The sequence below is a fragment of the Lentzea atacamensis genome, assembly GCF_003269295.1.
In the GTDB taxonomy this organism is placed as follows: domain Bacteria; phylum Actinomycetota; class Actinomycetes; order Mycobacteriales; family Pseudonocardiaceae; genus Lentzea; species Lentzea atacamensis.
In genome coordinates this window covers 511,383-626,725 of record NZ_QLTT01000004.1, presented here as the reverse complement: position 1 = coordinate 626,725, position 115,343 = coordinate 511,383, and the positions used below count along the sequence as shown (strand labels likewise).

The 115,343-nt window shown below is 70.0% G+C and carries 108 protein-coding genes (2 of these 108 cut by a window edge); 48 read left to right on the top strand and 60 right to left on the bottom strand.

Annotated elements, in window-relative coordinates:
* The 3 genes in view from C8D87_RS21840 to C8D87_RS21830 are tightly spaced (at most 53 nt apart) and all read right to left on the bottom strand, a layout consistent with a single transcriptional unit that may run on beyond the window.
* Positions 1–139, bottom strand: partial view of a DUF4419 domain-containing protein gene (locus tag C8D87_RS21840; protein ID WP_112228131.1) — the 5' end (the start) only. 1,244 nt of this gene lie to the left of the window's left edge; the window shows 139 of its 1,383 coding nt (coding positions 1–139); its start codon is at positions 137–139; its stop codon lies off the left edge, out of view.
* Positions 117–1,013 (bottom strand): NAD-dependent protein deacetylase, encoded by an 897-nt coding sequence (locus C8D87_RS21835; protein ID WP_112228277.1) that lies wholly within the window; start codon positions 1,011–1,013, stop codon positions 117–119. Before C8D87_RS21835 ends, C8D87_RS21840 begins: the two co-directional genes overlap by 23 nt.
* 53 nt (positions 1,014–1,066) lie before the next feature.
* On the bottom strand, positions 1,067–2,764 hold the full coding sequence (locus C8D87_RS21830; protein WP_112228130.1) for a cellulase family glycosylhydrolase: 1,698 nt from the start codon (positions 2,762–2,764) through the stop codon (positions 1,067–1,069).
* Between the two features lie 304 nt (positions 2,765–3,068).
* On the opposite strand from C8D87_RS21830, the gene C8D87_RS46060 reads away from it, so the two are divergent.
* Complete coding sequence (locus tag C8D87_RS46060) at positions 3,069–3,218, top strand: hypothetical protein (RefSeq protein WP_170166530.1); 150 nt, start codon at positions 3,069–3,071, stop codon at positions 3,216–3,218.
* Here the strand turns inward: C8D87_RS46060 and C8D87_RS21825 are convergent.
* From C8D87_RS21825 to C8D87_RS21810, 4 genes are all read right to left on the bottom strand, one after another.
* Positions 3,211–5,280: a fimbrial biogenesis chaperone gene (locus C8D87_RS21825; protein WP_146771822.1), complete on the bottom strand. Its 2,070-nt coding sequence runs from the start codon at positions 5,278–5,280 to the stop codon at positions 3,211–3,213. The genes C8D87_RS46060 and C8D87_RS21825 overlap by 8 nt on opposite strands.
* A gap of 104 nt (positions 5,281–5,384) precedes the next feature.
* On the bottom strand, positions 5,385–6,263 hold the full coding sequence (bla, locus tag C8D87_RS21820; RefSeq protein WP_112228128.1) for a class A beta-lactamase: 879 nt from the start codon (positions 6,261–6,263) through the stop codon (positions 5,385–5,387).
* Between the two features lie 63 nt (positions 6,264–6,326).
* Entirely contained in the window at positions 6,327–7,157 is an 831-nt protein-coding gene (locus C8D87_RS21815) for a phosphatase PAP2 family protein (protein WP_112228127.1), read from the bottom strand.
* Between the two features lie 25 nt (positions 7,158–7,182).
* Entirely contained in the window at positions 7,183–7,518 is a 336-nt protein-coding gene (locus C8D87_RS21810; protein WP_233442227.1) for a hypothetical protein, read from the bottom strand.
* An 18-nt stretch (positions 7,519–7,536) separates the two neighbouring features.
* Here C8D87_RS21810 and C8D87_RS21805 point away from each other — a divergent pair, with 18 nt between their 5' ends.
* A complete protein-coding gene (locus C8D87_RS21805) occupies positions 7,537–7,767 on the top strand; it encodes a heme-binding protein (RefSeq protein ID WP_233442226.1) in 231 nt (76 codons plus the stop codon).
* Positions 7,768–7,774: 7 nt separating this feature from the next.
* Here C8D87_RS21805 and C8D87_RS21800 read toward each other — a convergent pair whose 3' ends face one another.
* Positions 7,775–8,095: a hypothetical protein gene (locus tag C8D87_RS21800; protein ID WP_146771821.1), complete on the bottom strand. Its 321-nt coding sequence runs from the start codon at positions 8,093–8,095 to the stop codon at positions 7,775–7,777.
* Positions 8,096–8,224: 129 nt separating this feature from the next.
* On the opposite strand from C8D87_RS21800, the gene C8D87_RS21795 reads away from it, so the two are divergent.
* Positions 8,225–9,016, top strand: a complete 792-nt coding sequence (locus tag C8D87_RS21795) for a class II glutamine amidotransferase (RefSeq protein WP_215732417.1) — start codon at positions 8,225–8,227, stop codon at positions 9,014–9,016.
* A 77-nt stretch (positions 9,017–9,093) separates the two neighbouring features.
* Positions 9,094–9,681, top strand: coding sequence for a DUF4360 domain-containing protein (locus tag C8D87_RS21790; RefSeq protein WP_112228123.1), 588 nt, complete (start codon positions 9,094–9,096; stop codon positions 9,679–9,681).
* Here the strand turns inward: C8D87_RS21790 and C8D87_RS21785 are convergent.
* Positions 9,668–10,912 carry a glycosyltransferase 87 family protein gene (locus tag C8D87_RS21785; protein WP_146771820.1) on the bottom strand — a complete coding sequence of 415 codons (1,245 nt, stop codon included), beginning with the start codon at positions 10,910–10,912 and terminating at the stop codon, positions 9,668–9,670. The two genes, C8D87_RS21790 and C8D87_RS21785, sit on opposite strands and share 14 nt — an antisense overlap.
* Positions 10,913–11,008: 96 nt before the next feature.
* Here C8D87_RS21785 and C8D87_RS21780 point away from each other — a divergent pair, with 96 nt between their 5' ends.
* Positions 11,009–12,049, top strand: a complete 1,041-nt coding sequence (locus tag C8D87_RS21780) for an acyltransferase family protein (RefSeq protein ID WP_112228121.1) — start codon at positions 11,009–11,011, stop codon at positions 12,047–12,049.
* A gap of 261 nt (positions 12,050–12,310) precedes the next feature.
* Here C8D87_RS21780 and C8D87_RS21775 read toward each other — a convergent pair whose 3' ends face one another.
* Positions 12,311–14,041 carry an L-aspartate oxidase gene (locus C8D87_RS21775; RefSeq protein WP_112228120.1) on the bottom strand — a complete coding sequence of 577 codons (1,731 nt, stop codon included), beginning with the start codon at positions 14,039–14,041 and terminating at the stop codon, positions 12,311–12,313.
* A gap of 129 nt (positions 14,042–14,170) precedes the next feature.
* Between C8D87_RS21775 and C8D87_RS21770 the strand changes: the two genes are divergently transcribed.
* Positions 14,171–14,767, top strand: coding sequence for a phosphoribosylanthranilate isomerase (locus tag C8D87_RS21770; protein WP_109638524.1), 597 nt, complete (start codon positions 14,171–14,173; stop codon positions 14,765–14,767).
* Between the two features lie 159 nt (positions 14,768–14,926).
* Here the strand turns inward: C8D87_RS21770 and C8D87_RS21765 are convergent, their stop codons facing one another.
* A complete protein-coding gene (locus C8D87_RS21765; RefSeq protein WP_233442225.1) occupies positions 14,927–15,289 on the bottom strand; it encodes a DUF4406 domain-containing protein in 363 nt (120 codons plus the stop codon).
* A 49-nt stretch (positions 15,290–15,338) separates the two neighbouring features.
* Here C8D87_RS21765 and C8D87_RS21760 point away from each other — a divergent pair, with 49 nt between their 5' ends.
* On the top strand, positions 15,339–16,079 hold the full coding sequence (locus C8D87_RS21760; RefSeq protein ID WP_112228119.1) for a DeoR/GlpR family DNA-binding transcription regulator: 741 nt from the start codon (positions 15,339–15,341) through the stop codon (positions 16,077–16,079).
* Here the strand turns inward: C8D87_RS21760 and C8D87_RS21755 are convergent.
* Entirely contained in the window at positions 16,066–17,211 is a 1,146-nt protein-coding gene (locus C8D87_RS21755) for a HEAT repeat domain-containing protein (protein ID WP_112228118.1), read from the bottom strand. The two genes, C8D87_RS21760 and C8D87_RS21755, sit on opposite strands and share 14 nt — an antisense overlap.
* A 98-nt stretch (positions 17,212–17,309) precedes the next feature.
* On the opposite strand from C8D87_RS21755, the gene C8D87_RS21750 reads away from it, so the two are divergent.
* Complete coding sequence (locus C8D87_RS21750; RefSeq protein WP_112228117.1) at positions 17,310–18,617, top strand: cytochrome P450; 1,308 nt, start codon at positions 17,310–17,312, stop codon at positions 18,615–18,617.
* Here C8D87_RS21750 and C8D87_RS21745 read toward each other — a convergent pair.
* The 5 genes from C8D87_RS21745 to C8D87_RS21725 all read right to left on the bottom strand — a co-directional run bounded on the left by C8D87_RS21745 (position 18,614) and on the right by C8D87_RS21725 (position 22,451).
* Entirely contained in the window at positions 18,614–19,144 is a 531-nt protein-coding gene (locus C8D87_RS21745; RefSeq protein ID WP_146771819.1) for a MauE/DoxX family redox-associated membrane protein, read from the bottom strand. The two genes, C8D87_RS21750 and C8D87_RS21745, sit on opposite strands and share 4 nt — an antisense overlap.
* Positions 19,145–19,331: 187 nt before the next feature.
* Positions 19,332–19,751, bottom strand: coding sequence for a S26 family signal peptidase (locus C8D87_RS21740; RefSeq protein ID WP_109638519.1), 420 nt, complete (start codon positions 19,749–19,751; stop codon positions 19,332–19,334).
* Between the two features lie 85 nt (positions 19,752–19,836).
* The gene (locus C8D87_RS21735) at positions 19,837–21,669 is read right to left on the bottom strand and encodes an ABC transporter ATP-binding protein (RefSeq protein WP_112228115.1); all 1,833 of its coding nucleotides are present in this window, start codon (positions 21,667–21,669) and stop codon (positions 19,837–19,839) included.
* The gene (locus C8D87_RS21730; RefSeq protein WP_112228114.1) at positions 21,666–22,172 is read right to left on the bottom strand and encodes a thioredoxin domain-containing protein; all 507 of its coding nucleotides are present in this window, start codon (positions 22,170–22,172) and stop codon (positions 21,666–21,668) included. The genes C8D87_RS21735 and C8D87_RS21730 overlap by 4 nt, the downstream gene beginning before the upstream one ends.
* A gap of 72 nt (positions 22,173–22,244) precedes the next feature.
* On the bottom strand, positions 22,245–22,451 hold the full coding sequence (locus tag C8D87_RS21725) for a hypothetical protein (protein ID WP_109638516.1): 207 nt from the start codon (positions 22,449–22,451) through the stop codon (positions 22,245–22,247).
* Positions 22,452–22,600: 149 nt separating this feature from the next.
* On the opposite strand from C8D87_RS21725, the gene C8D87_RS21720 reads away from it, so the two are divergent.
* A complete protein-coding gene (locus C8D87_RS21720; protein WP_170166529.1) occupies positions 22,601–24,355 on the top strand; it encodes an AfsR/SARP family transcriptional regulator in 1,755 nt (584 codons plus the stop codon).
* On the opposite strand, the gene C8D87_RS21715 is transcribed toward C8D87_RS21720, so the two are convergent.
* Positions 24,324–25,523 carry an amidohydrolase family protein gene (locus C8D87_RS21715; protein WP_112228112.1) on the bottom strand — a complete coding sequence of 400 codons (1,200 nt, stop codon included), beginning with the start codon at positions 25,521–25,523 and terminating at the stop codon, positions 24,324–24,326. The genes C8D87_RS21720 and C8D87_RS21715 overlap by 32 nt on opposite strands.
* A 62-nt stretch (positions 25,524–25,585) precedes the next feature.
* On the opposite strand from C8D87_RS21715, the gene C8D87_RS21710 reads away from it, so the two are divergent.
* The 7 genes from C8D87_RS21710 to C8D87_RS21685 all read left to right on the top strand — a co-directional run bounded on the left by C8D87_RS21710 (position 25,586) and on the right by C8D87_RS21685 (position 31,461).
* Positions 25,586–26,074: a MarR family winged helix-turn-helix transcriptional regulator gene (locus C8D87_RS21710; protein WP_215732416.1), complete on the top strand. Its 489-nt coding sequence runs from the start codon at positions 25,586–25,588 to the stop codon at positions 26,072–26,074.
* A 22-nt stretch (positions 26,075–26,096) separates the two neighbouring features.
* Entirely contained in the window at positions 26,097–26,234 is a 138-nt protein-coding gene (locus C8D87_RS46055; RefSeq protein WP_170166528.1) for a hypothetical protein, read from the top strand.
* Positions 26,235–26,390: 156 nt separating this feature from the next.
* Positions 26,391–28,106 carry a S8 family peptidase gene (locus C8D87_RS21705; RefSeq protein ID WP_112228110.1) on the top strand — a complete coding sequence of 572 codons (1,716 nt, stop codon included), beginning with the start codon at positions 26,391–26,393 and terminating at the stop codon, positions 28,104–28,106.
* A 114-nt stretch (positions 28,107–28,220) separates the two neighbouring features.
* Positions 28,221–29,123, top strand: a complete 903-nt coding sequence (locus C8D87_RS21700) for a LysR family transcriptional regulator (protein WP_211337463.1) — start codon at positions 28,221–28,223, stop codon at positions 29,121–29,123.
* Positions 29,124–29,197: 74 nt separating this feature from the next.
* Positions 29,198–30,193, top strand: coding sequence for a YeiH family protein (locus C8D87_RS21695; protein WP_215732414.1), 996 nt, complete (start codon positions 29,198–29,200; stop codon positions 30,191–30,193).
* 21 nt (positions 30,194–30,214) lie between these two features.
* Positions 30,215–30,763, top strand: a complete 549-nt coding sequence (locus C8D87_RS21690; protein ID WP_112228108.1) for a cysteine dioxygenase family protein — start codon at positions 30,215–30,217, stop codon at positions 30,761–30,763.
* A 56-nt stretch (positions 30,764–30,819) separates the two neighbouring features.
* Positions 30,820–31,461 carry a hypothetical protein gene (locus tag C8D87_RS21685; RefSeq protein WP_112228107.1) on the top strand — a complete coding sequence of 214 codons (642 nt, stop codon included), beginning with the start codon at positions 30,820–30,822 and terminating at the stop codon, positions 31,459–31,461.
* On the opposite strand, the gene C8D87_RS48645 is transcribed toward C8D87_RS21685, so the two are convergent.
* The 3 genes from C8D87_RS48645 to C8D87_RS21680 are packed head-to-tail and all read right to left on the bottom strand — an operon-like array spanning position 31,448 to position 32,431.
* Positions 31,448–31,570, bottom strand: coding sequence for a hypothetical protein (locus C8D87_RS48645; RefSeq protein WP_267899877.1), 123 nt, complete (start codon positions 31,568–31,570; stop codon positions 31,448–31,450). The two genes, C8D87_RS21685 and C8D87_RS48645, sit on opposite strands and share 14 nt — an antisense overlap.
* A 57-nt stretch (positions 31,571–31,627) precedes the next feature.
* Positions 31,628–31,759 carry a hypothetical protein gene (locus C8D87_RS48640; RefSeq protein ID WP_267899876.1) on the bottom strand — a complete coding sequence of 44 codons (132 nt, stop codon included), beginning with the start codon at positions 31,757–31,759 and terminating at the stop codon, positions 31,628–31,630.
* A gap of 57 nt (positions 31,760–31,816) precedes the next feature.
* On the bottom strand, positions 31,817–32,431 hold the full coding sequence (locus C8D87_RS21680) for a TetR/AcrR family transcriptional regulator (protein WP_112228106.1): 615 nt from the start codon (positions 32,429–32,431) through the stop codon (positions 31,817–31,819).
* Positions 32,432–32,503: 72 nt separating this feature from the next.
* On the opposite strand from C8D87_RS21680, the gene cysD reads away from it, so the two are divergent.
* The 9 genes from cysD to C8D87_RS21635 all read left to right on the top strand — a co-directional run bounded on the left by cysD (position 32,504) and on the right by C8D87_RS21635 (position 40,258).
* Positions 32,504–33,391, top strand: coding sequence for a sulfate adenylyltransferase subunit CysD (gene cysD / locus C8D87_RS21675; protein WP_109638507.1), 888 nt, complete (start codon positions 32,504–32,506; stop codon positions 33,389–33,391).
* On the top strand, positions 33,391–35,172 hold the full coding sequence (cysC, locus tag C8D87_RS21670) for an adenylyl-sulfate kinase (RefSeq protein ID WP_112228105.1): 1,782 nt from the start codon (positions 33,391–33,393) through the stop codon (positions 35,170–35,172). The genes cysD and cysC overlap by 1 nt, the downstream gene beginning before the upstream one ends.
* Before the next feature lie 58 nt (positions 35,173–35,230).
* Positions 35,231–36,289 carry a DUF1214 domain-containing protein gene (locus C8D87_RS21665; RefSeq protein ID WP_215732412.1) on the top strand — a complete coding sequence of 353 codons (1,059 nt, stop codon included), beginning with the start codon at positions 35,231–35,233 and terminating at the stop codon, positions 36,287–36,289.
* Positions 36,286–37,437: a sulfotransferase family protein gene (locus C8D87_RS21660; protein ID WP_112228103.1), complete on the top strand. Its 1,152-nt coding sequence runs from the start codon at positions 36,286–36,288 to the stop codon at positions 37,435–37,437. The genes C8D87_RS21665 and C8D87_RS21660 overlap by 4 nt, the downstream gene beginning before the upstream one ends.
* Positions 37,437–38,216, top strand: a complete 780-nt coding sequence (locus C8D87_RS21655) for an SDR family oxidoreductase (protein ID WP_112228275.1) — start codon at positions 37,437–37,439, stop codon at positions 38,214–38,216. The genes C8D87_RS21660 and C8D87_RS21655 overlap by 1 nt, the downstream gene beginning before the upstream one ends.
* The gene (locus C8D87_RS21650) at positions 38,213–38,686 is read left to right on the top strand and encodes an SRPBCC domain-containing protein (RefSeq protein ID WP_112228102.1); all 474 of its coding nucleotides are present in this window, start codon (positions 38,213–38,215) and stop codon (positions 38,684–38,686) included. Before C8D87_RS21655 ends, C8D87_RS21650 begins: the two co-directional genes overlap by 4 nt.
* 55 nt (positions 38,687–38,741) lie before the next feature.
* The gene (locus C8D87_RS21645) at positions 38,742–39,182 is read left to right on the top strand and encodes a S8 family serine peptidase (RefSeq protein ID WP_112228101.1); all 441 of its coding nucleotides are present in this window, start codon (positions 38,742–38,744) and stop codon (positions 39,180–39,182) included.
* A 208-nt stretch (positions 39,183–39,390) separates the two neighbouring features.
* The gene (locus C8D87_RS21640; protein ID WP_112228100.1) at positions 39,391–39,885 is read left to right on the top strand and encodes an RICIN domain-containing protein; all 495 of its coding nucleotides are present in this window, start codon (positions 39,391–39,393) and stop codon (positions 39,883–39,885) included.
* Positions 39,886–39,913: 28 nt separating this feature from the next.
* Positions 39,914–40,258 carry a hypothetical protein gene (locus tag C8D87_RS21635; RefSeq protein ID WP_112228099.1) on the top strand — a complete coding sequence of 115 codons (345 nt, stop codon included), beginning with the start codon at positions 39,914–39,916 and terminating at the stop codon, positions 40,256–40,258.
* 1 nt (position 40,259) lies between these two features.
* On the opposite strand, the gene C8D87_RS21630 is transcribed toward C8D87_RS21635, so the two are convergent.
* On the bottom strand, positions 40,260–40,931 hold the full coding sequence (locus C8D87_RS21630; protein WP_112228098.1) for a hypothetical protein: 672 nt from the start codon (positions 40,929–40,931) through the stop codon (positions 40,260–40,262).
* A 111-nt stretch (positions 40,932–41,042) separates the two neighbouring features.
* Between C8D87_RS21630 and C8D87_RS21625 the strand changes: the two genes are divergently transcribed.
* Entirely contained in the window at positions 41,043–41,360 is a 318-nt protein-coding gene (locus tag C8D87_RS21625; RefSeq protein ID WP_112228097.1) for a hypothetical protein, read from the top strand.
* Here C8D87_RS21625 and C8D87_RS21620 read toward each other — a convergent pair whose 3' ends face one another.
* Complete coding sequence (locus C8D87_RS21620; RefSeq protein ID WP_109638495.1) at positions 41,361–41,972, bottom strand: TetR family transcriptional regulator; 612 nt, start codon at positions 41,970–41,972, stop codon at positions 41,361–41,363.
* 116 nt (positions 41,973–42,088) lie between these two features.
* On the opposite strand from C8D87_RS21620, the gene C8D87_RS21615 reads away from it, so the two are divergent.
* Positions 42,089–43,297, top strand: a complete 1,209-nt coding sequence (locus tag C8D87_RS21615) for a cytochrome P450 (protein ID WP_112228096.1) — start codon at positions 42,089–42,091, stop codon at positions 43,295–43,297.
* Between the two features lie 2 nt (positions 43,298–43,299).
* Positions 43,300–43,494 (top strand): ferredoxin, encoded by a 195-nt coding sequence (locus C8D87_RS21610; protein WP_109638493.1) that lies wholly within the window; start codon positions 43,300–43,302, stop codon positions 43,492–43,494.
* Positions 43,495–43,516: 22 nt separating this feature from the next.
* Here the strand turns inward: C8D87_RS21610 and C8D87_RS21605 are convergent, their stop codons facing one another.
* The 4 genes from C8D87_RS21605 to C8D87_RS21590 all read right to left on the bottom strand — a co-directional run bounded on the left by C8D87_RS21605 (position 43,517) and on the right by C8D87_RS21590 (position 45,452).
* A complete protein-coding gene (locus C8D87_RS21605; protein WP_109638492.1) occupies positions 43,517–43,987 on the bottom strand; it encodes a cupin domain-containing protein in 471 nt (156 codons plus the stop codon).
* A 65-nt stretch (positions 43,988–44,052) separates the two neighbouring features.
* Positions 44,053–44,451 (bottom strand): hypothetical protein, encoded by a 399-nt coding sequence (locus C8D87_RS21600; RefSeq protein ID WP_146771818.1) that lies wholly within the window; start codon positions 44,449–44,451, stop codon positions 44,053–44,055.
* Positions 44,452–44,572: 121 nt separating this feature from the next.
* Complete coding sequence (locus C8D87_RS21595; RefSeq protein ID WP_109638489.1) at positions 44,573–44,860, bottom strand: antibiotic biosynthesis monooxygenase; 288 nt, start codon at positions 44,858–44,860, stop codon at positions 44,573–44,575.
* A gap of 37 nt (positions 44,861–44,897) precedes the next feature.
* On the bottom strand, positions 44,898–45,452 hold the full coding sequence (locus tag C8D87_RS21590) for an EF-hand domain-containing protein (protein WP_112228094.1): 555 nt from the start codon (positions 45,450–45,452) through the stop codon (positions 44,898–44,900).
* Positions 45,453–45,600: 148 nt separating this feature from the next.
* On the opposite strand from C8D87_RS21590, the gene map reads away from it, so the two are divergent.
* Positions 45,601–46,422: a type I methionyl aminopeptidase gene (map, locus tag C8D87_RS21585; RefSeq protein WP_112228093.1), complete on the top strand. Its 822-nt coding sequence runs from the start codon at positions 45,601–45,603 to the stop codon at positions 46,420–46,422.
* On the opposite strand, the gene C8D87_RS21580 is transcribed toward map, so the two are convergent.
* The 15 genes from C8D87_RS21580 to C8D87_RS21510 form a co-directional block, all read right to left on the bottom strand.
* Complete coding sequence (locus C8D87_RS21580) at positions 46,404–46,811, bottom strand: VOC family protein (RefSeq protein ID WP_109638486.1); 408 nt, start codon at positions 46,809–46,811, stop codon at positions 46,404–46,406. The two genes, map and C8D87_RS21580, sit on opposite strands and share 19 nt — an antisense overlap.
* Positions 46,808–47,050 (bottom strand): acyl carrier protein, encoded by a 243-nt coding sequence (locus C8D87_RS21575; RefSeq protein WP_170155064.1) that lies wholly within the window; start codon positions 47,048–47,050, stop codon positions 46,808–46,810. Before C8D87_RS21575 ends, C8D87_RS21580 begins: the two co-directional genes overlap by 4 nt.
* Positions 47,043–48,890: an HAD-IIIC family phosphatase gene (locus C8D87_RS21570; RefSeq protein ID WP_112228092.1), complete on the bottom strand. Its 1,848-nt coding sequence runs from the start codon at positions 48,888–48,890 to the stop codon at positions 47,043–47,045. The genes C8D87_RS21575 and C8D87_RS21570 overlap by 8 nt, the downstream gene beginning before the upstream one ends.
* 9 nt (positions 48,891–48,899) lie before the next feature.
* Positions 48,900–49,910 (bottom strand): 3-oxoacyl-ACP synthase III family protein, encoded by a 1,011-nt coding sequence (locus C8D87_RS21565; RefSeq protein WP_109638484.1) that lies wholly within the window; start codon positions 49,908–49,910, stop codon positions 48,900–48,902.
* The gene (locus C8D87_RS21560) at positions 49,907–51,301 is read right to left on the bottom strand and encodes a hypothetical protein (RefSeq protein ID WP_112228091.1); all 1,395 of its coding nucleotides are present in this window, start codon (positions 51,299–51,301) and stop codon (positions 49,907–49,909) included. Before C8D87_RS21560 ends, C8D87_RS21565 begins: the two co-directional genes overlap by 4 nt.
* Positions 51,301–51,528, bottom strand: coding sequence for an acyl carrier protein (locus tag C8D87_RS21555; protein WP_109638482.1), 228 nt, complete (start codon positions 51,526–51,528; stop codon positions 51,301–51,303). Before C8D87_RS21555 ends, C8D87_RS21560 begins: the two co-directional genes overlap by 1 nt.
* Positions 51,525–51,710, bottom strand: a complete 186-nt coding sequence (locus C8D87_RS21550; RefSeq protein ID WP_112228090.1) for an MbtH family protein — start codon at positions 51,708–51,710, stop codon at positions 51,525–51,527. The genes C8D87_RS21555 and C8D87_RS21550 overlap by 4 nt, the downstream gene beginning before the upstream one ends.
* 12 nt (positions 51,711–51,722) lie before the next feature.
* Complete coding sequence (locus C8D87_RS21545) at positions 51,723–53,081, bottom strand: MFS transporter (RefSeq protein WP_112228089.1); 1,359 nt, start codon at positions 53,079–53,081, stop codon at positions 51,723–51,725.
* A complete protein-coding gene (locus C8D87_RS21540; RefSeq protein ID WP_112228088.1) occupies positions 53,081–58,822 on the bottom strand; it encodes a condensation domain-containing protein in 5,742 nt (1,913 codons plus the stop codon). Before C8D87_RS21540 ends, C8D87_RS21545 begins: the two co-directional genes overlap by 1 nt.
* Positions 58,819–61,791, bottom strand: a complete 2,973-nt coding sequence (locus tag C8D87_RS21535) for a type I polyketide synthase (protein ID WP_233442224.1) — start codon at positions 61,789–61,791, stop codon at positions 58,819–58,821. The genes C8D87_RS21540 and C8D87_RS21535 overlap by 4 nt, the downstream gene beginning before the upstream one ends.
* Before the next feature lie 67 nt (positions 61,792–61,858).
* On the bottom strand, positions 61,859–65,077 hold the full coding sequence (locus C8D87_RS21530; RefSeq protein WP_146771817.1) for a non-ribosomal peptide synthetase: 3,219 nt from the start codon (positions 65,075–65,077) through the stop codon (positions 61,859–61,861).
* A 14-nt stretch (positions 65,078–65,091) separates the two neighbouring features.
* A complete protein-coding gene (locus C8D87_RS21525) occupies positions 65,092–68,256 on the bottom strand; it encodes a non-ribosomal peptide synthetase (RefSeq protein ID WP_146771816.1) in 3,165 nt (1,054 codons plus the stop codon).
* Entirely contained in the window at positions 68,253–68,981 is a 729-nt protein-coding gene (locus C8D87_RS21520; RefSeq protein ID WP_112228085.1) for a thioesterase II family protein, read from the bottom strand. The genes C8D87_RS21525 and C8D87_RS21520 overlap by 4 nt, the downstream gene beginning before the upstream one ends.
* A gap of 174 nt (positions 68,982–69,155) precedes the next feature.
* Positions 69,156–72,191 (bottom strand): BTAD domain-containing putative transcriptional regulator, encoded by a 3,036-nt coding sequence (locus C8D87_RS21515; protein ID WP_112228084.1) that lies wholly within the window; start codon positions 72,189–72,191, stop codon positions 69,156–69,158.
* Between the two features lie 266 nt (positions 72,192–72,457).
* Entirely contained in the window at positions 72,458–75,472 is a 3,015-nt protein-coding gene (locus C8D87_RS21510; RefSeq protein ID WP_170166525.1) for an AfsR/SARP family transcriptional regulator, read from the bottom strand.
* Positions 75,473–75,900: 428 nt separating this feature from the next.
* On the opposite strand from C8D87_RS21510, the gene C8D87_RS21505 reads away from it, so the two are divergent.
* Genes C8D87_RS21505 through C8D87_RS21495 form a run of 3 tightly spaced genes read left to right on the top strand, consistent with a single transcriptional unit; the run spans position 75,901 to position 77,674 of the window.
* Complete coding sequence (locus C8D87_RS21505; protein ID WP_146771815.1) at positions 75,901–76,461, top strand: hypothetical protein; 561 nt, start codon at positions 75,901–75,903, stop codon at positions 76,459–76,461.
* Positions 76,446–77,372, top strand: a complete 927-nt coding sequence (locus C8D87_RS21500; protein ID WP_112228081.1) for a sporulation-delaying protein SdpB family protein — start codon at positions 76,446–76,448, stop codon at positions 77,370–77,372. The genes C8D87_RS21505 and C8D87_RS21500 overlap by 16 nt, the downstream gene beginning before the upstream one ends.
* A complete protein-coding gene (locus C8D87_RS21495; protein WP_112228080.1) occupies positions 77,369–77,674 on the top strand; it encodes a helix-turn-helix domain-containing protein in 306 nt (101 codons plus the stop codon). Before C8D87_RS21500 ends, C8D87_RS21495 begins: the two co-directional genes overlap by 4 nt.
* On the opposite strand, the gene C8D87_RS21490 is transcribed toward C8D87_RS21495, so the two are convergent.
* The 5 genes from C8D87_RS21490 to C8D87_RS21470 all read right to left on the bottom strand — a co-directional run bounded on the left by C8D87_RS21490 (position 77,620) and on the right by C8D87_RS21470 (position 82,722).
* A complete protein-coding gene (locus tag C8D87_RS21490; protein WP_112228079.1) occupies positions 77,620–77,955 on the bottom strand; it encodes a S26 family signal peptidase in 336 nt (111 codons plus the stop codon). The genes C8D87_RS21495 and C8D87_RS21490 overlap by 55 nt on opposite strands.
* Positions 77,955–79,736, bottom strand: a complete 1,782-nt coding sequence (locus C8D87_RS21485; protein WP_112228078.1) for an ABC transporter ATP-binding protein — start codon at positions 79,734–79,736, stop codon at positions 77,955–77,957. The genes C8D87_RS21490 and C8D87_RS21485 overlap by 1 nt, the downstream gene beginning before the upstream one ends.
* Positions 79,733–80,671: a TlpA family protein disulfide reductase gene (locus tag C8D87_RS21480; RefSeq protein ID WP_112228077.1), complete on the bottom strand. Its 939-nt coding sequence runs from the start codon at positions 80,669–80,671 to the stop codon at positions 79,733–79,735. The genes C8D87_RS21485 and C8D87_RS21480 overlap by 4 nt, the downstream gene beginning before the upstream one ends.
* Before the next feature lie 64 nt (positions 80,672–80,735).
* Positions 80,736–80,897 (bottom strand): hypothetical protein, encoded by a 162-nt coding sequence (locus C8D87_RS46050; RefSeq protein ID WP_170155060.1) that lies wholly within the window; start codon positions 80,895–80,897, stop codon positions 80,736–80,738.
* Positions 80,898–81,099: 202 nt separating this feature from the next.
* On the bottom strand, positions 81,100–82,722 hold the full coding sequence (locus C8D87_RS21470; RefSeq protein WP_112228076.1) for an ABC-F family ATP-binding cassette domain-containing protein: 1,623 nt from the start codon (positions 82,720–82,722) through the stop codon (positions 81,100–81,102).
* An 807-nt stretch (positions 82,723–83,529) separates the two neighbouring features.
* Between C8D87_RS21470 and C8D87_RS21465 the strand changes: the two genes are divergently transcribed.
* Both C8D87_RS21465 and C8D87_RS21460 read left to right on the top strand, forming a co-directional pair.
* Positions 83,530–84,630, top strand: a complete 1,101-nt coding sequence (locus C8D87_RS21465) for a tryptophan dimethylallyltransferase family protein (RefSeq protein ID WP_267899878.1) — start codon at positions 83,530–83,532, stop codon at positions 84,628–84,630.
* Positions 84,631–84,803: 173 nt separating this feature from the next.
* The gene (locus C8D87_RS21460) at positions 84,804–86,228 is read left to right on the top strand and encodes a tryptophanase (protein ID WP_112228074.1); all 1,425 of its coding nucleotides are present in this window, start codon (positions 84,804–84,806) and stop codon (positions 86,226–86,228) included.
* A gap of 24 nt (positions 86,229–86,252) precedes the next feature.
* On the opposite strand, the gene C8D87_RS21455 is transcribed toward C8D87_RS21460, so the two are convergent.
* The 4 genes from C8D87_RS21455 to C8D87_RS21440 are packed head-to-tail and all read right to left on the bottom strand — an operon-like array spanning position 86,253 to position 90,021.
* Positions 86,253–86,849, bottom strand: a complete 597-nt coding sequence (locus C8D87_RS21455; RefSeq protein WP_109638464.1) for a GTP-binding protein — start codon at positions 86,847–86,849, stop codon at positions 86,253–86,255.
* The gene (locus tag C8D87_RS21450; protein WP_109638463.1) at positions 86,830–87,204 is read right to left on the bottom strand and encodes a DUF742 domain-containing protein; all 375 of its coding nucleotides are present in this window, start codon (positions 87,202–87,204) and stop codon (positions 86,830–86,832) included. The genes C8D87_RS21455 and C8D87_RS21450 overlap by 20 nt, the downstream gene beginning before the upstream one ends.
* Positions 87,201–87,641, bottom strand: coding sequence for a roadblock/LC7 domain-containing protein (locus tag C8D87_RS21445; RefSeq protein WP_204760285.1), 441 nt, complete (start codon positions 87,639–87,641; stop codon positions 87,201–87,203). The genes C8D87_RS21450 and C8D87_RS21445 overlap by 4 nt, the downstream gene beginning before the upstream one ends.
* 31 nt (positions 87,642–87,672) lie before the next feature.
* Positions 87,673–90,021: a sensor histidine kinase gene (locus tag C8D87_RS21440; protein WP_325049698.1), complete on the bottom strand. Its 2,349-nt coding sequence runs from the start codon at positions 90,019–90,021 to the stop codon at positions 87,673–87,675.
* An 857-nt stretch (positions 90,022–90,878) separates the two neighbouring features.
* Between C8D87_RS21440 and C8D87_RS21435 the strand changes: the two genes are divergently transcribed.
* Genes C8D87_RS21435 through C8D87_RS21415 form a run of 5 tightly spaced genes read left to right on the top strand, consistent with a single transcriptional unit; the run spans position 90,879 to position 99,228 of the window.
* Positions 90,879–92,180, top strand: a complete 1,302-nt coding sequence (locus tag C8D87_RS21435; RefSeq protein WP_112228072.1) for a helix-turn-helix domain-containing protein — start codon at positions 90,879–90,881, stop codon at positions 92,178–92,180.
* A gap of 22 nt (positions 92,181–92,202) precedes the next feature.
* The gene (locus C8D87_RS21430; protein WP_109638460.1) at positions 92,203–93,180 is read left to right on the top strand and encodes an AAA family ATPase; all 978 of its coding nucleotides are present in this window, start codon (positions 92,203–92,205) and stop codon (positions 93,178–93,180) included.
* A 5-nt stretch (positions 93,181–93,185) separates the two neighbouring features.
* Positions 93,186–94,325, top strand: a complete 1,140-nt coding sequence (locus C8D87_RS21425; protein WP_170166524.1) for a DUF58 domain-containing protein — start codon at positions 93,186–93,188, stop codon at positions 94,323–94,325.
* Positions 94,322–96,556: a transglutaminase TgpA family protein gene (locus C8D87_RS21420; protein WP_112228070.1), complete on the top strand. Its 2,235-nt coding sequence runs from the start codon at positions 94,322–94,324 to the stop codon at positions 96,554–96,556. The genes C8D87_RS21425 and C8D87_RS21420 overlap by 4 nt, the downstream gene beginning before the upstream one ends.
* Complete coding sequence (locus C8D87_RS21415) at positions 96,553–99,228, top strand: PKD domain-containing protein (protein ID WP_112228069.1); 2,676 nt, start codon at positions 96,553–96,555, stop codon at positions 99,226–99,228. Before C8D87_RS21420 ends, C8D87_RS21415 begins: the two co-directional genes overlap by 4 nt.
* A 5-nt stretch (positions 99,229–99,233) precedes the next feature.
* Here the strand turns inward: C8D87_RS21415 and C8D87_RS21410 are convergent, their stop codons facing one another.
* Together C8D87_RS21410 and C8D87_RS21405 are read right to left on the bottom strand one after the other, a co-directional pair.
* A complete protein-coding gene (locus C8D87_RS21410; RefSeq protein ID WP_112228068.1) occupies positions 99,234–100,622 on the bottom strand; it encodes a toll/interleukin-1 receptor domain-containing protein in 1,389 nt (462 codons plus the stop codon).
* 51 nt (positions 100,623–100,673) lie between these two features.
* Positions 100,674–100,853, bottom strand: coding sequence for a hypothetical protein (locus tag C8D87_RS21405; protein WP_112228067.1), 180 nt, complete (start codon positions 100,851–100,853; stop codon positions 100,674–100,676).
* Between C8D87_RS21405 and C8D87_RS21400 the strand changes: the two genes are divergently transcribed.
* The 4 genes from C8D87_RS21400 (at position 100,822) to C8D87_RS21385 (ending at position 103,854) form a co-directional block, all read left to right on the top strand.
* Positions 100,822–101,652, top strand: a complete 831-nt coding sequence (locus tag C8D87_RS21400; protein WP_112228066.1) for an IclR family transcriptional regulator — start codon at positions 100,822–100,824, stop codon at positions 101,650–101,652. The genes C8D87_RS21405 and C8D87_RS21400 overlap by 32 nt on opposite strands.
* A gap of 86 nt (positions 101,653–101,738) precedes the next feature.
* Complete coding sequence (locus C8D87_RS21395) at positions 101,739–102,773, top strand: aromatic ring-hydroxylating dioxygenase subunit alpha (RefSeq protein ID WP_112228065.1); 1,035 nt, start codon at positions 101,739–101,741, stop codon at positions 102,771–102,773.
* Positions 102,770–102,928, top strand: coding sequence for a hypothetical protein (locus tag C8D87_RS21390; protein WP_109638452.1), 159 nt, complete (start codon positions 102,770–102,772; stop codon positions 102,926–102,928). Before C8D87_RS21395 ends, C8D87_RS21390 begins: the two co-directional genes overlap by 4 nt.
* The gene (locus C8D87_RS21385; protein ID WP_170166523.1) at positions 102,925–103,854 is read left to right on the top strand and encodes a PDR/VanB family oxidoreductase; all 930 of its coding nucleotides are present in this window, start codon (positions 102,925–102,927) and stop codon (positions 103,852–103,854) included. The genes C8D87_RS21390 and C8D87_RS21385 overlap by 4 nt, the downstream gene beginning before the upstream one ends.
* A gap of 130 nt (positions 103,855–103,984) precedes the next feature.
* Here the strand turns inward: C8D87_RS21385 and C8D87_RS21380 are convergent, their stop codons facing one another.
* Positions 103,985–104,404, bottom strand: coding sequence for a MarR family winged helix-turn-helix transcriptional regulator (locus tag C8D87_RS21380; RefSeq protein WP_233439803.1), 420 nt, complete (start codon positions 104,402–104,404; stop codon positions 103,985–103,987).
* A 67-nt stretch (positions 104,405–104,471) separates the two neighbouring features.
* Between C8D87_RS21380 and C8D87_RS21375 the strand changes: the two genes are divergently transcribed.
* The 3 genes from C8D87_RS21375 to C8D87_RS21365 are packed head-to-tail and all read left to right on the top strand — an operon-like array spanning position 104,472 to position 108,587.
* Positions 104,472–105,950, top strand: a complete 1,479-nt coding sequence (locus tag C8D87_RS21375; RefSeq protein WP_109638450.1) for an aldehyde dehydrogenase family protein — start codon at positions 104,472–104,474, stop codon at positions 105,948–105,950.
* 17 nt (positions 105,951–105,967) lie between these two features.
* Positions 105,968–107,077, top strand: a complete 1,110-nt coding sequence (locus C8D87_RS21370) for an NAD(P)-dependent alcohol dehydrogenase (RefSeq protein WP_109638449.1) — start codon at positions 105,968–105,970, stop codon at positions 107,075–107,077.
* A gap of 7 nt (positions 107,078–107,084) precedes the next feature.
* Entirely contained in the window at positions 107,085–108,587 is a 1,503-nt protein-coding gene (locus tag C8D87_RS21365; protein WP_233442222.1) for an acyl-CoA synthetase, read from the top strand.
* 4 nt (positions 108,588–108,591) lie between these two features.
* On the opposite strand, the gene C8D87_RS21360 is transcribed toward C8D87_RS21365, so the two are convergent.
* On the bottom strand, positions 108,592–109,428 hold the full coding sequence (locus tag C8D87_RS21360) for a PaaX family transcriptional regulator (protein ID WP_170166522.1): 837 nt from the start codon (positions 109,426–109,428) through the stop codon (positions 108,592–108,594).
* Positions 109,429–109,558: 130 nt separating this feature from the next.
* Between C8D87_RS21360 and C8D87_RS21355 the strand changes: the two genes are divergently transcribed.
* Entirely contained in the window at positions 109,559–110,452 is an 894-nt protein-coding gene (locus C8D87_RS21355) for an extracellular catalytic domain type 1 short-chain-length polyhydroxyalkanoate depolymerase (protein ID WP_112228062.1), read from the top strand.
* 68 nt (positions 110,453–110,520) lie between these two features.
* On the opposite strand, the gene C8D87_RS21350 is transcribed toward C8D87_RS21355, so the two are convergent.
* The 5 genes from C8D87_RS21350 to C8D87_RS21330 form a co-directional block, all read right to left on the bottom strand.
* Positions 110,521–111,183: a lytic polysaccharide monooxygenase auxiliary activity family 9 protein gene (locus C8D87_RS21350; RefSeq protein WP_112228061.1), complete on the bottom strand. Its 663-nt coding sequence runs from the start codon at positions 111,181–111,183 to the stop codon at positions 110,521–110,523.
* Between the two features lie 119 nt (positions 111,184–111,302).
* Complete coding sequence (locus tag C8D87_RS21345) at positions 111,303–112,520, bottom strand: extracellular catalytic domain type 2 short-chain-length polyhydroxyalkanoate depolymerase (protein WP_109638445.1); 1,218 nt, start codon at positions 112,518–112,520, stop codon at positions 111,303–111,305.
* Between the two features lie 193 nt (positions 112,521–112,713).
* On the bottom strand, positions 112,714–113,337 hold the full coding sequence (locus C8D87_RS21340) for a response regulator transcription factor (RefSeq protein WP_109638444.1): 624 nt from the start codon (positions 113,335–113,337) through the stop codon (positions 112,714–112,716).
* Positions 113,334–114,428 carry a sensor histidine kinase gene (locus tag C8D87_RS21335; RefSeq protein ID WP_112228060.1) on the bottom strand — a complete coding sequence of 365 codons (1,095 nt, stop codon included), beginning with the start codon at positions 114,426–114,428 and terminating at the stop codon, positions 113,334–113,336. The genes C8D87_RS21340 and C8D87_RS21335 overlap by 4 nt, the downstream gene beginning before the upstream one ends.
* A gap of 5 nt (positions 114,429–114,433) precedes the next feature.
* Entirely contained in the window at positions 114,434–114,991 is a 558-nt protein-coding gene (locus tag C8D87_RS21330; RefSeq protein WP_170166521.1) for a hypothetical protein, read from the bottom strand.
* Between the two features lie 144 nt (positions 114,992–115,135).
* Between C8D87_RS21330 and C8D87_RS46045 the strand changes: the two genes are divergently transcribed.
* Positions 115,136–115,343 carry the start of a DUF3592 domain-containing protein gene (locus tag C8D87_RS46045; RefSeq protein ID WP_170166520.1) on the top strand. It continues 209 nt past the right edge of the window, so only the first 208 of its 417 coding nucleotides appear in the window; its start codon is at positions 115,136–115,138; its stop codon lies off the right edge, out of view.

Sequence of the window (115,343 nt, the reverse complement as noted above, 5' to 3'; positions counted from 1 at the left end):
TCAGCGGGTGGACGCCGTCGGGTTTCAGGACCTCCGCATCACCGCCGGCCACGAGCGCGTCCGGGAAATGCGCGGCGAACGGGCTCGTGGGCAGGGCGTCGGTGACGGGCGTGACGTCATCGACCGGGAAGGTCACCATTCCCGGACTGTAGAACGGCGTCCGCGAGTTCGGTGAGCGATTTGCCCAACGGCAGGTCGACGCGCAGCGTCGCGAACGCGTCGCCACGGGTCTCGCCGCGGTTGATGATCACGACCGGGAGGCCGGCCTCGAACGCGCGCCGCACGAACCTGAGGCCGGACATGACCGTCAGGGAGGAGCCGAGGACGAGCAACGAGCGCGAGTTGTCGACGAGCGAGTAGCACTGTTCGACGCGCGGACGCGGGACGTTCTCGCCGAAGAAGACGACGTCCGGCTTGAGGACGCCGCCGCAGTCCAGACAGCCGACGACCTCGAAGCCGCGGACCGCTTCCTCGGGGAGGAAGACGTCGCCGTCCGGGTTGATCTCGTCCGTGGTGGCGGCGAAGTCCGGGTTCGCCTCGCGCAGGCGGCGGTCCAGGTCGATGCGCGGTGAGAGCGCCCTGCAGTCCAGGCAGATCACGCGGTCCAGGCCGCCGTGCAGTTCCACGACGTCCCTGGAACCCGCGGCCTGGTGCAGGCCGTCGACGTTCTGGGTGATCACACCGGACAGCTTCGGGCTCAGCCGGGTGACCGCGTGGTGGCCCGCGTTGGGGTGGGCGCGGGCGATCGTGCGCCAGCCGACGTGGCTGCGGGCCCAGTAGCGACGGCGGCCCGCAGGACTCGTCGTGAACTCCTCGTAGGTCATCGGGGTGTGCTTGCGCAGGGACCCGCCCTCACCGCGGTAGTCCGGGATGCCGGACTCCGTGGAAAGGCCCGCGCCGCTCAGCACCAGCACACCACCCTCGTCGACGATCGGGACGACGTCGGCGAGGGTGGAGGTGCGCGGCAGCGACGGGCCTGAGGATGACCAGGTCAGAGTAGGTTTCGTGCGCACTGTGCCAGTTTACGGAACAAGCTCACGTGCCCCTTGCCGCTGAAGTTCGACCGTCACCAGCCCTGGTACCACTGCCGCAGCTCTGCCTCCGCTGCCGCCGTGTTGCCGCCTGAGGCAGCCGTGACCAGCGCGAACTGTCGTCCCGAGCCACCACGGAGCAGGAGCTTGTCGCCCTGCACGCTCGACGACGCCGAGCTGATGACCAGCGGCGAGCGCAGCGACCCGGGCAGGTGGAGCTCGGTCGGCGCCGAGCCGCCGTTGGAGTCCCACACGATCACCGCGAACGGCGCCGAGCCGACCAGTGACCTGACGTTGGCCAGCGGGATCTGCTGCCACGTCTGGTAGGCGCGGTCCTCGTAGGCGAACGCCAGCGTGGTGCCCGCGACGGCCTGCGGGTAGACGCGGTCGACGAGGGCGCGTTCGACGGTGAGCACCGGGTTGCCGGACGCGTCGAGCTTCACCGCCGAGAAGTGCTCGTCGTTCATGGCGTCGCCGTCGGTCATGACCTTGTTCGGGTTGTCGTTCATCAGCTCGCGGTGACGGCCGTAGTTGATGTCCCAGTGCCACTGGCTGCCCGAGATCACGCTGCCGCGCGGAGACGACCACCAGCGGGCGCCCGGAGCGGTCGAGTCGAGGCCCTGGTAGATCCCCTTGAGCACCGAGGAGAGCTTGTCGGAGGTGTTGCCGGAGACCGGGTGGCCGAACTCGGAGACGATCGAGGTGGTGCCGAGCGCGGTGGCGCGGTCGCGGATCGTGCGGAACGCCTGGGTGTACTGGCCGTCGCCCGCCTTGCCCGGCATCAGCAGGCCCGACTGCGCCTTGCCGTCGTAGAAGTGCGCGTTGAACACGAACCGCTCGCCCAGTGTCGGCACCAGTGCGAGGCCGCCGGGTTCGGCGAAGAAGTCCACGTTCTGGTTCCAGAACACCAGCGGCTCGACGAACGCGGGTTTCGCGGCCCAGCCCGCCTCGTCCATCTCAGCGCGGAAACGCTGGTAGAACGGCATCAGGAGGTCGCGCTCCCACTGCTGGGAAGTCTGGCCGTCGTCGTACTTGCCCGCGTAGGGCTCGTTGAGCGGGTCGACGCCGACGACGAGCTTGAACTCGTTCGCGGGCAAGGCTTGCTTGACGTGCTTGAGCGCCTCGCCGGCCGCGTTGACGAACGAGTCCTGCACGCCGTTGCGGTTGTGCCAGAAGTCGTAGGTGGCCGCGGTGACGGCGTTGTTGTTCTTCATGTTCTGGCCCCAGTGGAAGCAGAGGCCGCACGACTCCTTGGGGTAACCGCTTGCCGCCCACGCGGGCGCGCCGTCACCGGTGTACCAGCTGTCCTTGTTGAACAGGTACCGCGAGTACAGGTCCTGGTGGAAGTCGAGGTAGACGCGGAGCCCCTGATCGGTGAACGCCCGCAGCTGTTGCGTCACCCCGTCGAGGTACGCGCGGTCGATCTGGCCGCGCTGCGGTTCGATCCACGCCCACGTCAGCAGGAACCGGACGGCGTTCGCGCCGGTCAGCTGCTTCATCGCGCTCGCGGACTTGCGCGCGTCGGCGACCGAGGCGAACGGGAGGCCGCGGTACTCGGCGAGCTTCGCGGTGCCGGAGACGTTGAAGCCGCGCAACACGACCTCACGGCCGTGCTCGTCGCGGAACACCCCGCCGGACACGCGCAGCTCGGAGCCGTCGAACGACTCCGCTCGCACCGGTGTGATCACCAGTGAGAGGAGGAACAGGACTGCCAGGAGCACCGCTCGCCGCATCGCCGCCGCCTTTGCCGAACGTGAACGAGATTCGCGTTGCACGGTAGTCCACGACCTCCGCATTCGACTAGGGTTGCGAACGCGAAGGGGGATCGCACGGCAAAACCGGTGCACAACACGTTGAGCGCGTTCGAATCATTCGACGATCGGCCCGCCCTGTTCGACAGTGGCGTCGAATTCACGTACCGGGAAAGGCGCTCGCAGAGATCAACCGGTCCGCGCACACCCTGACGCGGCACGGCGAAGTTCGCGGCTCAGATGTGCTCGGGCTGCGGTTCGTCGCGATGGACCCGAGGCGCGCACGGTGCTGGAGGGTGAGCCGCCCGAGCTGTACGGGCGGATCGGACCGGCCGTGGAGGAGCTCAAGGCGTCGGGGCCCTGGGACTCCTCCCGGCCGCTCGTCGAGTTCTACCGCCCGCACACCGTGATCGAGCTCTGGGTGCCGGTCACCTGACGCTCGCGGTCAGCGCGTCCACCTGCAGCCGCGTCGAACCCTCCGCCCGCACGGCGATGCGCACGGACCTGGTCTCGTCGCGCAGCCGCACGTCGGACTGCTGGTGCCGCAGGTAGTTCAGGCCCGCGGTGCCGATGGCGACCGGCTCGGTCAGCGTGCTGGCCACCTCGCGGCCGGCCGGGTCGAGCTCGGTGATCACGAGCCTGGCCGTGCCGTTGCCGCGCAGGATCGCGTTGGGTGCAAGGGTTCCGGGCCGCACCGGGACGGTCGCGCTCAGCTCCAGGGTCGTCGGCTGTGCTGACGTGGCCTCGCGCGGTGCGCCGCAGTCGGGCACGAGGCTCCAGCGGGAGCACAGCACGCCGAATCCCGGCTTGGCGCGGTCTCGGGCGAGGTAGCCGAAGGCGATGCTGTTCGGGTGCGGTGGCGTGCGCGGGTCGTCGTAGAGCTCCCAGGCCATCGTGATCGGCACCTGGAGACCGTCCGTCGTCTGCAGCGTTTGCCCGGTGTAGTCGGCTTGTTCGCGCTCCTGCTGCTCGCCCGGCGCGCTCTTCCCGATCTCACCGACGATCACCGCGCTGGCCGGGAACTTCTCCCGGAGCCCGCGCACCGCCCCGTCGAGAAGATCCAGGTTGCCGTAGCCGTGCACGTCGACGAAGTCCATCGGCTTGCCGACGAGCGCGGCCGCGAGGTCCGCACCGTCGGTCGACGCGTGCATCACGGACACTCCGCGCTTGCCCCTCGGCGCCGCTGTGCGGTCGTATACCATTGCCACGTAAGCACTTTGCAGGTTCGACTGGTTGCCGCGCACACCGGACGTCTCGTTCTGCAGGTCGTAGTACAGCACCGCGCCACCGGGTTCGAGCGCGGTGATGTAGGTGTTCATCCAGTTCGCGCTGGTGATCGCGAACTCGGCCCACTTCTTGCGGCTGTCCGCGGTGTCGTCCCAGTTCGGGTTGGTCAGCCAGCTGTTGGCGAACGCCACCACGAGCCGGATGCCGCGCTGCTTCGCGATCCCGGCCAGGTCGGCGAGGTTGCGGGCCTGCGCCGCCGCGTTCGTGCTCTTCTCCGGCCACAGCACGACCCTGGCGACGGTGCCGCCGGTGGAGGCCATCACGTCGAAGTCGTGCGCGACCTGGGCGCGCACCTGCGGCCAGACCGCGTCGTCGAGGTACTCCTGGTACCGCTTCTCGTGCTCCGGCAGGTAGTCGAAGCCCGCCCAGCCGCGACCGTCGCGCAGGATCGTGACGCTCGCGTGCGTCACGACCTGGCCGCCTTCGTAGACCCGCACGACCTTGCGGTCCGCGCCGCGCGTGCTGATCGCGGCCGACCCGCCGCTGAGCACGGTCTCGGTGCCGTCGTCGTTGACGAGCCGTGCCTCGCCTCCCGTCCAGCGCACGGTCGCGGTGCCGTTGCCGTCCGGGTCGACGACCACGGGCCGGTCGAAGGACGCCGTCGCGCCGGAGTCCGCGGTGACGACGAGGGTGTCGAGGAGGTGCTCCTGGCCGGTGCCGGACCAGAGCGTGAACACCGTGGTGCCACGGCTGATCCAGGTGATCCGGCCGGTGCCGGACGGGCCCTGCGCGTACAGCTTCTGCGGATTTCCGTTGTGCGACACCCACACCTGGGCATCGCTCAGCTCCGTGGCCCAGGACAGGTCGATCGTGCCGGTGGTGCCGGGTGCGAGCGCGAGGTGCGTGCGGTCGGCGCTCAACCGTCCTGGCAGGCGTCCCGTGCTGCTCGTGGTGCCCAGCACGGTGGCGAAGTTCGGGCCGCCGCGCAGCTCGAACGTCGTCGTGGTGCCGGCGTGGAGGTACGGCCAGGTGGCGCTGCCGTTGACTTCGTGCCGCCACAGCTTGGCGGCCTTGCCGGTCTCACGGATCCAGATCTGGACCGTCTGGTTGCCGTCGGTGTGCCAGCTGACGCCGACGGACGCCGTGTTCTGGCCAGGCGGCAAGGTGACCTCCGCCGCGGACACGCTGATCTGGTTGCTCGCGTGCGCCGGTGCCACGAGCGTGGCCAGCAGCGCGAAAGCGAGCACGATTGCTTTCCCCCAGGTGCTCATGCGCTCCATCTGACCAGATGAAGGGCCTGCGCGTGGGGTGTTTCAGAGGTTGTCGCAGAGCGCGCGGGCCGGCCGGTGCCGGCCCGCGCGATCGTCTGTCACGATCAGCTGAACGTCCCCGCCACCAGCTCGGCCGTCTTGGCCAGCAGCGGCTCGTCTGCGGGCGCGTCCTGGACGGACTTCGTCGACAGCACGGCGATCACGATCGGCGACCGTCCCGGTGGGAACGCGATGCCGACGTCGTTGGTGGTGCCGTACTTGCCGGTGCCCGTCTTGTCGCCCCAGCGCCAGGCCGTGGGCAGTCCGGCACGGATGCGGTTGCCGCCCGTCGTGTTGGCCAGCAGCCACCTCGTCAGCTGGTCGGCGTCGGCGCGGTTCAGGGCGTGGCCGAGGGTGAGCCTCGCGTAGCTCTGGCCGATCGCGCGCGGCGACGTCGTGTCGGTGACCCGGCCCGGCTCCGCCGAGTTCAGGTCGGGCTCCCAGCGGTCCAGGCGCGTCACCGGGTCGCCGATCGAGCGGCTGAAGCGGGTGATCGCCGTGGGGCCGCCGAGCTCCTTGAGCAGCAGGTTGGCCGCGCAGTTGTCGCTGTAGGTGATGGTCGCCTCGCACAGGGCGGAGACGGTCATGCCGTTCGCGAGGTTCTCCGCCTTGCCGGTGATCGGGCCGTAGCCGGACTTGGTGACGTCCTCCTGCGTGTAGCGGATCACCTTGCCCAACAAGGCGCCGTTGTGGTCGCGGCGCAGGATCGCCGCGGCCGCGATGGTCTTGAACGTCGAGCACATCGGGAACAGCTCATCCGCGCGGTGCAGCACCGTGCGGCCGCTGCCCGTGTCGGTGGCGAACACGCCGAGGCGTGCGCCGTGCTGCTGTTCGAGGTCACGCAGCTTGCCGCTGATCGACGACGCCTGTGCCTGGGCGGGCACGGCGACGGCCAGCGCGGCACCCGCGCCCAGTGCCAGAACCGAGCGACGGTCAACAACCAACGTCCTGTCCCCCTTCTTGTGGAACTCTCCACCTGTCAGGACGCGCGGGAGATCAACTGGTTGTCAGTGAATTCTCCGCCAGCACGCGAGGAAGGTGAGCGCCGCGAGGAGCGACCCGGCCGACGCGAACGTCCCCGCACCCAGGTAGACCACCCACTCGTCCGCGTCAAGACCCTCTCCGGCCAGCGAAAATCCCCACAGGATCAGGCCGAGCGCCAGCGTCGCCGCGGCGATCAGCGACCAGAACACGACCAGCACGACCCGGCCGGCGCGGCGCGGTCCTGTGTAGACCGTCAGCGACCCCTTGCGCTGCAGCCACCACGAGGCGAGGGCTGCGATGGCGAGCGCGATGCCGTCGGCGGCGAGGGTGTCGCTGAGCCGGTGCCACTTCGCGGTCAGCGTGTACTGGCCGATCGCGGTGGCCCACGGCAGCACGAAGAACAGCATCACGCCGCGCCACTTCCACGGCACGACGATGATCGCGGCGAACAGCACCGTCATCGCGATCGTGGTGTGGCCGCTGGGCAGGCTGTTGTGCGCGTAGCCGCCGGTGACCTCGACCAGGCCCGGCCGCGGCAGCACCCACCGTTTGAGCACCTGCACGACGAGCTGGCCGGCGACGATCACGCCGACCGCCGCGACGGTCAGGTCCCAGCGCTTCCTGAGCACGCCGACGAGGGCCACCGCGACCACTGCCGCCGCCAGCGAGTACACGGTGATCTGGCCGAGCGCGTGCCAGGCGGCGTCCGTTTCGGACACGTCGTCCTGGTCGGCGCCGCGCAACGCCGCGTTCTCGATGGTCTGACCCGCCCGCGTCAGCACCGCCAGCACGTACACGACAGCGGCGAAGACGAAGCCTGCTGCCGCGACCACGGGCCACCGTCGGAGGTTCACGACGGCGAGTGTGCCGCCGTTCGGCCTAGCGCGCCCTCCGAAGATCAATGCGGTGCAGCACGGCGGTGATCGCCAGGTCCACCGCGTACTCGAACTCGGCCTCGCGGTCGAACCGCGCGAGGTGCGGCGCGGCCTCGATGAGCGCGGGCAGCCCACTGGCCGCCAGCGTGCCTTCGCGATCGTTGCTGCCGAACGCCGGAGCCGCCGACACCTCGCGCAGCAGCGTGCCGATCAACGTCGCGAGCAGCATCCGCAGCATGTGCACGGCGTACCCGGTCTCCGCGCCCGCGTCCTTGAGCACCTCCAGCACCGCATTGATCGGCGCGACCGCCTGGGACGAGGCGAGCTGGCGGGTGAGCACGAGCGGGGCCGCCTGCGGGTGCCGCAGCGCCTGGTCGCGGTGTCGTTCAACGCCCCGACCTCGGAGCTCGCGGGGCGGGTCACGGGTCAGGGCGCGACGCTGCGGGACATCCCCGGCACGCTGTTCCTGGGCGGCGGGGTGCCGGTCGCGGTGGACGGCACGTCGATCGCGGGCATCGGGGTCGGCGGCGCCCCGAGCGGTGACCTGGACGAGAAGTACGCGCGAGCGGGCCTCGCGACGATCAGGTAGCGCGTGGTCAGCCCGGCCGTCGTTCGATGGCGTGCCGGGCCACGTGCCTGCCCGGCTCCGGCCGCTTGCCCAGCAGCATCAGGATCACGGCGACGACCAGGCCCAGGGTCGCGAGGCCGGCGGCCACGGTGCGAGCGGCCGGGTGGTCCAGGACCAGGGTGCAGACCGTCAGCGCGAGCACGAGCGCCGCGATCGAGCCGATGACGGCGATGTCCTGGCGTTCCTGGCGCGGCTCGGCCGGCTCGACCCGCTCGACCGGCACGCGCGTTTCGATCGTCTCGAAGTGCTGCTGGTAGGCCGGAGGTCGCACGCCGGGAGGAACCGTCACCCCAGCATGCTGCCCGAGGAGGGCGCGCCGCCGCAAACCTCGCATTTCCGGTGGGGTACGTGTTCCCATGTAGCGCTGGGCAAAGGGAGGTTCGTGATGTGCCGGTGGCTCGCGTATTCCGGTTCGCCGGTGCTATTGGAGGAACTGCTCTACGCGCCGGAGAACTCGCTGGTCATGCAGTCGAAGCACGCCCGGCTGGGCACGACGGCCGTGAACGGGGACGGGTTCGGCATCGGCTGGTACGGCAGCACGAGCACGCCGGGACTGTTCCTGAGCACCGAACCGGCGTGGAACGACCGCAACCTCCGCGAACTGTCCGCGCAGATCACCGTCGACCGGGTCTTCGCGCACGTGCGGGCGTCGACCGGCGGCGCGGTGCAGCGGTCGAACTGCCACCCGTTCCGCCACAAGAACTGGTTGTGGATGCACAACGGGCTCATCGCGAAGTTCCCGCTGGTGCGCCGCGAACTGGCGCTGGCGATCGATCCCGCGCTGTTCCCGCTGATCGAGGGCTCGACGGACTCCGAGATCATGTTCTACCTCGCGGTCAGCTTCGGGCTGGAGCAGGACCCGCCCGGCGCCGTCGCGCGCATGGTCGAGTTCGTCGAGGACGTGGGCAGGCGAGCGGGCGTCGAGTACCCGATCCAGATGACCGTCGCGGTCACCGACGGCTCGACGACCTGGGCGTTCCGCTACTCCAGCCGGGGCAGGTCGCGGACGCTGTTCCACAGCACCGACGTGTCGACGCTGCGGCGCCAGTACCCGGACAACCCGGCGCTGCAGAACGTCGCCGACGACTCCCGGCTCATCGTGTCCGAACCGCTGGGTGACCTGGTCGGAGCCTGGCAGGAGGTGCCGGAGTCCACGTGCGTCGTCGTGCGGCCCGGCGTCGAGGAGGAGCTGCTGCCGTTCAAGCCGTGAATTGTCAGGGAAACGTCAGGTGGATCGGCGCTACCGTCGAATGCTGCCGCCGTCACGGACTCCCTGGAGAGGTTCACATGCTCAACACGGCAGCGGCAGCATTCGTAGCTCTATCCGCCCTCGCACCGGCGGACGTGGCGGAAGAACCCACGGCCGCCATCGACGTCGTGACCGTCAACGGATCGGGTTGCCCGGCCGGTGACGCCGACGTCAAGACGGACGGCAGAACATTCACGATCGGCTACCACACGTTCCTGGCGCGGGCGGGAGGCGGCTCGTCACCCCTCGACATGCGCAAGAACTGCCAGATCAACCTCCGCGTGACCGTGCCGGAGGGCTACACCTACGGCCTGGCGCGCACCACGTACGAGGGCTACACGCACCTGCAGGCAGGCGCGACCGCGCTGAACCGCGTCAACACCTACCTGCAGGGCTCGTCGGCCAACGCCACGGTGACCCACGCGTTCACCGGCCCGTTCAGCGACGACTGGCAGACCTACTACCGCCCGAACTCGGCGGAGATCCAGTGGTCGCCGTGCGGTTCGCCGCGCAACATCAACATCAACGCCGAGGTGCGCGTGACGCTCGGGTCCGCGGATCCGGACCGGCTGAACTTCACGATCGTGGAGACGAGCCGCGGCGTGGTGCGCGTCAAGCGCTGCTGAGCCTGGGTCTGGTGGCGGCCAGCGCCACGAGCGCGCCGATCGCGACCCACGTGTACGCGTCGCCGTAGATGTGCTGCCACCAGGTCCACAACATCTCCTTGTCGCCGGTGTGGGGCAACCAGGTGAACGGATGGAGAAGGCACACCACGACCAGTGCCCCGAGAGTCACCCACGCCCACTTCCGGCGCACGAACCCCAGAGCGAGGAGCGCGGGCACGCACCACACCCAGTGGTGGGACCAGGAGACCGGCGACACGAGCAGTCCCGCCGTCGCGATCGCGGTCAGCGCAACGACGTCGTTGCCCGCCTTGCGCGCGGCCACGACCGCGAGCACCACGACGATCGCCGACAAGAGCACCCACAGCAGCGTTTCGGTGGGCTGGCCGGGGTTGACCCGGTGCAGCACACCGCGCAACGACTGGTTGGCCATGTACGCGAGACCGCCGACGCGGCCGGGGTCGAGCAGCGCGTGGAACCAGTACTCGGCGGAGTCCTTCGGCGCGAGCACGAACCCGGCGCCGGCGAGGCCCGCGAACGTCGCGACCGACGTGAGCGCCGCCCGCCAGTCCCTGCGCACCAGGAAGTACAGCAGGAAGATCAACGGCGTCAGCTTGATCGCCGCGGCCAGCCCGACCAGCACGCCTCTCCACCGGCGGTCGGTGGCGGCCAGGCAGTCCACGACCACGAGCGCCATCAGCACCAGGTTGATCTGTCCGAAGAGGAACGTCGAGATCACCGGTTCCAGTGCCAGGGCGGCGACGGAAACGGCGGCGGTGACCGTCCACACGACGTTCGCCCGCTGCGTGAGCCGTCCGGTGACCAGGAAGCAGACCACGGACAGGCACAGGAAGCTGACGACCACCACGAGCGCGTTCGACGCCCACACCGGCAGGAACGTGAGACCGCTGAAGAGGACAGCGGCTATCGGCGGATAGGTGAACGGCAGGGCCGGCCCGTCCAGCGTTCCCGGAAAGTCGGTGTAGAGCGGAAGCCCCTTCAGCCAGGCGAGTCCGCCAGTGCGGTACACCTGCAGATCGAGGTAGTAGCAGCCTGCCGCGGCCAGGACGATCGGCAGCGCGGCCAGTGCCACGAACCACAGCACACGAGTCGCCTTGCGCGCCTTCACCCACCGGTGCAGCGTGAGGATTCGCCTTCGCCCGGACGCGAACGCATCGGCGGACATCGGCGGTACGTCGTCGACGAGCTGTCTGATCAGCACTGTCTCGTTCACATATGCTTCTTGGCCGCAGCGGTCTTTCGCGTTCCCATCAGGGGAATGTGACCGTCCTCATGGGAACGCCCAGGGCGTCTTCGACCACTAGAGAGCATGACCCATGACGACTTCCTTGGGCTGAAACGCTTTCCCGCGTTGGACGGCGTACGTGCCGTCGCCGCCCTGCTGGTGGTGTTCTTCCACTACGGCGGACCCGGGTTTCTGCAAGGCTGGCTCGGGGTCCAGATCTTCTTCGTGCTGTCGGGATTCCTGATCACCACGCTGCTGCTGCGGGAGCACGCGCGGAACGGGCGGATCTCGCTCGCGCGGTTCTACCGGCGGCGCGCGTTCCGGATCCTGCCGATGTACTTCGTGGTCCTGTTCGTGACGGCGGCCGGGTTGCTGATCGCCGGGCAGCTCTGGCAGAACCCGCTCGGCCGGGACTTCCCGCTGTACCTGGTCTTCTTCAACGAGTTCGGGCACGGCGGCGCGTACGGGCAGTCGTGGTCGCTCGGCGTGGAGCAGAAGTTCTACCTCGTGTGGCCGTTGCTGGCGTTCGTGTTGCTTCCGCGCTGGCGTCCGTGGGTGACGGTCGGGCTGATGACGCTCGCGTTGGTCGTCGTACCGTTCACCGTTTCGTCGGATCCCAAGGGGTGGTCAGTGCACTACTTCACCGTGCTGGTCGGGTGCGCGGTGGCGCTGCTGATGAACAACCGCCGCGGGTTCGCGTTGCTCCGGCCGTTCATGGTGCCCTGGGTGATCGTGCTGTTCATCGGCGTGCACCTGGCCGTTCCGCTGATCTCCAGCGCGCTGGACGGAGCCATCCCCGGTTTCGTGTCGGTGGTGCCGATCTACGCGGTCGCGGCCGGGCTGACGCTGCCCGCGCTGCTCGCTCCCGGCCTGCCCCAGCGGCTGCTGTCGGCTCGCCCGATGGTGTGGCTCGGCGAGCGGTCGTACTCGATCTACCTCGTGCAGTCGATCGCGCACTCCGCGGTGCTGCTGTCGGGGGCATCCGGCCTGCTCATGGCCGTGCTGACGTCGCTGGTCGCGATCGGGATCGCCGATCTGTGCCACCGCTTCGTGGAGCTGCCGATGATCGAGCGAGGCAGGTCGCGCACCCGTGACGTCGTGCAGCGCGACCTCACGGGCGTGTGACCTGCATCAGTTCGTCGGGGACGAGGAGTTGGCGGCACGGAAGCACTTGCGGGCACCGCGGTGACGAACGAGGGGCGGGAGCCCATCCCCGGTGCTCCCGCCCCTCGCCTCACTCGACCAGCTTGCCAACCGTGACGATGTCTCCCACCAGCGACCCGACCAACCCGCGACCACCTCCACGCACCTCACTCAACCAACTCGCCAACCGTGACGACGCCTCCCACCAACGACCCGACCAACCCGCGACCACCTCCACGCACCTCACTCAACCAGCTTGCCGACCGTGTCCACGTCCCTCATGAGCACCGCGATCTCCGCAGGCACCGGAGGGATCTCCTCCCGGTCGACCCAGCCGGGACCCGACCAGACGAGGTTCACCTGCTGCGCGGGATCGAGGTCCGGGTGGTCGGACCGGTTGTGGCAGCCGCGGGTCTCGCGGCGTTCCAGCGCGCACTCCAGGGTCGCGCGCGCCGCCATCGCCGAGGCCTTCAGGTCGAAGGCGTGGGCGAGGTCCTGGTAGCCGGCGAGGTCCGGGTGCACGCCGATGTCGCGGATGCGGTCTTCGAGCTCGTCCAGCTCCGCGAGTCCCTTGCGCAGACCGGCTTCGTCGCGCACGACGCCCGCGTGCTCGGTCATCGTGTTGCGCAAGGACCGTTGCAGGGCACGGACGTTCTCGTGGCCGTCCGCGGACAGCAACGTGTCCACCTCGGCCCGCGCCTCGGCCAGCACGATGCGCGAACGGCGTTGTGCGCCGAGGGAAGCGGAGTACTCGGCGGCCGCCTCGCCCACGATCCGGCCGTACACCAGCAACTCGATGAGCGAGTTGCCGCCGAGCCGGTTCGCGCCGTGCAGGCCGCTGGACGCCTCGCCGATCGCGTACAGGCCCTCCACGCCCGTCGAGTGGTCGTCCGGCGACACCCACACGCCGCCCATCGAGTAGTGCGCGGTCGGGGCGATTTCCATCGCCTCGCGGGTGATGTCCTTCATCTGCAGTTCGAGCAGCGTCTGGTAGACCCGCGGCAGCCGGCGCATGATCTGCTCGCGCGGCAGGTGCGAGACGTCCAGCCACACGCCACCGTTCGGGGTGCCGCGGCCCTCCTTGATCTCGGTGTACGCCGCGAGCGCCACTCTGTCGCGTGTGGACAGTTCCATGCGTTGCGGGTCGTAGCGGGACATGAACCGCTCGCCCAGCGCGTTGGTCAGCACGCCACCTTCACCGCGGGCCGCCTCCGACACCAGGGTGCCGGCCGCGTTCTCCGGTTCGAGCAGGCCGGACGGGTGGAACTGCACCAGCTCGGGATCACGGATACGTCCGCCGGCCAGCGCTGCCAGGCGGAACGAGTCGCCGGTGTTCTCGTCGCGGCGCGAGGAGGTGCGCCGCCAGATCCGCGTGTGGCCACCGGCGGCGAGGATCACCGCGTCGGCGTGGAACACGTGGCGCGTGCCGGTGTTCAGGTCGAACCCGTACGCGCCGAAGACCACGTTGTCCCGCACCAGGATCTGCGTGATGTAGCAGGAGTCGTGGATGGGGATGTTCAGCTGTGCGGCCCGGTTCACGAGGGTGCGCTGGATCTCCAGACCGGTGTAGTCACCGGCGAACGAGGTGCGGCGGAAGGTGTGCGCGCCGAAGAACCGCTGGGAGATCCGGCCGTCGGCCTCGCGCGCGAACGGCATGCCCCAGCGTTCCAGGTCCTCGATGCCCCGCGGGGCCTGTTCCGCGACGATCCGCACGATGTCCGGGTTCGCGAGGAGATAGCTCTCCTTGATGGTGTCGGCGGCGTGCTGCTGCCACGTGTCGGTGGGGTCCATCGTCGCCAGCGCCGCGTTGATGCCGCCCGCCGCGAGCGCGGTGTGCGCGTCGGCCTTGGGGCGCTTGCCGACGACGAGCACGTCGACACCGCGCTCGGCCAGCTCGATCGCGGCGCGCAGTCCCGCGCCGCCGGTGCCGATCACCAGCACTGACGTGGCTGTCTGATGTTCAGGGTGCGTCATCGCGGCCTCCGTTGCCCGTGTCTCTACAAGTAGGACCAGGCGGCGCGACGATGTGTGACTGTTAGCTGCGCGACAGGTGAACACGGCCACACGGCATTCGCACTCTGATGGAGTCTTAGGATTCGTGGTGTGTTCGTGAAGCTCTGTGGTCTGCGCACCGAGTCCGACGTCGCCGTGGCCGTCGAGGCCGGGGCCGACGCCGTCGGTTTCGTCCTGACCACCAGCCCTCGTCAGATCGACGCCGGCCTGGCGCGCGGGCTCGTCGCGGCGGTGCCGGCGCACGTCCTCACCGTCGCCGTGGTGCGCGGCATCACGGCCGCGGAAGCCGGTGAGCTGGCGCTGCGGACCGGCGTTCAGGCGCTGCAGCTGCACGGCGACTACCCGAAGGAAGCGTTCGACGAGCTGGCCCCGCAGCCGTTCCAGCTGATCAGGGCGACCGCGCTAGGGCCGGGCACCGACGTGCGCACCGGCGCGTTCGGCGAGGAGCTGCTGCTGATCGACTCCCCCGTCGCGGGCTCCGGTGAGCAGTGGGACATCACGAAGCTCCGGGACAACCGGCCCACCGGCAGGTGGGTGCTGGCGGGCGGGCTGGCACCGGAGACGGTCGCCGGGGCGATCGGCGTGGCTGCGCCGTGGGGCGTCGACGTGTCCAGCGGCATCGAATCGAGCCGTGGCGTCAAGGACCACGGCCGGATGCGTGAGTTCGTCGCCGCAGCCCGCGGCTGAGACACGTCAGCCGGCGACTCGTTCCCCGGCGCGGAAGACCGCGCGCACGTCCAGCAGCGCGGCGAGGTCTCCGCGGGTTCCCCGCCACTGCGAGCGGATCGGCGTCGTGGCCGTCCTCGGCGTCCGCGTCCCAGAACCGGATCGTGCGCTCCCCGCGAGCTAGGCCGCGCGGTAGCCCGGGATGTCCTCCACCTTCTCGTAGACCGGCAGACCGCGCTCCCTGGCGATCCGCACGTCCTGGTCCGCGCCGGTCGACTCACCGGGCAGCCGCAGCACCGCGTCGCAGTGCTCCAGCAGCCGTTCGGCGGTCGGGTACATGATCTCCGCCGCGATCGGGTCCATCGGCGAGCTCCCGCCCGCACCGCGCAGCACCGGCAACGCCACCCATTCGCCGATCATCGGCACGTGCCCGCTGCGGAAGATCGGCCACGCGGCCTCCTCCAGCCGGGCGAGGTTGCGCGCCATCAGTTCGGGGTCGTCCCCGGTGCCCGAGCGGTAGGGCCCTGCGATCAGAATCAGCATGCGATCAACCATAGTGTGCAACACTCGGCAAAAACAAGGAGAAACGTGCATGCTCGCCGCCCAACGCCGTGACCTGCTGCTCGAACGCCTGCGCACCGAAGGCCGGATCGTCGCCAAGGACCTCGCCGCCGAGGTCGGCATCTCCGAGGACACGATCCGCCGCGACCTGCGCGATCTCGCGGCAGCGGGCCTCTGCCAACGCGTGTACGGCGGCGCGCTGCCCATCTCCCCCGCGATCGCCGACTACGCGACGCGCCAAGAGGTATCGGTCGACGGCAAGCAACGAGTCGCACGAGCAGCGGCGGCGTTGATCGAGCCCGGCGCCACCGTGATCCTCGACGGCGGCACGACCACCCTCGCCGTGGTGCGCGCGCTACCGCTCGACCTGCAGGCCACGGTCGTCACACACAGCCCGACGATCGCGAGCGCGCTGGAAGAACACCGCGACGTGGATGTCTACGTGATCGGTGGCCGGTTGTTCAAACACTCGATGGTCGCCTGCGGCGCCGCCGCCGTGGAGGCCGCGCGGGGTGTGCACGCCGACCTGTTCCTGCTCGGCGTCACGGGCGTGCATCCGGAGGCGGGGCTGACCACCGGCGACGCGGACGAGGCCGCGATGAAGCGCGCGCTCGCCCACCAGGCGGCCGACACGTACGTGCTTGCCAGTTCGGAGAAGATCGGCACCGCGTCCCGGTTCGGCGTGCTGCCGTTCAGCGAGGTCGCCGGAGTGGTCACGGACGCGGACAACGCGGTCGTGCGAGCGCTGGAGGTGCCGGTCATCCGCGCGTGATTTCCAGAAAACCCTTGGGAGAGCCATAGGTGCGGCCGCACTGGGTCAGGGCGAGGACGCCGTGCCCCTCCACGTCGCCGTCGAAGTACGTGGGGTCGACCGACAACTCCTCGGCCACCTCGGTCGCCCAGATGTCGTCGAGATCGTCGTTCTCGTCGCTCCAGTCGTGCGGCAGTCCCCTGCCCTCCTCGACATCGAGCTCGCCGATCTGCTCCTCCGGCTTGAACGCGTCGTAGTAGCGGACGACCTCGCCGCTTTCCGCGATGCACCACGCCGTCCAGCCGTCCCCACAGCTCATGCCGTAGTGGTGCGCCTCGCCGAACACCGCGCTCAGCACCGCGCAGATCTCGTGCACCGGCCTTTCCGCGTGCGCGAACGGTTCGCCGAACACCAACGTCCAGCCGTCCCACGCGCCCGTGACGTAGACCCGCGCACACTCCACGTGCTCGTCGGCCTTGGACCACGCGTGGTGGTCGTTGTTCCACGCCGCGCCGCCCAGCACCTTCGTCACCGGTGTCGGGTCCTGCAGTCCGCAGACCTCGAGCACGGCGGCCTGGTTGTCGGTTTTGATCGCGTACCAGCCACCGCAGAGATGCATCTCCTCGGAGCCGTACATCTCTTCTTCGATCTTGACGCGGATGTACCGCTCGATCATCCGGCGGTCCGCCGCCGACATCGCGTCCGGGCCGGCGACCTCGACGATTCCGGCGAGCGCTCCCCGGCGCGTCGCACCCTTGGCCGTGCGGCGCGTCTCGTGCAGCAGTGGCAACACGTCCGGGCCCATGGTTCCGAACGCCCACAACGCTTCCTGCCGCACGTAGTGGTCCTGGTCGGCCAGCAACGGCAGCAGTTCACGCGCGTACCGCAGTGCCTTCTCGCCGCGGAACATGCTCGCGGCCACCCGGCGCACCGCCGCGTGCGGGTGGCGGGCCGCGGCCAGGTAGACCTCGTCGGCGGCGTCGAGCAGGGAGAACACCCGGCACGCCGACTGCACGGCCTGGCCGTCACCGGACGTGGCGATCAGTTCCGCTATTTCGTCGAACGACGTGATGCCGTGCTCTGTCACGAAGTCCTCGGCCTCGCGCCGGTGGTCCTCGTGCGTCATGCGGTCGAGCAACGCCCGGATCTCCATGGCGCGGCAGGGTACTCGTTGGTCCGAAGTGGACTTCCGATTCGGCCGGACGGACCACCCTTGACTCGTCGCCCCGCAGCAGGAACGCTGCGGAACTGATGAGTACCTCAACTCTCGCGGAGGAGCACGTCAAACCGGTGGTGCGCTGGGGCATCGGCCACGCGCTGCCACGGGCGGTACTGCGCCTGGCAGCCCGCCGCGGCGACCTGCAGGGCCGCATCACCGTCGAGGCGTCCACGGGCGCCGACCTCACCGGACTGTTCGACGAGATCCGCGCGCGCGGCCCGCTCGCCGCCACCAAGGTCGGCCACACCACGACCCGGCACGCGATCGTCAGGGACGTCCTCGCCGACGACGCCTTCGTGACGACCCGCCCCCGCTTCGGCGCCGGCATCCTCGGCAAGCTCGCCGCCTGGTCCGCCTCCGAGGTCACCCACCCCGTGCAGCCGCCGTCGCTGCTGGTCGTCGAACCGCCGGCGCACACCCGCTACCGCAAGCTCGTCACCCGCGTCTTCACCGCCCGCGCCGTGGAACAGCTTCGCGAGCGCACCCAGGCGATCGCCGACGAGCTGCTGGACGGCCTGGATCCGGCGAACCCGGTCGACCTCATCGAAACGTACTGCGGCCTGCTGCCGGTCACCGTCATCAGCGAGATCCTCGGTGTACCACCACAGGAACGCGCGACGGTCCTCGCCCTCGGCGCGGCGGCCGCCCCGAGCCTCGACCTGGGCCTGTCGTGGCGCGTCTTCCGCAACGTCGAGTCCACGCTGAACACGTTCGACGCCTGGCTCACGCGCCACCTCGACGCCTTGCGCGCCAACCCCGGCGACAACCTCCTCAGCCGCCTCATCGCCGCGCGCGAGGACGGCGCCGGTCTCACCGAGCGCGAGCTCAAAGCCACGGCGGGCCTCGTCCTGGCCGCAGGTTTCGAAACCACGGTCAACCTCCTGGGCAACGGCATCGCGTTGCTGACGCAGCACCCGGACCAGCTCGCCACCCTCCGCGCCAGGCCAGAGCTGTGGAGCAACGCCGTCGACGAGATCCTCCGCTTCGACCCGCCGGTCCTGCTGACCGGCCGCATGTGCTCGCGCGACACGACGATCGCCGGCATCCCCGTGCGGCGCGGCCAGCTCGTCACCACCGTGCTCGCCGGGGCCAACCGCGACCCGGAGGTCTTCGAGCGACCGTCGGCGTTCGACATCACCCGCCAGAACGCCCGCGACCACGTGTCGTTCGGCGCCGGTCGCCACTACTGCCTCGGGGCCCAGCTCGCGCGGATGGAGGGCGAGATCGGGCTGCGCACCGTGTTCGAGCGGTTCCCCGGCCTGCGGCTGCTGACCGGTGCGCGCCGCCGTCCGACCCGCATCCTGCGCGGCTTCGAACGCCTGCCGGCGAGCCTCGGCTAGACGGGACCGGCGACGAGGTCGGCCAGGTCGTCGAACCGCACCACCAGCACCGCGCCCACCGCGCCGACGGCCGCGGCCAGCCACAGCGCGGCGGGATCGGTCGCCGAGTCCACAAGGGACAGTGCGGCCAGGCCGGCCGCGGCCACCGCCAGGAGGAAGGCGTTGCGCACGATGTGCCGGTGCGCGAGCGTGGTGCGAGCGCGCCCGAAACACCGGCACACCGCGCCGGACCGCCGTGACACCGCGCGCCACACCACGGCGGTCAGCACACCGAACACGCCCACCGCCAGCGCCAGACCGGCGACGGCGGGCCAGTACCCGGTGAAGACGGACGCGAGCAGCAGCGCGGCGGTCGCGAACTCCGCCACGACCGTCAGCACCGCGAAGAGACGCGTCCACCGCGCGGGAATCCCGAACGCCGGCACCGACGCGACGAACTCGGCGTAGTCGGACCTGCTGCGGACCTTGCTCACCGCGGAGACCAGCAGGACGATTCCGCAGAGGACCACAGCACCCGTGCTCAGCAAGATTTCACCTCTGACATCACTTCGCCCCCGTCCGATCGGCCTCAACACGACACCGCGCAGAACGAGCCCGCACAAGGTCCATCACACCCGCACTCAACACCGCATCACCCCTGCCCGATCGGCCTCAACACGACACCGCGCAGAACGAGCCCGCACAAGGTCCATCACACCCGCACTCAACACCGCATCACCCCTGCCCGATCGGCCTGAGCACGACACCGATCAACGCGTCCGCCGGGAGATAGCCCAGCCGCCGGGAGTCGTTGCTGCGCGCGAGGTTGTCACCGAGCACCAGCAGGCGATCCGCCGGGACCCGCGGCCCCGGCACCGGGATCTCCGGCGGCACGGGATCACCCGGCACCGCCGCGGCGCGTTTCACCATGCGGCCTCCCGTCGGGTCGTCCGGCGTGGCGCTGTCCACCTGCACGACCACGACCTGGCCGGCGCGGACGCGGTCGAGCCCGGCCCGGCGGACCAGCAACCGGTCGCCCGAGCGGTAGGTCGGTTCCATGCTGACGCCGCGCACCGTGACCACGAGCAAGCGGCTGCGCAACACGAGCAGCCAGGCCACAAGGGCGAGAACGGCGAAAGACGCCACCCAGATCATCCGGTCACCACCCAGTCACATTTTGGAGCCTGCAAGCGGAAGGACCGCGAACGGCCGTCACCGAACGACACGGAGCCCACCCAGTTCATCCGGTCACCACCTCGTCGTATCCCGAAGCCTGCAAGCGGAAGAGCCGTGCGTAGTCGCCGCCCAGCGCCAGCAGTTCGTCGTGCGTGCCGAGCTCCGAGATCTGCCCGCCGGTGAGGACCGCGATCACCCCGGCGTCGCGGATCGTGCCGAGCCGGTGCGAGATCAGCACGCTCGTCGCACCCTCGCGGTGCCGGCGCAGGCTGCTGTGCACCTCGTGCTCGGCCTGCGCGTCCAGGCCGGAGCTGGGTTCGTCCAGGATCATCAGGTCCCTGCGGTCGCGCAGGAACGCCCGTGCGAGCGCGAGCCGTTGCCACTGGCCGCCGGAGAGCAGCACGCCGGTCTCCGGGTCCTCACGGTCGGCCTCGTCGAAGAACATGCGCGACAGCAACGTGTCGTAGCCGCGGGGCAATGCCGTCACCGCGTCGTGCGCGCCCGCCCGCTGTGCCGCCGCGACGGCGCGACCGCGGTCGTCCATTGAGGACACGTCGCCCACGCCGATGTTCTCGGCGGCGCTGAGGTCGTAGCGCATGTAGTCCTGGAAGACCGCGCCGATGTGCGCGCGCAGGTCCTCGGGTGAGAAGGAGCGCAGGTCGACGCCGTCCCACAGGATCGCGCCGCGGCAGGGGTCGTAGAACCGGCACAGCAGCTTGACGATCGTCGACTTCCCCGCGCCGTTCAGGCCGACCAGCGCGAACGCGCTGCCGTGCGGGATCGTCAGGTTCACCCCGCACAGCACCCACGGCTGGTCGTCGGCGTAGCGGAACCACACGTTGCGCAGCTCGATGCCGTGCCGCAGCGGCGGAACCGGTTGCGGCACAGCGGCCACGGGCAGGTCCGCCGGCTGTGACTCGATCTCCCGGTAGTGGTGGAACAGCAGCACCGAGTGGTGCGCGGAGGCGAGGTTGTGCACCAGGCTCTGCGACGCGCTCTGCACCCCGGCGACGGCGGCCACGAACATCGCGACGTCACCGATCGACAGCGATCCGGCGGCGGCGAGCCACACCGACCAGACCAGCCCGGCGGCCGACACCAGCGCGGTCAGGCCGGCGAGCAGCCCTCGAACCCGCGCGTCACGCCGGTCCTGTCCTTCCACGACGGCGTGCGCCGCGGTCAGCTCCACGAGCATGCGGCGCCGGAAGAGGTCGCCGAGCCCGAGCAGCCGCAGTTCCTTCGCCGCGTCGAGGCTCGACAACAGCTCCGCGTAGAACACCTCACGCCGCTCGGCTGGGGTGATCGACCACAGCACCTCGGCCCTGGCCCGGCTGAGCCGCAGGTGGGCGATCAGCGCGGGCACGGCGGCGAGCAGCACGATCACCGCCATGCCGGCGTTCAGCACAACCAGCGTGCCGAGGAACCCGCCCGCCGTCACGGCAGCCTGCACCGCGCCCAGACCGTCGTCGACGAGCTGACCGGGACCGCTGCGGCCGGTCTGCTGCGCCAGCTGGAGCTTGTCGCGGAAACGCGGATCCTCCATGCGCGCCAGGCCGGTGAGCCTGCCCATCGCCTGGTACAGGCGGTCCATCGTCAGCACCGCGACGGCGCGGTCCAGCCGTTGCTTGAGGTACTCCGTCGCGACCGGCAGCAGGCCGCTGACCAGGCCGGTCACCGCCAGCGCGACGGCCCACGGCACCAGCGTCGCCCAGCCGCCGTCCGCGGCGAGACCGTCCAGCAGGATCTTGGTGCACCACGCCGCCGCGAGCGGCACGACGCCGCCGAGCAGGCAGAGCACCACGTACACCGGTGTGCCCGCCGGCGACGCCGTCCTCGTCAGGCCGAAAGCGCTGACCAGGAGCGACAGCACCCGGCGGGCGCCGAGCTCGGTGTTCACCGGGTCGCGTGAACCGGCAGCGCTGACATCTCCCAGCCGCTCGCCACGACGGTCGCGTCGCTGTCGATCAGGCACACCGCCGGGTAGCCGGTCGTGCCGAACGCGTTGTGCAGCGGGCCGCCCATCTCCTCGACGACGACCTCGGCCACCTCGCCGAGGCGCACCACCATGTCGGTGACCTCCTCGGCACCTCCCGCGGCGACCGCGAGCACCTTGCCGCGGTGGCCGGTGGCGTACTCGATGAACTGGGGCATGCGTTCCTTGCACGGCTCGCAGTTCGGGGAGAAGAAGCCGACCAGCGCACCGGAGACGTCCACATCGGACAGTTCGATGCGGGAGCCGGCGGGCAGCATGATGTCCGGTTCGGCCGCCGCCTGCTTCTCCCGCAGGTCGCGCAGCGCCTCGTTCTGCTCGCGCAACCGCCGGATGATGCCGAAGCTCAGCAACAGGTCCAGCACGCACAGGATTCCGACGACCACGACCGCGGCGGTCAGCACTGACATGAGAAGTCTCCGAAGTTAGAGGGGAACGGGAAGCCGTGAGTGGCGAGACGCGTCACCACTCACGGCATCTGGTCACGCGCCGCAGATCCGGAAGACCGTGCACGGGCCACAGGTGACCCTGCACGCGCCGTTGTACGAGCAGCGCTGGCGGAAGTCACTGCGTTCACGGCAGTAGCAGTGCTTGTAGAACGGGTCGGGCGGGCAGGCCGCGCCCACGTCCACCTTTGCCACGAACATGCCGAGCAGCTTGTCGCTGAGCGACTCCAACGTCTTGCGCATGTGTCGCGCTCCCTCACTTCCTCCGCGCCGGGTGGCGTCGGTGGCGTCAACGTAGGAAAAGCGGGTACACGGCGGCGCCCAGCGCGGATACACGTCCGCGTGTATGTCGTGTCGGCGTTGTGTCAGCGGCCCCGGTCAGGATCACCGGCGTGTCAGTCGAGTTCAGGATTCTGGGGAGAATCGAGGTGCGCGCCCGCGGCACGAACGTCGCGCTCGGCTCGCTCAAGCAACGCCTCCTGCTCGCCACGCTGCTGCTCAACCCAGGTCGGCCGGTGCCGATCCGCAGGCTGGTCCGCGCGCTGTGGGCGGACGAGCCGCCGATGTCCGCGGTGGCCAACCTCCGCACGTACGCCAATCGGCTGCGCCAGGTGCTTCCCGATGGAGCACAGCGCATCGCCGGACGGCAGGCGGGGTACGAGCTCACGCTGCGGCCGGGCGAGCTGGACCTGCACCTGTTCACCGAACGGGCCGACGCGGGCAGGACCGCGCTGTCCCGCGGTGATCACGCGGCGGCCGCGCGTCATCTCGGTGAAGCGCTTTCCGCGTGCCGGGGCGCGGTGCTGGAGGACTTGGCGGACAACGAGGCGCTCGCCGCGTTGGTCGCACCGGTCGAGGAGCTGCGGCTGGCGGTGACCGAGGACCACTTCGACGCGCGGCTGGGCCTCGGCGAGCACCGCGAGCTGATCACGCCGCTGCGCGAGTTCGCGGCGGAGCACCCGTTGCGGGAACGGCCGCGGGCGCACCTGGTGACCGCGCTGTACCGGGCGGGCGACCTGGCGGGAGCTCTCGCCGTCTTCACCGACTACCGCAGGGTGATCGCCGACCGTCTCGGCCTGGAGCCCTCACCGGAGCTCGTCAAGCTGCACCAGGCGGTGCTCGACCGCGATCCGGGACTGACCGCGGCCAGCACCGTGCGTGCCTCCTCCTTCCGCGCACCGAAAGAGCTTCCGGCGCCCTGCCGGTCGTTCAGCGGCCGCGAGCAGGAGGTGGCGCGGCTGCAGGCCTTGCTCTGCGGCACCACGCCCACCGCGGCCGTGGTGCACGGCCAGTGCGGCGTCGGCAAGAGCGCGCTGGCACTGGAGGTCGCGCACCGCATAACGCCGATGTTCCCCGACGGCCAGCTCTACATCGACCTCCGGCAGGCGACGCGCGTCCCCCATCGGCTGCTGCGGCACCTCGGGGTCTCCGACGTACCGCACGCGGTGGACGAGGCCGCCGCCCTGCTGCGGTCCCGGCTGGCCGACCAGGCGGTGCTCGTGGTGCTCGACGGCGCGACCGACCCCGCACCGCTGCGTGAGCTGATGCCCGCGACCGGCCCGTGCGCGGTGCTGATCACCAGCCGGGCACCGCTCCTGCTGGACGGCGCGGAACACCTCCGGCTCAGCCCTCTGTCCGATGTGGACGGACTGGAACTGCTCACGCGACTGGTGCCGAGGGCATCGGCAGAACCCGGTGCCGCCGCCCGGATCGTCCAGTGCTGTCACGGAATCCCGCTGGCGCTGCAGATCGCGGGCGCCATCCTAGCGCACCGCCCCGCCCGTCCGCTGGCCTGGCTGGCCCGCCGGCTGGACCCCGACTGGCGGAGGCTCGCCGAGCTCAGCTTCGGCGGCGAGTCGGTCCGCGCCGCCTGCGCCGCGGCGTTCAGCGCCGTCGACGACCCGCTGGCGGCCAACGCGTTCCGGCTCCTCGGCCGGTACGAGCTGTGCGACGCCGCCACCGCCGCCGGCGAGCTGGGCGCGGACCCGCTGGAGACCGAGGCCGCGCTGGACCACCTGGTCGACCTCGGTCTCGCCGAGTGGAGTGACGGCGACACCTACCGGTTGCCCGGACTGATGCGCCTCTTCGCCGCGGAGCTGGGCCCGTCGAGACGCACTACCGCTTCAGGCGTGCCACGACATCCCTGACGGCACCGGCCACGTCCTGCGTCTCCGCCTCCACACCACCGACGAACACCTTCTCGAGGTTGCCGGGGTGTGCGGCGGTGACGAGGGCTGCGACCGGGTCGTGGGTACCGAGGAGGTTGAGGTCGTCAGCCCGCAGCACCACCAGATCCGCGTGCTTGCCCACGCCGAGCGACCCGACCCGATCGGCCATGCCGATCGCCGCCGCACCTTCGATGGTCGCCATCCGCAACACGTCCGCGGGCGTGACGTGCACTCCCTCGCTCAGATGCGTGGAGAGCAACGCGGCGCGCATGAGGGAGAACATGTCCCCCGCGACGGCCGTCACCGTGTCGACACCGAGGCCGGTCGGCACGCCGAACGCGCGAGTGCGGCGCACCATCGGCACGCCGTGCCCCATCACCGCTTCGACGGCGGGCGCGATCGACACGCCCGCACCGGCCTCGGCGACCAGCTTCAGCTCGTCGTCGCCGAGCTCGTTGCCGTGCACGAACGTGGTGTTCGCGTCGAGCAGGCCCCTGTCGCGCAGTGCCGAGATCGGGTTCCCCTTCCCGGCGACGTGCGTGACCACGCGCATTCCCAGCGACCGGGCGAGCAGCCAGTCCCGCTCCACGACGCCGATGTCCGAAAAGGACGGTCCGAGCGGCGCCAGTGCGATGTCGACCAGCCCGCCGCCCAGCGCGGCGCCACGCCGCACGTCCTCTTCCGCGCAGGCAGGGCCGAAGACCGGCTGACCGTAGCCGTACATCGCGCGGACGCCGGACTCCCGCAGCCCTCGCACGGCGGCCTCGGCGTGGCCGAAGGTCGGCGCGAACGAGAAGTCCTGCACCGTCGTGATCCCGGACGCCATGCACTCGAGCGCACCCGCGAGCGTCCCGATCCTCAGCTCGTCCGGTGAGAGGACCGCCTGGACCGGCATCAGCATCCGCTCCAGGTACTCGCCGAGCGTCATGTCAGCGCAGAACGACCGCATCAGCACCTGCCACAGGTGCCGATGCGTGTCGACGAAACCGGGCAGCACGATCCGGTCCGTGCAGTCGATCACCGTCGCCGCGGGCAACCCCTTGCCGACCGCGGCGATCCGGCCGTCCGACACCAGCACGTCGGTGCCGGGCATGACCACGACCGGATCGGTGTCGATCACCAGCGCGTTGCGCAGCACGAAGTCCATGGAATCCCCCTCACTCGAAAGCTTTCTTAAAAGCTATCACGGTGTGCAATAGGCTTTGACCTGTGACGGATCGTGTGGATGAGCTGATGGACCGGTGGCGGGCGGAGCTCCCGGAAGCCCTCGTGGCGAGCTCGGAGCTCGGCAAGCGCGTGATGGTGCTGTCGGGACTGCTCGGCGAGGCCACCCGCGCCACCGTGACCGGGTTCGACCTGACCGGCGCCGACTTCGACGTGCTGGCAGCCCTGCGCCGCAGTGGGAAGCCCTACCGGCTCAAGGCGAACGAGCTCAGCCGCTCACTGCTGCTCTCGACCGGCGGCACGAGCAACGTGGTGAACCGCCTCGTGAGCCGCGGCCTGGTGGAGCGGGAGCCGGACCAGACCGACGGCCGCAGCACCTTCGTGCGCCTCACCCCGCGCGGCCGGTCGGTCGCCGAGGAGGTCGTGATCGCGAACAGCAAGGCGCACGACGAGGTGCTGTCCGCGGTCCCCGCCGAGCTGCTCGACAACGCCACGGCCGCGTTGCGCGAGCTGTTCCGGCACCTTCCGCGCTGATCAGGCCACCAATGGCCGGTCCATGGCCTGTTCCACGGGCCACTTCTCGGACTACGGCGACGGCAGCGGCTGGGCGCCGGGCTGCGCCGGCAAGCACGCCGAGGAGCCGTGCGTGCAGGCCGGCATGAACCACCTCGTCGGGTTGATCATGAGGCGTTGATGGGCCCTGACGTGCGACGTTCGGCGTGAACCGAACGGAGCATTTCTGGAACCGCGCGTCCCGAATCCGTCCTGACCTCCTCTAACGCGTTTGACGGGCCCCTGCACCCGCGCGAACGTGCGCGGGCATCGCCCGCTAGGGAGTGTTGGAGGAACAGTGTTCTTGCGTTCACGATCACGCCTGCGCGCCGCGGTCATCGCCGCGGCCGTGGGCGCCGGTGTCCTGGTGGCGGCCACCCCCGCCGCCGCGGCGCCGCTCGCGGGCACGCGCTCGTACCTGGTCATCACGGCGCCGGGCGCCACGAGCGGTGCCACGTCGGCGATCACGAGCAACAGCGGCACGGTCTGGGCCACGTACGACGCGATCGGCGTCATCGTCGCGCACTCGGGTGCGGCTGACTTCGCGAGCCGGATGCGTGCCGTCACCGGTGTGCAGAAGGTGGGCGCCACCCGCACGTCGGACATCCCGGCCGAGGCGGCCAGCCTGCCGTTCCCGGTCGAGCCGACGCGGGTCGGCCCGGCCACGTCCGAGCCCCTGCGCTCGGACATGACGCAGATCGGCGCCGACAAGGCGTGGGCGGTCAACCAGGGGTCGGCGACCGTGACGGTCGGCGTGCTCGACACCGGGGTCGACGACCTGCACGACGACCTCAAGGCGAACTTCGACGCGGCCAACTCCGCGTCCTGCGCCTACGGCAAGCTCGACACCCGCGCGGGTTCGTGGCGGGACACCGACACCCACGGCACGCACGTCGCGGGCACGATCGCGGCGGCCAAGAACGGGCGCGGCGTGGTCGGCGTGGCGCCGGGCGTGAAGATCGCCTCGGTGCGCATCGCGGAGAAGCCGTCCGGGTACTTCTTCCCCGAGAACACCATCTGCGCCATGGTCTTCTCCGGTGACCGCGGCTTCGAGGTGACCAACAACAGCTACTACACCGACCCGTGGCTGTTCAACTGCCCGGACAACGCCGACCAGGACGCCATCCTGGAGGGCGTGAAGCGCGCCGTGGCCTACGCCGAGGGCAAGGGCGTGCTGAACGTGGCCGCGGCGGGCAACGAGAACTACAACCTCGCGAACAAGACCCGCGACACCAAGAGCCCCAACGACTCCACTGTGGTCACGCGCAACGTCACCAACGCGTGCCTGAGCGTGCCGACCGAGGTGTCCGGCGTCGTCAGCGTCTCGTCGATCGGCTCGACCAACAGCAAGTCGTTGTTCTCCAACTACGGCACCGACAAGGTCCACGTCGCGGCGCCGGGTGAGAGGGTCTACTCGACCGTCCCCGGCGGCGGGTACGGCTCGAAGGACGGCACGTCGATGGCCGCCCCGCACGTCGCGGGTGTCGCCGCACTGCTGAAGTCGGTCAACCCCACGGCCACCCCGGCGCAGCTGCGTCAGCTGCTCGCCACCCAGGCCGACGACCTGAGCTGCACCGACACCCGGTGCTCCGGCACCACGGCGAAGAACAACTTCTTCGGCGAGGGCCGCGTCGACGCGTTCGCCGCGGTCGACACCGGCACGCCTCCCGGCAACTCGTTCGAGAACACCGCCGACGTCGCCATCCCGGACGCCGGCACGGCCGTGAGCAGCTCGATCACTGTCTCGGGTGTGGCGGGCAACGCCCCGGCCACGCTCAAGGTCGACGTCAACATCGTGCACACGTACCGCGGTGACCTGGTCATCGACCTGATCGCCCCGGACGGCACGGCGTACCGGCTGCAGAACTCGAGCAACGACAGCGCCGACAACGTCGTGCAGACGTTCACGGTCAACGCGTCGAGCGAGGTCGCGAACGGCACCTGGAAGTTGCAGGTGCAGGACGTCGCCCGCGTCGACACCGGCTACATCAACTCCTGGAAACTGACCTTCTGATGGCGTCGCCCGAACCTGATCGGGCGAGTTCGCGGTCAGCTCGGCCGACCTTCTGAGAACACCCACCTGATCGGCCGTCCATCGCGGGCGGCCGATCAGGCATATGGTGCGGAAGTGCTCGATACCCGCCAGCTGGAGGTGTTCGCGACCGTCGCCAGGACGGGCTCGTTCAGCGCGGCCGCACGGGAGCTGCACTGCACCCAGCCGGCGATCAGCCAGCAGATGCGGGCACTGGAACGGCACGTGGGCGGGCCGCTGTTCGTCCGCACCGGCCGCGGGCTGACTCTCACCGAGGCCGGCCGCATCCTCGCCGAGCGCGGCACCGCACTGCTGGACCAGCTGGCCGCGACGCACCAGCAGATCAGCGCGATCGCGATGCACGACATCGGTACCATCCGCATCTGCGCGTTCCCCAGCGCCAACGTCTCGCTCGTGCCGGTCGCGGCGGCCATTCTCGCGAAGGAACGTCCCCAGCTGCGGCTCGAACTGGTCGAGGAGGAGCCGCCGGAGTCGTTCGCCCTGCTCCGCAGCGGCACGGCCGACGTGGTGATCAGCTTCAGCTACCGCGGTGAGCCGCAGGACGAGGCCGCCGTCGCCGGGATGCTGCGCGTGCCGCTCATGCGGGAGCCGCTCGCGTTGCTGCTGCCGGCCGGGCATCGGCTCGCCGGTCGCGAACGGGTGTCGCTCGCCGAGACCGAGGGCGAACGCTGGATCGCCGGGTGCCCGCGCTGCCAGCGCGCCCTCCACGACGCCTGCGCCGAAGCCGGCTTCGCCCCCGACATCACCTGTTCCACCGACGACAACCTGGCCATCCAGAGTCTCGTCACCGCAGGGCTGGGCGTCGCGCTCGTGCCCCGGCTGCTGCTGTCGTTCCTGCAGCACCCCGGCCTGACCACGGTCGAGGTGGAGTCCAGCGCGGAACGGGAGACCGCCCTCTACACGTGGCCCGACCTGATCCGCCTGCCGCTGATGCGCGCCACGGTGGACGCCATGGTCACGGCGGCGGCCACCGCCTGACATAAGCACGACTTATACCCACCCAAGGAATGGGCCTCTTCTGCCCATAGATCACCGGGGTCATGGTTGCTGTCATGGGCAGCATCCGGACAACGCCGCGCGCGACCGACTCACCGGTACCCGGCCTGACCGTGGTCGCCGGTGGTGTCACCGTCGCGATGTTCGCCGCCTGGATGCTGCCCTCTGTCAGTGCGCTTACCGTGGCGGTGCTGCTCGGCGCTGTCGTGGCCAACGTCGTGCGTCTCCCCGCGTCGCTCAGCCCGGGGTTCAAGCTCGCCGGACGGCGGCTGCTGCGCCTCGGCATCGTGCTGCTCGGGCTGAAGCTCGTGGTCAGGGACGTGCTGGCACTCGGTTACGAGGTGCTGGCGCTGGCGGTCGTCGCCGTGGTGGTGACGTTCGCCGTGACGCGCTGGCTCGGCAGGGTGCTCGGCGTGGGCGAGGGGCTGTCGTTGCTGATCGCCACCGGGTTCTCGATCTGCGGCGCGTCGGCCGTCGCCGCCATGAACGGCGTGCGGGAGCAGGACGAGGAGGACGTCGCCAGGGCGCTCGGCCTCGTCACCCTCTTCGGCACCGTGGCGATGTTCAGCCTGCCCGCGCTGCACCCGCTCACCGGCCTGTCCCCCGCCGGCTACGGGGTGTGGGCAGGCGGAAGCGTCCACGAGGTCGCCCAGGTGGTCGCCGCCGCGGGACCGGTCACCGGCGCGCTCGCCATCGCGGTCGCGGTGAAGCTGACCAGGGTCGTGCTGCTGGCCCCGATGCTCGCCGCGGTGAGCATCAGCGAACGCCGCAGGTTCCCGGACGCCGGCAAGCGCCCGCCGATCGTGCCGTTGTTCGTCGTGGGATTCCTGGTCGCGGCCGCCGTGCGCGCCACTGACGTCCTGCCGGACGCGGTGCTGTCGCTCGCGACGTTCGTGGACAACCTGCTGCTGGCCGCCGGCATGTTCGCCCTGGGCACGGCCGTGCGCCTGCGCTCTCTCGTCCGCTCCGGCCTGCCCGCGCTGACGCTGGGCCTGCTGTCCACGGTCCTGATCGCCGCGGTGGCGCTGGCCGGCGCTCTGTTGATCACGTGACCCAGCGAAGGAGTCACCGCCATGCCTCGTCTGCTCTCCCCCACCGCCGCACTCCTGGTCGGCGACATCCGTGAAGCCGTGACCGCCGGAGGTGACGACGCCACCGTCGCCGCACGCGTCGCCAGGGCCCTGACCGGCCATCTCGCCGACCGCGGCCTGCTGGACCGCGACCACCGGGAACCCGACCCGAACCACTACCGCCAGCACGTCCTGCACGTCGAGCCGGACGGCAGCTTCTCGGTCGTCGCCCTGGTCTGGCTGCCGGGTCAGGAAACGTGCATCCACGACCACGTGTCGTGGTGTGTGGTCGGCACGTACGTCGGTGAAGAAGAAGAGACCACCTACCGGCTCGCGGGCAACGGGCTGATCCCGTTGCGGGTGAACCGGACCCCCGAAGGCGTGGCGTCGTACCTGGTGCCGCCGGGCGACATCCACAAGGTCCGCAACAACTCGTCGTCGGTGGCGATCTCGATCCACGTCTACGGAGCCGACATCGGCGTGCTCGGCACCAGCATCCGGCGCAGGTACGACCTTCCGGTCGTGCCCCGGCCACGTGACGAGAGCCATTAAGACGAACATCGGCCCGGCGGCTAACCAAGGTCCACGCTCGGAGCGATAGCACGGTCGTGGAACCCGATCTGTGGTCGACGGCCTCCGCGGCTCTCGGCGCGCACGAACACGACCAGGTGCTGGCCCGGCTGGCGGGCACGGTGGTACAGCCAGGCCAGACCGAGCGACTCGCCCGCGGCGAGCGCGACGTCGTGTACCTGCTGCCCGACCGGCTCGTGCTCGTGCGGCCCGCCCCCTTCTGGACGGGTTCCTACGAGCGAAAACAGGTCGTCCGCATCATGTTCGTCGCAGGTCACGTCCAGTTCGACCTGGCGGGCGGCGACAGCGTCGAGTTCTGGATCGACACCGCCCTCGCCGAGCCGGAACCGTTCGTCGAGCAGGCTCGGACCTGGCTCGCGCCGCGGAAGAGCTCGTCCGGTGGCGCCGTGATCGCGTTCGGCCTGGCGATCGTCGTCGCGTTGCTCTTCGTGACCGGACCGCTGGACCTGATGCCGCGGGACGACCGGCTCACCGTCCGTTCCACCTGCAGCGACTTCCTGCGCGTCGGCCTCGACGAACAGGTCGAGCTGCTGAGACGGCTCTTCGGTCAGGTCGGCAGACCCGACGAAGCGGACAAGCCGGCCACGCTCGACGCCTCCCGCCGGCACTGCGGCGAGCACGGCGGCGCCACGCTGGACTCACTCGTCACCGGGCGATGACACCCCGTTCGATCGCACCGGTCGCGAACTCGACGAGGCGCGCCGGCTTCACCCGGTTGCTGCGTGCGCCCTGCAGCAGCAGGCCGACAGACCCGACCAAGCCGACCACACGACGGCTCCCGCCAGTACTACGGCGAGCACGGCGGCGCCACGCTGGACTCACTCGTCACCGGGCGATGACACCCCGTTCGATCGCACCGGTCGCGAACTCGACGAGGCGCCCCGGCTTCACCCGGTTGCTGCGTGCGCCCTGCAGCAGCAGGTCGACAGACCCGACCAAGCCGACCAAGCCGACCACACGACGGTTCCCGCCAGTACTACGGCGAGCACGGCGGCGCCACGCTGGACTCACTCGTCACCGGGCGATGACACCCCGTTCGATCGCACCGGTCGCGAACTCGACGAGGCGCCCCGGCTTCACCCGGTTGCTGCGTGCGCCCTGCAGCAGCAGGTCGTCCGCCAGCCCGATCAGCGAGTCCCACACCCAGTGCGGCAGCGCCGGGTCGTCGATCAGCGTCTGGCCGCTCGCCGCCGCGGTCTCGCTCAGCGCCCTGGCGAGCGCCTTGATCGTCTTGCGGTAGTCCTGCGCGGACCCGGTGATCTCCTTGCCCCTGCGGCCGCCGGAGAGCACCTTCGCCTCCCATTGCGCCGCCGACCGCCCGAACCGCCGCCACAGCTCGGTGACCTGGGGCTCGATCTCGCGCAGCACACCCGCGATGCCGAGGCTCCTGTCGACGTTCGCGAGCGTGTGCTGCAGCTCGTCCAGCCGCCGTTCCATCAGCGCCGCGAACACGTCCTCCTTGCCGGAGAAGTACTGGTACACGGTGCCGGAACTGACGCCGGCGCCCACCGCGATCGCGCGCATGGTCAGACCCGCGTAGCCGCTCTGTTCGAGGATCAGCTCGGCCGACGACAGGATGTCCCGCCGCCTGCCTTCCGCGTCACCCCAGGCCGTTTGCTCGGTGCTCACAGCGGGATCCTAGGTTGAACAACGTTCAAAAGCATATTGAACGTTGTTCAGGTTCGTTGCTACCGTCGGTGCGTGGACCACCTCGACCGGCTCGAAGCCGACAGCGTCGACATCTTCCGCGAGGCGGTCGCGGAGAGCGAGCGACCGGTGTTGCTGTACTCGATCGGCAAGGACAGCTCGGTGCTGCTCCACTTGGCACGCAAGGCGTTCTACCCGTCGAAGCCGCCGTTTCCGTTGCTGCACGTAGACACGACGTGGAAGTTCCGGGAGATGATCGAGTTCCGCGACCGGACGGCCGCTGAGCTCGGGCTGGAGCTGATCGTGCACCGCAACCCGGAGTGCGTGGCGCTCGGCATCAACCCGTTCGACCACGGTTCCGCCCGGCACACCGACCTCTGGAAGACCCAGGGACTGCGCCAGGCGCTCGACGAGCACCGGTTCGACGTCGCGTTCGGCGGCGCGCGGCGGGACGAGGAAGCCTCCCGCGCCAAGGAAAGGGTGTTCTCGTTCCGGACCGCGCAGCACCAGTGGGATCCGAAGAACCAGCGGCCGGAGCTGTGGCGGCTCTACAACACGCGGGTCGCACCCGGCGAGAGCATCAGGGTGTTCCCGCTGTCCAACTGGACCGAGCTGGACGTGTGGCGGTACGTCGAGCGCGAGCGGATTCCCGTGGTGCCGCTGTACTTCGCCGCCCAGCGGCCGGTCGTCGACCGCGACGGCATGCTGATCATGGTCGACGACGACCGGATGCCGCTGTCCGAACCTCCGCGCCAGGAACTCGTCCGTTTCCGCACGTTGGGTTGCTATCCGCTGACCGGTGCGGTGCGCAGCGAGGCGCGGACGGTCGCGGAGATCGTCGAGGAGATGCGGGCCGCGACCACGTCCGAACGGCAGGGGCGGCTGATCGACCACGACCAGAGCGGGTCGATGGAGCGCAAGAAGCGGGAAGGCTACTTCTGATGGAACTTCTGCGGTTCATCACCTGCGGCAGCGTCGACGACGGCAAGAGCACGCTGATCGGCAGGCTGCTGTACGAGTCGAAGCTGCTGTACGCGGACCACCTCGCCGCGCTCGAAGCCGATTCCCGGCGGGTCGGGACGCGTGGCGGTGAGCTGGACTTCGCGCTGCTCGTGGACGGGCTTGCCGCCGAACGCGAGCAGGGCATCACGATCGACGTCGCGTACCGGTTCTTCTCCACGGAGGCGCGGAGGTTCATCGTCGCGGACACACCAGGGCATGAGCAGTACACGCGCAACATGGTCACCGGCGCGTCCACCGCCGATGCCGCGGTGATCCTGCTCGACGCGGGCAAAGGTGTGCTCAGCCAGACGCGCCGGCACGCCCGCATCGTGTCGTTGCTGGGCATTCGGCATGTCGCACTGGCCGTGAACAAGCTCGATCTCCTGAGCTACTCGCGGGAGGCGTTCGAGAAGGTGTGCTTCGAGTTCACGGAGTTCGCCGCCGACCTGGGTTTCGCGGAGATCACCTGTGTGCCGATGTCCGCGACCGAGGGCGTCAACGTGGTCGGGCACAGCGAGCTGACGCCCTGGTACGACGGGAAAACCCTGCTGCAGTGGCTGGAGTCGGTGGTCGTCACCCCCGAGGAGAACGGGCCGTCCCGGTTCCTCGTGCAGTGGGTGAACCGGCCGGACAGGACGTTCCGCGGCTTCTCCGGGCGGGTGCTGCGAGGGACTTTGCGCCAAGGCGATGAAGTCCGGGTGTTGCCCGGTGACCGTGCATCCACTGTGGAGCGGATCGTCACGATGGACGGCGACTTGACTGAGGCCCTCGCGGGATCGTCGGTCACGGTCGTGCTAGCCGACGACGTGGACGCGAGCCGCGGTGACTTGCTGGCCTCGGCAGCGGACCCGCCGAGGGTGGCCGACACGTTCCAGGCGCATCTGGTGTGGCTGAACGAGGCCGGCCTGTTGCCCGGCAGGCAGTACCTCGCCAAGATCGGCGCGCGCACCCACGGATTCACCGCCACGAAAGCTCTGCAGCTCAACGAGATCGGCGTCGACAGCGTGCACTTCGACGCGCCGGTGCCGTTCGAGAGCTACCGCACCAACCGCGACCTGGGCTCGTTCGTGGTGCTCGACCGGCTGACGAACGCCACGGTCGGCGCGGGGATGATCGATTTCGCGCTGCGGTCGCCGAACCTGCGCTGGCAGACGCTGACCGTGGACAAGCAGGCGCGGATCGAACGCAACGGGCACCGGCCGTGCGTGGTGTGGCTGACCGGCTTGTCCGGCGCGGGCAAGTCCACGATCGCCGACCTGGTCGAGAAGGCCCTGCACGCCGACGGCAGGCACACGTTCCTGCTGGACGGCGACAACGTCCGGCACGGGCTGAACTCCGACCTCGGCTTCAGCGACGCCGACCGCGTCGAGAACATCCGGCGCATCGCCGAAGTCGCCGCGCTGATGGTCGACGCCGGGCTGATCGTGCTCGTCTCGTTCATCTCGCCGTTCCGGGCCGAGCGGGCGCTGGCACGGAGCCTGGTCGCCGAAAACGAGTTCTGCGAGGTCTTCGTGGACACGCCCCTGGAGGTCGCCGAGCAGCGGGACCCGAAAGGCCTCTACGCACGGGCCCGGAGGGGCGAGCTGGCGAACTTCACCGGCATCGACTCGCCCTACGAACCACCGGAGAACCCCGAGGTGAGGCTCGACACCACGGCGCTGAGCCCCGAGCAGGCCGCCGAGGTCGTGGTGGCCAGACTGCGCGCGCTCGGCATCTGTTGAACGTTGTCCAGAATCCGGTATGTTCAGCTAGAACACGTTCTAAATTCGGGAGGGTTCCGTGCCGGATCAGGCGTGGTCGCAGTTCTGCCGGGCGCTGGAGAAGGCCGGTGAGGTGATCTGCGCGGACGGGGCACCGGACACCCCGCTCGACCGCGCGGAGGGCTACCGGTACCTCGCCAGGCTGACCCGCGAGATGCTGTACTCCTGCCTGGACAACGCCGATCCCGACTTCCCCCGGTTCCACCAGCTCGACCTGGTGAAGATCGGCGCGGACAACCCGGACAACGTCTACCTGTCCGCGAACATCCGCGGTGACCGCACCTACCGGATCACCGGGACACGCGGCAGCATCGCGTACTTCAGCATCGGCTCCAAGGCAAACCGGTACGCCAAGGACGGCACGATGGCGTCCACCGGCGAGCTGTCCGACGCCGACCTGGTGATCGAGCCGGACGGCACGGTGGAGATCATCGCGAGTGCGGTCCGCCAGGGCACCAACTGGCTTCCGCTGGCCCCGGACTCGACCGGCCTGGTGGTGCGCCAGACCTATCTCGACCGCACGACCGAACAGCCGGGCGAATGGCACGTCGAACAGATCGGCGGACCGGCCGAACCCGCGGAGCTCACCCCCGAGTTCCTGGCGAAGGCGCTGCAACGGGCGGCGCTGTCCGTGCACGGGACAGCGGCGACGTTCGCGCACTGGACGCGTACGTTCATGGCGCGCCCCAACGAGCTCCCCGACTTCGGCCAGGAGATGTTCCAGCGCGCCGGTGGCGATCCGGAGATCTTCTACCTGCACGGGTACTGGACGCTGCGCCCCGGCGAGGCGTGGGTGATCGAGACCGACGTGCCCGAGTGCCCGTACTGGAACTTCCAGCTCGGCAACTGGTGGATGGAGTCGCTCGACCACCACCGCAGGATCACCGTGAACAAGCACACCGCCGTCCTGGACGCGGACGGCCGGCTGACGATCGTGGTGGCGGAACGGGATCCGGGCGTCGCGAACTGGATCGACACGTGCGGGCACCGCTCCGGCACGGCGTTGCTGCGCTGGCTCGGCGCCTCCGAACACCCGATCCCCAAGTGCCGCGTGGTTTCCCTGGAGGAGATTCGATGACGGTCACGACCGCGCTGAACGTCCCGGAGCTGATGGACAAGGCCCGCGCGAAGACAGGGCTCTCGGACTTCGGTGACGACTGGTTCCGCGAACCGCTGGACGTGCTCGTGACGAGCCTCAACACCGAGGCCGCGCTGTCACCGCCGGGCTTCGAGCTGACCAGGCACCGGCTGACCGCGTTGCTCTGCGACCGGCTGCGGCTGCGCGCGTGGCAACGCGAACACCCGGCGGTGCTGGACGAGGAAGTGCGCGTGGCCGCGGAGATCTGCGGTCTGCCGCGCACCGGATCGACCCTGCTGCACCGTTTGCTGGCCGCGTCACCCCAGGTCACCTCGACGCTGTCGTGGGAGGTCGCCTACCCGATCCCGTTCCCGGGCGAGGGGCCGGACGCGGCGGTGCGCAAACGCCGCGCCCAGGAGCGCATGCAGATGTTCGCGCAGCTCTCCCCCGACTTCGGCGACCTGCACACGGTCGTGTGGGACGGGCCGGAGGAGGACGTGATCCTGCTCGACCGGACGTTCGTATCGATGAGCTACGACTCGTTCTACTGGGTGCCTTCGTACGGCGACTGGCTGCGCTCCGCCGATCAGTCGAAGGCCTACGCCGAGCTGCGCGAGTGGCTGCAGGTGTTGCAGTGGCAGAACCCCGCTCGCGCCGGACGCCCGTGGGTGCTCAAGTCACCCCACCACCTGACCGCGGTCGACACCGTGTTCGACACGTTCGCCGGCTGCAAGATCGTGATGACGCACCGCTCGCCCGCCAACGCCGTGCCGTCGTACGCCTCGATGGTGCGCGCGATGTCGTCGCAGTACAGCGAAAGCGTCGACCCGGTCCGCATCGGACAGTACTGGTCTCGCCGGTTCGCCAGGACGTTGCAGGACTTCGCCTCCGCCAGGGAGGCGCGCCCCGGCCGGTTCGTGGACGTGCGGTTCGCCGACACCGTCAGCAAACCCGTGGAGGTCGCCCGCAACGTGCTCGACGCGCTGGGCCTGCCCGCCGGCCCCGCCGACGACGCGGCGTTCGAGGCCTACCTGGCGCAGAACCGCACCGAACGGCACGGCTCACATTCCTACGCGCCAACGGACTTCGGGCTGTCCGAGGACCAGCTGCACCGCGACTTCGCCTTCTACTCGGAGGTCTACCTGTGATGCTGCAAGACGAGGTCGTGGTGGTCACCGGCGTCGGCCCCGGCCTGGGTTCGAAGCTCGCCACCCGCGCCGCCGCCGAGGGCGCGAAGGTCGTGATGGCCGCCCGCTCAGCCGACGTGATGAAGCAGGTGGAGAAGGACGTCACGGCGGCCGGTGGCGAGGCCGTCGGTGTGCAGTGCGACGTCCGCAGGCCCGAGGAGGTCGCGCACCTGGTCTCGACCGCGGTCGACCGGTTCGGGAAGATCACCGGGCTGGTGAACTCGGCGTTCGGGCATCCCGGTTTCTTCGACCTGCTGGAGACACCGGAGAAGGCGATCCGCCGGTCGATGGACATCATCCTGTACGGCGCGTTGAACGTGACTCGCGAAGTCGTGCCGCACATGAAGGCGGCCGGGCACGGTTCGATCGTCAACATCGGCACCATGACCACCCGCAAACCGATGCGCGGCGAGGCCGGTTACGCGGTGGCGAAGTCGGCCATGGCGACCGCTACCCAGTTCCTCGCGCTGGAACTCGGCCAGCACGGCATCCGCGCGAACCAGGCGATCATGGGGTGGCTCGACGGTCCGGGGGTGCGGTTCTACCTCAAGTTCACCGCGGAGTCGCGCGGGGTGAGCGAGCAGGACGTGTACGACGAGATCGCCTCGCGGAACCCTCTCGGCCGCATCCCGACCGACGAAGCCTGCGCGGGCGCGGTGCTGTTCCTGTTGTCCCGGTGCGCTTCCGAGGTCACCGGTGCGGTCCTGGACGTCAACGGCGGGGAGTACATGCCGGCATGAGCTACCTCATCGAGTCGGTCACCGTGGAGATCGAGGCACCCGCCGAGCTCGTCTGGGGCGTGCTGCTGGACTATCCGAACTATCCACAGTGGAATCCGTACACCCTGGCCGTGGACACGACCCTGGCCGTCGGCTCGCCGATCGACCTCACGCTGCCCAAGCCCGACGGGAGCGAGGGCACGTGGGTCAGCCGCGAGTACATCCGCGTCGTCGAGCCGCCGCGGTTGCTGCGCTACGACACCGGTGACACGTTCCCCGGCCTGCTCGGCACGCGCGACCAGGTGATCACCCCCCTCGGCCCCGGCCGGTGCAGCTACCGCACGTTCGAGACGTTCACCGGCGAGTACGCCGAGGCGGTGTTCGCGGCACAGGGCGAGTACGTCAAGAAGGGATTCGACTCGGTCGCGCACGCCCTGCGCGACCGGGTGCACGTCGTTCAGCTGGAACCTGACGGGTTTCCCGGCGGCTGAACCGAACCGGTCGCGACGACAGGCCAGTCCGCACTCGGATCCTTAGTGCTCACCGGTGTGGCGGGACCTGTTGCGCAACAAGGTCGTCGTGGTCGCCGCGGCGGGCAACCACGGGCGGCAAGACGCCGTCAAGGGCGTCGGGCAGAACAACCGGCCCGGCCTCCCCGCCGCCTGCGACGGAGTCATCGCCGTGGGGTCGGTGGGCAGGAACGGGGCCCCGTCCGACTTCAACCCGCGGGACGCCGAGTGGATCGACCTGTTCGAGCTCGGCGAGCAGGTGCTGAGCACCTCCGTGTGCGGAGGTGTCAAGTACACGGTGCCGATGGGCTGCATCGAACCGCCGAGCAACCCCGTCGTGTTCGAAGGAACCGCCCAGTGGACGGGCACCTCGTTCGCGGCGACGACCGTCGCCGGCAAGATCGCGGCAACGATGATCGCCACGGAGCAGTCCGCGTTCGACGCGGTCGGGGAACTGACGGGCGGACGCGAAGTCTGATTCGGCCGGTCCCGGCGACGAGTCGCCGGGACCGGCTGATTTCAGGCGGTCGAACACGGGCGAGCCGGGCTCCAGCCGGTGATCACCGAGATGAAGGGGAAATGAAGTCCAGGCGAACTTGATCAGCTGGTGTTGGATCACCCCTGATGACGTTTGTAACGTCGCAATCACGGGTCGCTCGACCCGACCGATCACACTGGGGTGCGATTTGCGTTACAGCAGAACGGTTTTCGCCGCACTGGCGGCTGTCGGTCTCACCGCGGCGATGGCTCCGCAGGCCAGCGCGGCGACCTACTACAACATCGTGAACTTCAAGAGCGAGAAGTGCATGTCCGTCGAGGGCGGCGGCAGCACCACCAACGGCGCCAACGTCATCCAGTGGAGCTGCAACGACGGCGGTGAGCAGCTCTGGTACTGGTCCGGCAGCCAGCTGAAGAACCGCAAGAGCGGCAAGTGCCTCTCGGTCTCGGGCGGCGGCAGCACGGCCAACGGCGCCGAGCTGATCCAGTGGACCTGCAACGGCGAGCCCGAGCAGTCCTGGGACCACCGCTCGAGCGGCTATCTGTACAACGGCAAGAGCGGCAAGGTCGCGTCGGTCTCCGGCGGCGGCAGCACCGCGAACGGCGCCAAGATCGTGCAGTGGTCGGCCAACGGCGGCGGCGAGCAAGGCTGGTACTTCGACGCCCGCATCATCGACGCCTGATCTCTCTCACCGGAACTGGGGCCACATCATGCTTCTCAACGCTGCCAAGAAAATCGGCGTCGTCGTCGCAACCGTCGCCGGTGCGATCGTCTTCGCCGCCTCCCCCGCGTCTGCCGCCCAGCAGTGCACCGACCTGCGCGGCCCGGAAGGCGGCACGCTGCCACTGTGCAAGTCGTGGGTCTGGGACGGCAACGACTACGACGGCAGGTGGTGGACCGACGGTCCGTCGTCGCTGCCCTCGCACACCTATCTGCAGCGCTCCGAGGACGGCTCGGTGAGGAACTCGAGCTTCTCGGGCAGCTACTCGGACGTCTCGAAGATCGCCTTCCGCCTCTGCGACAGCCTGAGCGGGCGTTGCTCCAGCTGGTGGTGATCTAGCGGCGCTCTCTCGCCGGCCAGGCGAGAGAGCGCCCGCCCACCGTCCACCATCCGAACAACACCACCGCCGCCACGCCCCCGTGCAGCACGGTGATCAGCGTGGCCTCTTTCAGCACGCCCATGAACACCCATCCGAACGACAGCAGCAGGAAACACGGCACCACACCGAGCTTTCCGGCACGCCACCCCCCGATCGCGAGCAGCACCGCGCCCACGATCGACCCCGCCGACGCCGCCACCGGAACCCGCCACAGCCCGTAGGAGAGGTCCACATAGGACTCCATCACGAACGATGCGGCCCGGTCCAGTCCCATCCGGTCGACCAGCACGAAGGCCGTCAGGTCGATGCCGGAGAAGTACAGCCGCGCGAACAGCGACGCCACCAGCACCGCTCCACCGGCGAAGGCGAGGCGGCCGCCGATCTCCCGCGCGAACACGATCACGGTGGCGCACAACAGGATCGACGCAAGGGCGAACAACGCGTACCCGGCCGTGACCAGCTCCGGCTGTCGCGCGTACGCGGCCAGTTGCCCTGGCGCGGCGAACGGTTCGGCGTCGAAGCGCGCCCGTTCCGCCACGGTGAACCCTGCCGTCTCCACCCCGAGATGCCGCACGAGCAGTGCGGCGAACCAGACCAGCGGACCGATCCCCAGTGCGAGAACCCTCATGCCCCGCAACGCTAGGAAGCCCGAGCGTTGCTCACATCGGACCACGGTCCGATGCGAGGGTGCGTAGTTGTACTGATGCCGCTGGCGCGGCCGGGCGAGCAAGCTCGAAGCATGACCGAACTCGACCGCGGCCGGGTCGCCGCGCTGGCAGGCTTCGCCGTCCCGGTGATCCTGCTCGTGTTGACCGTCGTCGCCTTCCTGCACGACTTCCTGGAGCCGATCGGCTGGCAGGGCGGCGAGTACGCGTACACGTTCGTCTGGATCGCCCTCGGCTCGGCGCTGGCAGGCGTGGCGGTCAGGACCGCCGCTCCGAACCCGTGGCGGTCGATCGGCTCGGGACTGGCCTGGGCGGGCGCGACCGGACTGGTGATCGTGGTGGTGCTGGTGACGGTGTTCCTCTGGGCGCTCGCCGGCTGGAACCCCGCCTGATCACCCGGCGGCGGCCTGAGAGAGGCAGCGCAGCACGAGGCTGAGCGTCGTGGCCAGCTGTTCGCGATGCCCGTCGAGTCCTGCCTGCGTGACGCCCTCGACCGAGGCCTGGGCGACGTCGTCGGTCGCCACCTTCAGCACGGCGCTCATGGCGGCGGCCTGGACCTTCACCTCGATCGCCGTGGGCGGCAGGTCCAGCCGCTTCGCGAGCACGTCCGCCAGCGCGTCCTCCGCCCGTTCGCGGAGCATGAGGTAGGCGGCGCGCAACGCGGGTTCGCCGTGGGTCAGCCGCACCACCTCGAGCACGGCCTCGACGTCCTCGTCGCTCGCCGAGTCCAGCACCGGCGTGTAGGCCTCGCGCAGGTGGTCGATCAGCTCCAGCTCCGGCGGCCACGCCCGCAGCACCACGCAGAACGCGTCGACCATCTTGGTGAGCAACGGCTCGACGCAGCTCTCCTTGTGCGGGAAGTAGCGCCAGAACGTGCGCTCGGAGACGCCGGCGGCCTGGGCGATCTGCTCCCCGGACGTCGCGGCGACGCCCTGCTCCGCGAACAACCGCACCGCGTGGCGCGAGATGTCGAGGCGCTGCCGCTGACGTTGCTCGTCGCTCACCGGCGGCCGTCCTCGGCGAGGCTTTTCGGTGGCAACGTCCGTCATCGGGCGATTTAAGCACGCCACCCGTCGAAACTTTTATGGCAGTGAGTGCCATAAAGCGCTACGGTCGGTGCATGAGCATTGACGCTGAGCGCCTGCAGCTGCCGCTGGCGAGGCCGAACGTCCTCGACCTCGCCCCTCTCTACGAAGTGCTGCGCCGAGAAGCTCCGATCGCGCCCGTCACGACACCGGCGGGTGACCCCGCCTGGCTCGTGACCCGGTACGAGGAGGTCCGTCTCCTGCTGGGCGACAAGCGCTTCGGCCGTTCCCACCCGGAACCGGAACGTGCGTCGCGCATCTCCACCGCCGCCGTGCAGGACGGGCCGACCGGCGAGTACGAGACGGAGGAGGCCGACCACGCGCGCATGCGCCGCCTGCTGACCCCGGCGTTCTCCGCCAAGCGCATGCGGATGCTGTCCGATCACATGGACCTGCTGGTCGACGGCTACCTGGACCAGCTGACCGCGGAGCACGATGCCGCCGGTGTGGTCGACCTGCACTCCGGGCTCGCGTTCCCGTTGCCCGTGGCCATGATCTGCCAGCTCCTCGGCGTGCCGGAGGCCGACCACGAGCTCTTCGCCTCGCTGTCCGAGCGCATGGCCGGTACCGCGATCGGCGAGGAGGCCCACCAGGCCCGTGAGGAGTTCTTCCGCTACATGGTGGGACTCGTCGAGACCAAGCGCCCGCAGCTCGGCGAGGACGTGATCTCCGACCTGATCCGTGCCCAGAGCGAGGACCCGTCGTACGACTACGCGGAAATGGTCCGGCTCTGCGTCGGGTTGTTGTTCGCGGGCCACGAGACGACCGTCAACCGCATCGGCCTCGGCGTGCTGTTCCTGATGACCAACCGCGAACGCTGGGACGAGCTGGTCGCCGACCCGGAGGGCCACGTCGACGCCGTGGTCGAGGAGATCATGCGCCTGGGCGCGCCCGGCGACCTCGGCCTGCTGCGGTACGCGCGCGAGGACGTCGACATCGCCGGCGTGACGATCCGCCGCGGCGACGCGCTGGTCCTGTCGATCAACGCGGCCAACCGCGACGCCTCGGTCTACTCCGACGCCGAGACCTTCAACCCGGACCGTCCGGAAAGGACACACCTCGGGTTCGGCCACGGCGCCCACTTCTGCATCGGCGCGTCGCTCGCCCGCACGGAACTGCGCGTCGTGTTCTCCGCGCTGGCCCGCCGCCTGCCCGCGTTGCGCCTGGCCAAGGACATCGACCAGCTGCAGGTCCGCGCCACGCTCACCGGTGGTGTCGCCGAGCTGCCCGTCACCTGGAGGTAGACGTGAAGGTCGTGGTTGACCAGGAGAAGTGCGTCGGGTCCGGCCAGTGCGTGCTGGCCGCGGACGACGTGTTCGACCAGCGGGACTCCGACGGGCTGGTGGACCTGCTGGACGCAAGCCCGCCCCAGGCCCGCTCGGCTGACGTGCGGCACGCGGCGGCGGTGTGCCCGGCAGGGGCGATCCTGGTGGAGGACTGACTGCGGGGCGCGCCGCGTGCGGTCAGTCGACGAAGTACGAGTCGTGCTTGAGGCGGAACGCGGTGAGATCCTCCTTCGCGACGCTGCTCAGCTTCTCGAAGTACTCCTCACGCGGCGCGCCCGGCGTGAACAGCAACAACATCTCGGCCGGTGCGTCGGAGTCGTTGCGGAAGGCGTGCAGACCGCCCTGCGGCACGTGCAGGAAGTCGCCTTGCTCCGCGTCGATCCACTTGTCGCCGTTGTAGAGGCGCACGGTGCCGTTGAGGATGAAGAACGACTCCGAGATCGTGCGGTGGAAGTGCGTGCTCGGCCCGCCCGCCTTCGGCCTCATGACGACCCGGTAGAGCCCGAACTCGCCGCGCGTGGTCTCGGTGGTCGCCAGGTAGTGGATGCCGTGCTCGGGCCGGCCGGTGTCGACGGGGGTGCTCGCCGGGCGGAAGTTCGCATTGACCTCGCCGGTCTCGCCGAAGTACACCTTCTCGGGATAGGACACGCTGCTGATCCTCTCGTCGGGTTCCTGCCTACTTGACCAAATCGCGGGCGCGGATGTGACAGGAATCAGTTCTTCAGGAGAGGTTCGGTCAGCTTCGACCCGTCCGCCTTGCCCACGAAGCAGTAGATGAGCCGGTCGGAGTGGCGGTAACCGTTGTTGGTCTTCACCTTCCACGCCTCGGCGGTGGGGATGATCACCCAGTACCGCAGCGTCTTCTCCTTGTCCTGGCCGGTCACCTTGTCCGACAGGAACGTGCGCGTGCACCCGGTGCCGCCGATCTTCGTCAGCTCCTCGGCGCCGGGATAGGGCACGTCCTTCTCGATGTCGCCGTTCGCGAGGACCGAGTCCAGGTACTCCGTGTCGTGCGCGCCGTAGCAGCCGACCCGGTTCTTCGGCTCGATCTTCGGCGCCCCCTTCGCCGGCACCCAGTTCAGACACGAGTTGCGGAACGCCATGTTGAGCACGTCATCCTTGATGTCGCCGTCCGGTCCCAAAAGGGTTATGGCTCACCGCTGGAAGCGTCGAGCTTCCGCTGCGTCCAGTTCGGGCACGGAGCCTGGTCACGCCAGGCCCCGGCTCGGCGAATCACGGCAACACGCCTTCCTCCGCGCTCACGAGCGAGTCGATGGCGTCGAAGAAGGCCTTGATGCCGGGCAGGTTCGCGCCCTTCGCACTGGAAGCGGCGTAGTCCGCCGACGAACGCCACTCGACGATGTCGAGCCATTCGTCGTTGGGCAGCCGCACGAGCCGTGCGCCGAGGAATCCCTCGCGGTCGGCCTCGAAGTCGGCGATCATGCCCGGCCGGGCGGCCAGCAACTGGTCGACCTTTCCGGGCAGCACCCGGAAGCGGGTCAGCTCCACCGTAGTAGTCACTATTTCATGATAGTCATAATTGCTGACTAAAACCAGTTCACGTGAGCTGCAACGACGTGGGGTACAACCAGCTACCGGGGGTGTCCCCTGCGGGGTTCGTGTAGAAGTCCCGCACGGCCGCAACGTATTCCTGCACGCTGATGGCCCCGTCGCCGTCGGTGTCGAGGTGCACGAAGGCCAGCCCGCACTCCTCCTCGCTCAGCCCACGAGCCTTCAGCAACACCTGGAACTCACCCACGTCCACCCGCCCGTCGCCGTTGGTGTCCGCGATGTCCAGCAACGACTGCACTACCTCCAGGAAGTCCGCGTCGAACGACCCGGCCTCGACGAACGCCGAGATCATCGCCTCCCGGTACTCCGCGGGCCCGATCCGCCCGTCGCGGTCGGCGTCGCAGTGCTCGACCAGCACCTCCCAGAACCTGTCGTACGCGTCGACCAGCTCCCTGCCGCGCTCGGAGGACGCCGGTTCACCGAACGCCTGCAGCAGCCGGTTGGCCAGCGCATAGATGTCGGCCAGCTCGATGACGCCGTTGCGGTTGACGTCGTAGTGGACGAAGGTCGAGTCGATCCTGTGCTGCAGCACCTGCTTCATGCCCGGCACTGTGGAGACGTGGCGCGGGTGAGCGCAAACCACGTCGCCCGCCCAGGTGATGTTGTTCAGCCGCTAGGGCCGTGACGTTGTCCGGCCTCCAAGCGTGATCCGGTATAGTTATACCGGCACCAGCCTACGGAGGATCACGTTGATCGAACTCAAGTCGCCGCGCGAGATCGAGCGCATGCACGTCACCGGCCAGTTCGTCGGAGAGCTGCTCGAGGAGCTCTCCACAGTGGCCGCGGTCGGCGTGAACCTGCTCGACCTCGAGCACCACGCGCGCGGGATGATCCAGGAGCGCGGCGCCGAGTCCTGCTACTGGGACTACTCGCCGTCGTTCGGGCGCGGCCCGTTCCGCAACGTCATCTGCCTGTCGGTCAACGACGCGGTGTTGCACGGGCTGCCGAAGAGCTACGTGCTGCAGGACGGGGACCTGCTCACGATGGACATCGCCGTCAGCATCGACGGGTGGGTGGCGGACTCGGCCATGTCCATCGTCGTCGGCACGCCGCGCGAGGCGGATCTGCACCTCATCCGCGCCACCGAGGTGGCGTTGGAGGCCGCGATCGAGGCCGCGCGGCCCGGCAACCGAATGGGCGACATCGAGGCGTCCATCGGGGAGGTCGCAGCGGAGTTCGGGTACACGCCCAACCTCGAGTTCGGCGGGCACGGGATCGGGCGGACCATGCACGAGGCGCCGCACGTGTCGAACAACGGCAGGCGCGGGCACGGCATGAAGCTGCGGCCCGGCCTGACCATCGCGATCGAACCGTGGCTGGCCGCCACGACCGACCAGATCGTCTTCGACGAGGACGGCTGGACGCTCCGGTCCGCCGACGGGTCGCGCACCGCGCACTCGGAGCACACCGTCGCGATCACCGAGGACGGGCCGCTCGTGCTGACCCGGCGGCCGAACGAGCGGAGGCCTCACGAGGAGGCCTCCGAACAGCCTCAGGCCCGGTTGCCGTAGTCGACGAGCTCGACCAGCAGGCCGGTGGCCGGGCCGAGGTGGGCGAACGCCACCCGCAGGCCCGGCCGGCCGCCCTGGCACGGCTTCTCGTCGACGAGGATCGCGCCGCGGTCCTGCAGTGCCGCCAGGTCCGCGTCGATGTCGTCCACCTCGAACGCCACGTGGTTCAGGCCGGGGCCGAGCCGTGCCAGGTGGCCGTGCACCGCGGCATCGGCACGGACCGGGGCCACCAGCTCGATCGACGTCGTGTCGCCTGGGCACTGCCAGAACGAGGTTGCCACGCCATAGGCCGAGACGTCGTCGGAGTAGGTGCACTTCATGTCCATGACCGCCAACGAAGCGTTGAGGTCGGCTGTCACCACGCCCACGTGGTCGATGCGCAGGATCACGGCTTCACCTGAGCCGAGGACACCGCGGCGACGAGACCGCCGACGTCCTTGAGGGCGAAGTACTCCTGCAGGTCGAGGCGCACCGAGAAGCGCTGCTCGATGCCGGTGAGCAGGCGCAGGGCCTCGTAGCTCGTCCAGTTGGCGAGCGAGTCGAACCGCGAGTCGGCCGAGATCTCCTCGACCGGCAGGTCCGTCACCTGGCCGACCAGGCCGGCCACTTCCACGAAAACCTCAGACATCAGCGTGCTCCATGTCGACGACGAGAGTGGTCCAATCAGGACTGATCTGCGGCCGCGGCACGACCGGCAGTGTGTAACGGCCATCGGTCAGCGAAAAGCCGGCCTCCGGGTAGAACGCGGCCGCGGCCTTGTTGCGGTCCGTGGCGGCGAAGTCGGCCTCCAGGCGCGATGCCCCTGCAGACGCGGCGCGGTCGACGATGTGCTGGACGACGGTGTGCTCGACGCCGCGGGTGAAGACGCGGCAGCTCATCACGAAGTTCTCGATGAGCCAGTGGTCGTCCCGACGAGAAACCCAGACACCGCCGACGATTCCCTGGGCACCGAACCGGTCCGCCACCTCGAAGACCAGCACCAGGCAGTCGTCGGAAGCGGCCATTTCGCGCGTCCGGGCCTCGGGGTGCGAGCGGCCGATCATGTTGAACTGGTTGGTGCGCTGGCCGAGCTGGACCAGCCGCGGCAGGCTGAACTCGTCGGCCTCCCGCACCGTCACGGTGATCTCCAGGCTGCGCAGGTAGTCGTCCACCGTGCCGAACGACTCGGCGAACGACGTGCGTTCGGCGCGGGCCTTGTACAGCTCGGTGCGGGAGCGGTCGGTGGCCGTCGTCGTCAGCACGTCGAACGAACCAGCCCGCTGCACGGCGGCGACGTGATCGGCCGGGTCGCCGTTCAGGTGCACGACGGTGACCTCGGGGATCGAGCCGCGGACGAGCTCGGTCTCGAACGTGCTGTCGTCGGCGAAGACGAAGCTGTCCAGGCCGAGGTTCAGCTGAGCCGCGAGCGCCCGGATGTTCTGGTCCTTCGGCTGCCAGTTGACCGCGCGGGCCGCGATGTCGGCGGGCCGGATCACCAGGTCCGGGTGCTCGTTCAGGACCTGGTCGACGATCGCGGCCTCGTTCTTGCTGCACAACGCCAGCACGACGCCCTGCCGGCGCAACGAGACCGCGCGGCGCTGCATCTCGCGGAACGCGTTGCCGGGGTACATCGGGCCGATCTGGATGCCGCTCGGGCCGTCGTCACCGACCACGCCACCCCACAGCGTGTTGTCCAGGTCGAGCACGAGAACCTTCTTGGCCATGCCCATGAACGCGCGGCAGAAGTTCGCGGCCTCCGCGGCGTAGACGTGCTCGACCTCGGGCGTCCAGGCCGCACTGGCGAAGCGGTACAGCCGCTCGTCGCGCAGCCGGGCAGGAGCGTCCACCAGGTAGGCCTCCAGGTCCAGCGCGTGGACCTGGTCACGGCGCAGCGCCATGCCGAGCAGGTCGCTGTTCAGGTCACGCCACGCGCGACCCAGCGCGGCACGGCCGTCGAACGCCACGACTCCGCGGATCTCGATGGGCGACAACGGAACGGTGTGCACCAGAACCGCGCTGCCGGACCGTTCGGTGAACCCGCCGACGAGGTTGTCGAACATCGACCAGCGTGAGCGCACCGCCCCGCTGAAGCCCTCCGGGTCGGCGGGGTCCCAGTCACGCGGCACGAACCAGTCGTCGTGCAGCAGGCACAGGGTCACCTGCGGGTCGAACTCCGCGAGCGGTGACGACGGACTGCTCAGGTCGACGGCCAGCTGGTCGAAGCCGGACACGTGGATCTCGGGCGCGATTCCCTTGCCCAGCAGGGCGACCCGCAGCAGCGGCGCCACACCGGACGCGGTGAACGTGCCGGTGATGGCCACCCGCAACGGCTTCAGCTTCCCCAGCAGCGAAGCGGGTACCTTCGCGAGCAGCCGGCCGGCTTCGAGCAACGCCGGAAGGTCCGTCAAGGAAGCCAGATCGGCCAGCAGCGCCGGGTCGGCGGCGGCACCGGGCTTGGTGAGTTGGCGGATTCTCGCCAGGACGTCCATTGATCCCCCTCAGATTTCCAGCAGCGTGCAGAGCCAGTGCATGCCGCTGGCCGTGCTGGTCAGTGCCACGACATCGCCCTTGGCGAGTTCGTCCGAAACAAGCTCCAGCGACATCAGCTGGTCCGCGCAGCCGACGTGTCCGTGTGCGGCGGCGACGGAGGCGTTCGTCCACTCCAGACCCATGTCGAGGTCCTTCGCCAGCAACGTGAGAGCCGGCGCGCTGTCGTGCAGGTGCAGCAGCCTGCGGACGTCGGAAGGCGTGATACCGGCGCGTTTGCAGGCCCGGCGCACGACCTCGTGGTTGTTGGTGCGGATCGTCGACACGAACTCGAACATCTTGCGGATGTCGCCCGCGAAGAACTCCTCCAGCCGCTTCTGCGGGCTCTTCACGCCCACCGGTTCCCCATCGGCGAACGGACGTGCCGCGGCACCGACGTCCATCATCATGAAGTCGGCGTACCGGCCGTCGCTGATGATCTCGGTGTTGATCCACCGCCGGTGCGGGTGGTCGCGCTGGACCACTGCCGCGGCGGCCCCGTCGGAGAAGATGCTGGTGTTGATCTCCATCCGGTTCCAGTACGTCTCGCAGACGCGGTTGGCGCCGATGATCAGCGCCGTCCGGTAGTCGGGGTGTGTGGCGAACTTGCCTGCGACGATGTCGAACGCCGCCACTCCCCCGCCGCACGCCTGGGTCAGCAGCACGGCCTCGGATCCGTGCGCGCCGATCTTCGCCTGGGTGGCACCGGCCGCGTCCCAGTACAGGTGCTCGGACAGGTCGGACAGCGCCAGCACGACGAGATCGACCTCGTCCGGCCGCACGCCGGCGTTCGCCAGTGCTTTCGCGCCCGCCTCTGCGGCCAGGTCGGTGAGCCCGACACCGTCCGCAGCGCGGTGGAACGTCCGGTAGCCCCAGCCGAGCACGCGGTCGACGTCGCTGGTGTAGTCAGCGGCGGCCGAGGCCACGTCGACCGGCTCGCCGAGCACGTGGCCGAGCGCCACGACTCCGAAGTGGACAGTCACGAGATCTCCTCAACAACTACCCCGGCGTCCTTCAGGAACGCGGCGGTGATCTGGTTGTGCGGTGTCTTGCGGTAGCGGAAGACGGCTGCGCCGGGCAGCTGCCGCAGGACGAGGTCCTGAACGCCCTTGCCGAGCACGACGCAGGACAGCGAGAAAACGTCCACCACGCCCTCCCCGCTGATGGCGACGGCGCCGCTGATGCCGTAGTCGCCGAACCGGTCGCGCACGCGCACCGCGAACACCTCGCGGCCCGGTTCGGTCAGGTCGAGCTGCTCGGTGCCGAGCGTGAAGTCCTTGGCCCTGGACACGACCTCGACGACCTTGGCCGCCGAGTCCGGACCGACGGGCTGGAGGTCGACCTCGACGTTCAGCCCTGCCACGAAGTCGGCCAGCGACACGGTGCGCTCCACCTGCCGCCGATCCCGGCGCGGAGCCGTCTCGAACGCCGGGAGCCGGTCGAGCAGGCCTGAGCGACGAAGGTCGACCGGCCACGAGAGCAGCACCGCGGACTCGGTGGGTACGCCCATGTCCTGGGCGAGCGCCGCCAGCTGCTCCTGCACCGGACGGCAGTCCGTCACCGACGCGTCCACGAGCTCGGTCGTGAACACCGGCAGCTCCGCGGAGAGCTTCTCCCACAACGCGTCCACGTTCTCCGGACCGGCGCGCAACGCCAGCCGTGCGCCCGACGCGTGGATCTGCTCGAGCTGCCCGTCGAACTCGCTCGGGTTCTTCATCCCCTGCAACGAGTCGCCGTCGAGCACCACCACTCGCGGGGTCGCGCCGTACACCGCGCGCAACACACCGGCCAGCTGTGCGGCCAGCTCGTGGAACACCGCCTCGGTGTAGGGGATCTTCGCGAACTTGAACATGGCGGCGTGGTGCGCCTTGGAGGTGCCGACCGCGCGAACAGCCTGCTCGGCGTCCACCACCCACGCGTCCGGCCGGTCCGCCAGCAGCGCACGAACCTCTTCGCGCACCGCATGAGCCGTGGCAGCCGTACCCGCGGCCCTACCGTCGTCCAGGTGTCCGTACGCGCGCTCCTCAGGCACCGCAGGCAACACGATCACCAGGAACGATCCACGCCGCCGCGCCGCCGAGAGAGCGGCGTCGACCGCGGTCATCAGGTCGTCGCCCAGCTCCTCGAACCGCGGCGCCACAACGAGAACGTCCGTCTTCGGTGAGCTGTCGTCCAGGCACTGCTGCACGATCTGGTTGTACGGCCCGGTGTGGCACGACGCGGGCAGGCCGGCGTCGTGCAGTGCCACTCCGAGATAGGGCAGCACCGGGTCGATCGTGTAGCTCGCCAGGAAGCCGATCGAGATCACCGGCCGCTCGCCGGTTCTGGCGATCTCCTGCCAGCGGGTGCGCACCGCCGCGAGGTCGTCGCTCATCAGACCTCGACCCCCTTGGCGCGCAACACGTCGCGGACGTCCCGGACGGTCCGCGCGTCGGCGATCTCCTCGTAGTCGAAGGACAGCCCGTAGGCCTCCTCCAGCGTCACGATCAGCTGGATGTGCCGCATGCTGGTCCAGCTCGCCAGCGAGTCCCTCCCGGCTTCGTCGGTGACGTGCGCCGGGTCGACGTCCAGCGCGCTGGCGACCACGTCCGCGAACGTCATGACCGCCCCCGCAGGCTGAGCGGGCGCATGTCCGTCCACACGCGGCCGATGTGCTCCAGGCACTCCTCCTTGGCCCCGCTGACCCCGGCGTCGCGCCAGCCGGGCGCGTTGTCCTTGTGGGCGGGCCAGAGCGCGTACTGCTCCTCGTCGTTGACCACGACCCGGTAGAGCGCGGTGTTCATCTCTCCCCCTTCTCAGTCGGCCAGCGCGGGCTGGGCGACGCGTTCAACGGGCTTGTTCTCGGGCTCGGGCTCGGGCTCGTGGTCGGGCACGAGGATCTCGACCTCACGGACGTTGCGGCTGAGGAAACCCGCCACGCCGACACCGGCACCGAGCACACCGACGATCACGAACAGCAGGCCGATGCCGGCGCCCGGTCCGGTGCCGACCATCCAGCCGAACGTGTGCGCCAGCGCGGTGTCCCCGCGCATCGCCGGCTCCAGCACCTTGTCCACCAGCGGACCCGCGGCCGCGAAACCGATCGGCACCGAGAGGTTCTCGAAGAAGTTGCGGGCGGAGAACACACGGCCCTGCACGGCGGGATCGACCTTCTCCTGCCAGATCGTCTGGGCGAGGCCGTCGATGAACGGGATCGTCAGCTCGACGAAGAACATCGCCGCGGCCCACGCGATCAGGCCGTCACCGACGCCGTAGACGATCCGGCCGATGATGCTGAACACCAGGATCGCGCCGAGCACCACGAGCATCTTGCGCCGCGGCGGCTTCATGACACCCAGCAGGACACCGCCCAGCACACCGCCGACGGCGCCGATGCTCTGCACCAGGCCCAGCGTGCCCTCGTCGCCCATCGTGCGGGCCAGCACCAGCGGGACGATCAGCGCCCACGCCAGCGCGGCCAGGAGGCTGATGGAGAACAGCACGATCTGCACGGCCAGCAGCGGCGGGCGTTCGACGATGTAGCGGAACCCGAACACGCAGTCCTGCCAGAAGGTGCTCTTCTCGCGGTTCTGCCCCGGCACCGGCGGGATGTGCACCACGAGCACCGAGACGATCGCGACCACGTAGGTGAGCCCGTCGACCAGCAGGATCAGCTTGATGCCGGTCAGCCCCAGCAGGGTCGCGGCGAACGCGGGCGCGAAGATCACCGGGAAGCTCTTGACCGACCACATCATCGCGTTGGCCCGCAGGAACTTCCCCTTCTCCATCATCAGCGCGATGGTCGCCCCGAACGCCGGCCCCTGGATCGCGAGCAGCGCGCCGGTCAGCACGTTGACGAGGTAGAGGTGCCACAGCTGCGTCGAGTCCGTGAGGAACAACGCCAGCAGGATGAACGTGACGAAGATCGACCCGATCTCGCTGATGATGATCGACGTCTTGCGGCTCAGCCGGTCGATCAGGCTGCCGGCGATCGGGCTGAACAACACCGTCGAGCCGAAGCCGCAGAACATCATCAGCGCCATCGCGGTGGCCGAACCGGTGTGCTGCCACACCCAGATGCTGAGCGCGAAGTTCGTCATGCGGGTGCCGAGTGCGGACAGCAGCTGCCCCACCCACATGATCGTGAACGCGCCGAATCCCGAAGGCTTGGGCATTACTTCGTCCTCTTCTGTGAGACGAGCTGCCGGAGCAGCTCTTCGATGTCACCGAGCATTCGGCGCGCGGTTTCCGGCAGGTACATCTCGGTGCCGTAGTTCATCTCGATGCGGATCTGGCCGTTCACCAGCGATCCGACGACGTCGATCCGTCCCGGCCACACCGTCCCCTCGTCCTGCAGGACACCCAGCTCCCGGTCGCAGAGCTCGAACAGCTCGTCGGCGCTGGAGAGGTCGGTGAAGCCGAACGAGCCGGCGTAGTTGACGGTCAGCTGCGGGTTCGGGGTCTCCAGCCGCCGCCTGATCGCGGGATCCGGGTTGCTGTACCGGAGCAGGCCGTAGCCGATGCCGTTGACCGGCACCTGCTTGAGCTGGCCGGCCAGCGACTTGATCGCGTTGACGTCGCTGTCGTCCGGGAGCGTCAGCCGGATCGGGTACATGACCTGGAACCAGCCGACCGTGCGGGACAGGTCGAGGTCGTCGAACAGCGCCTCCCTGCCGTGCCCGGTGGTCGCGATCGTCCACTCGGGACTGCCGGAGCGGTCGGCGGCCATCCGCACGGACGCCCAGATCAGCAGGTCGCTGATGCCGACCTGGTGCGCCTTGGCCAGGTCGCGCAGGCGCGCGGTGGTCTCGGCGTCGATCGTCGTGTGGATGTCCTGCATGACACCGAACGTGTTCCGGCCCGGCAGGTCGGGCGTGAGCTCCTCGGTGCCGGCCGCCTGCCCCTCCCAGTACTCCAGCTCCCGCAACGGCTCAGGGCCGCGGGCGTACTCGTCGAGCCGGAGCGCCCAGTCCTTGAACGACGTGGTCTTCGGCCCGAGGTCGGCCTTCTGCCCTTCGAGCACCTGACGCAGCGCGTTCTGGAAGTCCTCCAGGATCAGGCTGCGCGAGACGCCGTCGGTCACCAGGTGGTGGCAGATGACCATCACGCGGTCGGGTTCATCGTCGCCGAGTCCGAAGTGGACTACCTTGGCCAGCGGCCCCCGCGCGAGGTCGAGCGTCGGGTGGACCTCGTTGAGCAGGTCCTCGATCGCCTGCTCGCGCCGATCCGCCGGAACGTCCGACACGTCGAACGACACGAACGGCATCGCGCCCTCGACCGGGCCGTGCGAGGCGTGCCAGTCGATTCCCTCGCGGCGGAACCGCAGGCGCATCCCGTCGTGGTGCGCGACCAGCGCGTTGACGGCCTGTTCGAGCTGTTGCGGGGTGGCCTGGCGGCGCAGCCGCAGGTAGTACGGGTGGTTGAAGTGGCTCGGGGTCTTCATCGACGTGGCCAGCGCCTCGAAGAACCAGCGCTGGGCGCCGGTGGCCGGGAAGTCACCCTCCACGGGTCCCTGGTCGGCCATCTGCTGCGGTGCGTTTCCGGCACACAGCTCGGCGATGGTTCGCTTCGCGGTCAGCTGGGCGGGCGTGAACCTGATGCCCGCCTGGTTCGCCAGCCACACGACCTGGATCGCGGTCATGGAGTCGCCACCGAGCTCGAAGAAGTCGTCGTGCACACCGACCTCTGGCAGCTTCAGCACCTCGCGCCACACGGCCGCAAGCGTTTGCTGCTCCTCGGTCATGGGCACGCGCAGCAGTTCCGCGATGGTCCGCTTGGCCGTGAGCTGGGCGGGCGTGAACCTGATGCCCGCCTGGTTCGCCAGCCACACGACCTGAATGGCGGTCATGGAGTCGCCACCGAGCTCGAAGAAGTCGTCGTGCACACCGACCTCTGGCAGCTTCAGGACTTCCTGCCAGACGGCCGCCAGCGCGCGTTCCTCGTCGGTGCGCGGAGCCTCCGTCGTGCGCTGCTCCTCCGCCGGCAGTTCTCCCGCGTGCACCAGCCGGGCGAGTGCGGTGCCCAGCACGACGTCCGGGTCGCCCTCGGCGGTCAGCAGGTCGATGACGCGCACGGCAGGGAAACGCCGGGCCAGACGATCGGCCGCGTGACCGAACACGCCGGGCCACGGCTTCTCCTCGCGCTCGGACGTGGTCAGCACCGCCAGCGAGCCACCGGTCCGCTCGGTCCACCGTCCGACCGCGGCGCACAGCCGGGCGAAGGCGTTTTCGAACGGGCCGACGCCACCTTCGAACAGGTCCTCCCACCGGAGCACCAGCGCGGTCGTCTCCCCTTCCACCCCGTCGAGCCCGGCTTCCGGGTCCAGCAACGGACGCAGGACCTGACCGGCCGGCGTCGTGCGCACGGTGAGCGGCAGGTCCAGCTTGTCCGCCCACGACGACAACACCGTCAGCGCACCGTCGACCGGTCGCGACGACACGATGCTGAGCGGCTTCCCCTCCACAGTGGACCGCTCGACGACGACCGGCTCGTCCGGCTCGGCGACGAGGTCTCGCAGCTGCGTGACGTACTCCGTGAGCAGTTCGTCCGCGCCGTCGGTGGTGAGCAGGTCGGCGCTGTACTCCAGGGTCGCGGCCAGCTCGCCGTGTTCCGTGGTCAGCGTGAGGAACAGGTCGAAGTCGAGGCTGGTGACCGGCACCTCCAGCGGCTCCAGCTCCAGGCCCGGCCAGGTCATCGCCTCGTCGGGCAGGTCCGCGTAGTTGAACGCGCACTGGTAGACGGGGTGGCGCCCCTTCTGACGTGGCAGCACGTGCGCCACGCTGGAGAACGGCACGTCGGCGTGCTGGTAGCCGTCGACCATCGCGCGGTGGACGCGCTGCAGGATCTGCCGGAACGTCAGCCGGCCGCCGAGGTCGGCGCGGATCGGCAGCAGGTCGGTGAAGCAGCCGATGAGGTGCTCGACCTCTGGCCGCGGCCTGCCCTGCTGGGGCACGCTCAGCACGACGTCCGGCTGCCCGCTGCGCCGGTACAGCACCACCGCGTAGGCCGCGAGCAGCGTGGCGAACGGGGTGCTGCCCTCGGCGCGGGCCAGCTCCTTCAACGCCGCTGAGACGCTCTGAGGCACCACGGACGAAGCGCGGGCTGTCTCGTTGCGTTCCGGGCGTTCCGGGGGAGTCTCCAGCTGCGCGGGCGCGTCGGCGAGGCGGTTGCGCCAGTACGTCAGGTGCGGTTCGAGGGCTTCCTCGGTGAGCAGTTCCTGTTGCCAGGCCGCGTAGTCCGCGTACTGGACCTCGAGCTCCGGCAGGTCGCGGCCGGCGTACCCGGCGGACAGCTCCGCGAGCAGCACGCCCCACGACGTGTTGTCGCAGATGATGTGGTGCATGCCGAGCAGCAGGTGGTGCTCGTTCTCGCCCGTGCGCACGAGCCTGGCGCGCAGCAGCGGGCCGTTTTCCAGGTCGTACACGTGGTTCGTGTGCTCCAGCAGGAACTCGTCCGGCGAGCCGTTGGCCTCGGGGAGCCAGCAGTCCATGCCGTCGCGGACGACCATGGCCGGCTTGCCGTCGCGCTCGGTGAAGGTCGTGCGCAGGATCTCGTGCCTGCTCACCACGTCCGCGAGCGCTCGCTTCAACGTCTCGACGTCCAGCTCGCCGCGCAACCGGACCGCGAACGTGGTGTTCATGCGGGTCGTGGTCGTGTCGAGCTGGGTGGCGGCCCACATGCGCTGCTGGATGGCGGACAGGCCGAGGTCACCGGAGCGGGAGACCGGCAGCAGCGGCTGCCCGCTCTCCTGCGGCTCCTCGACGAGTGCCGCCAGCGCCTCGATCGTCGGGTGGGTGAACAGCGCGTGCAGCGACACGTCGACACCGAACTCGGCGTGCACCTTGGACAGCAGCTGCGTCGCGAGCAGGGAGTGGCCGCCCAGCGCGAAGAAGTCGTGCGTGACGCCGACCTCGTCGAGCTTGAGCACCTCCCGCCACACCTTGGCGAGCCGTCGTTCGGTGTCGTTGCGCGGGGCGACCGGCGGGGTGTCGATCGCGACGCCGTGCACAGCGGGTGCGGCGCGTTCGGCCAGTTTCGCCGGGACGCCGAGCGCGGAGTCCAGCAGGTGCAGGCGATGAGCGTCGGGGTTGAGCTTCTTCGTGAGGAGGATCGCCAGCGCGGCGAACATCTCCGGGGTGTACGGGACGTGGCCGAGCTTGTCGGCCTGGGGATCGAACGTGACGCTGACCGGCAGGGCTTCGGCCCAGTCGGCGAACCAGAAGGCGTGCACACCGTCGGTCCGGTCCGCGAGCACGGCCAGCTTGTCGTCGAGGTGGCCGAACGTCTGCTCGGACGGGCACACGACGAGGTGCAGCGGCGCGGCCGACTTCTGCCGGTAGGCGGTGATCGCCATTTCCAGGTCCTGCCAGGCCGCGTCCAGGGCGTCACCGTGCCGCAACCAGTCTTCCCAGCGCAGCAGCACGACGTCGGCGAGCCTGCCGTTGTCGCCGTGCAGCAGGTGCTGCACGATCTGCTGGTACGGCGCCAGTTCCACGTCGACCGGCAGGCGCAGCACACCGTTCAGGACGTCCAGCGGCTCCCTGATGGGATCCGCGGTGAAGGTGGCCGCGACGGAGATCCGGTTCCTGGGCCGCAGGGGCCGGTCCTCCACGATGCCGGTCAGGATCGCGAGGAACTGCTCGCCGAGCTCGGCGACGGTGTCGGCGAGGTACAGATCGGCGTTGTAGCCGAGAACTCCGCGCAGCTCACCGTCCGCTCTGGACAGGATGACGAACAGGTCGAAGTCGGTGAGACCGTTGTCGATCTCGAACGGGCTGAACTCGACGCCGTCCACCGTACGGGTCGCGGGTGCCTCGGTGAGGCTGAGCATGGCCTGGAACAACGGGTTCTGGCTGGGGTCGCGCGGCGGGTCGACCGCCTCGACGACACGTGCGTACGGCGCGTCCTGGTGGGTGTACGCCTCGCTGATCGCCTTGTGCGTACCCCGGATCACGTCGCTCGTGGTGCCGTCCAGATCAACCCGCAGCACCAGCATGTTCGCCAGCGAGCCGATCATCGGCTCCAGCTCGGTCCTGCCGCGGCCGCCGACCGGCATGCCGAGCAGCACCCGGTCCTGGCCCGCCGTCTGGCCGAGCAGTGCGGCGAACCCGCTCAGCACCACCGCGTTCAGCGACACACCCTGCTCGCGGGCACGCGCGGCCAGCTTCCCGGTGAGGTCCGCGGGGACGACGAAGTGGTGCCGTCCGCCGGTGTGCGTCTGGATCGCCGGTCGTGGCAGGTCGGACGGCACGGTGGAGCGGGCGGGGCTGCCGGCGAGCCTGGCCCGCCAGTACTCGAGGTGCTCGTCCATGACGCCCGCTGTGAGCCTGCGCCGTTCGGCTGCCGCGTGCCGGCCGAACGACGTGGTCAGCTCGGGCAGCGTCTCGCCGCCGTAGTACGCCGCGAGATCCTTGCCGAACACCTCGGCCGACGCCGCGTCGAACACGATGTGGTGGGCGGTCACCAGCAGCAGGTGCTCCTCGTCGCCGAGCACGACGAGCCGGAACGCCACCAGCGGTCCCGTGCTCAGGTCGAACACGTGCCGGGCGTGCTCGAGGGCGACTTCCTGCGCGCGCTCAGGGTTCGCGGTCAGGTCGGTGACCTCGATGGCGATGGACACGTTGTCGCGCACTCGTTGCCGCAGCTCGCCGTCGCGTTCGAAGAACGTGGTCCGCAGCGCGGAGTGCCGGTCAACGACCCGGCCGACGGCCAGTTCGAGTGCCGTGCGGTCGAGCGGCCCGGTCAGCCGCAGCCCGAACGGGATGGCGTAGGCGGGGTTGCCGGGGTCGAGGCGGTCGAGGAACCACAGCTGTTCCTGGGTGAAGGACACGGGCTGCGAGCGGTCGGCGTTGCGGAGCCGCAGTTCGAGCAGCAGCCGCTGTTCCTCGGTGAGTGAGCTGGTCAGGTGGTCGGTCATGACTGGGAGATCTCCTGGGCGTCCCGCTCGCGGTCCAGTTCGGCCCGCAGCTCTTCCGGTGACATGTCGCGGATCTCGGCGAGCAGCCGGGCGAACTCGTCGTCGTCTTCCTGGTGCTCGCCGCGCTGCTGCTCCACCAGCGCGACCAGGCGGGCAGGAGTCGGCGCCTCGAAGATCGCGCCCGCGGGGAGGCTCACGCCGAGCTCGGCCGTGATGCGCGCGAGGATCTGGGTCGCGAGCAGCGAGTGGCCGCCGAGTTCGAAGTAGTCGTCGTGCGGGCTGATCCGGGGGATGCCGAGCAGCTCCTGCCAGATGCCGGTGATCACGGCCAGATCGCCGGTGACCGCAGGTTCCGCCGCGCTGACGCGTTCCTCGTTCACCACGACCTGTGGCGCTGCTGTGCCGGGGAGGTCCACCCAGTGCCGCTCCCGCGCGAACGGATACCCCGGTAGCGGAACCCGCCGCCTCCGCTCGTCCGCCGTCACAGCCGCGAGGTCCACCGGCACCCCGGCGATCCACAGCCTGCCGAGCGTGGACAGGGTGGTCTCCAGGTCGTGCTTGTCCTCCCGCGGGTGCCGCAGCGACCCGAACGCCGCGTGGCCACCACCTGCGAGGTCGTGCTGCCTCGCCAGCGTCGTGAGCACGTTGCCGGGCCCGACCTCCAGCAGGTTGACCGGCCCCTCGGCGAGCAACGTGCGCAGACCTTCGCTGAACCGGACCGCTTCGCGGGCGTGCCGCACCCAGTAACCGGGATCGGTCGCCTCGCCACTGGTGATCCAGGTGCCGGACACGTTGGAGACGAAGGGAATCCGCGGCTCCCGCAGCTCGACCTCGCTCACCTTCGAGGCGAACTCGGCCAGCATCGGGTCGATCATCGCCGAGTGGAACGCGTGCGACGTGTGCAGCCGCCGGCTGGTGACGCTCAGCTGCGCCTCGAACCGTTCCACCGCCTCGAACGTCCCGGCGACCGTGCTCAGGGCCGGAGCGTTGCTGGCGGCGAGGTGCACGTCGGCCGGCAGCGCCAGTTCGTCCGCGCCCAGCGACACCGAGAGCATCGCGCCGCCCGGCAACCGGTCCATCAGCTCGCCGCGCGCCGCGATCAGCTTCACCGCGTCCGGCAGCGAGAAGACCCCTGCCAGGCAGGCGGCCACGTACTCGCCGACGCTGTGCCCGAGCATCGCGGCAGGCCGCACACCCCAGTGCTCCCAGAGCTTCGCGAGCGAGTACTCGACCGCGAACAGCGCGGGCTGGGTGTACCTCGTCCGCGTGAGGCGTTCCGCGTCGGCCAGCACGTCGCGCAGGTCGAACGGCAGCAGCACGGCGCACTCGTCCAGCGCGGCGCGGAACACCGGCTCCTCGCGGTCGAGCTGCTCGGCCATGCCCGCGTACTGCGAACCCTGGCCGGGGAACAGGAACATCACGTCCCGGCGGTCGCCGGAACCGGTCCAAGCGGAGGCCAGCACGGAGGCGGCCTCGGCAGGGTCAGCGGCCACCACGGCCAGGCGGTGCGGGAGGTTGGTGCGGCGGCCGGTGCGCAGGGTGTGGGCGACGTCGGCGAGTGACACGTGGTCAGCTGTGAGGTGCTCGGCCAGCCGCTTCCTGCTCTCCCCCAACGCCTCCTCGGACCCCGCCGACAACACCAGCAGCTGCCGTGATCTGCCCGGCCCCATCGGCTCCGGTGACGGCGGCTCCTCCAGCACGGCGTGCGCGTTGGTCCCGCCCATGCCGAAGCCGCTGATGCCTGCCCGCCGGGGTCGCGGTCCCGGCCACTCCTGTGCCTCGCGGTTGACGAAGAACGGGCTGTTCTCCAGGCCGGTCTCGGGGTTGGGCGCGGTGAAGTACGGGCTCGGCGGCACCACCCCGTCCCTGACCGCGAGCGAGGCCTTGACGAACCCGGCGACACCCGCCGCCGCGTCCAGGTGCCCGATCAACGCCTTGACCGAACCCAGAGCACAGGCCGATGGCGGGTTGACGAACGCCTTGGTCAGCGCCGCCACCTCGATCGGGTCGCCGAGCGCCGTGCCGGTGCCGTGCGCCTCGACGTAGCCGATGGTCGAAGAGTCCACTTCGGACAGCTCGTGAGCCGCCCTGATCACCCGCGCCTGGCCGTTGACGCTCGGCGCGGTGAAGCCGACCTTGTCCGCGCCGTCGTTGTTGACGGCGGTGCCCTTCACGACGGCGTGGATGGTGTCGCCGTCGGCCAGGGCGTCTTCCAGGCGGCGCAGCACCACGGCGGCGACGCCGTTGCCCGCGACCACGCCGTGCGCGTCGGCGTCGAACGGCATGCAACGGCCGTCGGCGGCGAGGATGCCGCCCTCGGTGTGCTGATAGCCCTCGTGCACGGGTGGGCGGATGGACACGCCGCCAGCCAGGGCGATGTCGCAGTCGCGGCCCAGCAGGGCCTGGCAGGCCACGTGGATCGTCACCAGCGACGACGAGCACGCCGTCTGCACGGTGATCGCGGGACCGGTCAGGTCGAGGTGGTAGGCGACCCGGCTGGCGAGCGTGTCCTTGTCGTTGGCCAGCAGCAGGTCGAGCGGCTGCAGACCGCCTGGCACGGCCGGGTTGTTCAGCAGGTGGCGCAGCAGGTACGTGTCGATGCTGGCCGAGGCGTAGACACCGACGACGTCCTTGCCGCCCAGGTGGCCGGCGTGTTCCAGCGCGTGCCAGGCGGTCTCCAGGAAGACGCGCTGCTGCGGGTCCAGCACGGCCGCGTCGCGAGGGCTGTAGCCGAACAGCTTCGCGTCGAAGAGCTCGATGCCTTCCAGCGCACCGCCCATCGGCACGAAACCAGGCTCGGCACGCCGCTCGGCGGTGACGCCCGCGGCGTCGAGCTCCTCGTCGGTGAAGCGGCGGACACCGGCCTCTCCGGCGAGCACGTTGTCCCAGAAATCATCCACAGTGGACGCACCGGGGAAACGGCCCGCCATACCCACTACAGCGATCTCGAATCCGGTGTACTCGGTCACGACTTCCTCCCCCTTGCCAGCAAAGCCTTCCTGCCGCCGGCGACGGCCCGCCTCTCAACCTCACCGCTCACGACGTCCTCCCCCGCGCCAGCAAGGCCTTTCTGCCACCGGCGACGCTCCGCGCCTCCACCTCGCCACTCCCGTCGAAATGGGCCGCGAGCGCCCGCACGGTCGGGTACGTGAACAACGTGACCGTCGGAACCTCGCGCGCGAACACCTCCGCCAACCTGCTCCGCGCCTTCACCAGCAGCACCGAATTGCCGCCGAGGTCGAAGAAGTTGTCGTCGGCGCCGATCCGGTCCATCCGGAGCACCTCGCTCCAGACGTCGGAGATCGCGCGCTCGGTCCGCGTACCGGCCGGCACCACGACCCGTTCGGCACGCACCGACTCCAGCTTCGGCAACGCCCGGTGGTCGAGCTTTCCGTTGGGGTTGCGCGGAATCGTCGGCACCTCGACGAACGCCGAGGGCACCATGTACTCCGGCAGCCCGCGTCGCAGGTGGGTGCGCAGCTCCGCGGCGTCGATCCGGCAGCCCGGCGCGGCCACCGCGTAGGCGACCAGGCGGACATCGCCCGGCACGTCCTCTCGCGCGATGACGACCGCGGCCCGCACCGACGGGTGCCGGCTCACCGCCGTCTGGATCTCGCCCAGCTCGATCCGGTAGCCGCGCAGCTTGATCTGGTTGTCCATCCGCCGGAGGAACTCGATCCGCCCGTCCGGCAGGAACCGCGCGAGGTCGCCGGTCCGGTAGAGGCGCCCGCCGGTGAACGGGTCGGCCACGAACCGCTCCGACGTGAGCTCCGGCCGGTTCAGGTAACCGCGCGCCACCTGCACGCCGCCGAGGTAAAGCTCACCCGGCACACCGATCGGCAACGGCTCGCGGTTCTCGTCGAGCACGTACGCCGTGTTGCCGGCGATCGGACGGCCGATCGGCAACGGGCTCTCGGTGCCGTCGCACTCCGCGGAGGTGATCCAGATGCTCGCCTCGGTCGGCCCGTAGATGTTGATGAACCGCCTGCCGGGCGCCCACAGCGCCGCCACCTCGTCCGGGCAGGCCTCGCCGCCCGCCATCAACGTGCGCAGACCGGGTACCGAGGCCGGGTCGGTCAGCCGCAGGACCGTCGGCGGCAGGCAGGCCGTGTCGACGCGCTGCGCGTTGATCGTGCGCGCCAGGTCGGGACCGGGCTGCAGATCGTGCTGCGGTGCGAGCACCACCGTGGCGCCCGAGCCCAGCGTGACCATGATGTCGGCGACCGACACGTCGAAGCTGAACGACGCGAACTGCAGCATCCGGTTGCCGGGCCCGATGCCGAGCATCCGCGCCAGCTCGTCCGCGAGGTTCACCACGCCCCGGTGTGGCAGCATGGCGCCCTTCGGCTTGCCCGTCGAGCCGGACGTGTAGATCACGTACGCGAGGTCGTCCGGTGAAACAGTCCGCTGTGGACGGTCCGTGGCGAACGCGGACAGGTCCACGGCGTCCAACGACAGCGTGTCGGCGGAGGGGAAGCGTGAGGCGAACGCGGCCAGCGTCACGACCACCCGCAGACCGGAGTCGGCGACCATGTACGCCAGCCGATCCGCCGGGTACTCGGGGTCGAGCGGCACGTAGGCGGCACCGGACTTGAGCACACCCTGCTGCGCCACCACGAGGTCGAGCGACCGCGGCAGGCTGATGCCGACCAGGTCACCACGCCCGATGCCCGACGAGCGCAGCTGGTGCGCGAGCTGGTTCGCCCGCGCCTCCAGCTCGCGGTAGGTGAGCGACTGGTCCTCGAACACCAGTGCCACCGCATCGGGAGTGCGGTCCGCGGACGCCTCCATCAGTTCGTGCACCAGCACGTCGTCCAGCCGTGGCGGCACCGGCGGGTTCCACTCGTCCACCAGCTGCGCACGCTCGGCAGCGGTGATCATCGTCAGACGGCCGACCGGGCAGGACGGATCGTCGAGGCCGGCGAACAGCAACGTCTCCAGGTGCCCCAGCAGCCGCCGCACCGTCGCCGGTTCGTACAGCGCGCTGTCGTACTCCAGCAGCCCGGCGATCCCGCCGGACGTCGACGTGACGCCCAGCTCCAGGTCCCACTTCGCGGTGCCCGAGTGGGACGCCACCCTGGACACGGACACACCGGGCAGCGAGAAGATCTCGTGCTGCGAGTCCTCCATGCCGACGATCGTCTGGATCACCGGCTGGTGCGCGGTGCTGCGCGGCGGTGCGAGCGCCTCGACGACCCGCTCGAACGGCAGGTCCTGGTGCTGCTGGGCGGCCAGCGTCGTGTCACGCACCTGGTGCAGCAGCGACCGGAAGCTGACCGAGGGCGAGACACGGGTGCGGATCGCGACCGTGTTGACGAAGAAGCCGACCGCGTTCTCGATCTCGGCACGCCGGTTGGCCACGTTCGTGCCGACCACGAGGTCGTCAGCACCGGAGTAGCGGTGCAGCAACACGTTCCACGCGGTCAGCAGCACCATGAACGGCGTGACGCGCTCGGCCAGGCAGAACGAGTCCAGCCGCTCCTTCAGCGAAGCAGGCCAGGCGAACGACTCCGCCCCACCGCGCATCTTCATCACGGCCGGACGCGGGTGATCCGCCGGCAGCTCCAGCACCGGAGGCACACCGGCGAGCTGCGAGGTCCAGTACTCCTCCAGCCGCGCGCCGTCCGGACCGGCCAGCCACTCGGTCTGCCAGCGGCTGAAGTCCAGGTACTGGGTCGGCGCGGGGCCGAGGTCCGCCGACTCGTAGGCGGCGCGCCACTCGGCGAACAACAGCTGGGTGCTCCAGCCGTCGCAGACGATGTGGTGCATGGTGACCAGCAGCAACGCGTCGGTCGCGGAGAAGACGACCAGTTCGGCCCTCAGCAACGGGCCCTCAGCCAGATCGAACGGTTCCCTCGCGGCCTCAGCGGCACGCGCGGAAGCGAAAGCGTCCCGCTCCGAAGCAGGAACCGACACCTCCGTCACCACGAGCGTGAACTGCGGCTCCGGCAGGATCACCTGCCGCGGATCCCCGTCGAGGTCGAGAAAAACGGTCCGCAGCACCTCGTGGCGCCGACCGAGCGAGAGCAACGCGGCCCCCAGCGCTGCACTGTCCACGGGCCCGCGCAGCCGGAAGGCGTAGGGCACGTTGTAGACGGGGCTACCTGGATGCAGCTGGTCCAGCAGCCACAGCCGCCGCTGGCCCGACGACACCGGGTGCACGTTGAACTCCTCGCCGCGCTCGGCGAGCTGCGCGAACACGGCCGCGCGGCGTTCCGGGTCCAGCGCCTTCAAGCGCCGCAACACGTCCTGCACGACTTTCCTCCCTCTCACAGATCGAGCAGGTCGGCGACGGAGAGCGAGGACCTGGCCTCTGCCCGGATCGCGCCAACGGATACGGGTGTGGTGTCACGCAACCTGTCGACCTCGGTCGCGATGCCGGCGACGGTCGGGTGGTCGAACAGCGACCGCATCGGCAGCCGGACACCCAGCTCGCTCTCGATGCGCGAGAGGATCCTGGCCGCCTTCAGCGAATGGCCGCCGAGATCGAAGAAGTTCGCGTCCCTGCCGACCGACTCCGCGCCGAGCACCTGCCGCCACAGGTCCGCCACGGCGACCTCGGTCACCGTCTGCGGCTCGTCGGGTTCCTCGGCCGCGATCTCCGGGTCCGGCAACGCGCGCAGGTCGAGCTTTCCGTTGCGCGTCAACGGCAACGTCTCCATCGGCACCAGCGCGGACGGCACCAGGTACGCGGGCAACGCGTCCCGCACGTGCCGCATCAGCTCGTCGAGCTGCTCGTCGCCCTGCTGTTCCAGCACGACGTAACCGACCAGGCTGACGTCACCGGCGGCGTCCTCGCGCGGCACGACGACCGCCTGGCGCACCAGACCCGAGGAGTGCAGGCACGCCTCGACCTCGCCCGGTTCGATCCGGAACCCGCGGATCTTCACCTGCCGGTCGGCCCTGCCCAGGTACTCGAACGTCCCGTCCGGCAGCAGCCGGGCCAGGTCACCGGTCCGGTACAGCCGCGCACCCGGCCTGCCACCGACGTGATCGGGCACGAACCGTTCCGCCGTCAGCGCGGGATTGCCCACGTAGCCGCGGCCGACGCCGTCACCACCGATGCACAGCTCGCCCGCGACCATCGGCGGCACCGGCTCCAGGTACTGGTCCAGCACGTACAGCTGGGTGTTGCTGAGAGCGCGGCCCAGCGGAATCCGGCCTTCGGACCGATCGCAGGAGTGACTCGATGCGAAGGTCGTGGTCTCGGTCGGCCCGTAGCCGTTCACGACGTGCTCGGGACCGCCGGGATGCGCGACGAGCGTGGCGACCGCGTGCTCGTCCGGCTGTTCGCCGCCGAAAACGAAGTACCGCAACGAGGACAGCGCGGCAGGAAGCTCACGAGCCACGTGCATCGCGACCGACGTGGTCAGGAACAGCGTGTCGATCGAGTTGGCGCGCAACCACTCCCCCAGCGCCGCGGGGTCCAGCGCGATGTCCTTCGGCAGGCCGACCAGCCGGCCGCCGTTGAGCAACGCACCCCAGATCTCGAACGTCGCCGCGTCGAACGTCGTCGTCGACGCCTGCGCGACCCGGTCACCGGGCGCGAACTCGACGTAGTTGGTGTCACGGACCAGCCGGACCACGTTGCGGTGACTGACGCAGACGCCCTTCGGCATCCCGGTCGAGCCGGACGTGTACATGACGTAGGCGAGGTCGTCCGGCTCGACCGTCCGCTGTGGACGATCCGCCGGACAGGTCAGCACCGTCGCGGACAGGTCGACCAGCTCGACCCCCAGGTCCGCGGGCCGGCCGGCGACCACGACAGCGGCGGAAGCGTCCGCGCACAACGCCTGCAGGCGTTCGATCGGGTACTCCGGGTCGAGCGGCAGGTACGCGCCACCCGCCTTGAGCACGGCGATCGCGGCGACGATCCAGTCCACGCCTCGTTCCAGCAGAATTCCGACCGGAGTTCCCACGCCCACGCCCAGAGCGCCGAGGTGCGCGGCCAGCCGGTTGGCGCGCTGGTCGAGCTCCGCGTAGGTGAGGCTGACCGAGCCGAACTCGACTGCGATGTCTTCGGAGAACCGGTCCGCGGTCTGCTCGAACAGCTCGACCAGCGTCGCGTCCGCCGGGTACGCGGTCGCGTTCGCGTTGAGGTCGCGGACGATCCGCAGGGTCTCGTCGGCGGAGAGCAGCGACAGGTTGGACAGGCGTGCGTCCGGCGTGCTGGTCAGCTGCTCCAGCACGGTGGTGAAGCGCTCGGTCAGGTCGACGATGTCGGCACGCTGGTAGAGCGCGGTGCGGAACTTGGCCCAGCCGCGCAGCTCGCCGCTGCCAGAGTCCGGCAGCTGCAGTTCGAGGTCGTACAGGCACTGGTTGCTGGTGCCCTGGGTGAACGTGAACACGCAGCCACCCGCGGCCAGCGGCCCGGCGAGCGGCGGCGGGGACGCGAAGACGACCTGGAAGACCGGGTGCCGGTCCACGTCGCCCTTCTCCCCCAGCGCTTCCACGATCTGGTGGAACGGCGCTTCGCGGTGGTCGAGCGCGTCCAGGACGGTGTCGCGCACGAGGTCCATCGCCTCGGCGCAGGTCGGGTCCCAGCCGAGCCGCACACGCAGCGCGAGCATGTTGACGAAGTAGCCGACCAGGTCGTGCGTGTCGGCGTGTTCACGTCCGGCGGACGGCGAGCCGACCACGATGTCCGACGAGCCCGTCAACCTGTGCAGCAGCACGGAGAACGCGGTCAGCAGCACCATGAACGACGACGAGCGGTGCGTGCTCGCGGTCTTCCGGACGGCGTTCGCCAGTTCCTCGGGCACGACCAGCGGCAGCACCTCGGCGGCGAAGTCCGGCTGTGCGGGCCGGGTGCGGATGTTGGGCAGTTCCAGGGGTTCCGGCAGATCCGCGAGCTCCGCGCACCAGTGTTCGACGTCGGCATCACCGCTCAGCAGGGCGACGTCGCGGTACCGGACCCCGGGCTGCGGCAACGCCACCTGACCGGCGTAGGAGCGCACGAGCTCCTCCTGGATCACCGCGACCGACGCGCCGTCCACCGCGATGTGGTGCACCAGCAGGACGAGCTGGTGGCTGTCGTCGTCCAGGCGCAGCAACACTGCTCGCAACGGCGCGCCGCTGGAAATGTCGATGGGGCGCGCGAGTTCGTTGGCCACCAACGCTTCGGCGCGTGCAGTGCGTTCAGCGGGCAGGAGTTCACGGAGGTCCCAGGCATTGATCGTCACCTGTGGGTCAGGGGCGACCACCGCTACGAGTTCGGTGCCGTCGAGCCGGTACGTCGTGCGCAGCGGCTCGTGCCGGTGCACGACCGCCATCAGCGCGGCGGTGAGCGCGCCGGTGTCCAGCGCGCCGGTGATCTCCACGTGCACCGGGACCGTGTTGAACGTGGCGCCCGGCGCCAGCTGGTCTGAGAACCAGATCTGCTGCTGGCCGCGAGTCGCGGGGTGCTTGCCGACAAAGGGTTGCTCGTGGCTCACTGCACACCTTCCTTGGCGGCCGCGCACAGGACGCTCGTCACCGCCGCCGGATCGTCTTTGAGGTAGAAGTGGCCGCCGGGCCGGACCACGAGGTCGAAGCCGGCGGTGGTGTGGCGCTCCCAGGCGGCGACCTCGGCCTCGCTCGCGAGCGGGTCACCGGTGCCGGCGAACGCGGTGATGGGCACGTCGATCACGTCTTCGGTGCCGCGGTAACGGGCGCACACGGTCAGGTCGGCACGCAGCGTCGGCAGGAGCAGGGCGAGCATCTCCCTGTGCGCCAGCAGGTCCGCGGGCACGCCACCGAGCCTGGTCATCCAGTCGAGCAGGCCGTCGTCATCGAGCAGGTGCGGCTCGTCGCCGGACTTCAGGTGCGGCGCCCTGGTCGCGGACACGAAGAGGTGCTCGACGAGACCGCCCAGCCTGCGTGCCACGTCGAACGCGATCAGCCCGCCCATGCTGTGGCCGAACAACACCAGCGGCGTCCGGATCTTTTCGCGAACGGCCTCCGCCAGCGGTTCCGCGATCCGCGCCGCCTCGGTCTCGGCGGTCTCGGCGAACCTGCGTTCCCGTCCCGGCAGCACCGCGCACCACAGCTCAACGCTGCTGCCCAGCAGATCCGCCCAGTCCCAGAAGGCCGACGCGCCGCCGCCCGCGTAGGGCACGCACACCACCCGCAGTGCCGCGTCAGGCCTCGGCCGAGGACAGATCAGCCAGCTGCTTCCCACCCGTCACACCCCCGTGTTCCGTCGTCCACGAGAAGCTACGAAGCGGCCCTTAGCGCACCCTTCCGGAAACCTGATGGAACTCTTACGGCGGCTTTGACCTGCTGGAACGCCAACAGGGCCACCTTGCGGACGGTGATCCGCTCAGGTGGCCCCGTGGTGTGCCAGGGACTTCCCTCAGGAGACCTGAAGAACAGGTCTGCCGAACAGGTCCGGTTCGGTGGGCCGGACGCCGATCTCGTTCATCTGCCCGAGATAGACCTCGTACCTGCGGCGCGCCTCGCCGTGCCGGCCCGCCGCCCGCAACGCCTTCACCAGCCGCACGTGGGCGCTCTCGTCGTACGGGTCGAGCTCCAGCAACCTCGTCAGGTAACCGACCTGCTGTTCGGGGTCGGGTACCTGTGCCAACGCCCGCAGCACGGCGGTGTGTCTGCCGCGAACTTCCTCGCGCACCTGGATGGCCCACTGCTCATAGGGTTCCTCGGCCAGGAACTCGCCGAGGTGCAGCTCGTCCGCGTCGATCAGCAACCGGTGCGCGGCCGGGTCGTTGCGCCGGTGCGCCACCAGCGCGGCGTTCGCCGTGGTGAAGAAAGCGGCGACGTCCAGGTCCACGAGGGACAGGTCCAAGGCGACCGTGTCGCGGGTGGCGACCAGCGGCTCGGCGTCCGCGGACACCGACAGCACGTTCCTGAGCGTGGACAGCAGCACCGACAACCGGTTCGCCGTGCGGTCGGAGAGGTCGTCCGGCCACAGCAGGTCGACGAGCTGCGGCCGGGGCACGGGCCGGCCACGGTTCGCCGCCAGGATCTTCAGCAGGTCGCGCGCCTTCTTCGACTGCCACAGTGCGCCCGGCACCGGAACGCCGTCGCGCAGCACCTGGAACCCGCCGAGCGTCCTGACGGCGATCCGCGCGGTGCGGGGCAACCCCGTGCCGAGCACGTCGGCCATCGGCACGTCGGTGCGCACGCCGTGCCCGCGCAGCTCGTCCTCGAACCTCGGGACGTCCACGCCGGTCAGCCGGGCCGACGCGAGTTTCGCCGTCAGGGCACCGACCTCGTCTCCCGCCGCCTGCCACACCATCGCGGCCTCGGCGAGCAGCGCGACCGCCGGCTTCTCCGACGTGCCCGCCGCCAGCTGCAACGCGTCGGCGAGCCCTGCCCGGTCACCCCGGCGCCCCGCCAGCGCCCGAGCGGCGGCCGCGTCCTCGCGCGCCCGCTCGCGATCACCGGCGAGCAGGGCGACCCAGCCACGCGCGAGCAACGCCGGCACCTGCCACATCCGCAGGTTCTCCGCGTCGGCCACGGCCTCGTCGGCGAGTTCGCGCGCGGTTGCGGGGTTCTCGCTCGCCAGGACTCTCGCCAGCGTCGCCTTCGCGAGGATCCGCAACGGATCCGTGCCGGGGATGGCCAGCGCCTCGTCGAGGAACGCCTGGGCCTGACCGGGTTCGCCGCGCCTGCGGTGCACCTCCGCCCTGATCACCAGGCCCTTGACACCCCAGCCCGCCCTGTCGGCGTCGGCGAGGGCAGCGTCGAACCGGCCGAGCCTGGTGTTGGCGAGCGCCCTGGTGTGGTGGCAGTCCGGCTCAACGAGTCCCGCTTGCCTGCCGAGAACCACGACCTCGCCGAGCTCGGCGAGCGCGTCGGCCGGGCTGGTCTCCGCCGCCAGGAACCACGCCCGTTCGGTGCGGATCGTCAGCTCCAGCATCCGGTTGCCGGACCGCCGGGCGCCGTCCGCCGCCTGGCCGTAGTGCATCTCGAACGCGACCCGGTCACCGTCGTGCGCGGCTAGGAACCCGAAGGCCTTGCTGCTCCAGGCCTTCGCGGCGTGCCCGCCACAGCGCCGTGCCGCCAGCTCACACCGCCCGGCCAGCTTCCGCGCCTGCGCGTGCCTGCCGGTCTCCCGGAACCACCGCACCGCGAGCGACAGCAGCCGCACCTCGTCCAGTGACGCGACGTCGTCGAACACCGTGCGCTCGAACAGGTCGACGGCTCGCTCCGGCTGCCCGGTGAGGGCGTGCAGCTGCCCCATCCGCCACGCCAGGCACGGTCGCAGCACCTTCCCGCTCGCCTGCTCGTAGCTGTGCAACGCCCCGAGCCAGTCCCCCTTGTGCTGCCGGGCGAAGCCCTGGACCAGGTGCAGCCGCTGGTCGTCGATCTCCAGGTGCTCCAGCGCTTCGAGCACCGCGTCCGCACCGCCCGCCGCGACGATCTGCTCGTCCCTGCGCAGGAGGAGCTGCGCGACCAGGTCCCACCTCTTCGCCTCGACGAGGTGCCGCAGTGCTTCCGCGTGCGCGCCGGTCCGTTCGCAGAAGACCGCCGCTCGGTGCCGGACCTCCTCACCGCCGGTGTCGCGCCGCAGCAACACGCCGATCGGCTCCAGCACACTCCACTCAGGACGGTCGCCGCTCAGCAACCCCCGCCGGGTCAGCTCCGGCAACGTGTCGCGGGCATCGGTGAACCCGAGCGCGACGCACAGCGCGATGCTCACCCGCCCCAGCAACGCTATGGCGCGCAACAGCTCCCTGACCGGCTCTGGTTCGCCGGCGAGCACCGACGCGGCCAGCCGCACGAGCACATCGCCGCCATCCTCCTGCGGCACCGCGCATCCGGTGCTCAGCGCTTCCCGGTACAGCGTCACGGCAGCGGGCCACCCGGCGGTGCGCGCCCGCACGACCCCGGCCGCGTCCGCGCCGACGAGCGCGGCGACCTCCTCCCCGGTGAACGCGAGCTCCCGCGAGTCGATCTCGCAGAGGTCCGCGGGCAGCGCGAAGCCGAGCTCGCCGCGGGTCAGCAGCACCAGGCTGAACAACTCCGGGCTGCGCAGGCACAACGCCTCGATCAACCGCGCACCGTCGCCGTCCAGCGCGCCGGCGTCGTCGACCACCAGCACCAGAGGCTCGTCGAGGTGGACGTCCAGCAGCCCGCACACCAGGTCCGCGACCGCATCGGCCTGCGAGGTGATCAGCTCCACCGGCAACCTCGGCAACCGCTGCCGCAACGCGCGCAACAGCCCGCGCGACAACCGGTCCAGCGAGGTGTCCCCCGCACTCAGCCAGCACGCCCGCCGGGTCGCCGCCCACGCGGCGACCGAGGTCGTCTTCCCCCAGCCCGGTCCGGCCTTCACGACGACGACCTTGTGGCCTGCTGCGGTGTCGAGCCTCGCGGTCAGCGCGGGCCTGTCCACGAGCCGGGCCGGTAACGCGGGCTGCGACATCTTCTGGCACCACTTCCTCGCCGTGCGCCGGGGCGGAATCCGGCGTCGGGACGAGTGCACCAACACCGTGCATCCGTCCCGCATCGACGACCGATGCACGCACGTTCCGGCGCGCTGACCAGCAGCCGCCTGTCACAGACGTCTGCAAGTACCACCAACTCTTGATCGTGACGACCCCTGTTGGCAGTAGAAAAGTGCGTGTTGATGTTGGGCTGGTGGTCCTTGCAGACGCCATCGGAGCCAGGCGCGGAGGATCTGGCTGGTGGTTAGCCTGCTGAGGCGAGTGCCACGCGTTGAGTGCTGGTGCCGCAGACGCACCGCATGCAGGTCGCAGCGGCGTCAGCCAGATGCGCGCGAGGGTTCTCCGCGTCCACCGCACCGGCCGGGTACAGCTCGACAGCCCGTTCCCAGTGCGTACGAGCCCACTCCTGGTCGCCGCGCAGGGCAGCGGCGTGAGCCAGTCCCTCGTGTGCCCGCGCCCGCACCATCGGCAACGCACCGGCGAGCGCCAGTTCCTCGGCGGCCCACAGCATCGCCTCGGCTTCACGCAGCCGCCCGGCGGCCAGGTAGGTCTCGGCGAGGCCGTTCAACGCGTCGCCTTCCGGCTCCCGCAGATCCATGCGGCGCGCGGACTCCAGGGCTTCCAGACCCACCTGCAGCGCGTCCGCGAGACGACCGACCCGCCGATACGTCACCCCGAGCCAGGCCAGGGAGATGCCCTCGCCGCGGATCATCCCGATCTCCCGGCTGAGCCGCACCGCCCGTTCCAGCGCCTCGACCGCCTCCACGTCCCTGCCGCGCAGCTGCGCGAGCCACCCCAGGTTGATCAGCACCACGACCTCGCCGCCGGTGTAGCCGTCGCGCTGGTGCATCGCGAGCGCGTCGTGGAACCGGCCGGCCGCCGCCTCGTACCGCCCGAGGTTGCAGTCGACGTACCCCAGGTCGATGAGCGAGTTCACCTCGGCCCGCTGGTCGCCGATGGACCGGGCCAACGCCACCGCCTCGGTGAAACTGGCGGCCGCCGCGCCCAGCATGCCCGCCTGCACCTGCGACGCGCCCAGGTCGCGCAGCCCACCGACCGCGGCGGGCAGGTCGCCGAGCTCACGGCTGATCGTGATGGCCTGGTCCAGGACCTCCAGCACCTCGCTGTTGCGGCCGGCCTCGCGCAACGCGAACGCGATGTTCGTCAGCGCCATCGACACCCCGCGCCGGTCGCCCAGGGCCTGAGCCGCCGCCAGTGCGTTGCGCGACAGCTCGAGCACACCGGACCGCAGGCCGACACGGGTCAGGAAAGGCAGGAGCAGGCACGGCAGCTGCCAGGCGTGCACGTGCCATCCGTGCGCGCTGGCGTAGTCCGCCACCGCCACCATGTTCTTGTACTCCGCCCGCAGCTGGCGGATGTCGTCCTCCTCGGAGGCCGACACGGGCACGGATTCCGGCAGCCACTTCACGTCCGGCTCGAACCCGCGCCTGCCCGGCATGCTGCGGCGGCCGCGGACGTCCGCCAGATGCAGGTAGTAGTCGAACAGGCGGTGCCGTGCGGTGTCCAGTTCGGACGGTGCGTGTGCGGCGTCCGCGAGGTCACGGGCGCAGTCGCGGACCAGGTCGTGCAGGCAGTAGCGGTCGGCGGCGCGTTGCATCAGCAGGTTGCACTCGACCAGTTCCTCCAGGACGTCCTGGGCGTCGTCCTCCGGCACCGCGGCGAGCGCGGCCGCGGTGCAGGCGTCGAAGTCGGCGCCGGGCACCAGGGACAGCAGGCGGAACAGCTCTTGGCGGTCGGCGGTGAGGTGGTGGTAGGACAGGGCGAGCACACCGGCGACGCTCAGGTCGTTCGCGGTGAAGGCGCGGGTGCGGCGCTGGCGGTCCCGCAGCTGGCCGGCGAGGTGCGCCACGGTCCAGCTGGGCCTGCGGCAGAAACGGGACGCGGCGATGCGGATCGCCAGCGGAAGCCTGCCGCACAACGAGACCACGTCGGCGACGGCGTCCGGTTCGGCGTCGGCACGAGCGGGTCCCGCGATGCGGCGGAACAGCGCCGCCGCGTCGTCGGCGGGCAGGACGTCCAACGGGACGGGGATGGCGCCCTCGATCGACATCAGGTGGCAGCGGCTGGCGATGATCACCACCGAGCTGGAGGCGCCGGGCAGCAGCGGGCGGACCTGGATCGCGTCGGCCGCGTTGTCCAGCACCACCAGCACACGCCGGGCGGACACCTCGGCCAGCCACAGGTCGCGGCGGGCGGCCGGGTCGGCGGGGATGTTCTCCGGTGGCACGCCGATCTGGCGCAGCAGCTGGTCCAGCGCGGCGCCGGTCGTCATCGGCGTGGTGCCCGCGGTGAAGCCGCGGAGGTCGACGTAGCAGTGACCGTCCGGGAAGCGGCCGGCCAGGCGGTGGGCGACGTGCACGGCCAGCGCCGTCTTGCCGATGCCACCCATTCCCTCGATGGTCACGATCGCCCGTGTGCCGATCGCGTCCACCAGTCTGTCCACCTCGGACTCGCGACCGGTGAAGTCCGGGATGTCGATCGGCAGCGACGATCTTCGCGAGGTGACAGCCGGCGAGTCGGTCAGCAGTTCGGCGTGCAGGCGCTGGAGCTCTGGGCCGGGATCGGTGCCCAGCTCCTCGGCCAGCGCCTGACGGCCCTCCTCGAAGACGGTCAGCGCGTCGCCGCGGCGGCCCGCCTTCCGCAAAGCGCGCATCAGCGTGGCGCGCAACGACTCCCGCAGCGGGTGTTCGGCCACCTGAACCGCGAGGTGCCCCAGCAGCGAGGTGACCTCACCCAGGTCGAGGCGCAGTTCGGCCAGCCGTTCCACGGCCTGCAAACGCTGTTCGCCCAGGCCGGAGGAGGCCGCGTCGATGGAGGCCGAGCCCAGGCCGGCCAGCACCGGGCCCCGCCACAGGTCGAGCGCGTTCTGCAGCAGCGCCACGGCCTGAGCCGGTTTTCCTTGGGACACGGCGGCTTCCGCGCCGGCCACGTGGGACCGGAACACATCCGCGTCGAGCGTCGCGTCCTGCAGTTCCAGCCGATAGCCGTGGGTGCTCGTGATCAGGTCGCCACCGTGGTGCGACACGACTCGGCGCACCGCAGCGGCGGCGTTGCACACCTGACGGCGCGCGGTCTGCGGCGGGTCCTCCCACAGCTCGTCGATCAGGCGGTCGAACGTCACGACCGAGCCGTGGCCGAGCAGCAACAGCACCAGCAGCTTCTGCTGACGCTCGCCTCCGAGCGCGACGGAGCGGCCCGCGGACCGCAGTTCCAGCGGGCCCAAAATGCGATATTCCATCGGCCGGAACTTTCCACTCGGGACTGCTTCTGGTGGAGCCGTCGATACTGCAGTGCCATCAGATATCACCTTTAGGAGTCGCCGTGCGCGCCTGAGATACAACATGGTTGCTGTACCGATTCAGAACTGTCGAATCACTCTCGGGAGCCGTTCGCGCACGGCGCGTTACCAGGTTGACGAACTGGACAGACGCTGCGATATTCCCCTCCGCAGTGACGAGGGAGGGAGGTTCCTCGTCGCACGTGGAGGGGATCAAGAAAATGAGACGGGCAGGCTTTTTCGGCGCACTTCTGGCTGCCGTGGCACTTGCTGCAGTAACGATTGTCAGTGCAGCTTCGGACACCGGGCCGACGGAATCGGTGACCAAGACCCAGGCGATCCTCGGGCCCTGCACAACGGGCTGCTGATCGTTCCAGGCAGCCGGTCCGATGCCCACCGAAATGGACGCCGGGGCACGTGCCGCGAAAGGCATGGCCTTCACCGGTGCCGCACTCGGAATGATTTTTCTCGCTGCCACCGCCGCCCAGTTGCCCGCCGACGTCGTCGGGCACCGGGTCAGCGCCCAGCGGGACACGCTCCGGCTGTTCTGGCCGCAGGGCATGCAGCTCTTCACCGACGCGGCGGGGCGCGAGTTCATCGTCGCGTACCACCACGACGAGCCCACCGGCACGTTCGTCCCGATCACCCGGACCGCGGGTGACCGGGACCACCTGCGTGGCCTGGACCGCGGGTCGTACGCCGACCTGGTCCGGCTGCTCGCCACGGTGGACGAACTGCCGGCCGGGCACTGGCAGGACTGCGCGGCGGCGACGGTCTCGGACTGCGCCGCCGCCATCACCAGTGCTCCTCGAGCACGTCTGAACAGCTACTTCTCTCCAGAAGTGCCCTGCGGACCGACCGTGTTCACGGCGGAGCGCCCTGACGGGGACAGGCCGGCCAGGCGCGTCGTGCGCGTCGCGGTCGCGGACCTCCAGTGCGCACCCCGGTAGCCCGCGCGCTGGCGTTCGAGCCGCGGACGATCACCCTCGGCGCCGCCCGATCGCTGGTCGCGCTCGCCGAACTCAGCGTCCTCGTGTTCACGTCCGACGCCGATCTCTTCCCCGCTGTACCGAACGGCCCAACGGGACCCCGGTGCGACGGTCTGCGCACCCTTTCGCTGTGGTGCGTCAGTTCCTCTCCGGTTGCGCTGACAATTTTCCGGGTAGTAACAATCGCCGTGCTGGCGCTCGTGATCTCGGGCTATCGGCCCCGCTGGACCTGCATTCCGCACTGGTACGTCACTTTCAGCCTCGCCGTCGCGATCCACGTGCCCAACGGCGGTGAGAACGTGGCCAGGGTCCTCACCCTGCTGCTCATCCCGCTGTGTCTCGGCGATGATCGGATCTGGCATTGGAGACGCCCGGCGACGCCATTGCCCGCGTGGTGGATAGGAACCTCCTATACCGCCCATCTGGTGATTCGCTTGCAGGTGGTCATCGTCTACGGGCAGGCAGTGTGGCTCAAACTCGTCGAACCGGAATGGCGCGACGGCAGCGCCATGCACTTCGTTCTTCAGGACGCGTATTTCGGAGCCGCCCCGGAACTCGTGCCGTTCCTCGATTCAGGCGTTCTCACACCCGCTATCACGTGGGGCACGATCCTGCTCGAATCCGCGATCGTGATCTGCGTGTTCGGCAACTCGGCCGTGCGCCGCGTCGGCCTCGCACTGGCCGTTGTGCTGCACGGCGGAATCATCCTGGCACTCGGCCTCGCGAGCTTCGGACTAGTGATGATCAGCCTGGTGGCGGCGGCGAGCAGCGGCCGTTCAGAGCACAGTGGCGAACTCGATCGAGCTCAGGTAACCATGCAGTGGGCTGAAGAGGAGAGGGACGGAGGACCGACGACACGGGAGACTGAATGACCACAGGGGGTAGGGCGGAACTGGGCGTCGACCTGGACGAGCTGCGGCTGCTGGTCGGCCTGTCCTATCGCGAGCTGGCACGCCGCACCGGTTGTGCCCGCAGCACGTTGCACGACGCGTTGACCGGTCGCCGTTTTCCGAAGCTCGACACGGTGCTGGCGATCGCGCAGGCGTGCGGAGGTGACGCGACGAGCTGGCGGCAGCGCTGGGTCGTCGCCTGCCAGCGGGCGAGGTGGCAGCGGCTCGATCACGCACCACGAACGGTGCCGACGATGTCGCGGCAGTCGACCAGGCCGAGCTGACGGGAGTCCTGCGACCGCGGGTTGTCGCCTGACACGGCCACGAAACCGGCCGGCACGTGCGAGGTGCCGGGCAGCGTGGCCGCGAGCCAGTCCGGCACGGCGTCACCCGCGACGGCCGCGACGCGCTTGATCCGGTGCGGCAGCTCGGGGTCGGGGACGCGGAACACGATCACCTCGTGGCGGCGTGGGCTCCTCCTCAGGAGCCTGCGCGCCACGAGCTTCTGCCCGTCGGACAACGTCGGCGACATGCTGTTGCCCCGCACCGTCACCCTGATCCACATCAGCCGGCCCTCGCATCCTGGTACCCGTCCGCCTGCAGCCGGAACAGCCGCGCGTACTCGCCGTCCGCGTCCATCAGCTCGTCGTGGCTGCCCTGCTCGACGATCCGCCCGCCCACCAACGTGACGATGAGATCCGCGCCGCGCAGTGCCGCCATCCGGTGCGAGATCAGCAACCTGGTCCGCCCTTCCGCGTGCCGCCTGACCGTGTCGTGCACCCGGTGCTCGCCTTCCGCGTCCAGACCGGACGTCGGCTCGTCGAGGATCATCAACTCGGCGTCGCGGCGCATCAGGCACCGCGCCAGCGCCACCCGTTGCCACTGCCCGCCGGACAACGTCACGCCGGTGCGCTCCTCATCCGCGTGGGTCCTGGACAACACCGTGTCGTACCCGTTGGGCAGTGCCTGCAGCGTGTCCGCGATCCGCGCCACCTCGGCCGCCGCGACGATCCGCGCCCGATCGCCGAGTGCGTCCGCCTGGCCGATGCCGATGTTCTCCGCCGCGGTCAGGTCGTAGGCCATGAACTCCTGGAACACCACGCCGATCCGCCTGCGCAGTTCCTCGACGTCCAGCTCGCGGAGATCCACGCCGCCCCACGTGATCGTGCCCCGCTGCGGGTCGTAGAACCGGCACAACAGCTTCACGAGCGTGCTCTTGCCCGCGCCGTTCACACCGACCAGTCCGACGGCCGCGCCGGCAGGGATCGTGAGGTCGACCCCGCGCAGCACCCACGGGCCGTCCTCGGCATAGCGGAACCACACGTCCCGCAGCTCGATCGTCGCCTCTGCCGGCACACCGGTTCCCGCGGCCAGGTCGTCACGGGTGTCGACGACGTCGAGGTAGTACCCGAAGAGCTTGACTGCGCGGCCCGCCTCGCCGAGCTGCAGCACCACACCGGACAGTCCGGTCTGCACTCCCGCGACCGCACCGAGGAACAGCACGAGATCGCCGACCGACGACCGGCCGGACACCACGTTCACCGCCACGACGACCGTGCCCGCCCCGGCCACGACAGCCCCGAGCAGCGCCAGACCGCTCTGCACCAGCGTTCCCCGCCGTGCCGCCGCCAGCCGCGCACCCGACACCGTCGCGAGCGAGCCGACCATCCTGGTGTGCAACAACTCTCCGAGCCCGAACAGCCGGATCTCCTTGGCCGCACGCACATCCGTGAGCAACGCACGGTAGAAGAGCCGCCGCCGGTCGGTCGCCACCCACGCTTCCTCCGTGGCCGCCTCACGCCGTGCGGTCGCCAGCCTCGCGAACACCGCCGTCACCACCGAAGCCAGCAGCAGCAACGTCATCGGCGGCCACACCACCAGCAACGCACCGGCGAAGCTCACCAGCAACACGAGCGACCTGACGAGCTCCTGGGTGAACTGCGAGATCGTGCCGGGTGCCTCCTGCGCCGCCTGCTCGGCGAGCCGCAACCGGTCGTGGAACGCGGGATCCTCGATCTGCCGCAGTCCCCGCAGCGTCGCGACCCGCTGGAACAGCCTGCTCTCCACGGTCAGCGCGACCCGTTGCTGCACCACCTCTCCGAGGTGCCCGCCGAGGTAGAGCAACGCGATCGCGGACCCGCCGACGAGGGCGGAGGTGACCGCGAGGAACGCCGCCCTGCCGGCACTCGCCGTGCCCGAGGTGAGCTCGTCGACCAGCAGCATCGTCAACCACGCCCCGCTCGCCGGTGCCGCGCCCGCGACCACCGTGAGCACGAGCGTGGTGGTGGCGATCAGCGGCGTGGCCCGGAACGGCAGCGCGAGAGCCGCGACGGCGTTCCTGATCATGCCACCGGCGCCGGCACACCGGCGAAGTCGTCGAGTTTGATGCCGGACGCGGTCACCACGCCGCCGTGCGTGTACACCAGCGTCGGGAACGCCATGACCTCGAACGCCGACAGCACCGGGTCGTCCGTGCCGATGACCGCGACCCGCCCCAGCGCACTGACCTTCTCCACGAGCCGCCGGGTGGCTTCGGGATCGGTCGGGTCGCCGTCCACAACGGACACGAACCGGGCGGCGGGCGGGTCGGCCAGCAGCGCGTCGGTGAGGGAACGGCACGGCCCGCAGCCGACCGAGAAGAACCCGACCTGCACCGGTCCGTCGAGGTCGGCCTCGGTGAACAGCGCGCCGTCGGTGCCGGTGACCGAGAACGGCCGGATCACCAGGCCGGGCTGCGGCAGGTTCTGGTTGCGCGGCGGCCCTGACCGCTCCTGCAGCTCGCGGACCCTGGCCACCAGCCCGTACGTGAACAGCACGTGCACCGCGACCACGACGGCGAGCAGGACGACGGCGATCGTGAGCAGGGTCATCGGTTCCTCCCAGGATGCCGGCGGCGTCACGAACGCGCCGGTGACAGCAACAGCGATCAGCAGTCCGTTGCGCACGAGGTGCTTGGGTCCGAGCACGTCGCCGCCCGCGCCGAAACACTTGCAGCGCACGGCTTTCCTGCTGCGGATGGCGAGGACGATCCCGCCGCAGAACGCCGCCAGCAACCCGGTGGCGAGTGCGTAGCCGAGTCCCGTTCCGGGAACCGCGAGCAGCACGACGGCAGCTGCCTCGCCGGCGAGAACCGCGATGGCGACCGGCTGTGCGGGCAACCACGGCGCCAGAGCGCCGATCGAGTCGCGGAACTCTGCGAACCCCTGCCGGGTGCGGACTTTGCCGGCGAACGCCGCGAGGAAGACAGCGGCGAGCAGCACGCGAGCGAACAGGTCGAGCACTTCAGGCCTCCCCAGCGAGTGAGGGGTGCCGGCGGGAGACCCACCGGCACCCCGGCTCAACGCGTCACCTGCAGCTGCTGCTCACCGACGAGCAGATGCCGTTGCAGTTGAAGCGGTAGCCCCGCTTGCAACACTGCCCGTGCTCCGGCACGCAGGCACCGGCATCGACCTTCGGCAGCACCAGTCCGACGAGCTTCTCACCGGCCAGCTGTGCGAAACGCTTCACGGTCCGCTCCTCCCAGTTGATCAACAGAACGCCGCACACGCTGTCCTGCCGCGACCGGGAACGGAAGCCGAGTCGGACGGACTCGGACACCCTCGGACTCGCGCTACCCCGTCCGGCCGATCGCCGTGCCGCCCGGCCGGATCAGCTCGTGACGGCGTTTGCGATGCGCAGCCCCAGCCGGTGAGGCATTCACCGGCTTTGCTCACGCTGCCGCGAGCAACACCCGACCGTCGTTCAGCGCCAGCTCCTCGCCCTGCCACCGCCCCCGCAGCAACCGGTCGTGCGACACCACGACCACGGCACCGGAGTAACCGGCGAGCGCGGCTTCGAGCTCCTCCACCAGCGCGAGCGACAGGTGGTTCGCCGGTTCGTCCAGCAGCAGGACGTCCGACTCCTGCCGCAGCAACCGCGCGAGCGCCAGCCGTCGCCGCTGCCCGATCGACAACGCTCCGACCGGAGTCACGAAGTCCGCCTCGCGGAACAGTCCCAGCGATGCCAGCTGCTCGGCGTGGTTCTCCGGCGTCCCCGGCCTGCCGGAGGCGAACGCCGCGAGCACCGTCCGGCGCGGGTGCCGCACCACGGTTTCCTGCGGCAGGTAGCCGACGACGCCGTGCCGCGTGACGGTGCCGCGCTCCGGCCGGAGCGTCCCCGCCAGCACGTCGAGCAACGTCGACTTGCCCGCCCCGTTCGGACCGGTCACGAGCAGCCGCCGGCCCGCGGCCACGACGAGCTCGTCCACGCGCAGCCGGTCGCCGACGCGGACGCCCGCCAGTTCGAGCACCGGGCCCTCCCGCACCGCCGCGTCGAACGGTGCGTTGAGGTGCAACGGATCCGGCGGTTTCGGCACTGGATCGGCCAGGAGCCGCTCCAGCCGTTCCGACGCGCTGCGCACCCGCGTCGAGATCGACGCCTGCACGCGCCGCCCGTCGCCGTTGTACTTGCACTTGTTGTGGTCCTTGATCGCCCGGCCAGGCGCGACGCGGTACGCCGTCGTGCCGCGCCACTCGGTCCAGCGCGCGATCTCGCCGGCCCACTCCGCGTACGCCTGTTCCCAGCGCTGCCTGGCCACCCGCTTCTCGGCGAGGTAGCCGGCACGACCGTTGCCGTAGCGGGAGATCGTGCGACGGTCGCCGTCGACCTCGACGATCGCGGTGACCACCACCCGATCCAGCAGCAGACGGTCGCGCGTCACCACGAAAAGGGTGCCGCGGTGTGCCCGCAACCGGTCTTCCAGCCAGGCCAGCGCCTGGTGGTCTAGGTGGTTCGTGGGCTCGTCGAGCAGAAGCAGTTCCGCTTGCGCCGACAGCACTCCGGCGAGCGCCAGCCGGGCCCGCTGCCCACCGGACAGCGTGCCGAGCCGCCGTGCCGAGCCGAGATCGCCGATGCCGAGCTCCGACATGGCGGCCTCGACCCTGGCGTCGGCCGAGTAGCCGTCCCGCAGCTCGAACGCGGTGAGCAGCTCGCCGTACGCCGCCCGCTCCGCGGAACCGGCCGTGCCGAGCTCCTGCTCCGCGGCCTTGATCCGCTGCTCCAGCACGTGGATCTCGACGAGCGCGGCGTCGACGGCGTCACCCACCGTGGCGTCGTCCGGCAGTGCGAGCACCTGTCCGAGGTGCCCGGCACCGCCTTCCGCGACCACGGTGATCTCGCCGTCGTCCGGCGTCTCCTGCCCGGTGATCAGCCGCAGCAGCGTCGACTTGCCGGAACCGTTCTCTCCTACTACGCCGACCTTTTCGCCGGCTCGGACCGTCAGCGAGACGGCGTCGAGCACGCGGCGGTGGGCGAAGGTCTTGCTGACCGGCCGAATTGTGAGCTGACCTGACATGGAAGCCTCCGAACGCGGGTGAAGAGAAGGGACAGGTCGCCGTGCGTTTCGTTGTGGAACACCTCCCTCGTCCTTTCTCTTGGCGTATCAGAGGTTTCAGCCGGCGCGACCGGCTTGCAGGCCATCTCCGGCCTGCTCGCTGTCCACATCAGACAGTCCGAATCCGACCCGGCACGTCCGTCCAGGCCGTACGACTTCACCAGATCACGGCATGCGGAAAGGAATGTTCGTCATGAGCCACCCACCGCCGAAGGAAGATCGGAAACGGAGAACACGCCGGGCACACAGCGCTCAACCAGCGCGGGCCGCAGACACGTGTCGGTGCGGGTGTCAGAAGATCACGTGAACGACGTTGCCACCCCCTGCCGCGAGCCGTCAACCGCGCGCACAGCGCGTCACGCCGGCGAGAGCCGGGCACGGTACGGTCACCGGGAACACAGCCGGAAATTGAGGACCACACAGGTTCGCGCCGTGATTCCAATCGCCTACCACGAGGCCCAGAAGGTCACAATAAGTCTTCGTTGAAGATGCAACAGTCCGACTTATCACACTGCCGGCTACTCGCGCAATTCCGCACTTTGCGTCATCATTCACATCCCCCGGAATGCCTCACCCATCATCGAATTCGATGACAGTCAATAGGCCGTGCAGTGCAACCTTGATCACAGCTCAGAGTGTCGCACGCAACCCCTCCGGCCCTTGACCTGGCCATGTAGCTGGTTGAGAGAATTCACCCCGCGATTCCACCCCGACCGGATTGCACCCCGCCCTGATTCCCCGGCCGATCAGGAGACCCCTGTCTTGAGCGTGCCAGATGTCTCAATACGCGATTTCGCCGTTGCACAACTCCAGACCCTTCTGCGCGCGGTCGGATTAGCAGAGTCCTCGGAAAGATCGACGAAACTGCTGGCTGAGGCAATGGGCCCCGGCTGCCTGAGGCCGCTCACGGCGGTCCCCCATTGGCCGTCTTTCGTCGCCGACGACCACACACCGGTCGAATTCTCGGTGGCTTTGGCCCAAAACGAGCCACCCGCGGTCCGCATGATCGTCGAGTCGCTCGCCGAGCAGCCGGGCCCGGCCGCGAACCTCGCCGCGGCGCTCGGTGTGCTCGACCGGCTGACGGCCCAGCACCGGCTGGACCGCCGGCGGCTGGACCAGGTGCGCGACCTGTTCCTCCCGGACGATCCGCAGGGAGCGTTCTCGTTCTGGTACTCGCTGATCGTCAACAGGGACGCGGCACCCGCGATCAAGGTCTACCTCAACCCGGAGGTGCGTGGCCGTGAGAGCGCGACCTCCCTTGTCAGCGAGGCACTGCGGCGGCTCGGCCTCGGCGCAGCCCACCCGACGGTGGCCGGCCACGCGCTGCAACGTGAAGGCCTCGACCGGTTCTCGTTCTTCGCCCTCGACCTGACGGAGGCGGACCGCGCGAGGGTGAAGACCTACGTGTCGCACGACGCCGCCGAGATCCCGGACGTGGTGCGCGCGGCCGCCGCGGCCCCCGACGTGGATCCCGAGCTCCTGGCGGACGTCGTCGCGCTGGCCGGTGGCGGCACGGGACCGTTCGACCGGCGCCCGCTGATGTCCAGCTACACCTTCCTGTCCGGCGACGTCGACCGGCCGAGCGGCTACTCGCTCTACATCCCCGTGCGGGACTACGTGCAGGACGACCTGGAAGCGTGTGAGCGCGTTCTCGCGATCATGGCCAGGTGCGGGATGGACACCGCGCCGTTCGTCATGGCGCTGGCGAGCATGGTCCGCCGTCCGCTCGCCGACGGCGTCGGGCTGATCGCCCACGTGTCGCTGCGCCTGGGCCGCCCTCGCCCAGGAGTCACGGTCTACCTGTCGTCCGAGGCATACGACGTAACACCACCCCGCACCCGCACCCGCACCAAAGCAATGTCGCTCTAGCGCCGCGACACGACCCCTTGGCGGGTTGTTCGGCGCTCAGCAGGGCGCCTCGCGGCACCGCCCCGCGCCCCCGTACATCCAGTATGAGGACGCGCGGGCGGCACCACGATCCACCCGTCTGACCACCGAACAACCCGGCAGATTTCGTGCCGCGGCACTAGAAAGGCAAGACCGTGGAGCCGTACCGGATCAAGGTCGTCGAGCCCATCCCCATCACGACCCGCGACTACCGGGAACGCCGGTACGCCGAGGGCGGGTACAACCAGTTCAACCTCACCGCGGACGACGTGACGATCGACCTGCTGAGCGACTCCGGCACCGGCGCGCTGTCGGCGGAGCAGCAGGCGGCTGGCATGCGTGGCGACGAGACGTACGCGGGTGCCCGCTCGTTCTCCCGGTTCCGCGACGTGGCGGAGGAGCTGACCGGCTACCGGTACATCTTCCCGGTCCACCAGGGCCGGGCCGCGGAACGGATCCTGTTCAACGCGCTGCTGAAGCCCGGTCAGATCTCCATCAGCAACACGCACTTCGACACGACGCGCGCGAACGTGGAGCTGGCGGGCGGAGTGGTGCGGGACCTCCCGTGCCCGCTGGCCGCGGACCTCGACAGCGACGAACCGTTCAAGGGCGACATCGACCTCGTCGCGCTCGAAGCGGCGTTGAGCGGACCGGACGACGTCGGCCTGGTGCTCATGACGATCACCAACAACGGCGGTGGCGGCCAGCCGGTGTCGATGGCGAACATCGAGGCGGCGAGCGCGCTGTGCCGCCGCCACGGGGTGCCGTTCATCCTCGACGCGGCCCGGTTCGCCGAGAACGCGTGGCTGGTGACGCAGCGGGAGGAGAAGTACCGCGGCCACAGCCCGCGCGACGTCGCGAAGCTCGCGTTCCGGCTGGCCGACGGATGCGTCGCCAGCCTGAAGAAGGACGGCATCGTCCACATCGGAGGGTTGCTCGGGCTGAACGACGAGGAGCTCGCCAAGCGGTGCGAGCTCCTGCTGATCGCCACCGAGGGGTTTCGCACCTACGGCGGGCTTTCCGGCCGTGACCTCGACATGTGCGCGCAGGGCCTGATGGAGGTCACCGACCCGCTGTACCTGCGGGAGCGCGCGGACGCCACCGCCTACCTCGCCGAGTGCGCCCGTGAGGCCGGTGTGGACAGTGTGACGCCGACGGGCGTGCACGCCGTCTACCTCAACGCGGGCAGGCTGCTGCCGCACATCCCGCCGCACCGGTTCACCGGTCACGCGCTCGCGTCGGAGCTCTACCTCGCGGGCGGAATCCGTTGTGCCGAACTGGGTTCGCTCTACCTCGGGGAGATCGACGAGTCCGGCGAGCTGATCACGCCCGCGCCGTTCGAGCTGGTGCGCCTGGCGATCCCGCGACGCGTCTACACGCGCAGCCACCTGGAGTACGTGGCCGAGACGCTCGCGGGGATCGCCAAGAACCCGGAGCAGGTGCCCGGTTACCGGCTGACCGAGGCACCCGCCATGCTGCGACCGTTCCGCTGCCGGTTGGAACAGGTGCGGGACGGTGTGGTGACCGCCGGGCCAACCCCTGCGTTCCGGCGTTCGGAACCACGCAGGACGACGCCGTGAAGGCCGGCGGTCACAGCTGAGAACTCAGGCAATTGCCGCGTGGTCGAGCTTGCTCATCGCATGCTCGATCACGCGGGCGAGCACCACCTTGCACGACTCGCGGTCACGCGCGTCGCACAGCACCAACGGCACGTTGGTGGTGACGTCGAGCGCGTGCCGCAGCTCGTCCTCGGTGTAGGAGTGGCTGCCGTCGAAGCAGTTCACCGCCACCACGAACGGGATGCCGCGGCGCTCGAAGAAGTCGATCGCCCCGAAACCGCTGTCCAGCCTGCGGGTGTCCACCAGGACGACCGCGCCGATCGCGCCGTGGGACAGCTCGTCCCACATGAACCAGAAGCGGTCCTGGCCCGGCGTGCCGAAGAGGTACAGCACGACCTCGGGGTTGATCGTGATGCGGCCGAAGTCCAGCGCGACCGTCGTCGTGTTCTTGCCCTCGACGCCGGCCAGGTCGTCGATCTCCGTGCCGGCCTCGGTGAGCAGCTCCTCCGTCCGCAGCGGCGTGATCTCGCTGACCGCGCCGACCAGCGTCGTCTTGCCGACGCCGAACCCGCCCGCCACCACGATCTTCACGGACGAGGGGACGAGCAGTTCTTCTCTCTGCTCAGATCGCACGGACACCATCAAGCACCTTCTGCAGTAGGTTCAGATCCGGCCCGGTCGCCAGCCGCGACGGATCGCTGGTGATGACGTCGCCGCGCTGGATCAGGTCGCTCAGCAACACCTTCGCAACGACGAGCGGCGCGTGCAGATACGCGGCGACCTCCGCCACGGACAGCGGGGTGCGGCACAGTCGGATGATCTCCTGGTGCTCCACGGAGAGCGAACTGGGGTCGGTCGACGTGCGGATCGACCGCACCTGGGTCGCGAGGTTCAGCCGGCCCCACGTGGGCCTGGTCCTGCCGCTCACCAGGGCGTAGGGACGGACCAGCGGGCCCGCCGCCTCGTCGTACCACCAGTCCGACGACCGGGAGCTCATGACAACCCGAGCGCGTTGGGGAGCCGCGGCGACGCGAGTGTTCGAGGCGCTGTCGACAGGTAGCTGCCCACGCGCTTCACGAGCATGTTCATCTCGTAGGCGATCATGCCCATGTCCGCGTCCTCGTCACCGACGACCGCTAGACAGGCACCCTGGCCCGCCGCGGTGACGAACAGGTGAGCGCGCTCCATCTCCACGATGGTCTGCCGGACCTGACCGCCGCCGAAGTGCCTTCCGGTGCCGCGGGCGAGGCTCTGGAACGCCGACGCCATCGCCGAGAGGTGGTCGGAGTCGTCCTTGGACAGTTCGGGAGAGCGAGCGAGCAGCAAACCGTCAGCGGAGAGCACCACAGCGTGCCTGGCACCGACCACTCTGGCGACGAGGTCGTCCAGCAACCAGTTGAGCTCGGGGTGCCCGCCGGTCAGGTCGTCGTCCACGTAATAGCCCTTTCGGTGTTCAGCGGTGTCATCACGGTTCGACGTCGTCATCGGCCCGGCGGGCATCACGCGTGCCCTGCTGGAAGGCCGACATGCCGTCGCGAGTGCGTTCCGCCCGTTCCTCCGTGTCGAACTCGGCGAAGTCGGGCGTGGACCGGTGATCGTCGTTCGCCAGCTGGGGCACGAGGTGCTGCTGACGCCTGCGGCGGGGCAGCTCCGGCCGGGCGTCCTGACGCGCCGCGTCACCTTCCCGGTGGTCTTCTGCCGGCCACGGGCCCGCCGGGTGGTCGGCCGTGGGCAGCACGCCGCCGATGCTCCCGCTGTCGGGATCGCTGTCCCGGCGGGAGCTCCGGTCGTTTCCCACTCCTCCCCCTGCCCAGAACTCGTTCAGCTCGGAGCTGGGCCGCGCGTCGAGCACCACGTCCTCGGCGGCGTGCGGGAGGGCGGTCTGGGCGAGCGTCTGCTGCCGGAACGTCGGCTTGGGCATCTGCACGGGATCCGCGGCGTCCACCGCACCCGCCTCACCGACGATCAGCTCGGACGGGACGAGCACCAGCGCGATCGTGCCGCCGGACGAGCAGTCGCGCAGCTCGACCCGGATGCCTCGGCGGGCGGCCAGCCGGGCGACGACGAACAGGCCGAGGCGGGACTCGCCGCGCAGCCGCATGGCCTCGAAGTCGGGCGGCGCGGCCAGCATCTGGTTGTGCAGCTCGCGGTCCTCCGGCTTGATGCCGAGACCGTGGTCCTCGATCTCGATCACGAGACCCTGCGGCACCTCGCTGCTGTGCACCTCGACCTGCGAGCGCGGAGAGGAGAACGACGTCGCGTTGTCGACGAGCTCGGCGATCAGGTGGATCACGTCCGCGACGGCGGCACCGGCGAGCGCCACCTCGGGCACGGGGTGCACCTTCACCCGCGCGTACTGCTCGGTCTCCGCGACGGCGGCGCGCACCACGTCGAGCATCCGGACCGGCTTGCGCCACTGCCGTCCCGGCTGCTCGCCGGTCAGGATGATCAGGTTCTCGGCGTTGCGCCGCGCGCGGGTGGCGAGGTGGTCGAGCTGGAAGAACGCGTCGAGGTGGTCGGGGTTCTCCTCCTCGCGCTCCAGCTTGTCGAGGATCTTCAGCTGGCGGTGCACGAGACCCTGGTTGCGGCGCGCGATGTCGAGGAAGACCCGGTTCACGCCTTCACGCGTCTGGCTCTCCTTCACCGCCGCGGCCACCGCGGTGTACTGCGCGGCGTTGAACGCGTCGGCCACCTGGCCGATCTCGTCGTTGCCGTAGTCCAGCGCGGGCACCTCGTGCGCCACGTCGACGTGCTTGCCGTCGCGCAGCCGCTCGACGATGTCCGGCAGCCGCTCGTGCGCGAGCTTGAGCGAGTCGCTCTTCAGGTTGTTCAGCCGGACGATCAACGCCTTGTTGACCAGGCGGCTGGAGATGCGGACGGCGACGAAGATTCCGATGATCACCGCGACCAGTGCGATGAGACTGCCGATCAGCACCGTGGTGAACTTGCTCTCGCCGTTGGACATCGCGATGTTCACGGCGCCGTTGGACTGCTCCTGCACCATCGTGGTCAGCTCGGCCGACACCGCGCGGCTCGCGGCCTCCCAGTCGGGCAGCCCGACCGACTGACCGATGGGCCGCTCCGCGTTCTGCAGCAGGCGGTTCTCCAGGGAGACCAGCTGCTGCCACTGGGCGCTGCCGGTGACCGTCTTGTAGTGCTCACGCACGTTCGGCAGGGCGTAGGGCTCGATCGAGTTGAGCGAGGACCGGTACGCGCCGACGAGGTAGACGAACTCGCGGTGCTCCTCCGGCGTGAACTTCCCCGCCGCCAGCGCTCCGGCCGCGACCGAACCCGACCGCGACATCGAGTCGACCGCCTGGAAGTACTGCACCGCGGCCAGCGCGCCCTGCACCGTCTCGGCGTCCGGCACGATGCGGGCCTGCGTGTTGAACAGCGCGGCACCCGCGTCGAGCACGCTGTTGTAGTAGCGGTAGATCTCGGCCTTGGACGCGGTGCCGGCCTCGAGCGCCGCACGCTGCTGCGGTAGCTGGTCCAGCAGCCCGTTGAGCTTGCCGATCCCGTCGGCGACCTCCTGCGGCGCCTGGGAGGCGAGCTCGGTGAAGGCCGTCCTCATCGTGGCCAGGTCCTTGTCGGTCTCCTGCTGCTGCTTGATCAACGCGGACGTACCGGAGCCGGGCCGGCTCAGGCTCGTCATGCTGAGCTCGCGTTCCTTCTGCAGCGATGCGAACGACTGAACCGCCGGAATCGACGCGTCTTTCACACCGGAGGCGACCAGCTGAAGGTACAGCCCTTCGAACACCGTATAGGACGAGAACAGCGCCCACATGGCCAGAAGGACGATGCTGGGAACCACCACGACACCAGTGAGCCGAGAACGAATTGTCTTGTAATTCGTCTCAGGCACGGTCTTCAGCTTCACAACGCTCCACGACCACGCGAATTGGCGACGGAAAGATAGCATCGCGCGATCGAGACGATCAACAGCGATGATCTTGGGGGGCGCGTAGAGACTACTCAGTCCGATGACCACCGCAACACCCCCGCCCCAGGTTCCGGTCCTGGGCGGCGAAGCGTTGTTGTGGTGCGTGAACACGCTCTCGCAGGTAGATCGGTCACGGAAGGTCATTGCGGGCACGGGATGCCCGACTGGGCTTTCTCCAACCGCACCCGACAAACGCACTGGTGATTGGCGCGAACTTGACAGAACGTGAGGAGTCTTCTAAGCGAGAACGGAGTGCGCCCCGTCGTCGCTTTCCGTCACCGTTTCTTATTCGTAAATTCGCGGCCGCGACTTGCGTGAGTCCTGCGACAGGCAGTGGGAGCGAGCCCTCCTCAGGAGGGCGCACCCGTCCAATCCCTGTTCACGGCGACTCCCCCTTTACACGTGGCAGCAGGACCGGACCACTGGGCGAACCCAGTCCTGCTGCCACCCCCCAGAACCCGACCGTGACGCTGAGCGTCTCCGTCGTGCCACCAGCATCACGCCGCCAGGAGCGGAGCGGCAGGGGTCTCCCGTCTCCCGGTGGCGAAGGCGACGGGAGACGCCTGGGAATCGGATCGGTGGCCGATCACACTCGGTCCGTGCGGCCAGAGGTCAGCCCTCGCCGCTCCGGGGCTGGGCCCGCGACCAGGGGCTCAGTAGTCTGCAACGGTCGATTCACCGGCCGCGGGCACGCGCTGCGCTCCGGTGGCGGATGGGGGCGGGGGCTCATGGCTGAGCAGTCGGATGTCTTTGGGGTGGAACTGCGGCGCCTGCGCACCGCGGCGGGCCTGTCGCTGGCGACGCTGGCGCAGCAGGTCCACTACAGCAAGGGCTATCTGGGCAAGATCGAAACTGGCATCAAGCAACCAGGTGTTGATCTGGCCCGGCGCTGCGACGCGGTTCTCGGAGCCGGTGGACGTCTGGCCTCGCTGGTGGACCAGCCCGCTCCCGCGAGCCCGCCGGCAGCCGTCGCGGCCGACGGCGACGGCGAAGTGTGGGTGATGAGCATGGCTCCGGACGGATCGAGCTGGATGGTTCCGATGCCTCGGCGTGAGGCGATCGCGACGGGCGCGGCCTCGCTGCTCGGGCTGACGCTCGGGGCACCGCGCAGCGCCTCGGCGGCCGCGGCGCACGACGGCACGCTGACGGCGTTCCGCTCGTTGTTCGCCCAGGTCAGGCAGCTGGGGCAGACGACGAGTCCCAGCGTGGTGCTGCCGATGGTGACCGTCCACACCCACACCCTGCGCGGCATGGCGAACGGGGCGCCCTCCCCGGTCCGCGAGCAGCTGCTCGGGCTGGCCGCGCGCTACAGCGAGTACGCGGGGTGGATGGCGCAGGAGGCCGGTGACGACAGGGCCGCGATGTGGTGGACCCGCAACGCGGTGGAGATGGGCGCCGCGGCCGGCGACACCGAGCTCGCCACGTACTCGCTGATCAGGCAGGCGCTGATCACGCTCTACCGCGACGACGCCGTGGGCACGATCGACCTGGCCCAGCAGGCGCAGGCGGCACCGGGCACGTCGCCGCGGGTCCAGGGGCTCGCGGCGTTGCGCGAGGCGCAGGGCCACGCGCTGGCGTGCGACTACGACAACTGCCAGCGGGCACTCGACCGCGCCGCCGCACTGCTCGACGAGGCGGACACGTCGAGCGGCATGGTGATCGGCTCCGCCTCGGTGAGCGGGGCCGACCTGAACAGTCTCGTCGCGGCCTGGTGCCTGCACGACCTCGGCCAGTCGCGCCAGGCGGCGGACGTGCTGGACCGGCAGCTCTCCCTCGTGCCGGAGACCGCCCACCGCACCCACGCCCGCTTCGGCGCCCGCCGCGCCCTCGCCTACGCCGCGGCGGGCGACATCGACCACGCGAGCGCACTGGCCGCGAAGGTCCTCGACGCCGCCGACCTGGTCGACTCGGCCACCGTCCGGCAGGACCTGAAACGCCTGGCCCGCCTGCTCGGCCGCGAACGCGATCACGCCGCCGTCCGCGAGGTCCACCCCCGCCTGAACGCCGCCCTCCGCAGCCCTGTTCTCTGAACGACGGACCGATCACTGATGTATGCACGATGGGGGCGATGAGGTGTCCGATGCCGCGATCTTCCAGCGCAGGTTCGAGGCGCTGGCGGCGAACGTCGAGGACTTCATCCGAGGCAAGCCCGAGGTGGTCCGGCTGGCGCTGGTGTGCCTGCTGGCCGAGGGACACCTGCTGATCGAGGACGTGCCGGGCGTGGCGAAGACGTCGCTGGCCAAGGCGATCGCCCGCTCGGTGGCGGGTGCGGAGGTGAAGCGCATCCAGTTCACCCCCGACCTGCTGCCCTCCGACGTCACCGGCGTGCAGGTCTACGACCAGGGCCGCTCGCGCTTCGAGTTCCGGCAGGGCCCGGTCTTCACGAACATCCTGCTGGGCGACGAGATCAACCGCGCCTCGCCGAAGACCCAGTCGGCCCTGCTCGAGGTCATGGCGGAAGGCCAGGTCACGGTCGACGGCCGCCCGATGGCGGTGCCCTACCCGTTCCTCTGCATCGCCACCCAGAACCCGGTGGAGCACCAGGGCACCTACGCCCTCCCGGAAGCCCAGATGGACCGGTTCATGATGCGCGTCAGCATCGGCTACCCGGAGGACCTGGCCGACGAGGTGAGCATCCTCGCCTACGGGGTGACGCGCCGCCGTCCGGAAGAACTGAAGTCCGTCATGGAGCTCGACGACCTCCGCCTGATGATCCGGGCCGTCCGCGACCAGCGCGTCGCCGACAACCTCCGCGAGTACGTGGCCCGCCTGATCCGCGCCACGAGGGTGCATCCCGACGTCGAACTGGGCGTGAGCCCGCGCGGCGGCATCGCCCTGGTGACCGCCTCCCAGGCCTACGCCCTGGCCGCCGGCCGCCCCTACGTCACCGCCGACGACGTCAAGGCCGTGGCCGTCCCGGTGCTCAACCACCGCCTGCTGCTCACCCCGGAAGCGCGCATCCAGCAACGCACCACCGAGTCGGTGCTCAACGACGTCCTGGCCGGCGCGCCGGTCCCGGCAGGCCGGTGAGCGCTGTGCTGACCAGATCCGGGGCCTGGACGGCGGCTGCCGCCGTGGGCCTGGTCGCCCTCGGCACGTGGACCGACTACCCGGAACTGGTGACGCTCGGCCTCGCCGCGGCGGGTGCCCTGCTGGTGGCCGCCGCCTGGCTGGTGGCGACACCCCGGCTGACGGTGGTGCGGGAGGTCCGGCCGAGACGCGTGTTCGAGGGCGGCGCCGCCCAGGGCACGCTGACCGTGACGAACGTGGGCAGGCGCGGCAGCCCGCCGCTGCTGGTCAGCGAGACGATCGGCGGACACCGCACCACCGTCGCGGTGCCCGCGCTGACGGCCGGCCACAGCTGCACGGTCTCCTATCCGCTACCGGTGGCACGGCGCGGCCGCTACGTGATCCCACCGGTCGCGCTCGGCCACTCCGACCCGTTGCGGCTGCTGCACCGCGGCCGCGCGTGCGGGGGTGAGCTGGTCGTGCACGTCTACCCGCGCGTGCATCTCCTGGCCACGATCACCGCCGGCGGGCCGCAGGACACGGACGGCCAGACGACCGGCAACGCTCCGCTGGGCGGCGCGGCGTTCCACAGCCTGCGGGAGTACACGCCGGGCGACGACTGGCGACGCATCCATTGGGGCGCAACGGCTCGCACCGGCACGGTGATGACCCGCCACGTGGTGGTGCCTGACGAGCCGCGCCAGCTGGTCGTGCTGGACACCAGCTCCGCGCCCTACCACGGTTCGCTGTTCGAGGACGCCGTCCGCGTCGCCGCGTCGTTCTGCGTGGCGGCCGAGCGATCCGGGCTGCCGCTTCAGCTGCGCACCACCGGTGCGGCCGAGAGGGAGTCGAGCGGTACCGCGCTGGAGTTTCTGTCCACTGTGGAGCCGGACAGCGCCGATCGGGGACTCGCGGCTCTGTCCGGCCTGGTGCGGGACGTCGTCTCCGACACGCAGGGCGTCGCACTCGTCATCGTCACCGGCCGCTTGGACGCCGACGCCGCGCAGCTGCTGATGTTGCTGCGCCACAGGTTCCTCTCGGTCAGCCTCGCTCAGCTGGTCTCGCCGGACTCCGCCCTCCCGCCGCGGCCGCGCGGTGTGCTCGCGGTCGCCGCGCCGAGCAGCGAACGGTTCGCCGCCGGCTGGAACCGGCTGGTGCTGCGATGAACTGGCGGAGGTTCGCACGGGGTGGCCCGGTCGCCGAGGTGGTGCTCGCGATGGTGGCGTCGGCCGCCGGAGCACTGGTGTACCAAGGCTTCTTCGTCACCGACGAGCACCTTCTCGTGCTCACGCTCGCGTGCCTCGCCGGCGGTGTGACGGCCACGCTGGGCCGCCGGCGGGCGTGGATCACGCCGGTGCCGGCGGTCGCGGGACTGGGCCTGGTCCTGGTCTACGGCGTGTTCGGCGGCGACAGCTCGGCCGTCCTCGACGGGGTGCGCGGCAGCTGGCACCGCCTGCTCACCGTGACCGTGCCCGCTGACACGTGGGGCGAACTGCTGGCGGCACCGACACTGGTGGCGTGGGCGGCGGCGTTCTCGTCGGTCCTGCTCGTCCTGTGGACGCGGAGCGCGCTGGCGCCACTCCTGCCGCCCCTGGCGGGCTTCCTGTTCGCTCTCTTCGTCGTCGGCAACCAGGCAGGCGGGCACCCGTTCGCCACCGTCGTGTTCCTGGTCGCCGCGCTGATCCTGACCGCGATCCGCACTCACCGCGGCACCGGGGACGGCGCCGTGCGGCTCGAACGCCGGTCGCCCAGAACGGTCGCAGCGCTCGTGGCCGCCGCCGCGATGGTCGCCGCCAGCGCGGCGTTCGGCCTCGTGGGTGGGCAGGTGCTGCCCCTGGCGTCCGGTGAGCACCGGTTCGATCCGCGCGACCGGCTCGCACCGCCGGTCGTGCACGCCGACGCCCTCACCCCGCTGGCGCAGCTCAAGAAACAACTCAACGAGACCCCGCCCCGCCCGTTGTTCACCGTGCGGACGACCCCCCAGTCCGCCGCGCAGATCGACCGGGTGCGCACCGCCGCGCTGGACGCGTTCGACGGCACCACCTGGACTTCGACCGACACCTATCGCGTGGCCGGGAGCCGCCTCTCCGTCGATCCCGCGCTGGTGCGCCGCAGGCCCGTGACGGCGCGCATCGAGCTGCAGGAGCTCTCCGGCCCGTACCTGCCGGTCATCGGCTGGCCATCCCGGTTGCACGTGCCCGGCGAGACCAGGGGCCGGTTCGGGTTCGACCCGGACTCGGGCGTGGTGGTGAGCACCGGCCACACCTCGGCGGGGTTCAGCTACGAGGTCACGGGCGAGGTCCATTCGTGGGACACCGACCTGGCAACGGCCGCGACGACGGCGACCCGCTCGTCACCGCTTCCCCCCGGTGTCCCGGAAGCCCTGCGCACGCTGGCCGCCACGGCTGTGCAATGGCACGACAGCAGGCTCGCGCGCAACCGGCTCGACGCCCTGGAACAAGAGCTGCGGAGCAAGCCCTACCTGATGAATCGGCCACCGGGGCATTCCTACGCCGCCATCGCCCGCGCGCTGGCCGAAGGGGACGCGGGCGGCGGGTACGCGGAGCAGTACGCCGCGGCGTTCACGGTGATCGCCAGGATGTGGGGGTATCCGGCCAGGGTCGCGGTCGGATACCGCTTGCGCCCCGCCGGGGACGGGGTCTTCCAGGTCACCACCGCCGACGCCCACGCATGGTCCGAGGTGCACTTCGCCGGGTACGGCTGGATCGCGTACGAGCCCAGCTCCCTCGACGACACGAGCACGGGGAACCCGCCGTCGGAGGCACCCAGAGTGGTCCCGCCACCGCAACTCTCACCGTCGCCCACCACGCCGTCGCCCGCACCGCAGGCCGACGCGCAGCCCGCCGAAGCGCCGGACGACCGCGGGTTCCGCTGGGACAACGTCCTGAACGGGACCTTCGTGCTGGTGCCGTCGGCGGTTCTGCTGGTGCTGCTCACGGGTGGGCTCGTGGTGCTCGGCAAAGCCCGTCGCCGCAGACAGCGGCGCCGCGCTCCCGACCACGCGGTACGGGTGATCGGCGCGTGGCACGAACAGCTCGACCGGCTGACCGAACGAGGCATCTCACCGCCGGTCTCGCTCACGTTCCACGAGGTGGCTCAGCACGTGCGCGACACGCTCGGCAGCGCGGCGAACCCGATCTGCGCGACCGCGGAACTGGCGACCAAGGCGATCTACGCGCCGGAACAACTCGACCGGCCGGACGCCGACCAGGCCTGGGAACTGGTGGAACGACTGAACGCCGAGCTCTACCCGGGACGCATGTCCGCGGCACGCCTTCGCGCCGCACTGGACCCACGTCCGCTGTGGACTTCGTGGATGGTCGCGCGACGCAGGCGACAGGCAGGCGAAAGCCTGGAAATGGGGCGATACAGATGAAATCGAGAGACATCGGAGTCGCGCTCGCCTCCGTCGCCGTGATCGCGGCGGCTGTTCTGGTGGCAGGGCCGGGTTACGAGACCTCACAGGCGCGGATGTACTCCGGCGCGGCCTGGCTGCCGTCCGGCCGAGTCGGCGAGGTGACGCTGGTGAACGGCGCTTCCGCCGAGGTGACGGCCCGTGTGCCGGTCGCAGGCGCGGGCGCGGTGCTGAACGTGGCCCAGCAGGCCGGCGCCGCCTTCGTCCTGAACGAGCAGACCGGTGGGTTGAGCCGCATCGACACCGCCACCGAACGGCCCACCGCACCGGTGCCGGTTCTCCCCGCGAGCGACGGGCTGGTCGTGCTGCCAGCTCCGGACACGCTGCACGTGGTCGATGTCCACAGTGGAATGACTGCTTCCGTCGACCCGGCGACGCTGACGCCACGAGGAGAACCGCGGCGGCTGGCGGCGGCGATCAGGCCGGGCAACGTCGGTGTCGACGAGAACGGCCGGTTGTGGGCGATCGACGACACGACCGGTGACCTGGTCTGGCTCAGCGACGGGCAACGACGGACCCGTTCTGCCGCAACGAAGAACGGTCACCTGACGATCACCGACGGCCGGCCTGCGCTGGTGGACCCGGAGCGAGGCGCAGCGGAGTTGCTCGACCCCGAGACCGGTGAGGTGGCGAAGTCGGTACGGCTTGACGCGCGTGTTGACGACACGGCGGTGATCGGAGGTTCCACCGGCCAGGCGCGAGTGCTCATCGCGACCGGCAGCCGGGGCGAGCTGGTCTCGTGCGCGTTCGACACCGGCTGCACCGAGCCCGTGCCGGTCAGCTCCGCGGGCGCGGAGCTCGGGACGCCGATCGAGGTCGGCAACGACGTCGTGGTTCCCAACCACTCCACCGGGCAGGCGACGATCGTCGATGCCGCCACCTCCCGGGTGGTCGCCCAGCGCCAGCTGTTCGACAAGCCGACCCGGTTCGAGCTGGTCGCCAGGGACGGCATCCTGTTCTTCAACGACCCGAACGGCGACAAGGCCGGGGTGCTGGACCTGGCGGGCGACGTCCGGACGATCACCAAGTACACGGACGGCCCCACCACGGACGAGGCCCCGCCCGCACCGGATCCGCGGGCGCAGGCGCAGGCGCAGGCGACGAAGATCGACCACCGGACGCAGCAACCGGGCCTGGGACTCCCCGTCCGGGCGAGCTCGACGCCGCGGGCGAACCCACCACCGCGGGCACCGGAGATCACCCCGTCCATCGTGGTCCGGCCGGGCAATCGCGGTGTGGTCGGAGACGAGTTCGAACTGACTCTGCTGCTCCGGCCCGCTGCCACCGCCACCACCCGCTGGTCGTTCGGCGACGGAACGGAGGCTGCGGGCGCCACCGTCCACCACCGCTGGCACCAACCAGGCAGCTTCACCGTCCGTGCCACCGCAACCCTCGGCGAGGGGCGCACAGCGGAGTCGGAGACGGTGGTGACCGTGGTTCCGGCAGAGGCGCCGCCGGGCATCAGCCGGATCGACTTCCGGCGGCCACGGCCGGTGATCGGCGAGTCGGTGCACTTCAGCGCGGACACCACGGGGCGAGCCGACCGCTGGCGGTGGACCGTGACCAGGCCCGGCACGACCACGCCCGTGGTCACCGCGGACACAACCGAGTTCGACCACAGGTTCGCCGCGCCGGGTGTCTACACCGTCTCGCTCACCGTCACGAGCGGCACGCGGACCGCGCAGTCGTCCCGGCAGCTCAAGGTTTCCCGGGGCGCGGTCAAGGCCTGGGGCTCCAACCTCGCGGGCCAGACGGATGTTCCGCTCGCGGCGTCGAGTGGCGTGGTCGCGATCGATGCCGGGGCCGACCACAGTCTGGCGTTGAAGGCGGACGGCTCCGTCATCGCCTGGGGCGAGGGCGGACTGGGGCAGACAGACGTGCCGCTGGCGGCGACCAGCGGAGTGATCGCCATCGCCGCCGGCACCGGCCACAATCTGGCGTTGAAGGCGAACGGCTCCGTCATCGCCTGGGGCGACGACCAGTACGGCCAGTCGACCGTTCCGCCTCAGGCCATGCACGACGTGGTCGCGATCGCCGCCGGCGGCGGCCACAGCGTGGCGTTGAAAGCGGATGGCTCCGTCCTCGCCTGGGGCGACAACTTCGTCGGTCAGCTGGCCGTTCCGCAGGAGGCCCTGAGCGGCGTCACCGCGATCGCCGCGGGCGGCGGCCACAGCCTGGCGCTGAAGACGGACGGCTCCGTCCTCGCCTGGGGCAGCAACTTCGCCGGTCAGTCGACCGTTCCGCAGGAGGCCCTGACCGGCGTCACCGCGATCGCCGCCGGCACCGGCCACAGCCTGGCGCTGAAGCCGGGTGGCTCCGTGATCTCCTGGGGCCGGCCCGAATGGCCTGCGGAGGCCGGCCGCGGAGCGGTCGACCTGTCTGGGGGTGTCCAGCACTCCCTGGCGACGATGGCGGACGACGAGCAGGAAGTACCGCCCGCAGCCCGGACCGGCGTCATCTCGTTCTCCACCAACTTCGTGCACAGCCTCGCTGTGAAGACGGACGGCTCCGTGGTCGGCTGGGGCAGCAACGTGGACGGAGAGGCGTCGCCACCACCCCAGTACAACCGCGGCGTGCTGGCCGCCGCCGCCGGCTGGCACTTCAGCCTGGTCGTGGTGGAAGGCCTCGACTGACGGAGCTACGAGTAGCGGGCACGGGTGGCCTGGCGCAGCTCGCGCCAGGCCACCGCGACCCGCTCCGGGTCGCCGCCGAACGCCCCTGCCCGCAGCAGTGCGGAGTCCGCGTTGAGGCGGGCGATGTTGCGTTCGTAGATGACGTCGTCGACCCGGTCGAGGCGCACGGCGAACTCGCCGAGCGAGGAGAACGCCCCGTCGTGCAGCTCCAGCAGGCTGCGCAGGAACTCGTAGTCCGCGAACGCCCATTCGAACGCGCTGCCGTCGACGACGTTGAAGAACACCCGGCTCAGCACCTGCCGCAGCTGCACGCTCAACGCCTGATGCGGCGGTGCGCCACCCCACGCGGGCAGCGCCGCAGCGTGCCGCGGGTCGACCACGTTGCGCAACGCGAGGAGGCGCAGCACCGGCGTGGACCGCCCGTCGGTGCCGATGACCGAGGTCTGGCAGAGCAGCCGGTGGACGAGGTCCTCGCGGCCCGCCTCCACCGCGGCCACGCCGATCACGTAGACCAGCAGCAACGCCGGATAGGCCGCGGCGTTGACCCACACGTCCTGTGCGCCGCGGTAATGCGGCGAAGGGCGCAGGAAGCGTTCGGCCAGCGTGACCCACAGGTCGTCGTGCCGCCGGTCGCCGGATCGCACGCCGATGGCGACCAGCCGCAGCAGTGGTGCCAGGTCGTGCTCGTAGCCGGTGAGCCGTTTCTCCAGCTCCGCGGGAAGTTCGCGGTCGTCGAGGTGACCCGAGGTGGGGTAGCGCGCCTCCGTCAGCAGGTCGAGCACCGCCGCTGCCGCCGCCTGCACGCGTTCGCTCACCGACTGGCCCACGGGCTCGGTCAGGGCACGCCGGAACTCGGTGACGGTGCTGCGCAGCTCGCCCTCGGCCGGCCGGTGCTCCCGCGCCACCGCCGGCGCCGCCTTCGCCGTGACCAGTTCCGGTACCAGCTCGACCAGCTCGTCCACCAGGCGCGGGAGGTCGAGATCGTCGCTGCGGTGGTGGATGCGCAGGTACTGGCAGCGCGCCAGGCGCTTCAGCGCGTCCGGCAGGTCGGCTTCGGTGAGCGGGTCGATGCCGTCCATCAGCACGGGGATGACGCGCAGCCCGTACTGGAAGGCCTCGGTGATCTCGCGACGCACCCAGTCGTCGGCCTTGTCGAGTCTTCGGACGCCCTCGCGATCCACGGCGCCGACCCAGCGGGGGCCGATGAGCGCCAGCAGCACCTCGCACCGGCGCAGCCCGCTCAGGATCTCGCGGGAGAAGTCCTCGCCGAGGCGGATCGACTGGCTCGCGTAGAACACCTGGTCAGCACCGAAGCGCGCGCTCAACTCCCGCTTCACCAGGGCAGCAGCCCATTCACCGTCTCCGGTGCGGTAGTTGACGAACACGCCAGGCATTGCCCAAACCCTCTCATGGGGAGCTCCGGTGTGGAGATTACTGATCGCCGGTCAGCTGGTCCGGTGGACCTCGGTGATCTCGCGGCTCTCCTCGGCCAGCGCCTTCTCCGCGACCATGGTCGGCGCGCGCCAGTGCTCGTTGCGGACGGTGAGCTCGCCGGTCTTGTGGTCGCGGCCGGAGTCGATGTTGGAGTGGAGGATGCCGGTGCCGCCGAAACCGACCCACCACACACGGGCCTCCGAGACGGTGGAAGATGACGAGGTGAGCGCGCCCAGGCGAGGCCGGCCCACCGGTCCCACCGGGCCGGTGATCGGCCGTGCGCTCCAGCTGCTCGGCGCGTTCGACGCGGAGCACCGCGAGCTGACGCTGAGTGAGCTCGCCCGGCGGGCGGACATGCCGTTGTCGACCGCGCATCGGCTGATGCACGAGCTCTGCGAGTGGGGTGCCGTCGAACGCGGTGGCGATGGGCTGTACCGGATCGGCCTGCGGTTGTGGGAGCTCGGCTCGCTCGCGCCGCGTGGTCCGGGCCTGCGCGAGACCGCGCTGCCGTTCCTGGAGGACCTCTCCCTGATCACCCGGGAGAACGTGCAGCTCGCGGTCAGGGAGGGCACGGAGGTCGTCTTCGTCGAGCGGATCGCCGGATCCGGCGCGGTGCCGGTGCTCACCCGCGTCGGCGGCCGGTTCGCGCTCACCGCCACCGGTGTCGGCCTGGTCCTGCTCGCGCACGCTCCCGTCGAGGTGCAGGAGGAGGTGCTGGGCGGCTCGATCGACCGGTACACCGAACGGACCGTCACCGATCCCGCACAGCTGCGCCGGATGCTCGCCGCCGTGCGGTCGAACGGCTTTTCGATCAGCGACCGGCAGGTCACGATGGACGCGCTGTCGGTCGGCGCGCCGATCCACGACCGGCGCGGCCAGGTCGTCGCCGCGGTGTCGCTGGTCGTGCGGCACGGCAGCACCACACCGCATGCGCTCGCGAGGCTCGTGCGCACCAGCGCCCAGGCGATCTCCCGCGCCCTCTCGGCCTAAGAGCTTCCATTTTCCGGAAACCGCGCTACGGCGGAAGCGGTGGTCTGGGTCACGCTGTTGCTCCCCACCACGAATTAGGAGCGCCGATGACCGGCTTCCCTCGCGACCAGTGGTACGTCGCCGCCTACGGGTCCGAGATCGAGCACGACCTGTTCACCCGCACCATCTGCGGCGAGCCGATCCTGTTCTGGCGCACCAGGGACGGAGCCGTGACGGCCATGCCGGACCGGTGCGTGCACCGCCGTTTCCCGTTGTCCCAGCCGCCTTCGCGGCTCGTCGACGACCAGGTGGTCTGCGGCTACCACGGCTTCACCTACGACGCCGGCGGCAAGTGCGTCGCCGTCCCCGGGCAGACCCGGATCCCGCGCACCGCAAGGCTTCTGCCGTACCCCGTCGTCGAGCAGGACTCGTTCGTCTGGGTCTTCATCGGCGACCCGGCGAACGCCGACCCGACGCGGATCCCGCGCGCGCCGTGGCTCGTGGCATCGGACTACACGACGGTCTACGGCATGGAACCGTTGAACGCCAGGTACGAGCTGCTCGTCGACAACCTGCTGGACCTCTCGCACGAGACGTACCTGCACGGCGGTTACATCGGCACGCCGGAGGTCGCCTCCACCCCGATCACGACGGAGGTCGACGAGGACGCGGGCATCGTCTACGTCTCGCGGCACATGGACGACGCGGAGTGCCCGCCGTTCTACTCGAAGTCGACCGGCCTGCAGGGCAGGATCGCGCGCTGGCAGGACATCGAGTACACGCCGCCGTGCCTGTACAAGCTGCACAGCCGCATCGCGCCGGTGGGGTCCGTGCCCAACCCGGACGGAAGCGACCCTGACGCGTTCCACGTCGAGGTCGTGTACGCGATCACGCCGGAGACCGAGACCTCGACCCACGACTTCTGGGCCGTGGCAAGGGATTTCGCGCTCGGCGACGAGGAGGTCTCCGCGTTCCTCGCGGAGAACAACCGCACTGTCGTGATGCAGGACGTGGTGGCGCTGAACGTGCTGGAGAAGGTCATCGCCAACGAACCGGAGGGCTACCAGGAACTGTCGATCAACATCGACACCGGCGGGCTCGCCGCGCGGCGGATGCTCAAGCGCCTGGTCGAGAAGTCGTGAACGCGCTCACCGGCAACCGCGTGTTCCGCATCCACTGGGTGCTGGGCACCGACCGGCTCCGGGCGGTGTGCCACTGCCAGGCGGAGCGAGAGTTCGAGGATCCGGTCGAGCTGTGGGAATGGCTGCTCGACCACCCCGTGGGACACACGCCATGAAACTGTTGCTGGAGAACAAGGAACCGATCGCCGACGGCGTGGTGCTGCTGACGCTGCGACATCCGGACGGCGACCCGCTGCCGGCCTGGGCACCGGGCGCCCACGTGGACCTGGTGCTCGCCGACGGCCTGGTCCGCCAGTACTCGTTGTGCGGGGATCCGTCCGACACCTCGGCCATGAAGGTCGCCGTCCTGCGTGAGCTCGACGGGCGCGGTGGCTCGCGGCACGTGCACGACGTTCTCGCCGCGGGCCAGCTGATCGAGGTGGGCGGGCCGCGCAACCACTTCGAGCTCGTCGAGGCGAAGCGCTACCTGTTCATCGCGGGCGGCATCGGCATCACGCCGATCCTGCCGATGATCGCGCGGGTGGAGGCGGCCGGTCACGACTGGCGGCTGGTCTACGGCGGCAGGACGCGGTCGTCCATGGCGTTCCGCGACGAGCTGGAACGCCACGGCTGTGCCGAGATCCACCCTCAGGACGAGCACGGCCTGCTGGACCTGGAGTCGTTGCTCGGCCGGCCGGAGGAAGGCACCGCGGTGTACTGCTGCGGCCCGGAACCCCTGCTGGCCGCCGTGGAGGAGCACTGCGCGGAGTGGCCCGACGGGACCCTCCACATCGAACGGTTCGCGCCGAAACCCGATGCGGCACAAGGGCCTCGGCACGAGTTCGAGATCGAGCTGGCACAAACCGGAACCGTGCTGCGGGTGCCGGCCGACCGGTCAGTGCTCGAGGTCGTCGAGCAGGCGGGCGTGTCCGTGCTGTCGTCCTGCCAGGAGGGCACCTGCGGCACCTGCGAGACGATCGTGCTCGGCGGCGAGCCCGATCACCGCGACTCCGTTCTCACCGCGGAGGAACAGGAGTGCGGCGACGCGATGATGATCTGCGTGTCCCGGTCGCGCTCACCGCGCCTGGTGCTCGATCTCTGAGCACGGCACGGCCGCGCACGAGAAACACTTGACAGTTCAACAAAGCAGACCCATGCTGTCTATATCAGGATTCCTTATATTCGTGATCCTGATACCAGCGCTCGACGAGGAGCAGAACCATGCGTGGCCACTAGGAGCCGGAGAGAGCGGCGCGGCACCTGTTGAGCAGGTCGTGCAGCGCGGTTCGCTCGTCCTTGTTGAGCCTGCTCACCATCCGTTCCTCGATCGCCGCGACCTCGGCGGCGTGCTCGTCCAGGAACGCCCTGCCCTTGTCCGTGAGGCTGATCAGCAACCTCCTGCCGTGCGCGGGGTCCTGCTCGCGGACGATCAGCTCACGCCGCTCCAGTGCGGCGACCATGTCGGTCATCGTCTGCGCGGTCACGAACGAGTGGCGCGCCAGTTCCGCTGACGTGAGGCCGTCACGGCCGGCCAGCACCGTCAGCGCGGTGTACTGCAGGGTCGTCACGCCGGCGGGACGCAGCACCTCGTCCATGAGGGCGCGCACCGCGAGCTCCACCTGCTTCACCTCGTACATCAGCGACGGTCGCAAGCGCCTCACCTTCCCCATCTGCACTCCCCTCTCCCCTCGAAGCCTGTCACAGGAAGGCAAACCCACCATGACCACACTGGACGACCGGCCGGCCGCAACGCTGCTCCGCCCCGACGTCAAGCCTGGCAGGTTGTTCATCGGGGGGCAGTGGCAGGAGGCAGCGGAAGGCGGCCGGATCAACGTCGCCGACCCCTCCACGGGTTCCGTCGTGACGTCCGTCGCCAGGGCGGGGACGGCGGACGTGAACGACGCGGTGGACGCGGCCCGCGCGGCGTTCGACGGCTGGGCGGCTACACCCGGCAGACACCGCGCCCGGATCCTGCACCGCGTCGCCGACGTCATCCGGGCCAGGGCGGACGAGCTGGTGGCGGTGGAGAGCCTCGACGTCGGCAAGCCGGTCGCGCTGTGCCGCCCCGTCGACGTGGAGACGACCGCCGAGCAGTACGAGTACTACGCGGCGCTGGCGCAGAGCATCGACGGCGCGACGCGGCAGATCCCCATTCCCGCGCACGCCTACACCCGCCGCGAGCCGGTCGGCGTGGTCGCGGCGATCACGCCGTTCAACTTCCCGCTGATCCTGTCGAGCTCGAAGATCGCCCCCGCCCTCGCGGCCGGCTGCACCGTCGTGCACAAGCCGGCCGAGGACACCCCGCTCAGCGCGTTGCTGATGGCCGAGATCCTCGCCGAGGCCGGCGTGCCGGCGGGCGTGGTCAACGTGGTGACCGGCTACGGCGCCGAGATCGGCGAGCACCTGCTGCGCCATCCCGGCATCGACAAGGTGGCCTTCACCGGGTCGACGGCCGTCGGCAGGCACGCGGCGAGCGTGGCGGGCGCACAGCTCAAGCCGATGACGATGGAGCTGGGCGGCAACGCGGCGCACATCATCTTCGAAGACGCCGACCTGGACAAGGCGATCGGCGCGGCCATCAAGGGCTTCGTGTTCAACACGGGCCAGTTCTGCATGGGCGGCCCCAGGTTGCTGGTCGCGTCACCGTTGTACGACGCCGTCGTCGGCGCGCTCGCCGGCGCCGTGCCGCACGTCCCGCTCGGCGACCCGTTCGACCCGGCCACCGTGATCGGCCCGATGGCCGGCGAACGCCATCTGTCCAAAGTGGAACGCTATGTGGCGCAGGCGAAGGAGGCCGGCGGCCGGATCGTCACGGGCGGGCAGCGGGCGGACCGGCCCGGCTTCTTCTTCGAGCCGACGGTGATCGCGGACCTGCCGGACACCTCCCCCGTCGTGCAGGAGGAGATCTTCGGCCCGGTGCTGACCGTGCAGCGGTTCGACACCGAGGACGAGGCGATCGCCATGGCCAACGGCACCTCCTACGGCCTCGCAGCTGGTTTGCAGACCGAGAACCTCGCCCGCGCGCACCGCGTGGCCGCCCGGCTGCAGGCGGGCATCGTCTGGGTCAACGACTGGGCGATGCTCGACCCCGCGATCCCGTTCGGCGGCGTCAAGGACTCCGGGTACGGCCGGGAGTACGGCCCGGAAGCGCTCGCCTCCTACACCAGGACCAAGTCCGTCGTCATCTCGCTCGCCTGACCCCGCAGGAGAAACCCATGCCCACAACAACGACAGCGGCCGTGGTCGAGGCCGCCGGTTCCGGGTTCACGCTCGCCGAGGTGACGCTGGACGACCTGCGCCCCGACGAGGTGCGCGTCCGCGTCGTCGCCACCGGCATCTGCCACACCGACCTCGGCGTGGCGGGCGGCCACCTGCCGTTCCCGCTGCCCGGCGTGCTCGGCCACGAGGGCGCTGGTGTCGTCGAGGAGGTCGGCTCCGCGGTCACCAGGGTCGCCGCGGGTGACCACGTCCTGCTGAGCTACACCTCCTGCGGCCGTTGCCAGAACTGCCGCGCAGGGCATCCCGCCTACTGCGACACCTGGCTGCCGTCGAACCTCATCGGCGGCGAACGGGCCGACGGGACGTCGCCGATCTCCCGCGGCGGCGTCCCGCTCGGCGGTCACTTCTTCGGGCAGTCGAGCTTCGCCCACCACGCCGTCGTCGACGAGCGCAGCCTGGTCAAGGTCGCCGCCGACGCGCCGCTCGACCTGCTCGCGCCACTCGGGTGCGGGGTCATGACCGGTGCCGGCGCGGTCTGGAACGTGCTGGCGCCGCGGCCCGGCGCCACGCTGCTCGTCACCGGAGCGGGGGCGGTCGGCCTCTCGGCGGTCATGGCGGCACGGCTCACGCCCGCGACCCGGATCATCGCGGCGGACCGCGTGCCGCGGCGGCTGGAGCTGGCGGCCGAGCTCGGCGCCACCGACACCGTCGACACCACCCACCAGGACCTGGGCGAGGCGGTCGCGAAGCTCACGTCCGGCCGCGGCGTCGACGGCGTCGTGGAGACCACGGGCAACGCCGGCGTGCTCGGCACGGCGATCTCCTCGCTCGCGAGCCGGGGCACCGCGGTGATCGTCGGCGCGCCCGCGTTCGGCACGCAGGTGCCGTTCGACGTGAACTTCATGCTGCCCGGCCGCCGCGTCACCGGGCTCACCATGGGCGACGCCGAGACGCAGTCGCTGATCCCCGCGCTCGTCGAGCACGTCACCACCGGCCGCCTGCCGATCGACCGGCTCATCACCCACTACGCGTTCGACGAGATCGGGCAGGCTGTCGACGACGTGCTGACGGGCACGACGATCAAGCCAGTGCTGCGGCTGGGGTGAGGCGGCGATGATCGGACCGGCCAACCCCGGCGTCGGCAGCTGGCCGGCCCGGCGTGCGCGCATCTCCCCGCACCGCACCGCGCTCGTGCAGGCGAACCGGACGCTGACCTACGCCGAGCTCGCGCACCGCGTCGACCGGCTGGCGGCCGTGCTGACCGGACTCGGTGTGCGGCGCGGCGACCGGGTCGCCTACCTCGGGGTCAACGACGTCAGCGTGTTCGAGACGCTGTTCGCGACCGCGCTGTGCGGGGCGATCTTCGTGCCGCTGAACTACCGGCTGTCCGGCGCGGAGATCGGTTACATGCTCGCCGACTGCGGCGCCTCCCTGCTCGTGCACAGCGCGGACGCCGACGAGCTCGTCGCGTCGTCCGGACCGCTGCCGCGCGTGCTGCGAACCGCCGACCTCGACGCGGAGACAGCCGGTGAGCCGCCCTCGGCGGAGGTGACGCTCGACGACCCGTGCCTGCTGCTCTACACCTCCGGCACGACCGGCAAACCGAAGGCGGCCGTGCTGACGCACGGCAACCTGACCTGGAACACGGTCAACCAGCTCGCTCACTTCGACGTCCTCAGCACCGATCGCGCGCTGTGCATCGCACCGCTGTTCCACTGCGTCGGCCTCGGCCAGATCACCCTGCCGACGCTCTTCAAGGGCGGCAGCGTCGAACCAGTCGCCAGGTTCGACCCGGGCGTGATCCTCGCGCGCATCTCCGAAGCACGGATCACCGGTTTTTCCGCCGTACCAACGATGTTGCAGATGATGTGCCAGGCCTCGGCCTGGGACACCACCGACCTCAGCTCGCTCACCTGCGTGCTCTACGGCGGCTCACCGGTGCAGGAGCGCGTCGCGCGGGCGTGGCTCGACCGCGGCGTCCGGCTGCTGCAGGGCTACGGCATGACCGAGGCCTCCCCCGGCGTGTCGATGGGCACCCACGAGGGCACCCCGGCCCACCCCGTCTCGGCCGGTGTCCCGCACTTCTTCACCGACGTCGCCGCACTCGGCCTGGACGAGCGCGTCGCACCGCTCGGCACGCAGCCAGCCGAGCTGCTCGTCCGCGGCCCCAACGTGTTCGCCGGCTACTGGAACCGGCCGCAGGAGTCCAGGGACAGCTTCGTCGACGACGAGTGGTTCCGCACCGGCGACGTGGTCCGGGTCGACGACGACGGCTGGACCTACGTCGTGGACCGGGTGAAGGACATGATCATCTCCGGCGGCGAGAACGTCTATCCCGCCGAGGTCGAGGCCGTCGTCGTGCAGCTCGACGAGGTCGAGTCGTGCGCGGTGGTCGGCGTGCCCGACGAACGCTGGGGCGAGGTCGGCGTCGCCTACGTCGTGGTTCGCACGGATCTCGACGAGGACACGTTGCGCAAACACCTCGAAGCCAACCTGGCCCGCTACAAGGTGCCCAAGCACCTCGTCTTCGTGGATGCCTTGCCGCGCAACGCCACCGGCAAGGTCCGCCGCGTCGAGCTGCGGGCGCGAGCCGCAGCCACCTTCGCCGGCAACTGACTCCTCACTCGTCCGCAATGGATTCGAGCACGCCGGCGGCGAGCTCACCGGCCTGACGCTCCCACCCGTGCCGCAGCGTGCGGAACCGTTCCGCGGCACGGGTCCCCGGCCATCCCTCCGGCAGCAACACGGACGGCAGCACCGGATCACGCCGGATCAGCAGCAACCACTCGGCACCCAGCAGGATCCGCCGCGACAGTTCGTCGAGATGCCCGAACGCCCCGTCCGCCCACCGCACCAGGAAGTCCTCGTAACCCGCGGCGATCGCCGGCAGATCCCAGGCCTCCGCGGCGATCCGCGCGGGATCGGCCCACATGAACGCCTCAGCGCGGAACACCTCGGCGCGGTCGAGCAGGTCGAGCTCGGCCAGCGTCGCCGAGACGTCCGCGGCCGACGTCGAGACCCACAGGCCGCTGCGCAACGGCCCGAAGCCGAACCAGCCGAGCCGGGTGCGCAGGGCGTGCCGATCCGCGCGCCTGCTTTCCGGGACGGAGAACGACAGCAGCGTCCAGCGGCCGTCCCAGTGCTGGTCGACGATTTCCCCCTCGAGCTTGCGCTGCCCGTCGTGCAGCACCTCGGTGCCGTGCTCGGTCAGCCCGAGAAAAGCCTGGCGGCCACGGCGGAGCGTGCGGAGCAGGCCGCGGCGGCCCATTCGGCTCAGCGCCGTCCTCGCGGCGTGCTCACCGATGCCGAGCCGCCCGAGGGCGGCGACGACGCCCACCGTCGACACGGCCACACCGCGATCGAGCACGTGGTCGCCGAACAGCGCGAGTGCGGCGGTTTCGGGGCGCACGGCGGAGCCGGCCACGCCACCGTCCGGAGGAGTCAAAGCTGCTGACATCGGACCATTATTCGTCGAATGACTCGCCACGTCATTCGTCAAAAGATTGACGGCCGTCACAAATCTGAATACCTTCGGTGGTCCGGAATCCCTGAACCGGAGGTCGATGATGACCGCGCGCAAAACCCTCATGACACTCGTCAGCGCCCTGATCACCATGATCGGCGTCGTACTCGCACCACAGGCGTCCGCCGCGTCGCTGGTGGAGGTGACCAGCTTCGGCGACAACCCCGGCCGGATGCGCATGCACGTCTACGTACCGGACACCCGCCCCGCCAAGCCCGCGATCGTGGTCGCCATGCACGGCTGCGGCGGCTCCGGCCCCGCCTTCTACGCCGGCAGCGAGTTCGCCTCGCTCGCCAACAGGCACGGGTTCATCGTCATCTACCCGAGCGCACAACAGGAAGCCGGGTTCGGCAAGTGCTTCGACACGTGGTCCGACGCGGCGAAGCGGCGCGGCGGCGGCAGTGACCCGGTTTCGATCGTGTCGATGGTGACCTACGTCCAGCAGCGCTACAGCGGTGACCCGAACCGCGTCTTCGCCACCGGCTCGTCGTCCGGCGGCATGATGACCAACGAGATGCTCGCCCTCTACCCGGACGTGTTCAAGGCGGGTGCGGCGTTCATGGGCGTGCCCTTCAACTGCTTCGCCAACGCCGCCGACTTCCCGCCCGGCCGCAGCAAGTGCACTGGCGGGAGCATGAACCGCACGCCGCAGCAGTGGGGCGACGCCGTCCGGCAGGCCTACCCCGGCTACACCGGCCCACGCCCGCGGATCCAGCTGTGGCACGGCACCGCCGACTTCCTGGTGCCGTACTCCCTGCTGGAGGAATCCATCGAGCAGTGGACCAACGTGTTCGGCCTGAGCCAGGCACCGACGTCCAGCGACACCCCGCGTCCCAACTGGAACCGGCGCCGCTACTCCGACAAGGTCGAGGCCTACAGCATCCAGGGCGCAGGGCACAACCTGCCGTCCGCGGGCATGGCCGCCGTCGCACTCCAGTTCTTCGGCATCACCAGCTGACCTGGGAAAGGCCGGCCCGACGCCAGTACCGCTGGCGCCGAGCCGGCCTTCCGGACTCAGTTGATCTGCTAGCCGAAGTTCACGTCGCTGCACCACATGTAGGTCTGGTCGAGGTGCGAGGCCTGCCAGATCGTGAACACGATGTGGTGGCCCCGGTACGAGCCGTTGGTCTGGACGTTGAACCTGATGTCCTTGGCAGGGGCGAACCTTCCGGTCGTCGTGACGAGATCGAGGTTGCCCCAGCCGAGACTCTGCGTGGTGGGGTCGTACCCGTTCTTGCTCACGTAGACGCGGAAGTAGTCAGCACCGTGACTCGCCTGGTCGTACAGGTGCATCGTGAAGCTGGCCCCCACGCTGGTGGTCTTCCACCGGCCCGGGGTGTTCAGCGAGTTGTTGCGCGCCAGGGCGTTGCTGCAGAGCTGCCCGTTCGGCGTGGACCCCTGGAAGTTCCCGCGGAGTCCGTCCCGAAGCGCGCTCATCCAGTTCCACATGGTGTCGGCGTTGGCCTGGAAAGCCTGGTAGCACATGGGGTCCTGCTCACGCATGGCAGGGTTCGTGTGCTGACTGCCCCACGTCTTCCAGCATTGGTAGGCACGGGTGGCCGGGCTGACGATGGTGCCGTGCGCCGAAGCCGGCTGCGCCCACAGGAAAGTGCTCGCCAGCATGCCGATGACCAGCGCGATGACGCCACGCCGTCTGGTAGCGGACCTGGAGGTGGTGCGGACACGCATGAATGAGCCTCCATTCTCCGATGATCGAACAGCAGCAGCGGCGGAATGGGAGCGCTCCCAGAACATCAAGCCTACAGGTAACTCTGCGAAACTTCAATGAAACATTCAGTCACGCCTGGTCAGCACTTCACCCAGTAGTTCGGCGAGGTCTGACGGACGCTGCTGCTCGTGAACGTGTTCCACAAACCGAGGGCCTGGCCGGAGCCCGTCGCGTAGGTCTGCCCCGCGACGGCGTAGGCACGACCGGCCGTGGTGTGTGCGTAGTTGCTCGCGGTCACGCACTCAGGAACCGGCTGCGTCGTCGTGGTCGTGGGCGGCTGCCCACCGCTCATCGCCTTCACCATGTTCACCACGGCGGTCATCTGCGGCCCGGTCTTGAGCGCGTACTGGGCGGACTGGTACCCCCACCAGTCCCAGCAGCCGCGCGGGTTTCCGGCCATCGTGGTCACCTGCGGGTAGAGCACGATCATGTTGTTGGTGTCGGCGTACTCGTTGAGATATCCCTTGTCCATCAACGCATTGCCCACCAGGCCGTAGTACTGGTAGCAACCGTGCAACGTCACCATCAGCTTGCAGGGCCCGGTCTCGCACGCCCGCGGCACGTAGGCGAAACCCTCACGCCCCATGCTGACCGCCGCCGCGTTGCCGCCGGGCACGTACCCGCTCTGGTCGAACTGGACGAGCTTGCCGGACAACGCCGAAGCCGCCGGGTTCACCTGCCCGAACAGGTGCCCGAGCATCTCCCCGACCGGATCCGAGGTCCCGCACTTGTTGACGTACGGCGAAGACGTGGACCCGCAACTGTTCGACCCGATCGGACTGACCCAGGCATGCCCGGCCGCGGTCGTGTTGTTGTAAGCGACCCGCGCACCGAAGTCGCGGTAGTAGGTGGCGAGATCGTCGTTCACCACCCGGTCGACCGTCTGGTCCGCACCGCCGTGAAAGAGCCAGACCGGGTCACCAGCCAGGTTCTGCGGCGAGTCGACGCTGCCCGCCGCAGCCCGGTTCCTGGTGAGCTGCTCCAGTTCGGCCGGCGTCTTGCGCACCTGGTACGTGTCCATGCACGCGTACAGAGCGGTGTTCAAGTTGTTCTGAGCGCAGTCGTAGGCACCGGCGGAGAAGATGCCCGCGCCCTGGAACAGGCCGGAGTACGCGACGTGGAGCTGGTTGGCCAGGTACCCACCGGACGACAGCCCGCTCACGTAGGTACCGGTGATGTCGTACCTGCCAAGACCGCCGGGCTGCGGTGCCGGAACCGCAGCGGTCGACATCGACAGGGAGGCCGCGGCCAGGCCGGTTGCCGCGGCCAGAACCAGGAACGCGTTCCTCAATCGCATGTGCTCGCCTCCGTCGTTGCAGGCAGAAACCCCTGGACCCGGCCGATGTTAAGAGTCGGTAAAAGGACGGCACGACGGGTGCGATCGACACTTCGAGCTGCGGCCTGACGTGGAGAACCACCATTGCGCCCATGCTTCAGAAGGCGGCGAGCGGTCTGACTGGATCATTTACGTCTCACCTACCAGCTGTGACTCACACCAGGCCGTGCGACTGGGCGTAGAGCGCGGCCTGAGTCCGGTCGCGCAGCCCCAGCCTGCCGAGGATGCGGGAGATGTGGTTCTTCACCGTGCCCTCCGACAGGTACAGGCGCTCGGCGATCTCCCGGTTCGTGGCTCCGGCCGCGACCAGCCGCAGCACCTCGACCTCCCGCACGGTGAGCGGTTCGCGCTGCCCGCCGGACCGGTCGAGCACCGCCGCCAGCCGTGCCGCGGCGGCCGGGTCGAACTGGGCCACGCCCGCCGCGGCGAGCTTGACCGCCGCCGCCAGCTCCTGCGACGGCAGGTCCTTGAGCAGGTAGCCGGTCGCGCCCGCACGCAACGAGCGCACCACGTAGTCCTCGTCGTCGAACGTGGTCAGCATGACGACCCGGCAGCCGGGAGCGCGCTTTCGCAGCAGTGCCACCGCCTCGACGCCGTCGATCCCCGGCATCCGCACGTCCATCAGCACGACGTCCGGGGCCAGCGTCACCGCCTGCTCCACGGCCTCGTGCCCGTCGGCGGCGGTGCCGACGACCTCGATGCCCGGCTGCAGGCCCAGAAGTGACGCGATGCCCTCGCGGATCAGCCGCTGGTCGTCGACGACCAGCACGCGGGTCACGCGGTCCTCGCCGCGGGAATCGTGACGGTCAGCCTCGTGCCGGACGACGTGCTGGCGAGGTCGACCCGCCCACCTGCCAGCGCGACCCGCTCCCGCATCCCGAGCAACCCGAACCCCTCCACCGCCGCGCCCATGCCGCGCCCGTCGTCGGCCACGGTCAGCCGGGCCCGCTCGGCGCCGAGGTCGACGGCGACCGCGATGCGCGTGGCGGCGGCGTGCCTCCGCGAGTTGGTGATGCCCTCCTGCGCGGCCCGGTACAGCGCGTGCAAGGCGCTGGTGTCGTGGCCGTCGGGTGAGCCGCTGACCGTGAGGGTGACGTCTCCTTGGCCCGCAACGAGTTCGTCGAGAGCGGCGAGCAGGTGGAACGACCGCAGCGACCGCACCGACTCGCGCACCTCGCCCAGCGCCCGCCGCGCCGACCGCTCGGCGTCGAGGACAGCGTCCTTCGCGGTGCCGGGTTCGCGGTCGTGGAACGCGGCCGCCTTCTCCAGCAGCACCACGATCGCGGTCAGGTGGTGGCCGAGGTCGTCGTGCAGATCCCTGGCCACCCTCGCCCGCTCCGCCGCCGCCGACAGCTCGGCCACTGTGCGGTGCGACTCCTGCAACCGGATGCGCCCGTCCCGCTCGCGCACCGCCACCGCGGCCATCGCGATGGCGAGCACCAGCCCGACGGTGAGCATCACCAGGTCCGACACCCGCTCCACGTGGGCGTACCAGTCCGGCGTGCTCGCCACCGCCACCGCCAGGCACACCGCGGCCAGCCCGATCGCGACGGTCTGCCCGAACGCGAAGTACGCCGTGAACGGCACGAGCACCAGCAGCACCCGTGCCATCCCCGAACCGTCCACATGGGCCAGTCCGACGTACAGCGCGGCCCGCAGCCCCAGCAACGCCGCCGCCACGGGCTTCGGCGTGCGGACCGGGTAACGGCGGAACTCGGCCACGTCGACTGCCACGAGCACCATGAGCCCGCCGACGAGCAGCGGCAGTCTGGTGGTGCCCAGCCCGAGGACCGCGGCGTACACCCCCGCGGCCAGCACCGCGGCACACAGCACGGGCGAGACCCAGGGCGCCGGTCGCGACGTGTGCATGCCGCTCAGGCTAGTGCCGTTGGCCATACGGACTTTGCGAGCCACACCAGCACCACCGCGCAGACGACATGCGCCAGCGCGGACCAAGGCGTGTCCGGCAGCGCCGCGAACACGCCCAGCACCGTGAAGCTGATCCCGTAGCCCCAGGCCGGCACCGCGGGAAACACCTTCGCCCGCACCATCGACACCCCGAACAGCACGGTGCCGAGCACGAACGCCAGCGACGCCCCCTTCAGCACCGCCTGCGTCACCGCCGCCACCTGTCCCGGCTCCTGGAAGAAGAGCACCAGGTTCAACGCGAACGCCACCCCGGTGAACAGCCCCAGCCCGAGCATGTTCGCCGCGAACGCGAACGCCCCGAACCTCCCCGACGCGTGCGCCTGATGCCCGTGCAACGCCACCACCGCCGGCGCCCCGAACGCCGTCCCCAGCCCGATCACCAGACTGGTCGCCGCCGTCTCCCCGGTGAACGCCTCGACGGCCCCCGGCACCCCGATCGACAGGGCGAGCACACCCCCGCACACCGCACCGAACCTCGGCAAGAAGACCTTGTTGTCCGTCACGCCACCGACGCTATGAACGCGGCCACCGTGCCCCGAAGTCACCACCGGCCACTTCGGACGTCAGAAGTAATGCCCCGAAGGGTGCCGATCGGCACATGTCACGTTCGGCACCTGTGCAGCGATGTCGTGGGCGAGGGAGGCGTGGTGGCGAAGTCGCTGAAGTCGCAGACAGGCCGGGTCGTGGCCGCGATCGTGCTGGCGGGCGCGATCGCCGGGCTGGTGCTCGTGATCCGCTCGTCGACCGAGCAGAGGTCCTGGGCCAGCACCGAGGGCACCGTGCAGGAACGGCTGCGCTCGGGGAAGAGCATCTCGGTCAAGGTCGAGTATCCGCTCCCGGACGGCACCAAGCAGG

Bases quoted from the DNA above. Each gene is read 5' to 3' on its own strand.
- C8D87_RS21355 (WP_112228062.1), top strand. From the start codon at position 109,559: ATGACACTCGTCAGCGCCCTGATCACCATGATCGGCGTCGTACTCGCA.
- C8D87_RS21615 (WP_112228096.1), top strand. From the start codon at position 42,089: ATGAGCATTGACGCTGAGCGCCTGCAGCTGCCGCTGGCGAGGCCGAAC.
- C8D87_RS21630 (WP_112228098.1), bottom strand. From the start codon at position 40,931: ATGAGGGTTCTCGCACTGGGGATCGGTCCGCTGGTCTGGTTCGCCGCA.
- C8D87_RS21730 (WP_112228114.1), bottom strand. From the start codon at position 22,172: ATGTCAGTGCTGACCGCCGCGGTCGTGGTCGTCGGAATCCTGTGCGTG.
- C8D87_RS21715 (WP_112228112.1), bottom strand. From the start codon at position 25,523: ATGGACTTCGTGCTGCGCAACGCGCTGGTGATCGACACCGATCCGGTC.
- cysC (WP_112228105.1), top strand. From the start codon at position 33,391: ATGGAACTTCTGCGGTTCATCACCTGCGGCAGCGTCGACGACGGCAAG.
- C8D87_RS21515 (WP_112228084.1), bottom strand. From the start codon at position 72,191: ATGTCGCAGCCCGCGTTACCGGCCCGGCTCGTGGACAGGCCCGCGCTG.
- C8D87_RS21450 (WP_109638463.1), bottom strand. From the start codon at position 87,204: ATGAGCTCCCGGTCGTCGGACTGGTGGTACGACGAGGCGGCGGGCCCG.
- C8D87_RS21560 (WP_112228091.1), bottom strand. From the start codon at position 51,301: ATGAGCGACGACCTCGCGGCGGTGCGCACCCGCTGGCAGGAGATCGCC.
- C8D87_RS21635 (WP_112228099.1), top strand. From the start codon at position 39,914: ATGCTTCTCAACGCTGCCAAGAAAATCGGCGTCGTCGTCGCAACCGTC.
- C8D87_RS21370 (WP_109638449.1), top strand. From the start codon at position 105,968: ATGCCCACAACAACGACAGCGGCCGTGGTCGAGGCCGCCGGTTCCGGG.
- C8D87_RS21750 (WP_112228117.1), top strand. From the start codon at position 17,310: ATGAGTACCTCAACTCTCGCGGAGGAGCACGTCAAACCGGTGGTGCGC.
- C8D87_RS21435 (WP_112228072.1), top strand. From the start codon at position 90,879: ATGGCTGAGCAGTCGGATGTCTTTGGGGTGGAACTGCGGCGCCTGCGC.
- C8D87_RS21690 (WP_112228108.1), top strand. From the start codon at position 30,215: ATGCCTCGTCTGCTCTCCCCCACCGCCGCACTCCTGGTCGGCGACATC.
- C8D87_RS21555 (WP_109638482.1), bottom strand. From the start codon at position 51,528: ATGACGTTCGCGGACGTGGTCGCCAGCGCGCTGGACGTCGACCCGGCG.
- C8D87_RS21790 (WP_112228123.1), top strand. From the start codon at position 9,094: ATGCTCAACACGGCAGCGGCAGCATTCGTAGCTCTATCCGCCCTCGCA.
- C8D87_RS21825 (WP_146771822.1), bottom strand. From the start codon at position 5,280: ATGAGCACCTGGGGGAAAGCAATCGTGCTCGCTTTCGCGCTGCTGGCC.
- C8D87_RS21410 (WP_112228068.1), bottom strand. From the start codon at position 100,622: ATGCCTGGCGTGTTCGTCAACTACCGCACCGGAGACGGTGAATGGGCT.
- C8D87_RS21830 (WP_112228130.1), bottom strand. From the start codon at position 2,764: ATGCGGCGAGCGGTGCTCCTGGCAGTCCTGTTCCTCCTCTCACTGGTG.
- C8D87_RS21485 (WP_112228078.1), bottom strand. From the start codon at position 79,736: ATGATCAGGAACGCCGTCGCGGCTCTCGCGCTGCCGTTCCGGGCCACG.
- C8D87_RS21490 (WP_112228079.1), bottom strand. From the start codon at position 77,955: ATGTGGATCAGGGTGACGGTGCGGGGCAACAGCATGTCGCCGACGTTG.
- C8D87_RS21590 (WP_112228094.1), bottom strand. From the start codon at position 45,452: ATGAAGCAGGTGCTGCAGCACAGGATCGACTCGACCTTCGTCCACTAC.
- C8D87_RS21345 (WP_109638445.1), bottom strand. From the start codon at position 112,520: ATGCGATTGAGGAACGCGTTCCTGGTTCTGGCCGCGGCAACCGGCCTG.
- C8D87_RS21395 (WP_112228065.1), top strand. From the start codon at position 101,739: ATGACCGGCTTCCCTCGCGACCAGTGGTACGTCGCCGCCTACGGGTCC.
- C8D87_RS21570 (WP_112228092.1), bottom strand. From the start codon at position 48,890: ATGGACGTCCTGGCGAGAATCCGCCAACTCACCAAGCCCGGTGCCGCC.
- C8D87_RS21415 (WP_112228069.1), top strand. From the start codon at position 96,553: ATGAAATCGAGAGACATCGGAGTCGCGCTCGCCTCCGTCGCCGTGATC.
- C8D87_RS21740 (WP_109638519.1), bottom strand. From the start codon at position 19,751: ATGATCTGGGTGGCGTCTTTCGCCGTTCTCGCCCTTGTGGCCTGGCTG.
- C8D87_RS21505 (WP_146771815.1), top strand. From the start codon at position 75,901: ATGCCCACCGAAATGGACGCCGGGGCACGTGCCGCGAAAGGCATGGCC.
- C8D87_RS21350 (WP_112228061.1), bottom strand. From the start codon at position 111,183: ATGCGTGTCCGCACCACCTCCAGGTCCGCTACCAGACGGCGTGGCGTC.
- C8D87_RS21725 (WP_109638516.1), bottom strand. From the start codon at position 22,451: ATGCGCAAGACGTTGGAGTCGCTCAGCGACAAGCTGCTCGGCATGTTC.
- C8D87_RS21625 (WP_112228097.1), top strand. From the start codon at position 41,043: ATGACCGAACTCGACCGCGGCCGGGTCGCCGCGCTGGCAGGCTTCGCC.
- C8D87_RS21660 (WP_112228103.1), top strand. From the start codon at position 36,286: ATGACGGTCACGACCGCGCTGAACGTCCCGGAGCTGATGGACAAGGCC.
- C8D87_RS21655 (WP_112228275.1), top strand. From the start codon at position 37,437: ATGCTGCAAGACGAGGTCGTGGTGGTCACCGGCGTCGGCCCCGGCCTG.
- C8D87_RS21760 (WP_112228119.1), top strand. From the start codon at position 15,339: ATGCTCGCCGCCCAACGCCGTGACCTGCTGCTCGAACGCCTGCGCACC.
- C8D87_RS21540 (WP_112228088.1), bottom strand. From the start codon at position 58,822: ATGACCGACCACCTGACCAGCTCACTCACCGAGGAACAGCGGCTGCTG.
- C8D87_RS21385 (WP_170166523.1), top strand. From the start codon at position 102,925: ATGAAACTGTTGCTGGAGAACAAGGAACCGATCGCCGACGGCGTGGTG.
- C8D87_RS21650 (WP_112228102.1), top strand. From the start codon at position 38,213: ATGAGCTACCTCATCGAGTCGGTCACCGTGGAGATCGAGGCACCCGCC.
- C8D87_RS21550 (WP_112228090.1), bottom strand. From the start codon at position 51,710: ATGAACACCGCGCTCTACCGGGTCGTGGTCAACGACGAGGAGCAGTAC.
- C8D87_RS21755 (WP_112228118.1), bottom strand. From the start codon at position 17,211: ATGGAGATCCGGGCGTTGCTCGACCGCATGACGCACGAGGACCACCGG.
- C8D87_RS21575 (WP_170155064.1), bottom strand. From the start codon at position 47,050: ATGTCTGAGGTTTTCGTGGAAGTGGCCGGCCTGGTCGGCCAGGTGACG.
- C8D87_RS21780 (WP_112228121.1), top strand. From the start codon at position 11,009: ATGACCCATGACGACTTCCTTGGGCTGAAACGCTTTCCCGCGTTGGAC.
- C8D87_RS21375 (WP_109638450.1), top strand. From the start codon at position 104,472: ATGACCACACTGGACGACCGGCCGGCCGCAACGCTGCTCCGCCCCGAC.
- C8D87_RS21400 (WP_112228066.1), top strand. From the start codon at position 100,822: ATGCCGGTGCCGCCGAAACCGACCCACCACACACGGGCCTCCGAGACG.
- C8D87_RS21470 (WP_112228076.1), bottom strand. From the start codon at position 82,722: ATGTCAGGTCAGCTCACAATTCGGCCGGTCAGCAAGACCTTCGCCCAC.
- C8D87_RS21510 (WP_170166525.1), bottom strand. From the start codon at position 75,472: ATGGAATATCGCATTTTGGGCCCGCTGGAACTGCGGTCCGCGGGCCGC.
- C8D87_RS21695 (WP_215732414.1), top strand. From the start codon at position 29,198: ATGGGCAGCATCCGGACAACGCCGCGCGCGACCGACTCACCGGTACCC.
- C8D87_RS21335 (WP_112228060.1), bottom strand. From the start codon at position 114,428: ATGCACACGTCGCGACCGGCGCCCTGGGTCTCGCCCGTGCTGTGTGCC.
- C8D87_RS21365 (WP_233442222.1), top strand. From the start codon at position 107,085: ATGATCGGACCGGCCAACCCCGGCGTCGGCAGCTGGCCGGCCCGGCGT.
- C8D87_RS21495 (WP_112228080.1), top strand. From the start codon at position 77,369: ATGACCACAGGGGGTAGGGCGGAACTGGGCGTCGACCTGGACGAGCTG.
- C8D87_RS21430 (WP_109638460.1), top strand. From the start codon at position 92,203: ATGCACGATGGGGGCGATGAGGTGTCCGATGCCGCGATCTTCCAGCGC.
- C8D87_RS21775 (WP_112228120.1), bottom strand. From the start codon at position 14,041: ATGACGCACCCTGAACATCAGACAGCCACGTCAGTGCTGGTGATCGGC.
- C8D87_RS21455 (WP_109638464.1), bottom strand. From the start codon at position 86,849: ATGGTGTCCGTGCGATCTGAGCAGAGAGAAGAACTGCTCGTCCCCTCG.
- C8D87_RS21360 (WP_170166522.1), bottom strand. From the start codon at position 109,428: ATGTCAGCAGCTTTGACTCCTCCGGACGGTGGCGTGGCCGGCTCCGCC.
- C8D87_RS21765 (WP_233442225.1), bottom strand. From the start codon at position 15,289: ATGCTGATTCTGATCGCAGGGCCCTACCGCTCGGGCACCGGGGACGAC.
- C8D87_RS46055 (WP_170166528.1), top strand. From the start codon at position 26,097: ATGGCCTGTTCCACGGGCCACTTCTCGGACTACGGCGACGGCAGCGGC.
- C8D87_RS21420 (WP_112228070.1), top strand. From the start codon at position 94,322: ATGAACTGGCGGAGGTTCGCACGGGGTGGCCCGGTCGCCGAGGTGGTG.
- C8D87_RS21545 (WP_112228089.1), bottom strand. From the start codon at position 53,081: ATGCCCAAGCCTTCGGGATTCGGCGCGTTCACGATCATGTGGGTGGGG.